96 protein-coding genes (2 of these 96 cut by a window edge) are annotated in these 114,283 nt (G+C 73.4%); 48 read left to right on the top strand and 48 right to left on the bottom strand.

Annotation, left to right across the window (positions count from 1 at the left end):
• From HD597_RS29540 to HD597_RS29530, 3 genes are all read right to left on the bottom strand, one after another.
• Positions 1 to 615, bottom strand: partial view of an endo-1,4-beta-xylanase gene (locus tag HD597_RS29540; RefSeq protein WP_253746184.1) — the 5' portion only. Its footprint begins 426 nt before the window's first position; 615 of the gene's 1,041 nt are visible here — the first part of the coding sequence; the start codon lies at positions 613 to 615; the stop codon falls past the left edge of the window.
• A gap of 138 nt (positions 616 to 753) precedes the next feature.
• Positions 754 to 1,455 (bottom strand): cation efflux transmembrane domain-containing protein, encoded by a 702-nt coding sequence (locus HD597_RS29535; RefSeq protein ID WP_253746183.1) that lies wholly within the window; start codon positions 1,453 to 1,455, stop codon positions 754 to 756.
• A complete protein-coding gene (locus HD597_RS29530) occupies positions 1,452 to 1,850 on the bottom strand; it encodes an ArsR/SmtB family transcription factor (protein WP_253746182.1) in 399 nt (132 codons plus the stop codon). The genes HD597_RS29535 and HD597_RS29530 overlap by 4 nt, the downstream gene beginning before the upstream one ends.
• A 389-nt stretch (positions 1,851 to 2,239) precedes the next feature.
• Between HD597_RS29530 and HD597_RS29525 the strand changes: the two genes are divergently transcribed.
• The 5 genes from HD597_RS29525 (at position 2,240) to HD597_RS29505 (ending at position 7,143) form a co-directional block, all read left to right on the top strand.
• Positions 2,240 to 2,452, top strand: a complete 213-nt coding sequence (locus HD597_RS29525; RefSeq protein WP_253746181.1) for a hypothetical protein — start codon at positions 2,240 to 2,242, stop codon at positions 2,450 to 2,452.
• 164 nt (positions 2,453 to 2,616) lie between these two features.
• Positions 2,617 to 3,381, top strand: a complete 765-nt coding sequence (locus HD597_RS29520) for a rod shape-determining protein (protein WP_253746180.1) — start codon at positions 2,617 to 2,619, stop codon at positions 3,379 to 3,381.
• Positions 3,378 to 5,072 carry a PucR family transcriptional regulator gene (locus HD597_RS29515; protein ID WP_253746179.1) on the top strand — a complete coding sequence of 565 codons (1,695 nt, stop codon included), beginning with the start codon at positions 3,378 to 3,380 and terminating at the stop codon, positions 5,070 to 5,072. Before HD597_RS29520 ends, HD597_RS29515 begins: the two co-directional genes overlap by 4 nt.
• Positions 5,073 to 5,192: 120 nt before the next feature.
• A complete protein-coding gene (locus tag HD597_RS29510) occupies positions 5,193 to 6,437 on the top strand; it encodes an NAD(P)/FAD-dependent oxidoreductase (RefSeq protein ID WP_253746178.1) in 1,245 nt (414 codons plus the stop codon).
• Between the two features lie 40 nt (positions 6,438 to 6,477).
• Positions 6,478 to 7,143 carry a hypothetical protein gene (locus tag HD597_RS29505; RefSeq protein ID WP_253746177.1) on the top strand — a complete coding sequence of 222 codons (666 nt, stop codon included), beginning with the start codon at positions 6,478 to 6,480 and terminating at the stop codon, positions 7,141 to 7,143.
• Positions 7,144 to 7,153: 10 nt separating this feature from the next.
• On the opposite strand, the gene HD597_RS29500 is transcribed toward HD597_RS29505, so the two are convergent.
• The 3 genes from HD597_RS29500 to HD597_RS29490 all read right to left on the bottom strand — a co-directional run bounded on the left by HD597_RS29500 (position 7,154) and on the right by HD597_RS29490 (position 9,288).
• Positions 7,154 to 7,591 carry a DMT family transporter gene (locus HD597_RS29500; protein WP_253746176.1) on the bottom strand — a complete coding sequence of 146 codons (438 nt, stop codon included), beginning with the start codon at positions 7,589 to 7,591 and terminating at the stop codon, positions 7,154 to 7,156.
• Between the two features lie 3 nt (positions 7,592 to 7,594).
• The gene (locus HD597_RS29495; RefSeq protein WP_253746175.1) at positions 7,595 to 8,059 is read right to left on the bottom strand and encodes a DMT family transporter; all 465 of its coding nucleotides are present in this window, start codon (positions 8,057 to 8,059) and stop codon (positions 7,595 to 7,597) included.
• Between the two features lie 104 nt (positions 8,060 to 8,163).
• A complete protein-coding gene (locus HD597_RS29490; protein WP_253746174.1) occupies positions 8,164 to 9,288 on the bottom strand; it encodes a DUF418 domain-containing protein in 1,125 nt (374 codons plus the stop codon).
• A 113-nt stretch (positions 9,289 to 9,401) separates the two neighbouring features.
• Here HD597_RS29490 and HD597_RS29485 point away from each other — a divergent pair, with 113 nt between their 5' ends.
• Positions 9,402 to 9,863, top strand: coding sequence for a nucleoside 2-deoxyribosyltransferase domain-containing protein (locus HD597_RS29485; RefSeq protein ID WP_253746173.1), 462 nt, complete (start codon positions 9,402 to 9,404; stop codon positions 9,861 to 9,863).
• 39 nt (positions 9,864 to 9,902) lie between these two features.
• Here HD597_RS29485 and HD597_RS29480 read toward each other — a convergent pair whose 3' ends face one another.
• On the bottom strand, positions 9,903 to 10,877 hold the full coding sequence (locus HD597_RS29480) for an aldo/keto reductase (protein WP_253746172.1): 975 nt from the start codon (positions 10,875 to 10,877) through the stop codon (positions 9,903 to 9,905).
• A gap of 34 nt (positions 10,878 to 10,911) precedes the next feature.
• A complete protein-coding gene (locus HD597_RS29475) occupies positions 10,912 to 12,087 on the bottom strand; it encodes a macrolide family glycosyltransferase (protein WP_253746171.1) in 1,176 nt (391 codons plus the stop codon).
• A gap of 41 nt (positions 12,088 to 12,128) precedes the next feature.
• Here HD597_RS29475 and HD597_RS29470 point away from each other — a divergent pair, with 41 nt between their 5' ends.
• The 6 genes from HD597_RS29470 (at position 12,129) to HD597_RS29445 (ending at position 18,202) form a co-directional block, all read left to right on the top strand.
• Positions 12,129 to 12,722: a TetR/AcrR family transcriptional regulator gene (locus HD597_RS29470; protein ID WP_253746170.1), complete on the top strand. Its 594-nt coding sequence runs from the start codon at positions 12,129 to 12,131 to the stop codon at positions 12,720 to 12,722.
• Between the two features lie 42 nt (positions 12,723 to 12,764).
• On the top strand, positions 12,765 to 13,343 hold the full coding sequence (locus HD597_RS29465; protein ID WP_253746169.1) for a TetR/AcrR family transcriptional regulator: 579 nt from the start codon (positions 12,765 to 12,767) through the stop codon (positions 13,341 to 13,343).
• Positions 13,344 to 13,391: 48 nt separating this feature from the next.
• Positions 13,392 to 14,585, top strand: a complete 1,194-nt coding sequence (locus HD597_RS29460; protein WP_253746168.1) for an MFS transporter — start codon at positions 13,392 to 13,394, stop codon at positions 14,583 to 14,585.
• Between the two features lie 60 nt (positions 14,586 to 14,645).
• Positions 14,646 to 16,433, top strand: a complete 1,788-nt coding sequence (locus tag HD597_RS29455) for a hypothetical protein (protein WP_253746167.1) — start codon at positions 14,646 to 14,648, stop codon at positions 16,431 to 16,433.
• Positions 16,434 to 16,538: 105 nt separating this feature from the next.
• Positions 16,539 to 17,279 (top strand): phytanoyl-CoA dioxygenase family protein, encoded by a 741-nt coding sequence (locus HD597_RS29450; protein WP_253746166.1) that lies wholly within the window; start codon positions 16,539 to 16,541, stop codon positions 17,277 to 17,279.
• Positions 17,276 to 18,202 carry an alpha/beta hydrolase gene (locus HD597_RS29445; protein ID WP_253746165.1) on the top strand — a complete coding sequence of 309 codons (927 nt, stop codon included), beginning with the start codon at positions 17,276 to 17,278 and terminating at the stop codon, positions 18,200 to 18,202. The genes HD597_RS29450 and HD597_RS29445 overlap by 4 nt, the downstream gene beginning before the upstream one ends.
• Here HD597_RS29445 and HD597_RS29440 read toward each other — a convergent pair whose 3' ends face one another.
• On the bottom strand, positions 18,203 to 19,909 hold the full coding sequence (locus HD597_RS29440; RefSeq protein WP_253746164.1) for a carbohydrate-binding module family 20 domain-containing protein: 1,707 nt from the start codon (positions 19,907 to 19,909) through the stop codon (positions 18,203 to 18,205).
• Between the two features lie 193 nt (positions 19,910 to 20,102).
• Between HD597_RS29440 and HD597_RS29435 the strand changes: the two genes are divergently transcribed.
• The 4 genes from HD597_RS29435 to HD597_RS29420 are packed head-to-tail and all read left to right on the top strand — an operon-like array spanning position 20,103 to position 25,506.
• On the top strand, positions 20,103 to 21,698 hold the full coding sequence (locus tag HD597_RS29435; protein ID WP_253746163.1) for a S8/S53 family peptidase: 1,596 nt from the start codon (positions 20,103 to 20,105) through the stop codon (positions 21,696 to 21,698).
• A complete protein-coding gene (locus tag HD597_RS29430) occupies positions 21,698 to 22,375 on the top strand; it encodes an RNA polymerase sigma factor (RefSeq protein WP_253746162.1) in 678 nt (225 codons plus the stop codon). The genes HD597_RS29435 and HD597_RS29430 overlap by 1 nt, the downstream gene beginning before the upstream one ends.
• On the top strand, positions 22,375 to 22,869 hold the full coding sequence (locus HD597_RS29425; RefSeq protein WP_253746161.1) for a hypothetical protein: 495 nt from the start codon (positions 22,375 to 22,377) through the stop codon (positions 22,867 to 22,869). The genes HD597_RS29430 and HD597_RS29425 overlap by 1 nt, the downstream gene beginning before the upstream one ends.
• Before the next feature lie 15 nt (positions 22,870 to 22,884).
• Positions 22,885 to 25,506, top strand: a complete 2,622-nt coding sequence (locus tag HD597_RS29420; RefSeq protein WP_253746160.1) for a CHAT domain-containing protein — start codon at positions 22,885 to 22,887, stop codon at positions 25,504 to 25,506.
• A 63-nt stretch (positions 25,507 to 25,569) separates the two neighbouring features.
• Here HD597_RS29420 and HD597_RS29415 read toward each other — a convergent pair whose 3' ends face one another.
• Genes HD597_RS29415 through HD597_RS29405 form a run of 3 tightly spaced genes read right to left on the bottom strand, consistent with a single transcriptional unit; the run spans position 25,570 to position 34,078 of the window.
• On the bottom strand, positions 25,570 to 27,675 hold the full coding sequence (locus tag HD597_RS29415) for a DEAD/DEAH box helicase (RefSeq protein ID WP_253746159.1): 2,106 nt from the start codon (positions 27,673 to 27,675) through the stop codon (positions 25,570 to 25,572).
• Between the two features lie 60 nt (positions 27,676 to 27,735).
• The gene (locus HD597_RS29410; protein WP_253746158.1) at positions 27,736 to 30,105 is read right to left on the bottom strand and encodes a SpoIIE family protein phosphatase; all 2,370 of its coding nucleotides are present in this window, start codon (positions 30,103 to 30,105) and stop codon (positions 27,736 to 27,738) included.
• A 22-nt stretch (positions 30,106 to 30,127) separates the two neighbouring features.
• Entirely contained in the window at positions 30,128 to 34,078 is a 3,951-nt protein-coding gene (locus HD597_RS29405) for a HAMP domain-containing hybrid sensor histidine kinase/response regulator (RefSeq protein WP_253746157.1), read from the bottom strand.
• A 222-nt stretch (positions 34,079 to 34,300) separates the two neighbouring features.
• On the opposite strand from HD597_RS29405, the gene HD597_RS29400 reads away from it, so the two are divergent.
• From HD597_RS29400 to HD597_RS29380, 5 genes are read left to right on the top strand one after another with little or no spacing between them, the layout of a single operon-like run.
• Complete coding sequence (locus HD597_RS29400) at positions 34,301 to 35,842, top strand: ABC transporter substrate-binding protein (RefSeq protein WP_253746156.1); 1,542 nt, start codon at positions 34,301 to 34,303, stop codon at positions 35,840 to 35,842.
• Positions 35,839 to 36,816 carry an ABC transporter permease gene (locus HD597_RS29395; protein ID WP_253746155.1) on the top strand — a complete coding sequence of 326 codons (978 nt, stop codon included), beginning with the start codon at positions 35,839 to 35,841 and terminating at the stop codon, positions 36,814 to 36,816. The genes HD597_RS29400 and HD597_RS29395 overlap by 4 nt, the downstream gene beginning before the upstream one ends.
• Positions 36,816 to 37,727, top strand: a complete 912-nt coding sequence (locus HD597_RS29390) for an ABC transporter permease (RefSeq protein WP_253746154.1) — start codon at positions 36,816 to 36,818, stop codon at positions 37,725 to 37,727. Before HD597_RS29395 ends, HD597_RS29390 begins: the two co-directional genes overlap by 1 nt.
• Positions 37,724 to 38,662 carry an ABC transporter ATP-binding protein gene (locus HD597_RS29385; RefSeq protein ID WP_253746153.1) on the top strand — a complete coding sequence of 313 codons (939 nt, stop codon included), beginning with the start codon at positions 37,724 to 37,726 and terminating at the stop codon, positions 38,660 to 38,662. The genes HD597_RS29390 and HD597_RS29385 overlap by 4 nt, the downstream gene beginning before the upstream one ends.
• Positions 38,655 to 39,335 (top strand): ABC transporter ATP-binding protein, encoded by a 681-nt coding sequence (locus HD597_RS29380; RefSeq protein WP_253746152.1) that lies wholly within the window; start codon positions 38,655 to 38,657, stop codon positions 39,333 to 39,335. Before HD597_RS29385 ends, HD597_RS29380 begins: the two co-directional genes overlap by 8 nt.
• 192 nt (positions 39,336 to 39,527) lie before the next feature.
• Here the strand turns inward: HD597_RS29380 and HD597_RS29375 are convergent, their stop codons facing one another.
• Complete coding sequence (locus HD597_RS29375; RefSeq protein ID WP_253746151.1) at positions 39,528 to 41,108, bottom strand: MDR family MFS transporter; 1,581 nt, start codon at positions 41,106 to 41,108, stop codon at positions 39,528 to 39,530.
• Between the two features lie 105 nt (positions 41,109 to 41,213).
• On the bottom strand, positions 41,214 to 41,819 hold the full coding sequence (locus HD597_RS29370; RefSeq protein WP_253746150.1) for an acyl-CoA-like ligand-binding transcription factor: 606 nt from the start codon (positions 41,817 to 41,819) through the stop codon (positions 41,214 to 41,216).
• Positions 41,820 to 41,945: 126 nt separating this feature from the next.
• Here HD597_RS29370 and HD597_RS29365 point away from each other — a divergent pair, with 126 nt between their 5' ends.
• Both HD597_RS29365 and HD597_RS29360 read left to right on the top strand, forming a co-directional pair.
• A complete protein-coding gene (locus HD597_RS29365; protein WP_253746149.1) occupies positions 41,946 to 42,578 on the top strand; it encodes a pyridoxamine 5'-phosphate oxidase family protein in 633 nt (210 codons plus the stop codon).
• Between the two features lie 49 nt (positions 42,579 to 42,627).
• Positions 42,628 to 44,058, top strand: coding sequence for an APC family permease (locus HD597_RS29360; RefSeq protein WP_253746148.1), 1,431 nt, complete (start codon positions 42,628 to 42,630; stop codon positions 44,056 to 44,058).
• Between the two features lie 8 nt (positions 44,059 to 44,066).
• On the opposite strand, the gene HD597_RS29355 is transcribed toward HD597_RS29360, so the two are convergent.
• Together HD597_RS29355 and HD597_RS29350 are read right to left on the bottom strand one after the other, a co-directional pair.
• Entirely contained in the window at positions 44,067 to 44,219 is a 153-nt protein-coding gene (locus HD597_RS29355; protein ID WP_253746147.1) for a hypothetical protein, read from the bottom strand.
• Between the two features lie 49 nt (positions 44,220 to 44,268).
• A complete protein-coding gene (locus HD597_RS29350; protein WP_253746146.1) occupies positions 44,269 to 45,327 on the bottom strand; it encodes an LLM class flavin-dependent oxidoreductase in 1,059 nt (352 codons plus the stop codon).
• A gap of 143 nt (positions 45,328 to 45,470) precedes the next feature.
• On the opposite strand from HD597_RS29350, the gene HD597_RS29345 reads away from it, so the two are divergent.
• Entirely contained in the window at positions 45,471 to 46,238 is a 768-nt protein-coding gene (locus HD597_RS29345) for a MerR family transcriptional regulator (RefSeq protein WP_253746145.1), read from the top strand.
• Between the two features lie 30 nt (positions 46,239 to 46,268).
• On the opposite strand, the gene HD597_RS29340 is transcribed toward HD597_RS29345, so the two are convergent.
• The 5 genes from HD597_RS29340 to HD597_RS29320 all read right to left on the bottom strand — a co-directional run bounded on the left by HD597_RS29340 (position 46,269) and on the right by HD597_RS29320 (position 51,996).
• Positions 46,269 to 48,677, bottom strand: a complete 2,409-nt coding sequence (locus HD597_RS29340) for an FtsX-like permease family protein (protein WP_253746144.1) — start codon at positions 48,675 to 48,677, stop codon at positions 46,269 to 46,271.
• A complete protein-coding gene (locus HD597_RS29335) occupies positions 48,674 to 49,354 on the bottom strand; it encodes an ABC transporter ATP-binding protein (protein WP_253746143.1) in 681 nt (226 codons plus the stop codon). Before HD597_RS29335 ends, HD597_RS29340 begins: the two co-directional genes overlap by 4 nt.
• Positions 49,351 to 49,878: a PadR family transcriptional regulator gene (locus HD597_RS29330; protein ID WP_253746142.1), complete on the bottom strand. Its 528-nt coding sequence runs from the start codon at positions 49,876 to 49,878 to the stop codon at positions 49,351 to 49,353. Before HD597_RS29330 ends, HD597_RS29335 begins: the two co-directional genes overlap by 4 nt.
• 177 nt (positions 49,879 to 50,055) lie before the next feature.
• Positions 50,056 to 50,421 (bottom strand): STAS domain-containing protein, encoded by a 366-nt coding sequence (locus tag HD597_RS29325; RefSeq protein ID WP_253746141.1) that lies wholly within the window; start codon positions 50,419 to 50,421, stop codon positions 50,056 to 50,058.
• A 99-nt stretch (positions 50,422 to 50,520) separates the two neighbouring features.
• Positions 50,521 to 51,996 carry an MFS transporter gene (locus tag HD597_RS29320; RefSeq protein WP_253746140.1) on the bottom strand — a complete coding sequence of 492 codons (1,476 nt, stop codon included), beginning with the start codon at positions 51,994 to 51,996 and terminating at the stop codon, positions 50,521 to 50,523.
• A gap of 123 nt (positions 51,997 to 52,119) precedes the next feature.
• Here HD597_RS29320 and HD597_RS29315 point away from each other — a divergent pair, with 123 nt between their 5' ends.
• Complete coding sequence (locus tag HD597_RS29315) at positions 52,120 to 53,043, top strand: nucleoside hydrolase (RefSeq protein WP_253746139.1); 924 nt, start codon at positions 52,120 to 52,122, stop codon at positions 53,041 to 53,043.
• A 55-nt stretch (positions 53,044 to 53,098) separates the two neighbouring features.
• Here the strand turns inward: HD597_RS29315 and HD597_RS29310 are convergent, their stop codons facing one another.
• Positions 53,099 to 53,704 carry a TetR/AcrR family transcriptional regulator gene (locus HD597_RS29310; protein ID WP_253746138.1) on the bottom strand — a complete coding sequence of 202 codons (606 nt, stop codon included), beginning with the start codon at positions 53,702 to 53,704 and terminating at the stop codon, positions 53,099 to 53,101.
• A 103-nt stretch (positions 53,705 to 53,807) separates the two neighbouring features.
• Here HD597_RS29310 and HD597_RS29305 point away from each other — a divergent pair, with 103 nt between their 5' ends.
• Positions 53,808 to 54,251 carry a CBS domain-containing protein gene (locus HD597_RS29305; RefSeq protein ID WP_253746137.1) on the top strand — a complete coding sequence of 148 codons (444 nt, stop codon included), beginning with the start codon at positions 53,808 to 53,810 and terminating at the stop codon, positions 54,249 to 54,251.
• Positions 54,252 to 54,267: 16 nt separating this feature from the next.
• Here the strand turns inward: HD597_RS29305 and HD597_RS29300 are convergent, their stop codons facing one another.
• From HD597_RS29300 to HD597_RS29285, 4 genes are all read right to left on the bottom strand, one after another.
• On the bottom strand, positions 54,268 to 54,939 hold the full coding sequence (locus HD597_RS29300; RefSeq protein WP_372513416.1) for a potassium channel family protein: 672 nt from the start codon (positions 54,937 to 54,939) through the stop codon (positions 54,268 to 54,270).
• A complete protein-coding gene (locus HD597_RS29295) occupies positions 54,923 to 56,311 on the bottom strand; it encodes a TrkH family potassium uptake protein (protein WP_443689987.1) in 1,389 nt (462 codons plus the stop codon). The genes HD597_RS29300 and HD597_RS29295 overlap by 17 nt, the downstream gene beginning before the upstream one ends.
• Before the next feature lie 162 nt (positions 56,312 to 56,473).
• The gene (locus tag HD597_RS29290; RefSeq protein WP_253746136.1) at positions 56,474 to 56,809 is read right to left on the bottom strand and encodes a DUF3140 domain-containing protein; all 336 of its coding nucleotides are present in this window, start codon (positions 56,807 to 56,809) and stop codon (positions 56,474 to 56,476) included.
• On the bottom strand, positions 56,806 to 57,033 hold the full coding sequence (locus HD597_RS29285; RefSeq protein WP_253746135.1) for a hypervirulence associated TUDOR domain-containing protein: 228 nt from the start codon (positions 57,031 to 57,033) through the stop codon (positions 56,806 to 56,808). The genes HD597_RS29290 and HD597_RS29285 overlap by 4 nt, the downstream gene beginning before the upstream one ends.
• Positions 57,034 to 57,208: 175 nt before the next feature.
• Here HD597_RS29285 and ybiA point away from each other — a divergent pair, with 175 nt between their 5' ends.
• Positions 57,209 to 57,781, top strand: coding sequence for a riboflavin biosynthesis intermediates N-glycosidase (gene ybiA, locus HD597_RS29280; protein WP_253746134.1), 573 nt, complete (start codon positions 57,209 to 57,211; stop codon positions 57,779 to 57,781).
• Here ybiA and HD597_RS29275 read toward each other — a convergent pair.
• Positions 57,760 to 58,287, bottom strand: a complete 528-nt coding sequence (locus tag HD597_RS29275) for an RNA 2'-phosphotransferase (protein WP_425572286.1) — start codon at positions 58,285 to 58,287, stop codon at positions 57,760 to 57,762. The genes ybiA and HD597_RS29275 overlap by 22 nt on opposite strands.
• Before the next feature lie 138 nt (positions 58,288 to 58,425).
• Here HD597_RS29275 and HD597_RS29270 point away from each other — a divergent pair, with 138 nt between their 5' ends.
• The gene (locus HD597_RS29270; protein ID WP_253746132.1) at positions 58,426 to 61,359 is read left to right on the top strand and encodes an FAD-binding and (Fe-S)-binding domain-containing protein; all 2,934 of its coding nucleotides are present in this window, start codon (positions 58,426 to 58,428) and stop codon (positions 61,357 to 61,359) included.
• Between the two features lie 10 nt (positions 61,360 to 61,369).
• Here HD597_RS29270 and recD2 read toward each other — a convergent pair whose 3' ends face one another.
• From recD2 to HD597_RS29255, 3 genes are all read right to left on the bottom strand, one after another.
• Complete coding sequence (recD2, locus tag HD597_RS29265) at positions 61,370 to 63,499, bottom strand: SF1B family DNA helicase RecD2 (RefSeq protein WP_253746131.1); 2,130 nt, start codon at positions 63,497 to 63,499, stop codon at positions 61,370 to 61,372.
• 99 nt (positions 63,500 to 63,598) lie between these two features.
• Positions 63,599 to 64,858 carry an erythromycin esterase family protein gene (locus tag HD597_RS29260; protein ID WP_253746130.1) on the bottom strand — a complete coding sequence of 420 codons (1,260 nt, stop codon included), beginning with the start codon at positions 64,856 to 64,858 and terminating at the stop codon, positions 63,599 to 63,601.
• 37 nt (positions 64,859 to 64,895) lie between these two features.
• Entirely contained in the window at positions 64,896 to 66,029 is a 1,134-nt protein-coding gene (locus HD597_RS29255; protein ID WP_253746129.1) for an acetate/propionate family kinase, read from the bottom strand.
• A gap of 96 nt (positions 66,030 to 66,125) precedes the next feature.
• Between HD597_RS29255 and HD597_RS29250 the strand changes: the two genes are divergently transcribed.
• From HD597_RS29250 to HD597_RS29235, 4 genes are read left to right on the top strand one after another with little or no spacing between them, the layout of a single operon-like run.
• The gene (locus HD597_RS29250; protein ID WP_253746128.1) at positions 66,126 to 66,614 is read left to right on the top strand and encodes a (2Fe-2S)-binding protein; all 489 of its coding nucleotides are present in this window, start codon (positions 66,126 to 66,128) and stop codon (positions 66,612 to 66,614) included.
• Positions 66,611 to 67,579: an FAD binding domain-containing protein gene (locus HD597_RS29245; RefSeq protein WP_253746127.1), complete on the top strand. Its 969-nt coding sequence runs from the start codon at positions 66,611 to 66,613 to the stop codon at positions 67,577 to 67,579. Before HD597_RS29250 ends, HD597_RS29245 begins: the two co-directional genes overlap by 4 nt.
• On the top strand, positions 67,576 to 69,606 hold the full coding sequence (locus HD597_RS29240) for a xanthine dehydrogenase family protein molybdopterin-binding subunit (protein ID WP_253746126.1): 2,031 nt from the start codon (positions 67,576 to 67,578) through the stop codon (positions 69,604 to 69,606). Before HD597_RS29245 ends, HD597_RS29240 begins: the two co-directional genes overlap by 4 nt.
• Before the next feature lie 50 nt (positions 69,607 to 69,656).
• Complete coding sequence (locus HD597_RS29235) at positions 69,657 to 70,181, top strand: DUF6328 family protein (RefSeq protein ID WP_253746125.1); 525 nt, start codon at positions 69,657 to 69,659, stop codon at positions 70,179 to 70,181.
• On the opposite strand, the gene mnhG is transcribed toward HD597_RS29235, so the two are convergent.
• From mnhG to HD597_RS29200, 7 genes are all read right to left on the bottom strand, one after another.
• Positions 70,124 to 70,447 carry a monovalent cation/H(+) antiporter subunit G gene (mnhG, locus tag HD597_RS29230; RefSeq protein WP_253746124.1) on the bottom strand — a complete coding sequence of 108 codons (324 nt, stop codon included), beginning with the start codon at positions 70,445 to 70,447 and terminating at the stop codon, positions 70,124 to 70,126. The genes HD597_RS29235 and mnhG overlap by 58 nt on opposite strands.
• Positions 70,444 to 70,704: an MrpF/PhaF family protein gene (locus HD597_RS29225; RefSeq protein ID WP_185106192.1), complete on the bottom strand. Its 261-nt coding sequence runs from the start codon at positions 70,702 to 70,704 to the stop codon at positions 70,444 to 70,446. Before HD597_RS29225 ends, mnhG begins: the two co-directional genes overlap by 4 nt.
• Entirely contained in the window at positions 70,701 to 71,234 is a 534-nt protein-coding gene (locus HD597_RS29220) for a Na+/H+ antiporter subunit E (protein ID WP_253746123.1), read from the bottom strand. The genes HD597_RS29225 and HD597_RS29220 overlap by 4 nt, the downstream gene beginning before the upstream one ends.
• Positions 71,231 to 72,853 (bottom strand): Na+/H+ antiporter subunit D, encoded by a 1,623-nt coding sequence (locus tag HD597_RS29215; RefSeq protein ID WP_253746122.1) that lies wholly within the window; start codon positions 72,851 to 72,853, stop codon positions 71,231 to 71,233. Before HD597_RS29215 ends, HD597_RS29220 begins: the two co-directional genes overlap by 4 nt.
• Positions 72,850 to 73,665, bottom strand: coding sequence for a Na(+)/H(+) antiporter subunit C (locus HD597_RS29210; RefSeq protein ID WP_253746121.1), 816 nt, complete (start codon positions 73,663 to 73,665; stop codon positions 72,850 to 72,852). The genes HD597_RS29215 and HD597_RS29210 overlap by 4 nt, the downstream gene beginning before the upstream one ends.
• Positions 73,662 to 76,460, bottom strand: a complete 2,799-nt coding sequence (locus tag HD597_RS29205; RefSeq protein ID WP_253746120.1) for a Na+/H+ antiporter subunit A — start codon at positions 76,458 to 76,460, stop codon at positions 73,662 to 73,664. The genes HD597_RS29210 and HD597_RS29205 overlap by 4 nt, the downstream gene beginning before the upstream one ends.
• 176 nt (positions 76,461 to 76,636) lie before the next feature.
• Entirely contained in the window at positions 76,637 to 78,007 is a 1,371-nt protein-coding gene (locus HD597_RS29200) for an alpha/beta hydrolase (protein ID WP_253746119.1), read from the bottom strand.
• A 197-nt stretch (positions 78,008 to 78,204) separates the two neighbouring features.
• Between HD597_RS29200 and HD597_RS29195 the strand changes: the two genes are divergently transcribed.
• The gene (locus HD597_RS29195; protein WP_253746118.1) at positions 78,205 to 78,573 is read left to right on the top strand and encodes a hypothetical protein; all 369 of its coding nucleotides are present in this window, start codon (positions 78,205 to 78,207) and stop codon (positions 78,571 to 78,573) included.
• 165 nt (positions 78,574 to 78,738) lie between these two features.
• Here the strand turns inward: HD597_RS29195 and HD597_RS29190 are convergent, their stop codons facing one another.
• On the bottom strand, positions 78,739 to 79,158 hold the full coding sequence (locus HD597_RS29190; RefSeq protein ID WP_253746117.1) for an SRPBCC family protein: 420 nt from the start codon (positions 79,156 to 79,158) through the stop codon (positions 78,739 to 78,741).
• A gap of 140 nt (positions 79,159 to 79,298) precedes the next feature.
• On the opposite strand from HD597_RS29190, the gene HD597_RS29185 reads away from it, so the two are divergent.
• The 7 genes from HD597_RS29185 (at position 79,299) to rhaS (ending at position 90,908) form a co-directional block, all read left to right on the top strand.
• Positions 79,299 to 80,846, top strand: a complete 1,548-nt coding sequence (locus HD597_RS29185) for a TIGR02677 family protein (protein ID WP_253746116.1) — start codon at positions 79,299 to 79,301, stop codon at positions 80,844 to 80,846.
• Positions 80,843 to 82,039: a TIGR02678 family protein gene (locus HD597_RS29180; protein WP_253746115.1), complete on the top strand. Its 1,197-nt coding sequence runs from the start codon at positions 80,843 to 80,845 to the stop codon at positions 82,037 to 82,039. The genes HD597_RS29185 and HD597_RS29180 overlap by 4 nt, the downstream gene beginning before the upstream one ends.
• The gene (locus tag HD597_RS29175; RefSeq protein ID WP_253746111.1) at positions 82,036 to 86,103 is read left to right on the top strand and encodes a TIGR02680 family protein; all 4,068 of its coding nucleotides are present in this window, start codon (positions 82,036 to 82,038) and stop codon (positions 86,101 to 86,103) included. Before HD597_RS29180 ends, HD597_RS29175 begins: the two co-directional genes overlap by 4 nt.
• A 158-nt stretch (positions 86,104 to 86,261) precedes the next feature.
• Positions 86,262 to 87,782: a sugar ABC transporter ATP-binding protein gene (locus HD597_RS29170; RefSeq protein WP_253746098.1), complete on the top strand. Its 1,521-nt coding sequence runs from the start codon at positions 86,262 to 86,264 to the stop codon at positions 87,780 to 87,782.
• Complete coding sequence (locus tag HD597_RS29165) at positions 87,779 to 88,804, top strand: ABC transporter permease (RefSeq protein WP_253746096.1); 1,026 nt, start codon at positions 87,779 to 87,781, stop codon at positions 88,802 to 88,804. The genes HD597_RS29170 and HD597_RS29165 overlap by 4 nt, the downstream gene beginning before the upstream one ends.
• Positions 88,797 to 89,828 carry an ABC transporter permease gene (locus HD597_RS29160; protein WP_253746094.1) on the top strand — a complete coding sequence of 344 codons (1,032 nt, stop codon included), beginning with the start codon at positions 88,797 to 88,799 and terminating at the stop codon, positions 89,826 to 89,828. Before HD597_RS29165 ends, HD597_RS29160 begins: the two co-directional genes overlap by 8 nt.
• Before the next feature lie 9 nt (positions 89,829 to 89,837).
• On the top strand, positions 89,838 to 90,908 hold the full coding sequence (gene rhaS / locus HD597_RS29155; RefSeq protein WP_253746092.1) for a rhamnose ABC transporter substrate-binding protein: 1,071 nt from the start codon (positions 89,838 to 89,840) through the stop codon (positions 90,906 to 90,908).
• A 24-nt stretch (positions 90,909 to 90,932) separates the two neighbouring features.
• On the opposite strand, the gene HD597_RS29150 is transcribed toward rhaS, so the two are convergent.
• Positions 90,933 to 91,880: a carbohydrate kinase family protein gene (locus HD597_RS29150; RefSeq protein ID WP_253746084.1), complete on the bottom strand. Its 948-nt coding sequence runs from the start codon at positions 91,878 to 91,880 to the stop codon at positions 90,933 to 90,935.
• Positions 91,881 to 91,978: 98 nt separating this feature from the next.
• On the opposite strand from HD597_RS29150, the gene HD597_RS29145 reads away from it, so the two are divergent.
• The 4 genes from HD597_RS29145 to HD597_RS29130 are packed head-to-tail and all read left to right on the top strand — an operon-like array spanning position 91,979 to position 95,769.
• The gene (locus HD597_RS29145) at positions 91,979 to 92,962 is read left to right on the top strand and encodes a sugar ABC transporter substrate-binding protein (RefSeq protein ID WP_253746082.1); all 984 of its coding nucleotides are present in this window, start codon (positions 91,979 to 91,981) and stop codon (positions 92,960 to 92,962) included.
• Positions 92,963 to 92,973: 11 nt separating this feature from the next.
• On the top strand, positions 92,974 to 93,936 hold the full coding sequence (locus HD597_RS29140; RefSeq protein WP_253746080.1) for an ABC transporter permease: 963 nt from the start codon (positions 92,974 to 92,976) through the stop codon (positions 93,934 to 93,936).
• A complete protein-coding gene (locus tag HD597_RS29135) occupies positions 93,933 to 94,742 on the top strand; it encodes an ATP-binding cassette domain-containing protein (RefSeq protein WP_253746078.1) in 810 nt (269 codons plus the stop codon). The genes HD597_RS29140 and HD597_RS29135 overlap by 4 nt, the downstream gene beginning before the upstream one ends.
• Positions 94,743 to 94,770: 28 nt before the next feature.
• Positions 94,771 to 95,769 (top strand): LacI family DNA-binding transcriptional regulator, encoded by a 999-nt coding sequence (locus tag HD597_RS29130; protein ID WP_253746071.1) that lies wholly within the window; start codon positions 94,771 to 94,773, stop codon positions 95,767 to 95,769.
• Between the two features lie 45 nt (positions 95,770 to 95,814).
• Here the strand turns inward: HD597_RS29130 and HD597_RS29125 are convergent, their stop codons facing one another.
• Positions 95,815 to 99,222 (bottom strand): S8 family serine peptidase, encoded by a 3,408-nt coding sequence (locus tag HD597_RS29125; RefSeq protein ID WP_253746069.1) that lies wholly within the window; start codon positions 99,220 to 99,222, stop codon positions 95,815 to 95,817.
• 109 nt (positions 99,223 to 99,331) lie between these two features.
• Between HD597_RS29125 and HD597_RS29120 the strand changes: the two genes are divergently transcribed.
• Positions 99,332 to 100,330, top strand: coding sequence for a helix-turn-helix transcriptional regulator (locus tag HD597_RS29120; RefSeq protein ID WP_253746062.1), 999 nt, complete (start codon positions 99,332 to 99,334; stop codon positions 100,328 to 100,330).
• On the opposite strand, the gene HD597_RS29115 is transcribed toward HD597_RS29120, so the two are convergent.
• The 3 genes from HD597_RS29115 to HD597_RS29105 all read right to left on the bottom strand — a co-directional run bounded on the left by HD597_RS29115 (position 100,327) and on the right by HD597_RS29105 (position 104,423).
• Complete coding sequence (locus tag HD597_RS29115) at positions 100,327 to 102,024, bottom strand: PQQ-dependent sugar dehydrogenase (RefSeq protein WP_253746054.1); 1,698 nt, start codon at positions 102,022 to 102,024, stop codon at positions 100,327 to 100,329. The genes HD597_RS29120 and HD597_RS29115 overlap by 4 nt on opposite strands.
• 150 nt (positions 102,025 to 102,174) lie before the next feature.
• Positions 102,175 to 103,002 carry a PIG-L family deacetylase gene (locus HD597_RS29110; protein WP_253746053.1) on the bottom strand — a complete coding sequence of 276 codons (828 nt, stop codon included), beginning with the start codon at positions 103,000 to 103,002 and terminating at the stop codon, positions 102,175 to 102,177.
• 11 nt (positions 103,003 to 103,013) lie between these two features.
• Positions 103,014 to 104,423: a tetratricopeptide repeat protein gene (locus HD597_RS29105; protein WP_253746051.1), complete on the bottom strand. Its 1,410-nt coding sequence runs from the start codon at positions 104,421 to 104,423 to the stop codon at positions 103,014 to 103,016.
• Positions 104,424 to 104,531: 108 nt separating this feature from the next.
• Between HD597_RS29105 and HD597_RS29100 the strand changes: the two genes are divergently transcribed.
• A complete protein-coding gene (locus HD597_RS29100) occupies positions 104,532 to 105,353 on the top strand; it encodes a DUF1206 domain-containing protein (protein ID WP_253746050.1) in 822 nt (273 codons plus the stop codon).
• A gap of 4 nt (positions 105,354 to 105,357) precedes the next feature.
• On the opposite strand, the gene HD597_RS29095 is transcribed toward HD597_RS29100, so the two are convergent.
• The 4 genes from HD597_RS29095 to HD597_RS29080 form a co-directional block, all read right to left on the bottom strand.
• A complete protein-coding gene (locus HD597_RS29095) occupies positions 105,358 to 106,452 on the bottom strand; it encodes a glycerophosphodiester phosphodiesterase (RefSeq protein WP_253746048.1) in 1,095 nt (364 codons plus the stop codon).
• Between the two features lie 143 nt (positions 106,453 to 106,595).
• On the bottom strand, positions 106,596 to 108,203 hold the full coding sequence (locus HD597_RS29090; protein ID WP_253746046.1) for a GMC oxidoreductase: 1,608 nt from the start codon (positions 108,201 to 108,203) through the stop codon (positions 106,596 to 106,598).
• A complete protein-coding gene (locus tag HD597_RS29085) occupies positions 108,200 to 108,706 on the bottom strand; it encodes a carboxymuconolactone decarboxylase family protein (RefSeq protein WP_253746045.1) in 507 nt (168 codons plus the stop codon). Before HD597_RS29085 ends, HD597_RS29090 begins: the two co-directional genes overlap by 4 nt.
• Positions 108,703 to 109,782 carry an NAD(P)H-dependent amine dehydrogenase family protein gene (locus tag HD597_RS29080; protein ID WP_253746041.1) on the bottom strand — a complete coding sequence of 360 codons (1,080 nt, stop codon included), beginning with the start codon at positions 109,780 to 109,782 and terminating at the stop codon, positions 108,703 to 108,705. The genes HD597_RS29085 and HD597_RS29080 overlap by 4 nt, the downstream gene beginning before the upstream one ends.
• A 347-nt stretch (positions 109,783 to 110,129) precedes the next feature.
• Here HD597_RS29080 and HD597_RS29075 point away from each other — a divergent pair, with 347 nt between their 5' ends.
• Positions 110,130 to 112,130, top strand: a complete 2,001-nt coding sequence (locus HD597_RS29075) for an ATP-binding protein (RefSeq protein ID WP_253746039.1) — start codon at positions 110,130 to 110,132, stop codon at positions 112,128 to 112,130.
• Between the two features lie 36 nt (positions 112,131 to 112,166).
• On the opposite strand, the gene HD597_RS29070 is transcribed toward HD597_RS29075, so the two are convergent.
• A complete protein-coding gene (locus HD597_RS29070; protein WP_253746035.1) occupies positions 112,167 to 113,516 on the bottom strand; it encodes an amidase in 1,350 nt (449 codons plus the stop codon).
• Positions 113,517 to 113,570: 54 nt separating this feature from the next.
• Here HD597_RS29070 and HD597_RS29065 point away from each other — a divergent pair, with 54 nt between their 5' ends.
• Positions 113,571 to 114,283: the 5' end (the start) of a hypothetical protein gene (locus tag HD597_RS29065; protein WP_253746034.1), read on the top strand. 739 nt of this gene lie beyond the right edge of the window; the window shows 713 of its 1,452 coding nt (coding positions 1-713); its start codon is at positions 113,571 to 113,573; the stop codon falls past the right edge of the window.

Below are 114,283 nucleotides of genomic sequence, written 5' to 3'. Positions count from 1 at the left end.
CCATTCGAGGTTGTAGTCGTTGATGAACAGCCTGGCGTGCGGGTCGGCGCGGTGGGCCCAGCGGAAGGCGTCGGCGATGTAGCCGGGGCCGAGGTGCTTGAGCCAGATGCTCTGCCGCATCGTGCCGTCCTCCTCCACGACCTCGTTCACCACGTCCCAGGCGCGGATCTTGCCCTTGTAGCGGCGTACCTGTGTGGTGATGTGGTCGCGCAGGATCCCCCGGAGCTCGGTGGCGTCGATGGAGCCGTCCTCGACGCCCGCGGTGAGCCAGGCGGGGAGCTGGTTGTGCCAGACGAGGGTGTGGCCGCGTACCTGCTGGCGGTTGCGGCGCGCGCTCTCGACCAGCGTGTCGGCGTCGTCCCAGGTGAACACGCCGCGCTGCGGCTCCACCGACTCCCATTTCATCGCGTTCTCGGCGGTGACGTGGTTGAACTCGCGGTTGAGCACCCTGCGGTAGTCGGACTCGGCGCGCAGGGCGGCGAGGTCCACCGCCGAGCCGATCCTGACGCCGGTCTGCTGCGCGAGCTGGCGCAGGTCGCGTGGTGGGCGCGGGTGGGCGGAGGCGGGGAGCGGGGCGGCGAGGACGAGCGCGAGGGCGATGATCAATGGCTTCACCGAATGACCTCCGGTGCCGTGGGGGTGGCTTGGGGCGGCTACAGGTGTGTTCCGAAAGTTTCGGAATTGTGTCGATAGTTTCACCGACTGCCGGAACCGTAAGCGCTCGGGGATGCCACGTCAACACCTGGAACGGGGTCAGGCCGGCGGGGGAGTGCGGCAGGAGCAGCCGGGAGCGCAGGTCGCGCATCCGTCCTCGCGTGCCGCGACGGTGGCCGGCGTGGCGCAGCAGGCGTCCCCGCGCCAGGCCTCGCGGCCTTCCTTGACCGCTACGGCGGCGATGACCAGGGCGGCGACCGGGTCGGCCCAGGACCAGCCGAACGCGCTGTTGAGCGCGAGCCCGGCCAGCAGCACGGCCGACAGGTAGGTGCACAGCAGCGTCTGCCTGGAGTCGGCCACCGCGGAGGCGGAGCCGAGCTCGCGGCCCGCGCGGCGCTGGGCGTACGACAGGAACGGCATGACGGCCAGCGACACCGCGGCCAGGATCAGGCCGGGGGTGGAGTGCCCGGCCTCGCCGGCGCCGAGCAGGGCCCGGACGGCGTCGACCGTGACATAGGCGGCCAGGGCGAAGAAGGAGATCGCGATGACCCGCAGCGCCGCCCGCTCCCGCCTCTCGGGGTCGGCGGCGGAGAACTGCCAGGCCACCGCGGCGGCCGAGGCGACCTCGACGACGGAGTCCAGCCCGAAGCCGATCAGGGCGGCGGAGGAGGCCGCGGTGCCGGCGGTGATGGCCACGGCCGCTTCGATCACGTTGTAGGTGATGGTCGCGGCGACCAGCAGCCGGATCCGGCGATGCAGCACCGTCCGCCGGGCCGGGACGGGCGGGCCCAGCGAGGTCACGACGCCGCCTCCCCGGTGGTCCGGGATCCGCGGGCCTCGCCGGCCGTGGCCGGGCACAGCGTCACGGCGTGCCCGGTGGCGGCCAGCAACTGCTCGGCCGAGGCCAGCAGGTCCATCAGCTCGGGCCGGGTGAGGGAGTAGAAGGACTGCCGTCCTTCGGCCCGGTAGCCGATCAGGCCGCAGTCGCGCAGGCAGGCGAGGTGCTTGGACACGGTGGACTGGGCCAGGCCGAGCTGGGTGGTCAGGTCGACCACGCGGGCCTCGCCGCGTGCGAGCCGCTGCACGATGCGCAGCCGGGTCTCGTCGGCCAGGGAGTGGAACAGCGCCGCCGCCGGGGAGATACCCGCGGCGATGTCGGCGCTCACGCAACGGCCGCCATCTCGATTGATCGCCATATCGCGATGATAGCCGGAATGGGCGATATGTTCGCAAGCGGCGTTGCGACGGACGCCGTTGCGGGGCGGCCCCGTGGCGCGCTCGAACCGGACGGACTGCTACCGGCAGGGCGTGTAACGGGGTGGTTCCGTGACTCGCTCGGGCGGGATGGCCTGCTTCCCGGCAGGGCACGTTTCGGGCGGAACCACGGGGAACAGGAGCGGGTGGCTCGCCGGCAGCCGTTCAACACGACCACCTGCACGGCGCCGGCGGGCCGCTCGCCACGAAGGGACCTCTCCGGATCCAGGGCCGCGATCCTGGCCCGGAGGCGGGGCGCAAGGGCGTGGTTCGGGTTCGCCGGGCGTGGATGAGGGCGCGTTCGGCGGCGGTCTGGGCTATGGTCGGCCCCATGACGGGACCGTGGAGAACACCACGAGGGTCCATCGCGCTCACCGGCGTGATGGGCCCGGTCCTGCTGTCGTTGTGGCCGCTGCTGCACGGCGATCGCCAGGGCGAGCCGACGCACCTGGCCCTGCTGGCCTCGCCCGCCGCGGACGCCGTCCGCGACCCGCAACAGCTCGCGCACCGCACCGCGGGGTCGCGCAGCCCGCCGCTGACCTAGCCGACGTCTCATCCTCTCCCCCTTCCAACAGGGGCGGGGCACGCTGTGCTGCCCTCCCCTGACGTCAGCCAGGAGCCGATCATCGTCATGTCCGTCGCATCAGTTCACGTCCTGGAACGGCCGCACGAGCTCGCACGTCCTCAGGCGCCGTGCGGGAGCGCGTCGTGAACGCCGCGCAGCGCTTCGTGGCGCTCGATCTGGGCACCGCTCGTACGCGGTCGCTGTCCCTGGGCGGGCACGCCATGGCCGACCTGCCCTCGGTGATCGTCAGGGGGCCGGACGCGGTGCGGCCCATCCGGCACGGCATGGTGATCGACCCGGGAGCCTGCCTGCGCCTGGTCCGCCTGGCGTTGCAGGACACCCGGCTCTACGACAGCCGCCCGCTGGAGCGGGTGCTGGCGGGTGTGCCGCTGGCCGCGTCGCGCAGCGATCGCGGGGCGGTCCGCGCCGCGGTCGCGGAGATCGCCGGATGCGAGGTGCGGCTGGTCGACGAGCCGCTGGCCGCCGCCGTCGGCGCGGGCCTGGACGTTCTCGACAGCCGGCCGGGCCTGGTGCTGGACGTCGGGGCGGGCATCGTGGAGGTGGTCGCGTTCAGCGAAGGGGCCGTCATCGACGCGGCCGCCCTCCAGCTCAGCGCCACCACCGGGGCGGGGCTGGCGTCGTACGCGCTGGAGGGGGTCGTGGACATGACGGCGGCCCTGGCCCGCCGCCTGCGGGCCGGCGCGCGCCCCGCCACGCGCGCCCGCGGCCTGGTGGTCACCGGCGGTGGCGCTCGTCAGGAGGAGCTGCTGCGCCGGCTGCGCGGCTCGGTGCGGCTGCCGATCAGCGTGGCCACGCAGCCGCAGCACGCGACCGTCCGCGGCTTGATGCGGCTGTGCCTGCAGCCGTCCCTGGCCGCCCGTGCCAGGCCGGACCGGAGCTGGTCATGATCACGTTGGACCGCCTGGTGAACGTGCTCGGCGGGTACGGCGTGCGGCTCTGCGGGCGCCCCGAGGCCCGTGCGACCTGGGTGCGCAGCGTGGCGATGCCGGAGGCCGGCGAGCGCCACGTCACGGGCGACCTGCTCCTGGCCGTCGGCAGCTCCTCGATCGCCGAGGCGGTGCTGGGCGCGGCCGCGGTCGAGGCCACCGCGGTCCTGGTCCGGCCCGCCGGTGACGGGAGCGGCACGGGCGCCGGGGACGGGAACGGCACGGGGGCAGGCAGCGGCACGGGCGCCGGGAGCGGGAGCGATGTGGCCGCCGAGCGGGAGGCCGCGGCGCTCGGCGAAGAGCACGGGGTGACCGTGCTGCTGGCCGATCCCGCCGTCTCGTGGAGCCAGCTGGCCGGCGTGGTCTACGGGCTGGTGCTGGAGAGCCGCGAGACCGCCTCCGGACGCGGGCCGACCGACCTGTTCGCGCTGGCCGACAGCCTGGCCGACGTCATCGGCGGGCCGGTGACCATCGAGGACCGGCACTCCCGGGTGCTGGCCTACTCCCGTTCCCAGCAGGCGGGCGACCCGGCCCGGCTGGAGACGATCCTGGCGCGGCGCGTGCCCGACCGCCTGCGCGAGCTGTTCCAGCAGCAGGGGGTCTTCGCCCGCCTGGCGACCACGGACGAGCCGGTGTTCGTCCCCGCCGACCCCGCGAACGGCCTCACCGGGCGCATGGCGGTGGCGGTGCGGGCCGGGCGCGAGCTGCTCGGCTCGGTGTGGGTGAGCCGCGGCAGCCCGCCGGACGAGGCCGGTCGCCGCGCCCTGACCGACGGCGCCCGTACGGTGGCGCTGCACCTGCTGCGCTCCCGGGCCAGCGCCGACCTGGAGCGGCAGGTGGAGTCCGACCTGGTCATCCGGCTGCTGGAGGGCAGCGCCGACGCGGCGACGGTGATCAGCCGGCTGGGCCTGCCGCCGCAGGAGATGCGCGTCATCGCGGTCCGGGCGCGCACCGGCGGCGAGCGCCACGCCGCGCTGCTGCTGGCCTTCGAGCAGGCCACCACCGGCTTCGGCTGGTCCAGGCCCGGGCGCAGCACGCTGCTCGGCGACACGCTCTACACGATCCTGCCGGCCGGCGACGCCCAGGCGGCCCGCCACGGGCAGGCGGCCCGCCAGAGGCAGGCGGCCGGGCATGCGCAGGCGGCCGGCGACGCGCAGGCGGCCCGCCGCTGGGTCGCGGCGCTGCAGGCGGAGCTGCCCGCACAGGTACGCCTGGCCGCCGGGATCGGCGCCCCCGCCGGGGTGGCGGAGCTGCCGGCGGGCCGTCAGGAGGCCGACGAATGCCTGGCGCTGCACGAGAGCGGCAGCCCCGCCGCCCCGCCGCCCGCCTACGACGAGTCCTGGGACGACATCCTGCTGCGTCGGCTGCGCGCCGCCGCCCGCACGGGCCGCACCCCGGCCCGCGGCCCGGTGCCCACGCTGCTGGCACACGACGCCCGTCACGACACCCGCTTCGCCGCCACGCTGCGGGCCTGGCTGGAGAGCCAGGGCGACCTCACCCTGGCCGCCGAGCGGCTGGAGGTGCACCCCAACACCGTGCGCAACCGGCTGCGCAAGATGGGCGAGCTCACCCCGCTGGACCTGGGCGACGCCCGCAAGCGCCTGGCCCTGACCATCATGCTGGCCGCCGTCGAGCACGAGCCCGGCCACTGACCCCGTTGTGCCGGATCCACACGCGGCAGCGGCGTGATTGTCGCCCGCCCACACCGCCGCCGGCCGCCGCCCGGGCCATGCTGGCAGCGACATCGGATCCGTACTCGTTGGAGGGTGAGCATGGCCGGCAACTGGCCGCGGTCGGTGATCGTGGTGGGCGCGGGCATCGTGGGCCTGTCGACCGCGTGGTTCCTGCAGGAGCGCGGGGTCCAGGTCGACGTGGTCGACCGGGGCGGCGTGGCCGCCGGCGCGTCCTGGGGCAACGCGGGATGGATCGCCCCGGGCCTGGCCATCCCGCTGAACGAGCCCGCCGTCCTGCGTTACGGCCTGCGCTCGCTGCTCGACCCCGCGGCGCCGCTGCACGTGCCCGCCACCGTCGACCCGGGCCTCTGGTCGTTCCTGGCCCGCTTCGCCGCCAACAGCCACTGGCGGTCCTGGACCCGCGCCGCGCGCGCCAACCTGCCGCTCAACGAGGAGTGCGTCGAGGCGTACGAGGTGCTGGCGGCCGACGGCGTGTCCGCGCCCGTCGTCGCGGCGCCGATCACCGCCGCGTTCCGCACCCCGCGCCAGGCCGGGAGCCTGCTGCGCGAGCTGCGCAGGCTGGAGTCGGCCGGGCAGCGGGTCGAGCACACCGTGCTGGACGGCGGGCGGCTGCACGAGCAGGTCCCGCTGGCCGGCGAGCCGCTGGGCGCGGGGGTGCGGATCGAGGGGCAGCGCTACGTCGACCCGGGCGCCTTCGTGCACGAGCTGGGCAAGGCCGTCATGCGGCGCGGCGCGACCGTGTACGCCGTCGAGGTCGCCGAGGTGCGCACCGACGACAGGAAGGTGATCGTCCGCTCCGCCAAGGGCACCGTCCTGTCGGCCGACGCGGTGGTGCTGGCCACCGGCGCCTGGCTGCCCCGCCTGGCCCGGCAGTGGGGCGTGCGCGTCCCGGTGCGGGCCGGTCGCGGCTACTCCTTCACCGTGCCGGTCGACCATCCCGTCCCCGGCCCCCTCTACCTGCCCGGCGTGCGGGTCGCCTGCACGCCGTACCAGGGCGGCCTGCGGGTGGCCGGCACGATGGAGTTCCGCGACCCGGACGCCCCGCAGGTGCCCGCCCGGCTGGACGCCATCGTCGCCTCCGCCCGCCCGCTCCTGCGCGGGGTGCGCTGGGAGGAGCGGACCGACGTCTGGGTGGGCGGCCGGCCGGTCACGCCGGACGGGCGGCCGCTCATCGGCGCGACGGCGGCTCCCACCGTGTACGTGGCGGGCGGCCATGGCATGTGGGGCCTGACCCACGGCCCGATCACGGGGCGGCTGCTGGCCGAGCAGATCACCACCGGCAAGCAGCCCGCCGCGCTGGCCGATTTCGACCCGCTGCGCTGACCCCTTTGAACTGCGCACCCTCCTGGTACGTGGTAGGGGCATGACGCTTCGCTTGCTCGCCCTCCTCGCCCTGGCCGCCTCCTTCCTCGTCGGGCTGTCCACGGCCGCGCACGCCTGCAGTTGCGCGAACCTGTCACCGGCGCGGGCCGTGGAGCACGCGGACGCCGTCTTCACCGGCACGGTGACGCGGGTGCGCGCGGAGGAGGGGACGGGCCGGCCCCGGATCTACACGTTCCGGGCCGACCAGGTCTACAAGGGCATGCCGGCGGAGCGGTTCACGGTCGCGAGCAGCGCGGACAGCGCCTCGTGCGGCTACGCGTTCGGGCGGGGCGGGCGGTACCTGGTGTTCGCGGCTTCCGGCTCCGCGGGGCCCGCGGCGGAGGGGGCCGAGCTGTCGTCCACGCTGTGCTCGGGCAACGTGCCGGTCGACCCGGGCTCGGGGCCGCTGCGGCCCGGCGACGAGCGGGAGGCCGGGCACGAGAGCCTGGCGGGGCCCGTGGACGCCGGGCTCGTCAAGGCGCTCGGCACCCCGTCGCGGCCGGTGGTGACCGGCGAGACCTTCACCGTCAAGGGGCCGCTGAGGGCGGAGGAGGAGACGGGCTCCGGGTGGGGATGGATCGCCGGGGGCGCGGCCGGCGTGCTGCTGCTGGCGGGCGCGTTCACCGCCGTCGCGCTGCGCCGCCGCCCAGGCGCCCGCGGCCGCTGACGGGCGGCTCTCACGGATCCTCGCGCCGCAGGCGGGCCGTGAGGCGGGGCAGGCTGAGCCCCAGGAGCACGAGGGCCACGCCGGCCAGCCGGACCGGCGAGGGCAGCGTCCCCTGCTGGACGCAGTCGATCACCACGGCGGACAGCACCTGCCCGCTGATCACCAGCACCGAGGCGCTCATCGCGCCCAGCCTCGGGAACACGTAACTGTTGACCGCCACGAACAGCGCCCCGAACACCCCGCCCGCGTACGCCGCGACGGGCACGTCCGTGACGTCCGGCCAGGTCCGCAGGACGAGCAGCACCGCGCTCAGGAAGAGGAAGCCCACCACGTGGTTCCACACGGAGGCCCTGAACGCGCCCGCCCGCGTGCCGAGCTGGCCGTTGATGGTGCGGCTGGCGCCGATGAGCACGCCGTTGAGCAGCGCGAGGGACACGAAGAAGAGCACGGGTCACGCTCCGCCGAGCACGATCAGCACGCTGCCCGCGAGCACGCACCCGGCGACCGCCAGGTCCGTGCCCGTGACGCGGCGCTGGGGGGTGTGCAGCAGGCCCAGGTGGTCGGCGGCGGTGCCGAACACCACCTGGCCGGTGAGCATCAGCGCGATGGTCCCGGCCAGCGCCAGCTCGCTGTTGACCGCGACGGCGGACAGGACGACCACGAGCGCGCCGGGGATGCCGCCCAGGTAGTACCACAGCGGCGTCCTGGCCGTGCCGTGCTCCTGCGCCGGCTGCGGCCCGCGCCGGGCGATCGCCAGCACCAGGAGCAGCGCGACCGCGGCTCCGACGGCGTGCGCCGCCCAGGAGGCGAACAGCGCGTCGGTGTGGCGGGCGAGCACGGCGTTGGACAGGGTCATCAGCGTGAGCAGCACGCCGCCCGCGATCGCCAGCAGCCAGTCGAGCGCGCGCCCCGTCATGGCGCCGGCTCCGCCGCGGCGCCCGAGCTGGATAGTTTCATGTCCGTGCATTGAAACACGTTCCGGCCCGTGGCGCCGACCCGGGGGTGCGGAGAGCCCGCCGGCTACCGCCGCGCTGGCGCGCGCGTCCTGAACGGCGCCAGATACGCCCACTGCCAGGCCAGCTCGAGCGGCCCGCGCTCGAACCGGCGCAGCCACAGCGACGACAGCACCATGAACAGCAGGCAGATCGTGCCCCAGGCCACCGGCACCCACCAGGGCCGCAGCCCGTCGAAGCGGGCGGCCAGGCCCAGCCCCCAGCCGTAGCAGAGCGCGCCTGCGGCCAGATTCTGGAACACGTAGCAGGACAACGCCGTGCGGCCGACGCCGGTGAGCCCCCTACGCAGCACGCCCGGCGCGCCCTTCATGCCGAGCACGATCGAGGTGACCAGCGCCAGCAGGCCCAGGGCGACCAGCGGCGCCATGAGGTAACGGTCCACCATGAACCAGGCGGGCCCCGCGAAGGACGTCAGCAGGTTCAGCGGCACGCCGAGGCCGAGCCCGGCGGCCATCAGGCGGCCCCGCAGCCGCGCGCCCCGCTCCTCGAACACGCCGGCGCGCAGCAGGCGGGCCCCGAGCAGGAACAGCACGATGCCCAGCGGCACGATGAGGACCAGCTCCGCGCGGAACACCACCAGGTTGTCCAGGCGCAGCCGCACCTGGTCGAGCCAGCCGTCCGGGTACGCGGCCGGCGCGGCGCCCCCGGCCTGGGCCTGCGCTGTCAGCAGGGCCAGCGTCACCAGGCTCACCAGGGCCACGAGCACCGCGCCCGCCGCCACCATCCAGGCCGTGACGGCGCGCTCGCTCCTGCCGATCAGATATGCGACGATCATCGAGGTCAGCGCGTACCCCATCAGCACGTCGAACTCGAAGATCAGGACGAAGTGCAGCGCCCCCTCGGCGAACAGCAGCGCCGCCCGCCAGAGATAGCGGCCCGGCCACGCCAGGCCCCTGCGCACCGCGCTGCGGTACTGCAGCTCCAGGCCGACGCCGAACAGCAGCGTGAGCAGGCCGAGGAACTTGCCGTTGGACAGGAACCGCAGGAACGTCTCGGCCACGCCGGGGTCCCCGCCGAAGCTCAGGATCGCCGGCGGGCCGCCGGGATCGGTGAAGATCCAGATGTTGGTGCCGAGCGTGCCCAGGATGGCCACGCCGCGCAGCACGTCCAGGGCGTCGATGCGTCTGTCCACACCTTCAACTGTGCTGGCGCGCGGGCCGGCATCCGTCGTCCCGGGGAGCGAAATCGCCGGTACATCGATGGATGTACGGCGCGCGACCGAAGTCGCGACGAGGAGGAGCCGCCGTGAGCCCTTACTACGAGGCGCCCGACTACTACCGGCCCGCGCCCGGAGACCCGCCCGCGGTGTTCCTGGCCGGCGGGATCACGGGGGTGGCGGACTGGCAGCGGGAGGCGGCGCGGGAGCTCGGGCGGCTCGGCGCGGTCGTGCTCAACCCGCGCCGCCGCGACTTCCCGATCGGGGATCCGGCGCAGACGCCGGTCCAGATCGCCTGGGAGCACCACCACCTGCACCTGCCGGGGGTGCTGACCATGTTCTGGTTCCCGCCGGGGGACAGCACGCAGCCGATCGCGCTGCTGGAGCTGGGGGCGGCGCTGGACAACCCGGCGCGGCGGATCGTGGTGGGGGCCGATCCGGGTTTTCCGCGGGAGCGGGACGTGCGCTGGCAGGCGCGCCTGGCCCGGCCCGGCGAGGTGGTGCGCACGACGCTCGCCGGCACCCTGGACGCCGTGCGCGACCTGCTCTGAGTGCCGGCGGGCGGCCCCTGGGACACCCGCCGGCCGGGGTCAGGCCTGGACGCCGGACTCCTTGGCGGCGCGCTCGATGGTGGCCAGCTCGTCCTCGGTGAAGTCGAGCCGGTCCACGGCCGCCACGTTCGCCTCGAGCTGCTCGGGGCTGGAGGCGCCGACGAGCACCGAGGTGATCCGCGGGTCGCGCAGCGCCCACGCCAGCGCGAGCTGCGCCACCGTCTGCCCGCGCGAGCTCGCCAGCTCCGACAGCGCCCGCACGAACGCCAGCACCTCGGGCGTCACCCGGTCAGCCGTCAGGAACCGGCCCTCGGCCGCCCGCGAGTCGGCCGGGATGCCGTTCAGGTAGCGGTCGGTCAGCAGGCCCTGCGCCAGCGGGGAGTACACGACGCACCCGACGCCCTCCTCCTCCAGCACGCCCAGCAGCGAGTCCTCGATGTGCCGGTTCAGCAGCGAGTACGACGGCTGGTGCACCAGCAGCGGGGTGCCGAGCGAGCGCAGCAGGCGGGCGGCCTGGGCGGTGCGCTCGGGGGAGAAGTTGGAGACGCCGACGTAGAGGGCGCGGCCGGTGCGGACCATGTGGTCCAGCGTGGCCACCTGCTCCTCCAGCGGCGTCTCCTCGTCGTCGCGGTGCAGGTAGAAGATGTCCACGTAGTCGAGGCCGAGCCGCTGCAACGAGCGGTCGAGGGTGGCCAGCAGGTGCTTGCGCGAGCCGCCCACGCCGTACGGGCCGTCCCACATGGGGTTGTAGCCCTTGGTGGTGACCACCACCTCGTCACGCAGCGACCGGGGGAGCAGCCTGCCGAAGGCCGCCTCGGCGGCGCCGATCGGCGGGCCGTAGCGGTCGGCGAGGTCGAAGTGCGTGATGCCGAGGTCGAAGGCCTTGTGCAGGATGGCGCGCTGGCCGTCGAGCGGCTTGCCCTCGCCGAAGTTGTGCCACAGGCCGAGCGACACGGCGGGCAGGAGCAGCCCGCTGCGGCCGCACCTCCTGTACGGCTGGCGTTCGTAGTCCAAGGGTGACCTTCCGGAAAGATCGCGATGAATCGTTTTACGACCCCCAGTTAAGCACCTTCTCCACCTCGTCCGCCGCCGCCGGTGCGCCGCCGGCCTCGGCGATCTCCCCGCGCATCCAGTCCAGCCGTTCCCGTACGCGCGGATCGGCCGCCACCTCCTCGGCCGCGTCCCACACCTGCGAGCCGGTGAGCCCGCTGTCCGGCAACGCCCTGCCCAGGCCCAGCTCGGCGATGCGGTCGGCGTTGGCCCGCTGCTCGGCCATCTGCGGCACCGCCACCATCGGCACCCCGAAGTGCAGGCTCTCCATCGTGCTGCCCATGCCCGCGTGGGTGACGAACACCCGCGCCCGCCGCAGCACCGCGAGCTGCGGCACGTGTGCGTGCACCTCGACGTTCGGCGGGATCGGGCCGAGGGCCGCCGGGTCCACGCCGCCCACCGCCAGCACGACGTGCCACGGCAGGCCCGCCGCGCCGCCGATCACGGCGCGGTAGAAGCCGGGGCGGTTGTTGTAGCCGGTGCCGAGCGAGACCAGCGCCACGGGCGAGTCGCCGGGCGGCTGCCACCCGCCCTGGTAGGACCGCTCGGTCAGGCCGGGGCCGACGAACGCGTACCCCTCGCCGAACGTCTCGCCCGCGTACTGGAAGGCCCGGGGCAGCAGCACCAGCCGGACCGCGGCCCGGTCGCCGCGCATGAACCCCTGCACGTCCCCGATCCCCTCCTTGCGCAGGAGGGCGCCGAGCCGCAGGACCACGCGCAGGAACCCGAAGCTCAGCGGGTTGACCGTGGTGTATCGCCGCTGCATCGACCAGTGCTCGTTGCTGACCAGGTTCGGCCAGGTCTCGACCGAGGGCACCTGCCAGCGGTGCGCCAGGATGCGCCCCCACCAGCACAGCGGCCCGTCGTGCACCACCAGGTCGGGGCGCTCGCCCGCGCCGAGCTGGGCCAGCGCGGACCTCGTCTCGCCGAGCAGCAGCCCCATCGCCTTGACCAGGCCCTTGCCGTGCATCTGGGGCACGTCGTCCAGGCTCAGCGCGTCCCAGGCGGAGGTCCAGGGGACGATCTCGGCGCCGGTCTCGGCCACCCGCGCGGCGTTGGCCTCCGTGGTGGCGTACGTGACGCGGTGCCCGCGCCGGACGAGCTCGGCGGCCAGGCCGAGAGTCGGGTTGACGTGACCGGCGCCGATGGGGGCGAAGAACGCTACGGTTGCCATACCGCTGTATTATAATACAACGGTACGAAATAAGGGGATCGATGCCGAAGAAGGTGGACCACGAGGAGCGCCGCCGCCACGTCGCCGAGGCCGTGCTGCGCATCGCCGGGCGCGACGGGCTCGGGCAGGCCAAGCTGCGCGACGTCGCGGCCGAGGCAGGCATGTCGCTCGGCTCGGTGCAGCACTACTTCACCAGTAAGGACGAGATGCTCCGCTATGTCGTCAAATATCTGGGTGAAACGGTGACCGAGCGGATCGTGGCCGGGATGGGGGAGTCGTCCGGGCGTCCGGTGCGCGCGTTCCTGCTGTCGATGGCGGCCGAGATGTTGCCGCTCGACGAGCGCCGCCGCGCCGAGCGCCGGGCCGGTCAGGCGTTCACCGACCTGGCCGTCGGCGTGCCCGAGCTGATCGAGGACCTGCGGCAGGGTGACCGGTGGCTGCGCGAGCGCGTCGCCGAGCTCATCTGGCAGGGGCAGCGCGCCGGGGAGTTGCGGCCCGGCCTGGATCCGGAGCGCGAGGCCGTCGTGCTGCTCGCCGTGATCGACGGGCTCGCCGCCGGCCTGCTGCCGGACATCCGCGAGCCGCGGCAGGCCCTCGACGCCGTCCGCTACCACCTGGACCGGCTGGCCACCTGAGGTTCTTTACTGTGCTGTACAGAATCCGCTAGCGTGCCCTCCATGGGCAGGCCACGCGAGTTCAGCGACGAGGCGGCCGTCGAGGCGGCGATGAAGGTGTTCTGGGAGAAGGGCTACGAGGCCACCACCACCCAGGACCTGTGCGCCGCCACCGGCCTCGGCCGCGGCAGCCTCTACAACGCCTTCGGCAGCAAGCACCACCTGTACGAGCAGGCGCTGCGCCACTACGCCGCCACCAGGGCCGAGGCTCAGCTCCAGTCACTGGCCGAGCCCGGCTCCGTCAAGGACCGGCTGCGCGACCTGATGATCGGCGTCATCGACGCCGACATGGAGGACCCCGGCCGCCGCGGCTGCCTGGCCCTGAACGCGGCGGGCGAGGCGGGCGGGCGCACGGGTGCCGTCCCGGGGCTGGTGCGGCGGCAGTTCGACGACCTGGAGCAGGCGATCCACCGGCTCGTGCTGGTCGGGCAGGCCGCGGGCGAGCTGCCGGCCGGCCGGCCGGCGCTCCAGGTGGCGCGGGCCTTCCAGAGCGCCTACTACGGGCTGCGCGTGCTCGCCAAGGTCACCGACGACCGCGACGCGCTGCTCGACGTCGTCGAGGGAGCCGTCGCGCTCCTGTGAGTCTCGCCGTGTCCCGTTTCTGTACCCACCTATAAAGAAGGGAATTGAGTGATCTCCAAAGCCGCCGTGCCGGCGCTGATGTGGTGCGTGTTCGCCATCACGACCGGCGAGTTCGTCATCGCCGGCATCCTGCCGGACGTCGCCCGCGACCTGGCCGTCTCCGTCCCCGCCGCCGGGCTGCTGGTGACGGCGTACGCCATCGGCATGATCGCGGGCGGCCCCGTGCTGACCGCGCTGACCGCCCGCTACCCGCGCAAACCGCTCATCCTGGTCCTGCTCGGCATCGCCGCCGCGGGCAACCTCGCCTCCGCGCTCGCGCCCGCCTACCCCGTGCTCTTCGCGGCCCGCGTCGTCACCGCCCTGGTGACCTCCACGTTCTTCGCCAACGCCGTCGTCATCGCCGTCTCCGCCGCCGCGCCCGGCAGGCAGGCGTCCACGGTGTCCAGGCTCGTGCTCGGCATGAACCTGGCGATGATCCTCGGCGCGCCGATCGGCACGTTCCTGGGCGCCGGCCAGGGCTGGCGGGCCCCGTTCCTGGCCATCGCCGCGTGCTGCGCGATCGGCCTGCTGCTCGTCGGGCGGCTGGTGCCGGACGTGCGCGAGGCCACCCCCGCCACCTCCGCCGTGGCCGAGCTGCGCGTCTTCCGCCGCGGCGACGTGCTGCTCGCCATCGCCGTGACCGCCGTGGCCAACGCGGGGCTGCTCATGGTGTTCACCTTCTTCGCCCCGCTGGTCACCGAGGTGACCGGGTTCGCCGCCGGGGCGGTGGCCGTGCTGCTGCTGGTGTACGGCGTGGGCGCGGTGGCCGGCAACGTCGCGGGCGGCCGGCTGGCGGACCGGGCGCCCATGCGCTCCCAGCTCGGGCTGCTGGCCGCGCTCGCGGCGGCACTGCCGGCCACGTGGGCGCTCAGCGGCAGCCCGGCGGCCACGGCCGTGATGGTGTTCGTGCTCGGGGCGCTCGGCTTCTCGGTCATCCCCGGCATGCAGGCGCGCGTGCTGTCCAGCGCGGCGGCGGCGCCCACCCTGGCCATGGCCGTCAACGCCTCGGCCTACCAGCTCGCCGCCGCCTTCGCCGCCTGGCTGGGCGGGCGCGTCATCGACGGCGGGCTCGGGCTGCGCGCCCTCTACCTGGTGGCGGCGGCGGTCACGGTCGCGGGGATCGGCGTGAGCGCGTACGCCTGGACGCGCGACCGGGCCCGGACGACGGAGCCGGCCACCCCGTTACAAGAGGGATCCAAGTGACGTCCAAGGCCGGTTGAGGATCGTGGTCCCTTCGACAAGCGTAGAAAGGGACCCCCAGAGATGAGAAGGACAGCGTTGCTGCTGGGCGCCGCACTGCTCAGCGGTCTGCTGGCCGCCCCGCCACCCGCCGCGGCTTCCGCTCCCGGTCCGGCCGTCAAGGTGGCCCAGGTCAAGGCGAGCCCCGCCAAGCAGTCCGGCGGCTGCCCCACGACCGTCGGCTTCTCGGCCGTGATCGCCGCCGCCAAGGGCGCGGGCACCGTCCGCTACCGCTGGGTACGCGGCGACGGCAGCCGCAGCGCCGTCAAGAGCGCGCGCGTGAGCCGGACGCGCGCGGTGGTCGTGCGGGACCGCCAGACCTTCGACCGCACCACCTCAGGCTGGCAGGCGGTCGAGGTCCTGGGCAGGAAGGGCCTGTCGGCCAAGGCCAGGTTCAGTGTCACCTGCCGGGGGCCGGTCACGGTCTGGGACGACCGGCACCACCTGCCCGCCAGGCCCGGCAAACCGCTGGTCGCCGCCGCGTCCGTGACGGCCGACCCGCCCTCGTACGGCGGGACGTGCCCCGCGACCGTGCGCTTCACCGGCACGATCCAGGTGTCGCGCACCCCGGCCAAGGTGGACTACCAGTGGATCGACAGCGCCACCGGTGAGGGGCAGGCCCAGTCGTTGTCCTTCGCCTCGGGCGGGCCGCGCAGCCGCCAGGTCGTGCTGCCGATGGCGGTGGGCAGCTCCACCAGCGGGTGGAAGGCGATCCGGCTGATCACGGCAGGCCATGACTCGGGCCGGGCGGCGTACCAGGTGACCTGCAGGTCCGCCCCGCCGGCCTCGCCCCCGCCCACCACCCCGGCGCCGACCACCCCGGCGCCCACCACCCCGGCGCCGACCCCGCCCCCCACGCAGAAGCCGGTGCCGAGCATCACCGGCCTCACCCCGGGCGACTACGCGGGCGAATGCCTCGAACCGGTCGCCTACCAGGCCACCGGCCGCATCGCGCTGCCCGCCGGCCCCGCCGCGAAGGTCACGTACTGGTGGATCCTGGACGGCAACAAGTGGCAGCAGCAGGTGCTCGACTTCGCCGCCTCCGACCAGCCCCGCGCCCAGGACGTCACCGCCGCGTGGTCGCTGGAGCGCGCCGGTGCCGGCCGCCACACGCTCGGCCTGATGACCGAGGGCGGCCCGGCGGAGCCGGTGACGCGCGAGTTCGCCTTCTCCTGCACCGACCAGCCCGGCGACGCCAAGCTCACCTTCCACTACCTGCTGACGCCGGTCTTCCACGGCGTGTGCGACGGCTCGTACGGCCTGCGCGCCGACGGGCTGGTGACCACCGACCGCGAGGCCGAGGTCAAGTACCGCCTCGTCATCGACGGCAAGCCCGGCCCGACCAGGAGCGAGGTGCTCAGGCCCGGCGTCAAGAGCAAGATCGGCGACTTCTGGTACGGCTCCGCCCGCACCAGCGGCACCGGAACCGTCCGCCTGGAGGTGCTCAACCACGACAAGCCGTTCATGCAGGAGAGCTACACGTGGACGTGCAAGGAGCGCGAGCCCTCGCCCGGCGCCGTGGAGATCACCGAGCTGTGGCCGGTCGCCTACCACGGTGACTGCGCGGACGCCCCGTACGTGACCGCGCACGGCGCGTTCGCCGCGGCCCCCGGCACGGAGATCACCTACCGCTGGGTCACCGACGGCGACCCCACCGCGCCCGACACGCTCAAGGTCGGCCAGAGCGGCATCCTGGAGGTCCAGGCGGCCCACTGGGACCGTCCCGAGCGCAAGGACGGCACGGTCGTCCTGGAGGTGCTCAACCACAACAAGCCCGCCATGCGGGCCGCCTACCCGGTGACCTGCCGGTAGCGCGGAAGGGTGGCGCGGGAAGAGCGGCGGCGCGGGCCGCCGCTCTTCCCCCGGCGGCCTCGCGGGCACACAGTGGGAGGGACCGCGCGGCACCGGGAGTGTGGGATGAGCGATTCTTCGATGACCCGGTTCTACCGGGATCACGGTTATCTGCTGGTCAGAGGGCTGATCGGCAAGGAGGAGGCGCGCGCCTACCGCGCGGAGTGCCACGCGGTGCTGTCGCGGTTACGCCCGTACGACCCCACCTGGGGCAGCGCCAGGCGGCTGGCCGGGGTCGCCACCGAGCTGCGCCACTGCCACGACGCCCAGTTCCACTCGGCCGCGTTCGCCCGGCTCATGCTCGATCCGCGCTTCACCGACGTGGCGGCGGCCCTGATCGGGTCGGAGAACGTCCAGCTCCACCACACCAAGATTTTCGTCAAGCCCGCGCAGAAGGGTTCGCCGTTCCCGATGCACCAGGACGCCGCGCACTTCCCGCACACCCGCCACACGGTCGGCGCGGCCATCTTCCACTTCGACGACGCGCCCGAGGAGAAGGGCTGCGTGCGGGTCGTGCCGGGCAGCCACCGGGAGGGGCCGCTGCCGCACGTCGAGGAGGGCGGCTGGCACCTGCCGCCGGAGCGGTGGCCGCTGGAGGAGGCGGTGCCGGTCGAGGCGGAGGCGGGCGACGTGTTGTTCATCGGCTACCTGACCGTGCACGGGTCCGGGATCAACCGGTCGGGCGAGGCCCGTACGACGCTGCTCGTCCAGTACCGCGACCCCGAGGACCGGCCCGCCGGCGACGTGCACCGCTCGCGTGGCCAGGGCATGATGCTGCGCGGCTTCGACCCCCTGGCCGGGCGATGAGAGCCCGGGCCGCGCTCGTGGCGGCGCTCGCGGTCCTGGCACTCGGTTGCACGCCCGCTCCGGTGCCGCCCGCCCCCCAGGTGGACGGCGTGCGGATCGTCGAGCGGGAGCAGGCGGGCGAGCGCGGTCAGGCGCTGACCGTGGCCTCGCGCGCGCTCGGCCGCGAAACCCCGGTACGCGTGCTGCTCCCGCGCGGCTGGACCCGGGGCTCCGGCCCCTGGCCGGTGCTCTACCTGCTGCACGGCTGCTGCGGCGCCGGTCATCTCGGCTGGGTGGACGAGGGCGGCGCGGAGCGGCTGACCGCCGGGCTGCCCGCCATCGTGGTGGTGCCGGAGGGCGGCCGGGTCGGCTTCTACTCCGACTGGGTACGCGGCCCGAAGTGGGAGACCTTCCACATCGAGGAGCTGATCCCGCTGATCGAGGCCGAGTTCGGGGCCGGGCCGGACCGGGCGATCGCCGGACTGTCGATGGGCGGGCTGGGCGCCATGGTGTACGCCGCCCGCCATCCCGGCCTGTTCCGCGCGGCGGCGTCCTTCTCCGGCGTGCTCGACACCACCGGCGACCGCTCCGGCGTGCGGCGGCTGCTCCAGCAGAACGGCGAGGACGCCGCCGCCCTGTGGGGCGAACCTGACGGGCAGGCGTGGGACGAGCACAACCCCGCCCTCCTCGCGGGGAGGCTGGGCGGGGTGCCGCTCTACGTGTCCTGCGGCGACGGGCGACCGGGGCCGCTGGACCCGCCGGGCGCGACGGCCGACTTCGAGGCGGCGCTGCTGAGCCAGGCGACGGTGTTCGCCGAGCGGGCGCGGGCGGCCGGCGCGGAGATCACCACCGACTTCTACGGCGCGGGCACGCACACCTGGCCCTACTGGGAGCGGGCGCTGGAGCGGGCCCTGCCGATGTTGCGCGCCGCGATGGGCGCCTGATCACTTCCAGGTGGCGTCGATCGTCGCGGCCGAGGAGCCGGTCGTGTAGGCGCGGTTGGCGCCGCTCTCCCACGTGACGTTCCCCGAGCCGTCCTTCTTGATGAACTTGTACTCGAAGGACGTGTTCGCCGGCAGCGTCACGGTCGCGCGCCACACCGGGTAGGAGGCAGGGGAGAGCGGGACGGCCTCGGCCGGGTTCCAGTTCTTCAGCGCGCCGGTGGAGCCGACGAGGTGGACGTTCGTGCCCCAGGTGGTGGTGGCGTGGACGCCGAAGGTGACGGGGACCTGGGCGGGCGGGGTGGTCGTGCCGCCGGTGACGATCGCGACCGCGCCCCTGGCGGGCACGGTGACGGTGGCCTGGCCGCCGCCGTTCACGGTGACGGCGCCGGAGCCGGTCAGGTCGGCGTACGTGCCGGCGGGCAGCCCGGTCGGGAAGGTGCCCGTGTACGAGCCGGTGCCGTTGTTGATCGCGATCCAGCCGCCGGCGCCGCGGCTGAAGGCGATCACGTCGGAGTTCGGGGAGCTCCAGTTGGCGACCGGGGCGCCCCTGACCGCGTTGTGGAAGCGCACCATGCCGGTGATCGCCGGATCGCGGTGCAGGCACTCCCAGCCGGCGCCGCACACGGCGTCGCGGACGAACCCGTTCGTGTGCGGCGGGCCCGCCTCCCTGTCGCTCCAGGTGAAGCCGTCGTACACCTGGGGCGTGCCGTAGTTCCAGGCGAGCTGGAAGATGGTGGCCAGCCGGTACACCGGGCCGTCCTTGTAGCTGAGCGCGCCGCTGCCGCGCTCGGTGTCGTGGTTGGCGACGAACGTGACGGACCTGCCCGACGGCTGCATGCCGCTCCAGGTCTCGCCGAACGTGCGCAGGTCCGCGATGTTGCCGTGGAACTTCTCGCGCAGGTAGCGGCCGTACTGGAACTCCAGCACGTCGCCGATCCCGGTGTACTGGCCGGGCTGCACCGCCTCGCCGGGGCCGTAGATGACCTCCTGGTAGATGTACGGCGAGCCGTTCAGCCTGCCGTAGACGTCGCCCAGGTCGGCGGGGCTGGTGTGCTTGGCGGCGTCGACGCGGAAGCCGTCCACGCCCAGGGCGATGAGCCTGTTGAGGTAGCCGGCGATGGCGCCGCGGACGTACGGCTCCTCGGTCTCCAGGTCGGACAGGCCCACCAGCTCGCAGTTCTGCACGTTGCGCGCGCTGCCGGCGTAGTCGCCGCCGTGGATGAGGTTGTCGGAGTTGCCGCAGTCCTCGGCGTAGTAGTGGAAGTCGCCCGCCGAGTACAGGCCCGGGTAGGTGTACTTGGTGAAGCTCGCGCCGCCGTAGCTGGTGCTGCCCTGGCCGGTCATGTGGTTGACGACGGCGTCGGCGTAGACCTTGACGCCCGCGTCGTGGCAGGCGCGCACCATCGCCGCGAACTGGCTCTCGTTGCCGAACTTGCTGGTCAGGGTGTAGCCGGCGGGCTGGTAGACGTCCCACCAGACGGCGCCGCCCCTGGTGAGGGAGTCCTGGGGCGGGGAGACCTGGACGCCGCCGTAGCCGGCCGGGCCGAGGTGATCGGCGCACTCCCTGGCCACGGAGTTCCAGTTCCAGCTCCAGAGGTTGGCGATCACGTCCCTGTCGCCGGGAGGGGCGGCCTGTGCCGCGCCGGTGCTCACGAGCAGGGCCGCCATGGTGAACAGGGCGGCGATGCCTGCCTTCAGTCGCTTCATGGTGCGCTCTCTTGGAGTGTCGGGGGGATTGCCCGGAAGTTACCCAGCGGCGTCAGGCTTTGCAAGGACTTTGCGGAAACTTTCTGCAAGTATTCAGACGCTGTGGGATCGTGACCATTCCGTTATTAGCCGGCGCGTATCGCCGCACCTGATCCGCTCTCGTACGCCACAGAGGGAAGAACGGAGACGGCGCATGACCATCGACTACATCCCCGAGGCTCCCAAGGCCGGCCCCAGCGAGAAGTTCGGGCCGTCCTGGCAGGGCTTCACCCTTCCCCGGGAGATCCTGGACCGGCACGGAGCCAAGGTCCTCGATCCGTGGGCCGTCGGCCTGGACGACGGCGAGACCCGGCCCGACTCGACGGTCTACCGCGCGGACGTGCTCCTCGTCCCCGCGCACCTGCTCGCCAACCGGGACGACACGGACTGGATCAACTCGGCGCTGGGCACCGTCGGGCTCAAGCTGTCGGAGGAGAGCGTCGAGCGCGCCCGCGACAGGGAGCCCGCCCGCGAGATCGCCTGGCTGCCCGCGGTCCTGACGGTCGCCGAAGGCGCCGTCGACGTCAAGGCGGACGCGTGGCCCGCCCTGAGGGCCGTCCGCCGGGCCCTGCGCGAGGAGCCCGACATCCTGACCGACAGGGAGGGCCTGGAGAAGATCTCGCTGGACCACCTGTTCGTGGGCTCGGCCACCAGCGGCATCGGCTCGCTCGACCTCGGCGGCGAGCCCGCCACCAGCGGGCACGCCGTGACCGACGAGCCCGGCGGCACCAGCCGCCCCGGCTACGGCCGCACCCCCGTCACCGTGGTGGCCGGGCCGCCGCGCCGCCGCACGCCCGAGGAGCTCGGCGGGCCCAGGATCACCGTGGTCACCCTGGACACCGGCGTGGCCGCGCACCCCTGGTTCAGGCCCGTGACCGACCCCGACGCGTTCCTGACCGTCGACCCGGACGGGCAGCAGCTCATCGAGGACACCCACCCCGCCTACCAGGGCCGCGACATCGCCAGGCTCGTCGGGTACGAGGACCTCGGCCACCTGCCCAACCCGCTGGTCGGCACCCTCAACTCGCACACCGGTCACGGCCTCATGCTGGCCGGCCTCATCGCGCAGATCGCGCCCGACGCCCGCGTCCTGATGTACAAGGTCATGCACAGCGACGGCGTCGTCCCCGGCGAGGCCCTGCACGCGGCGCTCGACCGCCTGCTGGCGCTGCTGGACGACGGTCAGGCCGTGGACGTGCTGTGCTGCTCCTTCGGCGGCTTCGCCGAGACCGGTGACGCGGCCATGCAGGCGCTGTTCGACAAGGTCAACCAGCTCCGGGCGCGCGGCGTCGTCGTCGTCAACGCCGCCGGCAACTACGCCACCACCAGGCCGTTCTACCTCGCCGCCCTGTCGGACACGGCCGTCCCCGGGCCGCCGCTGGCGCCCATGCTCGGCGTCGCCGCCAAGAACCCCGACGGCACGATCGCCATCTTCAGCAACGAGCACCCCGCCGTACGGTGGCGGGCGCCCGGCGCCATGGTCGTCAGCACGTTCCCGCCGCAGTTCCGCGGCGCCCAGAACGCCACGCTCAGCACCGGCGAGCGCGCCTCGCTCGACTGCGACGCCATGGGGACGCACTGCGCCTGGAGCGGCACGTCCTTCGCCGCGCCGATCGTCGCGGCCGCCATCGCCGCCGAGCTGACCAAGACGGTGCGGCAGGTGGGCGTGGACCGGGTCGAACGGGCCAGGACGGTCGTCGAGACGATGATCAACGACAAGGTCTCGCGGCCGGAAGTCGTACCGATCTGATGACCGGCGACCCCGCGCTCGAACGTGCGCCCACCACCCAGAGCCCTGTCCAGGGTGCCGCCCAGAGCGTCACTCAGAACACCGCCCGGAACACCGCCCGGAACACCGCTCGCGCCCAGCGCCGTGACCGGCTCGCCGCGCTGCTCGTAGAGGCGCGGCAGGGCGACAGCGACGCGCTCGACGCCATCGTCGCCGAGCTCACCCCCGTGCTCTGGCACACCGCGCGCAGCCAGGGCCTGACCCAGCAGGCCGCCGAGGACGTCATCCAGACCACCTGGCTCACCCTGCTGCGGCACCTGAACGCCATCTCCGTTCCCGGCGCGCTGATCGAATGGCTCGTCACCACCACCCGCCGCGAGGCGTGGCGCGTCAGCCGCGCCTCCCGCAAGGACGACCTCCCCGGGGACGACACCTTCGACGAACTGCCCGACAGCGTGCTCACCCCCGACGAGCTGCTCGTGGACGACGAGCGGCGCCGCGCGCTCTGGCACGCGGTCGAGAGCCTGCCCAAGCGGTGCGCCGAACTGCTCAGGATCATCGCCTTCGTGCCGCGGCCCCACTACGACGCGGTGGCCGCCGCGCTCGGCATGCCGATGGGCAGCATCGGGCCCACGCGCGGCCGGTGCTTCGCGAAGCTGCGCCTCCTGCTCGCGAAGGACCCGGATTGGAGTTCCTGATGAACACGGCCCAGGGGGACCACCCCCGCTTCACCCCCGAGGACCAGCACCTCGTCGAGGAGATCGCGAGCCTCTACCGCGTCGTCGATCCCGTGCCCGCGACGCTCGTCGAACGCCTGCAGTTCGCCCTGGCCCTGGAATCGCCCGAGTTCGAGGTCCTGCGGCCGCAGGAGGAGGACGTGCTGCCCGCGGGCGTGCGCGGCGGCGAGGACAGCCGGACGATCACGTTCGACAGCGAGATCCTCACCATCATGATCAGCGTCAGCGCGCGTGACGAGCACGCCGTCCGCGTGGACGGCTGGCTCGCGCCGCCCGGCGACCACCTGGTGGAGCTGCGCTGCGGCGAGGGCGCCCATGTCGTCAGGGCCGACGATCAGGGGCGGTTCGTGCTGGACGTGGTGCCCAGGGGGCTGTCGCAACTCGTGGTGCGCCAGGGACTTGATGATCCGGCGCAGGCGACGATACTGGCGGTGACGCCCTCACTCATCCTCTGACCACCGCGAGGCCGGATGCGCGACAGCGGGGGTGCGGGCACTCTCCGGGAGCAGGCGGAGCGCCTGCACCGGCTCAGTGTCGAGGCGACCGACAACGGCCGCCCGGCCCTTGCCGCCCGCAGGCTCCGCCAGGCCCTCGCCCTGCTCGGCCGGGCCACCCCTGCGAGCGGCACTCCCAGTGGCGCATCCGGCGACGACGACCTGCTCGCCCGCCTGCTGACCAGCCTCGCGCACGCCGAGGCCGAGCAGGGCCGCAGCGAGCTCGGGATGGAGCTGCTCGACGAGGCCCAGCGCCTGGCCCCGACCGGGGCGGTGGCCATCGTGCACGCCCAGCGCGGCCTGATGCACCTGCGCCTGGGCTCCAGCGCCCAGGCGCTGCGCGAGCTGGACATCGCCGCCCCCATGCTGCTGCTGGACGGCGACCGCGTCGAGCTGGCCAGGGTGCTGCTCAACCGGTCGGTCATCCACATCAACACCGGGCGCATCCGCCAGGCCAGGGACGACGCCCGCAGGAGCGCTCAGCTCGCGCACACCCACGACCATCCCGTGATCGCCGCCAAGGCCCTGCACAACGACGGCTACTGCGACCTGCTGCTCGGCGACGTGCCGGCCGCGCTGAGCGTGTTCGCCCGGGTGGAGCGGCTCTACCAGGACGTCAACCCGGGCTTCCTGCCCGTGCTCGCGCTGGACCGGGCCCGCGCGCTGCTCGCCGTGGGCCTGACCGACGAGGCCGGGCACACGCTCGACCGGGCCATCGACGGCTTCCGCAGGCAACGCCTGATGCAGGACTACGCCGAGGCCGAGCTCGCCCGCGCCCAGTGCGCGCTCGACGCCGGCCGCCATGCCGAGGCGCGCGACTGGGCCAGGCGGGCGGAGACCCACTTCCGCCGCCGGGGGAGCGAGGCCTGGGCCCGGCGGGCCGAGCTCATGCGGCTGCGCTCGGACCTGGCCCGGGGCGCCGCGCCCCGGTCGGTGGCCAGGCGGGCCGCGGACCTGGCGGCCCGCTTCGCCGAGCTCGACATGCCGGACGACGGCGAGATTGCACGCCTGGTCTCGGTACGCGCCCACATCGCCGCCGGCCACCTCACAGCCGCCGGAACCACCACCGCCGCGCCCCAGGGCGCGACCTTCGCCACCGGGTCGCCGTCCGGGGTCCCCCGGCCCCGGGGCGGCGGGCGGGGCGGGGGTGAGCCGCTCGACGTGCGCCTGATGCGGCACCTGGCGGAGGCCGAGCTGGCCGGCGCGCAGGGCCACCGCGGTCAGGCGCTGCGCAAGGTCCGGTCCGGCCTGGCCCTCATCGACTCCCACCGCGGCACCCTGGGCAGCCTCGACCTGCTCACCGGCGTGGCCGCCCTGGGCGCCGACCTGGCGGCCCACGGGCTGCGGGCGGCCCTGGCGGGCAGCTCGCCGCGGCAGGTGTTCGCCTGGTCCGAGCGGTGCAGGGCGCAGGCGTTCAGGTTCCGCCCGACACGCGCGCCCGAGGACGAACAGACCGCCGAGGCGCTGGCCGAGCTGCGCCAGCTCGCCCAGCAGATGCACGCCGACGAGGCCGCGGGCCACCGCCGCCCCGCCCTGCGCAGGCGCTGCCTGGAGCTGGAGCAGGTGATCAGGGAGCGTGGCTGGCAGCTTCCCGGCGTCGGCGAGCGGCTGGCCCCCGCCCCGGTCGCGGCGGTGCACGAGGCGCTGGCCGAGGACGGGCTCGCCCTGGTCAGCCTGCTCAACGTGGGCGGCGGGCTGCTCGCCCTGGTGCTCGTGGACGGCCGCTGCCACCTGCACAGGCTCAGCGCGTACGAGCCGGTGGCGGAGGCGGCGCGGCGACTGGCGGGCGACCTCAACGCCCAGGCGGGGCGCAACCTGCGGCCCGCGCTGAGAGCGGTGATCGAGGCCTCCGTCCAGCGCCAGCTCGGCGTGCTCGCCGGCGCGCTCGCGGCGCCGCTGCGGCAGGCGCTGTCCGCCGCCAGGGGGATCGTGCTGATCCCGACCATGGGCCTGTCCGCCGTGCCCTGGGGTCTGCTGCCCGGACTGCGTGGCAGGCCGCTGACGGTGGCGCCGTCCGCCCTGGTCTGGCTGGCCGCCCGGCGCGCCACGGAGCCGTTCGTCCGGGACGGCAGCTCCTCCGTCCTGGTCGCCGGGCCCGACCTGGAGCACGCCGAGCGGGAGATCGAGCGGCTGGGCGCGGTGCATCCGAAGGCGCGCACGCTGCGAGGGGAGCGGGCCACCGTGTCGGCCACCCTGTCCGCGCTCGACGGCGCCTCCTTCGCCCACTTCGCCGCCCACGGGCACCACGAGCGCGAGAACGTGCTCTTCTCCCGCCTCGACCTGGCCGACGGCCCCCTGATGGCCCACGACCTGCAGCGCCTGGACAGGACGCCGGGGCACGTGGTGCTGTCGGCGTGCGACGTGGGGCAGGCGGTGGTCAGGGCGGGCGACGAGCTGCTGGGCTTCACCGCGGCCCTGCTCCACCTCGGCACGTCCACCGTGATCTCCAGCCTCACCCGCGTGCCCGACGCCGTGGCCGAGCGGGTCATGACGGCCTACCACCGGGGCGTGGCGCTCGGCGCTTCCCCCGCCGACGCGCTCGCGGCGGCCGCGGAGGGGGAGCCCGCGTGCACGTTCGTCTGCTTCGGCGCGGGCTGACCAGCCGGTCGAGCTCGGCCGGGCAGCCGACGGCGCCGCTGCGCGGGCCGGTCACGGTCCGGGTCAGCCGGGCAGCAGGCGGCGCTGCTCCTCCTCGACCACCTGCCTGGCCAGCGACTGCTCCGATACGTCCACGGCGTCGGCGGTGGACTCGGCCAGGTCGCTGCGCCTGGCGTAGGCGTCGAACAGCGCCGACTTGCGGCGCAGGATGTCCAGCATGCGCTGGTCCACCGAGTCCACGGTGAGCAGCCGGTGCACCTGCACCCGGCGCACCTGCCCCATCCGGTGCGCGCGCCCCGCCGCCTGCGCCTCCATGCTCGGCTTGACCTGCGGCTCGCACAGGATGACCACCGACGCGGCCTGGAGGTTCAGCCCCACCCCGCCCGCCTGCACCTGGCTGAGCAGCACCGCGTGCCCGGCGGCGGCCGAGAACTCGTCCACCATCCGCTGCCGCCGCTCGGCCGTCACGTCGCCGGACAGCGGGCCGTGCGCCCGGCCGTCCAGCGCCGCCTCCACGGTGGCGAGCACCGAGCGGAAGTACGAGAACACCACCACCTTCAGCCCGTTGGCCTCGGCGTCCCCGACCAGCTCCAGCAGCCGCTTGAGCTTGGCCGAGGTGGCCGGTTCGGCGTAGGCGGCGCGGCGCATGGCCATGAAGTTGCCCGCGGCCACCGCCTCCCGGTACGCCTCGAAGTCGGCCCCGCTGAACTCCACCCACTCGTCGGCCTCCACCCGCTCCGGCAGCTCGGCCAGCACGTCCTGCTGGTTGCGCCGCAGGTAGACGGGCGCGACCGCCTTGCGGAAGGCCTGCGCCCCCGCCACGACGTCGCTGCTGCGCAGCCCGGCGGCCAGGTCGGGCCGCAGGTACGAGATCAGCGTCCGGAACTCCTCCACCCGGTTCTCCATCGGCGTCCCGGTCAGGAACAGCACCCGCCGCGCCCGCCCGCACCACGCGGCGACCGCCCGCGACCGCTTGGTCTCCGGGTTCTTCACGTAGTGGGCCTCGTCCACCACCAGCATGCCGAGCGGCGCCTCCGTGCCTTCGAGCCGGTGCAGCCCGTCCAGGGTGGCCACCGCGACGCCGCCCTGCCGCAGCCACTCCCGCTGGGCCGCGAGCCGGTCGGGGCCGTGCAGCGGGTAGGCGCGCAGCGTGCTGCGCGAGCCGATCTCCCGCACCCAGTTGATCAGCACGCTGGCCGGGCAGACCACCAGGAAGTGCGTGTCGCCGGCCGCCCGCAGGTGCGCCAGCGCCGCGACGGCCTCGATCGACTTGCCCAGCCCCATCTCGTCACCAATGATCACGCGCTCCTGGACGAGCGCGAAGCGGGCCCCGAACGCCTGGTAGCCGCGCAGGGACACCCGCCGGTGGCTGTCGTCCAGCGGCTGCGCGGCGACCTTGGCCGCCAGGTCGTCCGGCAGCATCCCCTGCCCGGTGCCGAGCGGCTCCCCGGCCAGCTCCGCCAGCAGGGCGAAGTACTCCGGCGAGCGCGACTCGAAGTCCGCCCACGCCTCGAAGTCGCGGGCCGGCGGGCGCAGCAGGTCCGTCGTGACCTGGGCCAGCAGCAGCCGCGTCGCGGCGGCGCCGGCCAGCAGGCCCTCGACGGCCTCGACCGCCTCCCGCGCCCGCCGGCGCCGCGCCGGCAGCGTGAACATCATCCGCAGCCTGCTGCGCGCGGGCCGCGCCTGCGCCAGCAGCGGCGCCAGCCGTCCCGCCAGGTCGCCGGCGGCGTCGAGCGCCCTGGGCAGGTCCGGGCCCGCGCCCACCAGGCGGTGCAGCGCGACCACCAGCTCCGTGGTGTGGTGGTCGGGACGGTCCACGTCCAGGCGCAGGCTCGCGGCCTCGGCGGCGGCCTGCTCGATCTGCCGGGCGGCCGCGTGGATCTGCCCGGCCGTCCGCGCGCCGATCCCCGGCAGGAGCTGCAGCTCGTACGGCGTGGCCTCCAGCACCTGCCGCACCGTGGCGAAGCCGGCCTTCTCCAGCGTGCCGACGCGCAGCCGCCCGTCGGTCACGTCCTTCAGCCGCGAGACCGGCACCGCCTCCAGCCCGGCCCTGGCCACGTCGCGGCGCAGCGCGTCGAGGGCGTGCTGCGCCTGCGCGCGGACGGAGGCGTGCTCGCTCAGCAGGGCCCGCGCGTCGGCCAGGAGCAGGTCGGCGTTCCTGAAGTCCACCGGACCAAGGATGCCCACTGAGCCGCCCGGCGGACAACGGGGCAGGGCGTCGGGAGCGGGTCAGCTCAGGTGCACGCCGATGAGGCAGGTGTCGTCGTCGGTGTCGGAGTTGCAGTGGATGAGCAGGTCGTCGAGGCGGTGGTCGAGCGTGGTGGCGGAGCGCCTGGCGATGGTCAGGAGCTGGTCCTGGGCGTGGCGCAGGTTGTGGTCACGCCGCTCGATCAGCCCGTCGGTGTACATCAGCAGCGTGTCCTCGGCCCGCAACTGGAGCCGGCCCTCCTCGTACCGGGCGTCGGTGAACGCGCCCAGCAGCGGCCCCTTGACCATGGGCAGCTCCGAGCCGCTCCCGTCACGCAGCAGGATGGGCGGCAGGTGACCGGCCCTGGCCCAGCGCAGGACACGGCTGGGCGGGTCGTACAGGGCGCACACGGCGGTCGCGGTCATCCGGTCGGCGAGGTGGTGGGCGACCTGGTTCAGCCAGTCCATGATCTGCGCGGGGCCCGCGCCGGTCGTGGCCAGGCCGCGCAGCGCGTTGCGCAGGATCACCATGCCCGTGGCCGCCTCGACGCCGTGCCCGGCCACGTCGCCCACCGACAGCAGCACCCGCCGGGACGGCAGCGCGACCGCGTCGTACCAGTCGCCGCCGACCAGGTCCTCCTTCTGCGCCGGCCGGTAGCGCACGGCGATGTGCAGGCCGAGGGATTCCATCGTGCCGTGCGACGGCGGCATGATCGCCTGCTGGAGCTGCAGGGCCAGGCGGTTGCTCGCGGCGGAGCGCTCCTCGGTGTCGGCGAGCTGGTCGCGGGTGACGGCCAGCGCGACCTCCGTCCAGTGTTGCGAGGAGATGTCCTGGTACGCGCCCCGCACCGCCATGAGCCGTCCCTCCGGCCCGAAGGCGGGCTCGGCCACCACCCGCATGTGGCGGGTGACCCCGTCGTGGCGCACCAGCCGGAACGCCACCGCCGCGAACCGCCGGTGGTGCAGCACCGTGCGCAGGAAGCGGCCGATGGCGATCTCGTCGTCGGGATGGGCGTGGTCGCGCAGCCGCTCCAGCGGGATCGGCCGGTCGCCGGGGGTCATGCCGTACAGGGAGTAGAGCTGGGCGTTCCAGGTGATCTGGCCGGTCACGGCGCTCTCCTCGAAGCCGCCGATGCGGCCCAGCCGCTGGGCGTCCGCCAGCAGCCCGGCCAGCCGCGCGTCCTCGTCGTGGTCGCGCCACACCATCAGCACGCTGTCGCCGTGCCGGGTGAGGCTGACGTCGGCCACCCCGGTCGGGCTCATGCCGAGCGTCATCCGCTCGGCGCGGAACGGCCGGCCCGTGGCGTGCACCTGCAGCAGCCGGGTGAACAGCCCGCCCGCCGCCCGCGGGTAGGCCTCCAGCAGCAGCCCGCCCGGCACCAGCGGGTACGCCTCCAGCAGCAGCCCGTCGCCGCCCGCGATGCGCTCGTTGACGTGCCGGATCCGGAAGTCGGCCGGCTCGCCTCTGGCGTCCAGGTGCGCCTGCAGCACCAGGGCGGGGTCGGGCAGCGTGTCGGCCAGGTCCACGACCTCCGACAGCGCGGGAGCGGAGGGTGTCAGCGGCGCGAACGGCGCGTCCAGCGTGTGCGCGCACAGCTCGGCCATGGCCTCGATCTGCCGTTCGAGCCTGGGCGGGTGCGGGGGCAGCGCGTGCGGCCAGCAGATCTCCAGCACGCCGAGCATCCGGCCGGCCATCGTCATCGGCACCGTGACCCTGCCGCCGCCGGCGACGAGCCGGCCGATGGCGGGCAGGCCCGCGTCGGCGTGCCAGATCATCCGCCGCTCCGTCAGCGACCGCCCGGCTGGGGTGATCACGCCCGGCGGGACGTGCCGCCATCGCCTGGCCTCCTCCGGGCCGAAGCCGGCGTACCCGGCCAGGCTGAGCGCGGCGCCCGGCTCGGCCGCCCACACCGCCACCGCCGTGGCGCCCAGCGGGGTCAGCGCGTGCTCCAGCAGCGCGACGGCCACCACCTGGGTGTCGCGGGCCCCGAGCGCGGCGCTCTCGGCGGCGCGCAGCCGTACCGAGACCTCCGGGTCGGACTCGCCCGCCGCGCCGATGCGGTCCCTGGCGACCTCGTTGACGATGTCGGCGGCCACCTCCAGCCGCGACACGCCCGCCTTGCCGGCCAGCGTGGCGAGCTGCTCGGCCGCCTGCGCGGGGCCGCACTGCAGGCGTTCCAGCAGCACGCCCTTGGCCAGCTCGATCAGGGCGTGGCCGGCGGCCTCCCGCCGCGCCCGATCGGCCTGCCGCCGAAGCCGTTCGACGGTCGCCGCCAGCCTGGCGAGATCATCCTCCTGCGCGGCCTCCTCACCGCTGTCGCGCTGCCCGGCGGCGCCGCCGGGCCACCCGTCCGCGTCCGGGGCAGGGGTCGTGGGGGCGTGGGGAGGAGTCGCCTGGTCGTCTGCGTGCACGTCGCCGCTCCTCGCGAGGTCGTCAGGACGGGTCCATCCAGTGCTGGATGCGTTCGATGAGATGGTCGGCGTCCACCGGCTTGGTCACGTAGTCGCTGGCCCCGGCCGCCAGGCTCTTCTCCTGGTCGCCCGGCATCGCCTTGGCGGTGACCGCGATGATCGGCAGGTCGGCGTACTGCGGCATGGACCTGATCGTCTCCGTCGCCGTGTAGCCGTCCATCTCCGGCATCATGACGTCCATCAGGATCAGGTCGGTCTCCGCGTGGGACGTCAGCGTGTCGATGCCCTTGCGGCCGTTCTCGGCGTGCAGCACGTTGATGCCGTGGATCTCCAGCATGCTCGTCAGCGCGTACAGGTTGCGGGCGTCGTCGTCCACCACCAGCACGGTGCGCCCGGCGAGGGTGTTGTCGATCTCGCGGGCCGCCGCCGCGCCCACGGTGCCGGTCCTGACCAGGGGCAGCACGTCGCCCGGCTGGTTGGCGGTCAGGTGCAGCGCGATGCGCTCGCGCAGCTCGTCCAGGCTGGACAGCAGCTCCAGCGGCTGGTGCGCCAGGCCCACCTCCTGCTGCGCGTGCGAGCGCCAGCTGTTGTACGCCAGCACCGGCACGCCGTGCAGGCGCGGGTCGCGGTCCATGACGTCCAGCAGGTGATAAGCCGACATGTCCGGCATGCTGAGGTCCAGCACGATGCAGTGGCAGGGCTCGCCGCCCAGCATCACGGCCGCCTCCTCCGCGCCCGCCGCCGTGACGACCTCCATCGTCCCGTCGTGGTCGCGCGTGCCGGCCAGGTCGCCCACGACGCTCTCGGACACCAGCGACAGCAGCCCGTTGCGGCGCTCCTCGATGACCAGCAGCCGCCGGGCGGCCACCGGCGCCCGCTCCGCCGGCTGTGCGGGCTCGCCCTCCGCCGGCACGACCTCGAACCCGGGCCGCGCCACCGGCAGGAACAGCGTGAACACGCTGCCCTGGCCCGGCGTGCTCTGCACGGTGATGGCGCCGCCCAGCAGGTAGGCGATCTCGCGGCAGATCGACAGGCCCAGGCCGGTCCCGCCGTACTTGCGGCTCGTCGTGCCGTCCGCCTGCTGGAACGCCCCGAAGATCACTTCGAGCTGCTGCTCGGGGATGCCCACGCCGGTGTCGAGGACGCGCAGCGCGATGGCGGGGCCGTGCGGGCGCACGGTGACGGGCAGCTCGCCCGGCGCGGCCGGCTCGATGCGCAGCTCCACGCTGCCCGTCTCGGTGAACTTGACCGCGTTGGAGAGCAGGTTGCGCAGCACCTGGCGCAGCCGCGAGTCGTCGGTGAGCAGCTCGGCGGGCACGCCGGGCGCGGTGGTGACGCGGAAGGCGAGGCTCTTCTGGCCCGTCATGGGCCGGAAGGTGGCCTCCACGTAGTCGAGCAGCTTGCGCAGCTGCACCCACTCCGGGTTGATGTCCATCTTGCCCGCCTCGACCTTGGACAGGTCGAGGATGTCGTTGATGAGCTGCAGCAGGTCCGAGCCGGCGGAGTGGATGATCCCGGCGTACTCCACCTGCTTCGGGGTGAGGTTGCGGGTGTGGTTCTGGGCCAGGAGCTGGGCCAGGATGAGCAGCGAGTTGAGCGGGGTGCGCAGCTCGTGGCTCATGTTGGCGAGGAACTCGCTCTTGTAGGTGGAGGCCAGCGAGAGCTGGTGCGCCCGCGCCTCCAGCTCCTGCCTGGCCTGCTCGATCTCCAGGTTCTTGGTCTCGATGTCCTGGTTCTGGCGGGCCAGCAGCGTCGCCTTCTCCTCCAGCTCGGCGTTGGAGCGCTGCAGCTCCTCCTGCTGGCTCTGCAGCTCCTCCGAGCGCGCCTGCAGCTCCGAGGCCAGCCGCTGCGACTCCTTGAGCAGCTCGTCGGTGCGCGCGTTGGCCACGATCGTGTTGAGGTTGACGCCGATGGTCTCCATGAGCTGGTCGAGGAAGGCCCGGTGCACCGGCGTGAACGCCTGCACCGAGGCCAGCTCGATCACGCCCAGCACCTGCTCCTCGACCACGATCGGCAGCACGATCACCGACGTGGGGTCGGTCCTGCCCAGGCCCGAGGAGATGGTGATGTAGCCGGTCGGCAGGTCGGTCATCGCGATCGTCCTGCGACTGCGCGCCGCCTGCCCGACCAGCGCCTCGCCGATCCTGAACCGGGTCGGCCGCTCCGGGTCCGCCGGGTAGCCGTAGGCGCTGATGAGCTGCAGCTCGCTCTCCTCGACCAGGAAGAACGCGCCGTACTGGGCCGAGACCAGCGGCGCCAGCTCGTTCATCACCAGCTCGGCCACCGTGGCCAGGTCGCGGTGCCCCTGCATCAGGCCCGACATGCGGGCCAGGTTGGACTTCAGCCAGTCCTGCTGCTCGTTGGCGTTGGTCGTCTCGCGCAGCGACTTCACCATCGAGTTGATGTTGTCCTTGAGGTCGGCCAGCTCGCCCTCGGCGTCCACGGTGATCGACCTGGTCAGGTCACCGGAGGTGACCGCGCTGGTCACCTCGGCGATGGCACGGACCTGGCGGGTGAGGTTGCCGGCCAGCTCGTTGACGTTCTCCGTCAGCCGCTTCCAGGTGCCGGAGACACCCTCGACCTCGGCCTGGCCGCCCAGCCTGCCCTCGCTGCCCACCTCGCGGGCCACGCGCGTGACCTCGGCGGCGAACGAGGAGAGCTGGTCGACCATCGTGTTGATCGTGGTCTTCAGCTCCAGGATCTCGCCGCGGGCGTCCACGTCGATCTTGCGGGTCAGGTCGCCCCTGGCCACCGCCGTGGTGACCTGGGCGATGCTGCGCACCTGGTTGGTCAGGTTGTCGGCCATCGAGTTGACGTTGTCGGTGAGGTTCTTCCAGGTGCCGGCCACGTTCGGGACGCGGGCCTGACCGCCGAGCTGGCCCTCCGTGCCGACCTCGCGGGCCACGCGGGTCACCTCGTCGGCGAACGCGCTGAGCGTGTCGACCATCGTGTTGATCGTCTGTGCCAGGGCCGCGACCTCGCCCTTGGCCTCCACGGTGATCTTCTGTGACAGGTCGCCGCGGGCCACGGCGGTGGCCACCTGGGCGATGCTGCGCACCTGGTTGGTCAGGTTGGAGGCCATGACGTTGACGTTCTCCGTCAGGTCCTTCCAGGTGCCGGAGACCCCCCGGACCGTGGCCTGGCCGCCCAGGTTGCCCTCGGTGCCGACCTCGCCGGCCACCCTGGTCACCTCGTCGGCGAAGGAGGAGAGCTGGTCGACCATCGTGTTCAGGGTGTTCTTCAGCTCCAGGATCTCGCCGCGGGCCGAGACCGTGATGCGCTGCGAAAGGTCGCCGCGGGCCACGGCGGTGGCGACCTGCGAGATGTTGCGCACCTGGTCGGTGAGGTTGCCGGCCATGAAGTTCACCGAGTCGGTCAGCGCCCGCCAGGTGCCGGCCACGCCCTTGACGTCGGCCTGGCCGCCGAGCCTGCCGTCGGTGCCGACCTCGCGGGCCACCCTGGTGACCTCCGCGGCGAAGGAGGAGAGCTGGTCGACCATCGTGTTGACGGTGTTCTTCAGCTCCAGGATCTCGCCGCGCGCGTGCACGGTGATCTTCTGCGACAGGTCGCCGCGCGCCACGGCCGTGGTGACCTGGGCGATGCTGCGTACCTGGTCGGTGAGGTTGCCCGCCATCGCGTTGACGGACTCGGTGAGGTCCTTCCAGGTGCCGGAGACCGCGGGCACCTCGGCCTGGCCGCCCAGCCGGCCCTCGGTGCCGACCTCGCGGGCCACCCGCGTCACCTCGGAGGTGAACAGGGAGAGCTGGTCCACCATGCCGTTGAAGACCGAGGCGATCTCGCCGAGCAGCCCGTCGGCGTCGTCGGGGAGCCTGGTGCGGAAGTCGCCGTCCCTGACGGCTGTCAGCCCCGCCAGCAGCCGGCGCAGCTCCGGCTCCTCGCCGGCCTCTCCCGGGCCTCGGGCGCGTTTGTTACGCGCGGACGAATGGGACGTGCCGACGGTGGAGTCGCCCATGACCGGTCCTCCGTACTCGCCCGGGCTTCCTCAGGTAGCGGAGACATTAGCCGGATCTGCCCGCGGTGCGGGCTAACCCCAGGTTGTCATCTATCTATCACAGGACGTGTACGCGGGGTGAGCACAATTTCGGGTGGGACGGAAGCGGATCGGTCTACTCACACATAGTGCTCTATTGCGACCTTCTTGCAATAGCGAGTTCATCGCTTTAATGTCGCCTCCATGAGGCGAAGATCGGCCCTGTTCGGGGCAATCGTCCTGTTGCTGAGCGCGTGTTCGGCTCCCTCGGAGGGGCCGTCCGTCGCCGTGCGGGACACCGCGGTGCTGGGCCTGGGCTCGGAGCCCGACTCGCTCAGCCCGGTGCTCGGCTACTCGGCGGACGGCGGCTCGCTGATGTACGACGGCCTCGTCCGGCGCACCCCCGATCTGAAGCTCCAGCCCGCGCTCGCGGAGTCGCTGCCCGAGGTCGAGGGTGAGGAGGTCACGTTCAGGCTGCGGCAGGGCGTCACGTTCCACGACGGCAGGCCGCTGACCGGCGCCGACGTCGTCTACACCTACGAGCAGGTGCTCGATCCGGGCAACAACTCGCCGATCAGGGGCGACTACGCGGCCATCGAGAAGGTGGAGTCGCCCGACGCGCGCACGGTCGTCTTCCGGCTCAGGCATCCGTACGCGCCCATCCTGCAGCGCGCCACCCTCGGCATCATCCCCGACAAGTCGGATATATCGGCAGATCCAGTCGGGACGGGGCCGTACACCTTCGTCTCCTGGGCCAAGGGCGACAAGATCATCCTCAGGGCCAACGAGCGCTACTGGGGCGGCAGGCCCGCGATCGGGAGCCTCGTCCTCGCCTACACCGCCGACGACAACGCCCGCGCCACCAGGATGGCGGCCGGCGAGTTCACCGCCACCGAGCTGCCGCCCAAGGCCGTGGCCCGGTTCAGGAACCAGCAGGGCGTCACCGTCCACGAGGTGCCCAGCGCCGACTACCGGGGCGTCATGTTCCCGCTGGAGCGGCCCGTCACCGGCGACCTGGCCATCCGCAGGGCGCTCGGCCTGGCCGTGGACCGGGGCGCCATGGTCTCGGCGATCCTGGCCGGCGCGGGCGAGCCCGCCTTCGGGCCGATCGCGCCCGGCACCTCCTGGCACAACCCCGCCGTCACCGGCTCCGCCGCCCCCGACCGGGCCAGGGCCACCGCCGTCTTGGAGGAGGCCGGCTGGAAGGCCGGCGCCGACGGCACCAGGGTCAAGGACGGCACCGCCGCCAGGTTCACGCTCATGTACCCGGCGGGCGACTCGCTGCGCAAGGAGCTGGCGCTGGCCGTGGCCTCCGACGCCAAGCGGATCGGCATCGACGTGCGGCTCGCCGGGCTCGACTGGGACGCCATCGACCAGCGCATGTCGCGGGACGCGCTGATCATGGGCTGGGGCAGCCCGTACGACCCCGACTACACCAACTACGAGCTGTTCCACTCCTCCTACGCCGGCCAGGGCTACTTCAACCCCGGCCACTACAGGAGCCCCGAGGTGGACCGGCTGCTGGAGCGGGGCCGCCGCACCGCCGACGCCGCCGCGCGCAAGAAGGTCTACGACGAGGTGCAGCGGCGCATCAGCGACGACGCCGTCTGGCTGTACCTGGTCTACCTCAAGCACACCTACGTCGTACGCGGGAGCTGGAGCGGCCTCACCCCCGGCGTCGAGGCCCACGAGCACGCCACCGGCGGCCTGCTCGGCACCGTCGTGAACTGGAAGCCCGCCCCGTGATCTGGGCGCGGATCGTGCTGTGGCGGCTGGCGTTCGCCGTGCCGCTGCTGCTGGCCGTGACGTTCGGGATGTTCGCGCTGGCCAAGGCGTCCCCGTTCGATCCCGTACGGCAGTACCTGGGGGAGCGGGCCATGGTCACCGACCCGCGGATCATGGCGGAGATCCGGGCGAACTGGGGGCTGGACCGGCCCCTCCTGGAGCAGTACACGACCTGGCTCGGCAACCTGCTCACCGGCGACCTCGGCGAGTCCCGCTCGCTGCGGCTGCCCGTCGCCCAGGTGATCGGCGAACGGCTCGGCTGGACGCTGCTGGTCGTCGGCTGCGCGCTCGTCGTCATGCTCGTCGCCGGGCTGGCCGTCGGCACGCTGGCCGCCTGGCGGCGCGACTCCTGGCTCGACCGGCTCGTCACCGGCACGGCCTTCACCAACGAGGCCGCGCCGGTGTTCTGGGTGGGTCTGCTGGCGATCTGGGTGTTCTCCGTGACGCTCGGCTGGCTGCCCGCCGGCGGGCTCACCGACGCCGCCGCCACCGCCGTCACGCTGCCCGACCTGGCACGGCACCTGGTGCTGCCGGTCGGGGTGCTGGCGTTCTCGCAGTCGTCGTGGCTGCTGCTGTTCGTGCGCGAGTCGGTCATCGGCGTGCTGCGCGAGGACTTCGTCACCGGGGCGCGGGCGCGCGGGCTGCGCGGTCGCACCGTCCTGGTACGGCACGCGCTGCGGTCGGCGCTGCTGCCGTTCATCACGATCATGGGAGCGCGTGTGCCCGAGCTGGTCACCGGGGCGATCCTGGTGGAGTCCGTGTTCTCCTGGCCGGGGGTCGCCGGGACGACGATCAAGGCGGCCCTGGCGGTGGACTTCCCGCTGCTGGCCGCGCTGACCCTGCTGGCCACGCTCGCCGTGGTGGCCGGGAATCTGCTGGCCGACCTGGCGTACACGGTGGCCGACCCGCGCGTGCGCGTGCTCGGGGTGAGCTGATGGGCGCCACTCGGACGGGAAGGCCAGGACGGCGCCCGGCCGGCACCGGCGGGGCCCGGCGGCCCGTCCGGCGGCGCCGCCTCGCGCTCGGCACGCCGGCCGTGCCGGTCCTGGCCGTGCTGGTCCTGTCCGTGCTGGTCCTGGCCGTGGTGCTGGTGCCGCTCGGCGCGGGGCTCGACCAGCAGCTCGTGGACCTGCGCTCGGCCGGCCTGCCGCCGTCTCCCGCGCACCCCTTCGGGACCGACGAGGTCGGGCGGGACGTGCTGCTCCGCTCCATCTACGGCCTGCGCGTCTCGATGCTGGTCGGCCTGGCGGCGGCGGTGGTCAGCGTGTTCGTCGGCGGGCTGGTCGGGCTCGCCGCCGGCGCCGCGGGCGGGCTCGCCGACCGCCTGCTGATGCGGGTCGTGGACGGGTTCAACTCGCTGCCCCACCTGCTGTTCGGGATCTTCATCGTGGCCCTGTTCGCGCCCAGCGCCACCGCCGTGGTCGTGTCCGTGGCCGTCACCCACTGGACGACCGCCGCCCGGATCGTCCGCTCGGAGGTGCTGTCGCTGCGCGGGCGGCCGTTCGTGGACGCGGCCATCTCCGGCGGCTCCGGCCGGCTGCGCGTCGTCGTCCGCCACTTCCTGCCCAACCTGGCGCCGCAGCTGCTGCTGGCGACCGTGCTGATGATCCCGCACGCGATCTGGCACGAGACCGCGCTCAGCTTCCTCGGCCTCGGGCTGCCGCCACACCTGGCCTCGCTCGGAAACATGATCAACGACGGGCAGCGGTCGCTGCTGGCGGGCGACTGGTGGTCCAGCCTCTTCCCCGGGCTGCTCATCCTGGTGCCGACGCTGGCGGTGTCGTCGCTGGCCCAGCACGTACGCGACCGCGCCGACCCGCGGTGGAGATCGGAGCTCGACCTGTGAAGCTGCGCGTGGACGGCCTGTCGGTACGCTTCCACCTTCCCGGCGCGGAGGTGCACGCCGTCACGGACGCCCGGTTCGAGCTGCGGGAGGGGCGGTGCCTGGCGCTGGTGGGGGAGTCGGGGTGCGGCAAGTCGGTGATGGCCCACGCCCTGCTCGGACTCCTGCCCGGCAACGCCACCGTCACCGGCCACGCCTGGCTGGACCAGGACGACGCCCTCGACCCCGCCTCCGAGCCGGCGGGCGGCTCGCTGGATCTCGTCGCGGCGCCGGAGAAGGTCCTGGCGCGGCAGGTGCGGGGCCGGCTCGTCGGGCTCATCCCGCAGAGCCCGGCCGCCCACCTCACCCCGGTCCGCACCGCCCGCGCCCAGCTCGCCGAGACGCTGCGGGAGCTCGGCCGCACCGAGACGCCGGACCTCCTCGCCCGCCGCGCCGGACTGCGGCCCGAGGACCTGGACCGCTACCCGCACCAGCTCTCGGGCGGCATGGCGCAGCGCGTCGCCAACGCGCTCGCCCTGGCCGGCGACCCGCCGCTCATCGTCGCCGACGAGCCCACCACGGGGCTGGACCGTCCGCTCGTGGACGCCACCATGGCCGAGCTGCGCCGCCTGTGCGACGAGGGCCGCGCGGTGCTGGTCATCACGCACGACCTGCGCGCCGCCGAGCGCGTGGCCGACGAGATCGCCGTCATGTACGCCAGCCGCATCGTCGAGCTGTCGCAGGCGGGGCCGTTCTTCTCCGGCCCGCTCCACCCGTACGCGCGGGGCCTGCTGGACGCGCTCCCCTCGCGCCGCTTCGTCCCCGTCCCCGGCCGGCCACCGGAGCTCACCCGCCTCCCGGACGGCTGCGCCTTCCTGCCCCGCTGTCCCCTGGCGACCGCCGCGTGCGAGGACCAGCCGCTCATGAACGGGAAGAGGGTGGCCTGCCACCATGCCTGAAACCACCGTGCTCCAAGCCGGCGGCGGTCTGGAAGCCGACGGGATCACCGTCTCCTTCGGCCGCCACCGGGTGCTCGACCGCGCCTGCCTGTCGGTGCGCCCAGGTGAGGTGCTCGGCCTGGCGGGCCCCAGCGGATGCGGCAAGTCGACGCTGGCCCGCGTGCTGGCCCTGCTCCTGAAACCGGCGGCGGGCACGATCACCCTGGACGGCCGCCCGGTGACGGGCTGGCGGCACCGGGCGCCGCAGCGCACCGCGATCGGCCTGATCTTCCAGCAGCCCCGCCTCGCCGTCGACCCCCGCTTCACCCTCTTCGACGTGGTCGCCGAGCCGCTGCGCGCGGCCAGGCGGCCCCTGGACCGGGCGCACGAGCTGGCGGAGGAGCTGGGGCTGACCCCCGAGCTGTTCGGCCGCCGCCCGCACGAGGTGTCGGACGGGCAGCTCCAGCGGGCCTGCGTGGCGCGGGCACTGACCCTGGAGCCCCGCTACCTGATCTGCGACGAGATGACCACGATGCTGGACGCCTCGACGCAGGCCCACCTGGTGGGGCGGATCGAGGCGTACCGGGAGCGTACGGGGGCGGGGGTGCTGGCGATCAGCCACGACGCGGAGCTGCTGCACCGCTGGGCGGACGGCAACGTCCGCGACTGGCAGCAGACCCCCGCGGCCGCCTGACAGGTACGGGAGCACCGCACGGAGGCCGAGGCGACGCGTGCGGATCCCGCATCGGGACCTGCACGGAGGCCGCGGCGACGCGTGCGGACCCCGCATCGGGATCCGCACGGCCGGCCGGCGCGCCGTCACCCCGCCCCCGTGGCGGTCGGCGGCCGGCCGTGGAGCGGGCCGAGGTGCCCGCCCCGGTCCGGCTCAGTGGCCGGCGGACGCGGCGCGCTCGCGGGCCAGCCGCTCCTCGCCCGACAGCGTGGCGAGCGGCTTCTCCTTGATGAACAGCACCGCCACCAGCGCCAGCGCGGTCAGCGGCACGCCGATGAGGAACAGCTCGGCCGTGGCGGTGGCGTACACGTCCTGGATGACGCGCACGACGGGAGCGGGCAGCTCGGAGATGTCGGGCACGGCGTGGGCGTCGCCGCCCCCGCCGCCGGCGGCGGCCATCGGGCCGAGCTTCTCCGTCAGGAGCGTGGTGACGCGGTTGGCCAGCACGGCGCCCAGGGCGCTGACGCCGATCGTGCCGCCCATGCTGCGGAAGAAGGTCAGCACCGAGGTGGTGGAGCCCAGGTCCTGGGCGGGCACGTCGTTCTGGGCGGCGAGCACCAGGTTCTGCATGAGCATGCCGACGCCGATGCCGAGCACCGCCATGTAGACGCCGAGCAGCACGGTGCCGGTCTGCCCGTCGATGGTGCCGAGCAGGCCCATGCCGCCGAGCATGACGACGCCGCCGGCCACCAGGAAGCCCTTCCACCGGCCGGTCTTGGTGATGAGCTGGCCCGCCACGGTCGAGGAGATCAGCAGGCCGAACACCATCGGCAGGCTCATCAGGCCGGCGACGGTCGGCGACTTGCCGAGCGCCACCTGGAAGTACTGCGACAGGAACACGGTGCCGCCGAACATCGCCACGCCGACCAGGGCGCTGGCCACGGTGGCGAGGGCGACGGTGCGGTTCCTGAAGATGGCGAGGGGGATGATCGGCTCGGCCGCCCGCGACTCGACGAAGACGGCCAGCGCGAGGACGAGCACGCCGCCGCCGACGAGCGCGGCCGTCTGCCAGGAGCCCCAGTCGAACTGGTTGCCCGCCAGCGACGACCAGATCAGCAGCGTGGAGACGCCCACCGTGATGAGCAGGGCGCCCAGGTAGTCGACCTTGACCTCCTTGCGCACCACCGGCAGGTCGAGGGTGCGCTGGAGCAGGATGATGGCCACGATCGTGAACGGCACGCCGAGCAGGAAGCACCAGCGCCAGCCGAGCCAGGAGGTGTCCACGAGCACGCCGCCGATGAGCGGCCCGGCCACGGTGCCGATGCCGAACACGGCGCCGAAGATGCCGGAGTAGCGGCCCAGCTCACGCGGCGGGATCATGGCCGCCATCACGACCATGGACAGCGCGGTCATGCCGCCCGCGCCGATGCCCTGCACGGCGCGGCTGACGATGAGGATCTCCACGTTCGGCGTCAGGCCCGCGATCAGGGAGCCGACCACGAACAGTCCGAGCGAGAGCTGGATCAGCAGCTTCTTGCTGTAGAGGTCGGCCATCTTGCCCCAGAGCGGCACGGTGGCCGTCATGGCCAGCAGCTCCGTGGTGACGATCCAGGTGTAGACGGTCTGCGAGCCCTGCAGGTCGGTGATGATGCGGGGCAGGGCGTTGGCCACGACGGTCGAGGCCAGGATGGACACGAACATGCCCACCATCAGCCCTGACAGCGCCTGCAGGACCTTTCTCCTGGAGGTCGGCGTCGCGGCCGCGGGCTCGGGCTGCGCGCTGGTGGTTGTCATCTTTCCTCGATTTCTCGGGCAGGGAAGGGTCCGCGCGCCGCGCGGGCTCCCGCGGACACCGGCAGTACGGAAACGTTTACGGAAGGGGACGGGCGACCGGGACGGTCACGGGTTGGGCAGGCCGGCGGCGAGCTGGTCGAAGCCCTCGTCCACCAGGCCGGCCAGGGACGTGCGCCCGTGCGCGGCGCTCCAGCGCAGCATCGCCACCCGGAAGGCCGCCAGGGCGGCCGCGGTGGCGAGCTCGGGATATCCGCTCGTGCACGGCGTGACGCCGGCCCGCCGGGCGACGGCGACCATCACGGCCCGCTCGGTCTCGCTGCCGCTGGCGACGAGCCGGGGGAGCAGTGACGGATTCTGTTCGAACACCTTCAGCCGCAGCAGCCACTGCTCACGCTGCTCCTGCACGCGCTCGGCCTCGGCCCGCGCCATCAGGCGCAGCGCCTCCAGGACGGGCACCCGTGCGGGCACGGCGTCCAGCATCTGACAGAGCTCGGCGGCGGACGCCTTGCCCGAGCCGATGAGCGCGTCCTCCTTGGACGGGAAGTAGTTGAAGAACGTACGGGAGGAGACGTCGACCGCCTCCGCGATGTCCTCCACCGTGACCGCCGCCAGGCCGCGCTCGGCGACCAGCGTCAGGGCAGCGTGCTCCAGCGCCGCACGGGTCTCGAGCTTCTTTCGATCCCTGCGACCCAGCTCCTCTGCACTGTCCACGATGGTCACAATGCTGAGACTAGGGGAAAAATTTCAGGATCTGCAATGTTTCAGGATCTGAAGTGCCGCAGATCACAGGGCCGCACCGGCTCGACGACGAAGGTTAGGCTTGCCTATATTCGGGTGGTGCAACCTTCTGAGATCCGTACGGTGACGACCGAGGCCGAGCTCCGCGAGATCGTGAAAGAGCCGCCCCAGACCATCTGGGACAAGGACATCGCGCGGATCGACGAGCACGCGCGCACGATCATCGCCCACTCGCCGTTCCTGCTGCTCGCGACCTCCAACCCCGACGGGACCTGCGACGTCTCGCCCCGCGGCGACCCCGCCGGCTCGGTGCTGGTCCTCGACGACCAGCGGCTCGTGCTCGCCGACCGGCCCGGCAACCACCGGGTCGACAGCCTGCGCAACGTGCTGCTCAACCCGCACGCGGGGCTGCTGTTCATCGTGCCGGGGATGAACGAGACGCTGCGCGTGAACGGGCGCGCGACGCTCGTGTCCGACGCGCCGTTCTTCGACGACCTCGTGGTCAAGGGCAAGCGGCCCCGGCTGGCGCTGCTCGTCGAGGTCCAGGAGCTGTACATGCACTGCGCCAAGGCGTTCCTGCGCTCGTCGCTGTGGGACCCCGGGACCTGGCCGGACCGCGGGAGCCTGCCCACGCTCGGGCAGATCGCCAAGGACCACATCGGCCTCAAGGGCGTGCCGGCGAAGGTGATCGACGCGGGGCTCGCCATGGACGCCAAGATGAACCAATACTGACTCCGGAAATCACGGGCTCCGACGGCCCGTGAAAGCATAGGCTGGCGGGATGACGGACCGGGATGATCCCATGGCCACCCCCTCCCAGAGCAGTCCTTCCAGTCCCACGCAAGCGCACGACGCCGACCAGCCCGGCCTGAAGAGGGTCATGGGTCCCGGCCTGCTGCTGCTCTTCATCATCGGCGACATCCTCGGCACCGGGATCTACGCCCTGACGGGCCAGGTCGCGGGCGAGGTCGGTGGGGCGGCCTGGCTGCCGTTCGCCATCGCCTTCGTGGTCGCGGCGATCACCGCCTGCTCCTACCTCGAACTGGTCACGAAGTACCCGCAGGCGGCGGGCGCCGCGCTCTACGTGCACAAGGCCTTCCGCGTGCACATCGTGTCCTTCCTCGTCTGCTTCACCGTGATGTGCTCCGGCATCACCTCGGCCTCGGCGGCCTCGCGCGCCTTCGCCGCCAACCTCGCCGCCGGGTTCGGCCTCGACGTCGGCAACGGCGTCATCCTGGCGATCGCCCTGGGCTTCATGCTCCTGGTCCTGGCGGTGAACCTGCGCGGCGTGGGCGAGAGCGTCAAGATCAACGTGGTGCTCACGTCGGTCGAGCTCTCGGGCCTGCTGCTGGTCATCCTGCTCAGCGGGTGGTTCATCGCCGGCGGCAACGCCGACTTCTCCCGGGTCGTCGCCTTCGAGACCGCGGCCGACAAGAGCGTGTTCCTGGCGGTGAGCACGGCCACGTCGCTGGCCTTCTTCGCCATGGTGGGCTTCGAGGACTCGGTCAACATGGCCGAGGAGACCAGGGACCCGGCGCGGATCTTCCCCCGGATCATGCTCACCGGCCTCGGCATCACGGGCGTGATCTACGTCCTGGTGTCCATCTGCGCCGTGGCCGTGGTCCCCGTCGGCGTGCTCGCCGAGAGCGAGACCCCGCTGGCGACCGTGGTGCAGACCGCCACCCCCGGCTTCCCGATCGCCGACCTGCTGCCGTTCATCTCGATGTTCGCCGTCGCGAACTCCGCGCTGATCAACATGCTGATGGCCAGCCGGCTCCTGTACGGCATGGGCAAGCAGGGCGTGCTGCCGGCGTTCCTGGCGAAGGTGAATCCCCGGCGGCGCACGCCGGAGGCGTCGATCCTGTTCACCACCGTCATCGCCATGGGGCTCATCACATTCGTCTCGCTGGACCCGGAGAGCCCGGTCGTGGCGCTGCTCGGCGGGACGACCTCGCTGCTCCTGCTCGCCGTCTTCGCCGCCGTGAACGTCTCCGTGCTCGTCCTGCGCAGGGACCAGTCCGCGGTCAAGCACTTCAACGCGGGCCGCGTCCTGCCCGTGCTGGGCACGATCACATGCCTGTACCTGGTGCTGCCCTGGTCGTCGGGCCGCCCGGCCGGCCAGTACCAGATCGCGGGCGTGCTCCTGGCGATCGGCCTGGTCCTGTGGCTGGTCACCTGGCTCGCCCGCCGGCGGGAGAGCGTGAGCCGCTGACCGGCGGCTCATCGGGTCGTCGCGTTGACCAGGAGGAAGGACAGCACGCCGGTCGCCAGCAGGATCGCGAACAGCGCGATCATGCCGATCACGATGAGCGCGCGACGCCATCCGGCAGGCCCCCGCGGGGGCGTCGCGCCGTGCTCCGCACCCTCTGACATGCTCCGACGCTAACAGGACGGGCCCGCGGGCCGGGCGCACGGCACTCGTTCAGTCCCGCAGCAGCGGGAGCAGCCGTTCGCCCTGGCGCTCGATCTCCGGCAGGTAGGGGGTGTCGGAGAGCACGAAGTGCGTGATGCCGAGGGCCTGGTAGTCGCGCAGCGACGTGGCCACGTCCTGCGCCGAGCCGACCAGCCAGGTGGTGCCCGCGCCGCCGCCGCCGTACCGGCCGGGGGCGGTGTAGAGGTTGCCGTCGAGCACCTCTCCCCGCGCGGCCAGGTCCAGCAGCCGCCGCTGGCCGACGGCGGCCTGCCAGTCCACGTCGCGCGCCACGGCGCCGCGGGCCATCCTGGCGACCCTGGCCTCGGCGTCCGCCCAGGCCTGCTCGGTGGTGTCGCGGACCAGCGTGGTGACCCGCAGCCCGAACTCCAGCGGCGGGAGCTCGCGCCCGAGCCGCTCGCCGAGCCGCCTGAGCCGCTCGATGCGCGCCGCGACGCCGTCGAGCGGCTCGCCCCAGAAGAGCTGGACGTCGGCCTCGGTGGCCGCCACCCGCTCGGCCGCCTCCGAGGCGCCGCCGAAGTAGAGCCGGGGGTGCCTGCGCTCGCCCAGCACCACCGGGCGCGGCTCCACGGTGGAGCCGGTGACGCTGAAGTGCTCGCCGTGGTGGGTGACGTGCTCCTCGGTCCAGAGCCTGCGCACGAGCCGCATGAACTCCTTGGTACGGGCGTAGCGGCGGGCCTGGTCGCCCTCGCTGTCGCCGTACGCGGCCGGGTCGTCCTTGCCCGAGACGATGTTGACCAGCACCCGGCCTCCGCTGAGGTGGTCCAGGGTGGCGGCGGCGGAGGCGAACGGGGCCGGGCGCCAGTAGCCGGGCCGCACCGCGATCAGCGGCTGGAACGTCGTCGTGCGCGCCGTCAGCGCGGTGGCCACCGTGAACGTGTCGGGCCGCCCCCAGCCGGCGCCGATGAGCGCCCCGGCCCAGCCGTGCCGCTCCACGGCCTCGGCGTGGCTGCTGAGGGTCGCCAGGCTGTTGTGACCTGCGACGGCGTCGTCGCCGCGATGGCCGGGCCGGGCCTGGTTCGGGATGTACCAGAGGAACTGGAGGCTCATGCCACTAAACCTATTATTCAGGTAGGTAGAGTTCAATTCTGCGGCGCCCTGATCGCCTCTTGACTCTGCCGTTACGTCAACTCCTACCGTCGTGAACGAGCCGGAAGATCCGGCCCGGTGAAGAGCGGGGACGGGTGGGGCCCATGACGTGGTCGATCGCGCAGGTCGCGCGGATGTCGGGCGTGACGTCCAGAACGCTGCGCCACTACGACGAGATCGGCCTGCTGCGGCCGGCCCGGGTCGGCGCCAACGGCTACCGCCACTACGAGGAGGACCAGCTCCTGCGGCTGCAGCAGATCCTCGTGCTGCGGGAGCTGGGCCTCGGCCTCACCGAGATCGCCGCGATCGTCGACCGGCACACCGACCCCGCGGCGGCGCTGCGCGAGCACCATCGCCGGCTGCTGCTGGAGCGCGACCGGCTCGACGCGGTGGCCCGCATGGTCGCCCGCACCCTCACCGAACTCGAGCAGAGCGAAGGGAAGAACGGCATGTCCAGAATCAGCAGACCGGAGAACCTGTTCGAAGGCTTCGACCCCGTCCGCTACGGCGCGCAGGCCCGCGAACGGTGGCCGGAGCACTGGGAGCGGGCCGGGCAGCAGGAGCTCCTCGACACCGCCTCTCACGAGGAGATCGAGCGGATGCAGCAGGAGGCCACCGCGGGGATGATCCGCATGGCGGAGCTCATGGCCGCCGGCACGGCGGCCGACGACCCTGCCGTGCTCGCCGTGCTCGACGGCCATTACCGGCAGATGACCCGGTTCTGGACGCCGAGCGCGGCGGAGTACACCCGGCTGGGGCGGATGCAGGCCGAGGACGAGCGGTTCAGGGCGAACTACGAGCGGGTGGCCGAGGGGCTGGCGGCGTACATGGGCGACGCGATGGCCGCGTACGCGCGGGCCCGCCTGAGCTGAGGTGCCGGGATAGGCGGCTTCACGGAGCTCCTACTCGAAACGCGCGTGATCCGGCGCGGTCATGTGCCGCAGCAGCGGCACGGCCGTGAGGATCACCAGCAGGGAGGCGCCCAGGCCGCCGCCCACGGTCGCGAAGTAGACGGGCCCCGGCATGGCCAGGGACACGCCCCTCATGGCGAGCTCGCCCACGAACGGCCCCGCCACGCCGAAGCCCGCGCCGGCCGCGACGGCGGCGGCCAGGACGAGCGGGAGCGCCGACTCCAGCAGCACCACCGCCGCCAGGGTGCGGGCCGGGGTGCCGGCCAGCCGCAGCAGGGTGAACGGCTGCCTGCGCTCCATCAGCCCGCCACCCACCGCCACCACCAGGCTGCACCCGCCGGCGATCAGGGTCAGCGCGACCATGGCCAGCGCGATGTGCTCGGCCTGCGTGTAGAGCGTTGCCCTGGCCTGCGCGACCTCGGCGAAGGTCATCGGCGCGCCGGCGCCGTAGCGCGCCAGCAGCGTGCGCAGCTCCTCCAGCGTGCCCGGGTCGTCCATGCCGACCAGGACGGCCGCCAGGCCGAGGCCGTCCGTGGAGACCGCCTGCCCGGTGGGCGCGGCGAAGGGGAGGAGCCTGTCGACGGTGAGCGGGTTGTCGGCCTCGACGAGGCGCTCGAAGTAGCCCGTCACGGCCTGCGCGCCCGCCGGGCACCGGCCGAGCACGGGGTAGCGGGCCAGGCTCGCGCAGTCGGCGGCGGTCCTGGGCGGCGGGCGGCCGTCGCCCGGCACGGGCCCGTCCGCGATCCCGGGCGGCGGAGGGGCGGCCGCGTCCGCGGCCCTGGGCGGCTGGGGGCCGGTCGTGTCCGCCGCGCTGGGTGTCCGGGGGCCGGTCGCGTCCGTGGATGCGGGGGGTCCCGCGTCGTCGCGGGCCGGCTGGTCCGTGCCGCCGGGCAGGGCGTAGATCGGCAGTACGGTGACGCCGGGGCGGGTGCGCAGCCGGGCCAGCAGCTCGGCTCCGTCCTGCGGCGCCAGGCCGCCCGTGCCGGGGGTCGGGGTGAGCGGGGCGCGCAGCACGCCGTTGAGCGTGCCGCCGGCCACCGCCTGCTGCCCGGAGACCACGGCCGGCACGATGCCCGCGATCGCCGTGCCCATGAACACCGCCAGCACGAGCCCGCTCACCGACCGGAAGGCCGCCTTCGGATCGGCCGCCATCCGCTGCGCCGCCAGGAGGGTCGCCGCACCCCCGGTCACGCGGGCGGCGAGCCGGGCGGCCAGCATCGTCAGCCACGGGCCCGCCAGGATCAGCCCGATCATGATGAGCGCGAGGGCCGCGCAGGCGAGCAGCGCGTCCGGCTCGCGCCCGTCCCCCCGGAACACCGGCCCGGCGAACAGCGCCAGCCCGGTGAACAGCGGGATCACCCGCCAGGCCCGGGGCGGGCGCCCGGCGGCCTTCCTGGCCACGCCCAGCGGGGAGACGCGCACGCGGCGCAGCGACCAGAGCGCCGTGCACCCCGCCAGGATCGGGACGCCGGCGAGCACGGCCGCGTACTGCCAGGAGGCCGGGACGACCAGCTCGGGGAAGAACCGGGAGCCGGTGACGCGGACCATGGCCGCGGCGGGCCGTACGAGCTGGAACAGGGCGACGCCGAGCAGCGCGCCCAGCAGCGCCCCGAGCGCCGCCTCCACCGCGGCGAGCACGTTGACCTGGCGGGACGTGGCGCCGGCCAGCCGGAACGCGGCGAATCGCGCCTCCCGGCGGGCGGCGGCCAGCCGGGTGGCCGCGTTCACCAGCACGAGCAGCGGGACGAACAGGCCGATGGCGGCCACGGCGAAGCCGAACCGGTAGATGTCGGTGTCGTCGTTGAGCAGGGAGGCGGCGGACGCGGTCTCCACCGTGTCCACCTGCCGCGCCCCCGTCAGGGCGGCGACCTCCTGCGGGGTCCGCCCCACCACGACGGCCAGCTCGTCCGGCCCGGACAGGGCGGCCCGGCCGATGATCCCCGCGCGGGTCCCGGGGAAGCGGTCGGCCAGCCGTTCGCGCGGCACCGAGTCCAGGAGCCCGGCCAGCGCGGGGGAGGCGTAGTACTGGCCGGGGCCGGGCATGCGCGCCAGGCCCGGGATCACCGGCGCCCGCCCGCCGAGCGCGGCGGCGTCCAGCCGCTTGATCTCCTGCCCGGCGTAGTAGTCCTCCCGGTAGCTCCACAGGGCGCCGGCGGCGACGGCGCCGATGGTCCGGCCGCTGGGCGCGGTGCCGGTGGCGTCGAGGGTCCGGCCGCCGGGCGCGGTGCCGGCGGTGCACTCCCAGCAGGGGCGTGCGGTGGTGGCCTGGAAGGCGTTGAAGAGGGAGAGCGTGGTCAGCAGCACCGTGACGCCGGTCGCCACCCCGGCCACGATCAGCGCCAGCCGGGCCACCGCCTCCCTGCCACCGCGCAGCGACAGCCGCAGCCCCAGGATGATCATGATGTGACCATGCCGGCGTAGGGGTCGGTGACGCGGCCGTCGCGGACGATGACCTCCCGGTCGGCGAAGGAGGCCACCCGCGCGTCGTGCGTCACCACGATCACCGTCGTGCCCTCCTCGCGCGCCAGCCCGACCAGCAGCTCCATGACGTGCTCGCCGGTCAGCGAGTCGAGCGCGCCCGTCGGCTCGTCGGCGAACAGCACCCGCGGCCCCGTCACCAGCGCCCGGGCGATCGCCACCCGCTGGGCCTGGCCGCCCGACAGCTCGCTCGTGCGCCGCCCGCCCAGCTCCGCCAGCCCCAGCCGCTCCAGCCACTCTCCGGCCCGCCGGTAGGCGTCCCTGCGCCTGGTGCGGCCCAGCAACATCGGCAGGGCGACGTTGTCGGCCGCGGTCAGCTCCGGCACGAGCTGCCCGAACTGGAAGACGAACCCGAAGGCGGTGCGCCGCAGCTCCGTGCGCCGGGCGTCGCTCATCGTGTCCAGCCGCCGCCCGCGGAACCACACCTCGCCGCTGTCGGGCGTGAAGATCCCGGCCAGGCAGTGCAGCAGCGTCGACTTCCCCGAGCCGCTGGGGCCCATGACCGCCACGATCTCCCCGGCGGCCACCGCCAGGTCGGCCTCGCGCAACGCCGGCGTCCGCCCGTAGGAGCGGCTGAGCCCCCGCGCACGGAGGATCATGCCTCACGCACCATGGCCGCCAGCGCGCCCAGCCGCGCCTGCGTGACGTCGATCCAGCGCAGGTCCGCCTCCAGGTGGAACATGCCGTGGTCGGCCAGCAGCGCGTCGGTCAGCGAGCCGGTGCGCTTGATCTGCGTGAACTCCCGCATGCGCCGCAGGTGCGTGGCCCGCTGCAGGTCGAGATAGCCGGCCGCGTCGCGGCCCAGCATCAGCGCCAGCACGACCTTGGTGAACAGCACCGTCTGCAGGTACGGCTCCGCCGCCACCGGCTCCGACAGCCACGCCTCCACCTCCTGCGTGCCGAGCGGGGTGATGGCGTAACGCTTGCGGTCGGGCCCGTCGCCCGGCTCGCTCTGCCCGGCCGTGACCTTGCCGTCCCTGGAGAGCCGGCCGAGCGTGGAGTACACCTGCCCGAACGGCAGCGGCTTGCCGCGGCCGAAGAAGGTGTCGTAGTCACGCTTCAGGTCGTAGCCGTGGCTCGGCTCGCGTTCGAGCAGGCCGAGCAGCGCCAGGGGAACACTCATGACCGGTGACTATACACCGGAGGTATAACCCCGGCGGATAGCCGCAAGCCGGGGAGCACTCGGAAGAAGCCCGTCTTGATCATCGTCCAGCGCGTGCGGCCGCCCACGCGCGCCAGGTCCGCGGGTGGTGCGGGTGTGCCGGGAGGGGCTGGGGAGCTCTCCGTGGTCGTACGGTCGCTAGATGGAGCGTTCCGACGAGTCGAGCGCGGCGGTCACGGCGTCCTCGACCCGCTCGTGCACCGGGATGTGCGCCACCACGCCCGTGATCTCGAACAGCCGGGCGGGCAGGGGCTGCACGGCCGCCAGGTGCACGGCGCCACCGGCCTTCAGGCAGTCGGTGGCGCACTTCAACAGGACATGCAGCCCGGAGCTGTCCATGAAGGGCACCCCGGACAGGTCGAACACCAGCCTCTTCGCGGGAGCCGCCTGGGCCTCCCGGAGGTAGGTCTCCAGGTCGGCCCGGTTGGTGGCGTCCATCTCACCGGTCACGGCGATCACGGTCACCCCGTGCAGGTGCTGGTGCGCCAGCGTTAATGGCGGCATCTGCGGATTCACCGCTTCCGCCGGCGGAATTTGACCATCAATGAAGGATAGTCCGCCGGAGTCGTCGGCGATATCCCGGTTTTTGCTGATGCGACGCGCTCAGCCGCCGTGCCCGTGCCCCTGCCCGTGCCCCTGCCCGTGCCCCTGCCCCTGCCCGTGCCCGTGCCCGTGCCCGACGAACGCGGCCGCGGGTCTCCCGCCCGGCACCAGCCCGAGCGCGACGACCCCCGCGGCCCCCGCCACCACCGCGCACAGCGTGAACCCGGCCACGAACCCGCCGGCGCCCGGCGCGCCGGGCGCGAGGCCGGCGGCGGCCACGGTGGACACGACGGCCACCCCGATCGAGCCGCCGAGCTCGTGGAAGGTGCTGATCACCCCTGAGGCCACGCCGTTCTCGCCAGGAGGGATGTTCGCCATGGTCGTCGTGGTGGCCGTCACGAACGCCGGGCCGATGCCCAGCGAGGCCAGCACGAACCCGGGCAGCAGCGTCGTGTGAACGCCGGCGCCCGGGGAGACCTGCGCCATCAGCGCCGCACCCGCCGCGGTCAGCACGAAAGCCGCCACCGCCACCGGCCGGCCGCCGATCCGCCCGATGAGACGGCCGCCGAGCTGCGCGCCGGCCGTGATGGCGACGGCCGCGGGCAGGAAGATCAGCCCGGTCTCCAGCGGGCTGAACCCGAGCACGTGCTGCAGGTAGAGCGTGCTGAGGAAGAACAGGCCCAGCATCAGCCCGGTGGCCACCAGCATCACGAACGTCCCCGAGATCACCGGCCGGCGGGCGAGCGTCCCGGCCCGCATGAGCGGGGACCGTACGGACCGCTCGACGACGACGAACAGCGCGTACAGCAGCACCGCCCCGGCCAGCGGCAGCACCGTGCCCGCCGCCCCCCACCCGGCGTCGCCCGCCGCGACCACCCCGTAGATCAGCAGCGCCGTCGCCAGCGTGACGACCAGGGCGCCCGGCACGTCCACCGGCTCGCGCCGCCCCGCGGCGCCCGGCACCAGCGCGGGCACGGCGGCCAGCACCGCCAGCCCGATCGGCACGTTGACGAAGAACACCCAGGCCCAGCCGGGCCCCGCGGTCAGCAGCCCGCCGACGAGCACGCCCAGCGCCGCCCCCGTGCCGCCGATCGCGGCCCACACGCCGAGCGCGCGTGCGCGCCGCTCGCCGTGGAAGGTGGAGACGATCACCGCCAGCGCCGCCGGTGACAGCAGCGCCGCGCCGACCCCCTGCAGCGCCCGCCCGGCGACGAGCGCGGCCCCGCTCCCGGCCAGCCCGCACACCAGCGACGCCGCCGTGAACAGCCCGAGCCCCGCCAGCAGCGTCCTGCGCGCGCCGAGCACGTCGGCGAGCCGCCCGCCGAGCACCATGAGCCCGCCGAAGCAGAGCGTGTACGCGGTCACCACCCAGGTCAGCGCCTCGCGGCCGAGCGCCAGATCGGCCCCGATGGACGGCAGCGCGACCTGCACCACCGTGATGTCGACGATCAGCATGAACTGCGCCAGGCACAGCAGCACCAGCACGGCCCACCCGCCGGCCTTCGGCGCGGGGCCGGGCATGTCGTGACGACTCATCCGCAACTCCTTAACTTGAACATCGATGTTCAAGTTAACACATGTAAACGGTACGGGGGTACCGTGTTGGGAGCGGCGGAAAAGCCATGGCGGTCCGGCGCGGCAGGCGGCAGGATGCCTGGCATGCGCCTGCACCTCGACACCGACCTGGGCGGCGATCCTGACGACCTGTGCGCCCTGGCGATGGTCCTGGGCCGGCCGGACGTGACGGTCGTCGGCATCACGACCTGCGGCGACCCCGACGGCCGCCGGGCCGGTTACGTCGAGCACTGCCTGCGCCTGGCAGGGCGCCAGGACATCCCGGTCGCGGCCGGGGCGGGAAGGTCGTCCACCACGGGCCGGCCCATGGGCGACCTGCCCGATCACGAGCGGTACTGGGGCGTTCCCGTCGCTCCTCGCCCGGCGCCGCCGGAAGCGGCGATCGACCTGCTGGAGCGCAGCATCGAGCAGGGCGCCACCATCGCGGCCGTCGGGCCCTTCACCAACCTGGCGCTGCTGCACGCGGCGCGGCCCGGCAGGCTCGACGGGGCGCCCGTGGTGGCCATGGGTGGATGGCTGGGCCCCCTCGGCACCGGCCTGCCCGCCTGGGGGCCCGAGATGGACTGGAACACGCAGTGCGACCCCCGGGCCGCCGAGCTGATGGCCGAGCGCGCCCGGCTCACCCTGGTCCCGCTGCCCGTCGCCGCCAGGTCGCACCTGCGGGCCGCCCACCTGCCCCGCCTGGCCGCCTCCGGCCCCCTGGGCGAGCTGCTCGCCCGCCAGTGCGGCGCCTACGCCGCGGACGCCGGCATGACGGAGCTCGGCCGCGCCCACGCCGGGCTGCCCGACGACCTGGTCAACTTCCACTGGGACCCGGTCGCGTGCGCCGTGGCGCTCGGCTGGAGCGGGGCCGTCGTCCAGGAGCGGCGGGTGCGGCCCGTTCTCGAAGGGGAGCGGTTGCGCTTCGAGGACGACCCCGGCGGGCGCCTGACGCACGTGCTGACCGACCTGGACGTGCGGGCCTTCGACGACGTCTGGATCGAGGCCGTCGAGCGGGCTCAGCGGTAGGCGACCAGCGTCGCCGGCCAGACGGGACGGGCGGCGCGGAGCCTGATCGCCGCGCCTACGACGCGGCGGCGGGCGGGAGGAGCAGCGACGACATCGTCTTGATCAGCACCTCTTCCACCTCCTCCGGCGCGAGCCGGCCCACCTCCCGCTCCTGCGCGGCGCTGTGGATGATCGAGAAGAACGCGGTCACCAGCCACGGCAACGGCAGGTCGCCGCGGAAGTCGCCGTCGCGCCGGCCCCGCTCGATGAGCCGCTCGACCCGCCGCAGCGGCGCCTCGTGGTGCTCCCTGATGCGTTCGGTGGCCAGCACCCGGTCGGCCGCCAGGAACAGCCGCCGGTGCCGGTCGAGGATCTCCCACGACGAGCGCAGCAGCCCGGCCATCGCCTCCGGCGCGGGCGCCGTGTCGATCGACTCGTCCTCCAGCACGGCGTCCGCCATGCCCACCGCGTGGTCGAGCACGGCGTCCACCAGCGCCTCACGCGACGGGAAATGCCCGTACAGGGTGACCCGCCCCACCCCGGCGGCCTTGGCGATGTCGGCCACGCTGGCCGTGGGGTCGGCGCTGAGCAGCCGTGTCCCGGCCTCGAGGATCGCGGCGATGTTGCGCTCGGCGTCCGCGCGCCTGACGGGTACGGGCTGTCGTGCCGCGGCCTTGACCATGAGACCACCCTACGACGCCCGGCCCCGAACACCCCGGAAGGGCGCTCCACGGGCCGCCCGCCCCGGCCCCGGCGGCGGCTACGCTGGAGATCGGAGGCGATCGATGCGCGCACGTGAGCTAGCCGTCGACTTCCCGACGGTCACCCTCGACACCCCGGCGCTGGAGGCGGCCAAGCTGCTGGCCGACCGCGACCTGCCAGGGCTCATCCTGGTCGACGAGGCCGGGCGGCCGCACAGCATCCTGCCCGGCACGCAGGTGCTGCGGCTGGCGGTGCCGGCGTACTGCCAGGACGATCCGGCGCTGGCGCGGGTGGTGGACGAGGCCCACGCGGACCGGTTCCTGCACCGGCTCGGCGGCAGGACCGTGCGGGAGTGCCTGCCGGAGCAGCCGCGCGAGCTGCCGGTGACCGACGCCAAGGCGACGGTGCTGGAGCTGGCGGCGCTGATGGCACGCACGCGCAGCCCGCTCGTCGCGGTGGTGGACGAGGAGGGGCTGGTCGGGGCCGTCACGCTGCAGTCGCTGCTCGACCACGCCCTGCGGCTCTGACCGGCACGCCCCCGCGTTACGGGAGCTCGGCGAAGCGCTCGACCTGCTCGGTGCGGCCCGAGACCAGGACGATGTCGCCGTACGACAGCTCCGTCTCCGCCGTGGCGTAGGTGAACTCCTCGTCCGGCGGCTTCACCGCCACGATCGTGACCCCGTACTTGCGGCGCAGGTTGGAGCGGCCGAGGGGGACGCCCACGTACTCCTTCGGCGGGATCGTCTTGGCGATGGCGAAGTCCTCGTCCACCTGCATGTAGTCGAGCATGCGGCCGCTGACCAGGTGCGCGACGCGCTCGCCCATGTCGTGCTCGGGGAAGACGACGTGGTGGGCGCCGATGCGGCTGAGGATGCGGCCGTGCTGGGTGCTGACGGCCTTGGCCCAGATGTCGTTGATCTCCAGCTCGACCAGCAGGGACGTGGTCAGGATGCTGGCCTCGATGTCGCTGCCGACGGCCACCACCGCCTGGTAGAAGTCCGGCACGCCGAGCTGGCGCAGGGCCTCCATGTCGGTGGCGTCGGCGGTCGCGATCTGCGTGATCCGGCCCGCGAGGCCCTGGGTGATCTTGGGACGGTGGTCGATGGCCAGGACCTCGGTGCCGCGCCGGGTCAGCTCCAGCGCCAGCGAGGTGCCGAACCGGCCCAGACCGATGACGACGACCGGGTCGCCCTTGTACTCAACCAACGATGACACGCTCCTCGGGTAGCTCGTAGTGCCGGGCGCGCCTGTTGAGCGCCAGGGCGGAGCCCAGGGTGAGTGGGCCGATCCGGCCGATGAACATGAGCACGACCAGCAGCAGATGCCCGGCCGTGCCGATGTTCGCGGTGATGCCGGTGGACAGGCCCGCCGTGCCGAACGCCGCGACCACCTCGAACAGGACCTGGTCGAGACTGTACGGGGTGAGGGCGAGCAGCAGGTACGTGGCCAGGCCCACGATCGTGACGCCCAGCGCGGTGATCGTCACGGCCTGGCGCTGCGCGGTGTCCGGGAGGCTGCGGTGGCCGATGTTCACCCGGCCCTCGCCGCGCAGCTCGGCCCACACGACGAAGGCCAGCAGCCCGATCGTGGTCACCTTGATGCCGCCCGCGGTGCCCGCGCTGCCGCCGCCGATGAACATCAGCAGGTCGGTGGTCAGCCAGCTCGACGGGTGCATCTGGGAGATGTCGAGGGTGTTGAAGCCGGCCGAGCGCGGCATGACCGCGGCGAAGAAGGCCGCCAGCACCTTGCCGCCGTCGTCGAGCGGCCCGAGCGTCCTGGGGTTGCGCCACTCGATCACCAGGAACGCCAGGGTGCCGAGCACCAGCAGCACTGCGGTCACCCACACCGTGATCTTCGTCAGGATCGTCCACTTGCCGGGGCGCCGCCAGGAGCGGGCCAGCTCGAACACCACGGGGAAGCCGAGCCCGCTGATGATGCTGGCGATCGCCACGGTCAGGCAGATCCACCCGTCGGAGACGAACCGCATGAGGCTGTCGGGCCACAGCGCGAAGCCGGCGTCGTTGAAGGCGCTGATCGCGTGGAAGACGCCGAGGTAGAGGGCGCGGCCGAACGGCTCGTCGTAGCCGGTCACGAACCGGGTGGTGAGCACCGCGGCGGCGACGGCCTCGCAGATGAGGCTGAACACGACCACCTTGCGCAGGACGTGCCGCACGTCGCTCATGCTCAGCGTCTTGGTCTCGGCCTGCACCGCGATCCTGGCCCGCAGGCCTAACCGGCCGGACAGGAGCAGCGTGAACACGGTCGCCATCGTCATGATCCCCAGGCCGCCGGCCTGGACCAGCCCGGCGATCACCAGCTCGCCGAACACCGACCAGTGCGACTCGGTGTCGACGATGGCCATCCCCGTCACGCAGACGGCGGACGTCGCGGTGAACAGCGCGGCGACCCAGCCCGCTGAGACGCCCTCGGTGGTGGCGATCGGCAGCGCGAGCAGGGTGGTGCCGACCGCGACGGTCAGGCCGAACGCGGCGACGACGACCTGGGCGGGATGCCTGAACCGGGAGGTGAACGGCGTCAGCACCCCCATCACCGCACCCCGCTCCGGCAGCAGCGGCAGCGACGACATCTGCCACGCATTCGCGAACGCCTCCCCCGAACATCCGACCGGCAGTCCCTTGCCGACCAGACTTCCCGGCGCACCGCGCACTACCGTAACAGTCCGCGCGAGCACCAGCGCACCTACGCCTTCTTGACGCAGAAACTATGGGAAAACGATGCGAAGTGGTGCTCATTTGAGCGGGTCGTGACCCCAGTTCATGAGCGAGTACCGCCACCGGGTGTCGGTGACGTCGCCCGAGGGACGCTGGGCGAGGTGGCGGCGGACGTAGCCGACGACCTTGTTCATGTGCGCGTAGTCGCCGTCCGACCAGTCGGACCTCTTGCCGCGCAGCAGCTCCACGATCTTCCGGCCGGACTCGTGCCCCACCGACTCGCCGCCGTCGTCCTTCTGCCCGACGGACTTCGACTCGCCGGTGGCCAGCCACTGCTCGAGCTCTTTCGCGGTCATGTTCACGGCCTCGCCGAACGCGTCCGCGATCGCCTTCCTGTCGGCGTCGGAGGTCATTTCCGGCCCTTGCGCAGCGCCGACGGCTTGTGCACGGCCTTGCCGCCGCTCTTCTCGCTGCGCACCACGTACTGGGGCTCCTCGGGGGAGGCGGCGACCGTGCGCCCGGCCTCCTTCTGCCGCTTGGTGATCTTCTTCTCGACCTTGCCCTGGGCGGTGGAGCCGTGGCTGCTCCAGGAGACCTCGTCCCCCGGGGACAGGTCCTGCTTCTTCTTCTTGGCCATGCGAGCCGCGCTACCCGCCGCGCCGCCTGCCAGCGGCCGGGCACCGTTTCTTTACCGCGGCGAGCCGAAGAACTCGCGCAGCTCCGTGACCGGCGCCTCGGCCCGCCGGAGCCGGCGCCCCGCGGGCCGGAAATCCCTGCGCGCCCGAGGAGGGCTGCCGGGCATACTATGCGCCATGTCCGATGACCTTCCCCTGACCGTCGAGGAGCTGGCCGCCGCCGAGCGGCGCGGCAGACGCCTGAAATACCTGTACTTCTGGGGGCACCAGCCCACCCGCGACGGCAGCGTCGGTCAGGGCTGCCTGAGCCAGTGGTGGCCGGTCAGGTTCACTGAGGACGGGCACACGTTCGCCTCGGCCGAGCACTACATGATGGCGCACAAGGCGTGGCTGTTCGGCGACGAGGAGGCGGCGGCCGGGATCCTCGCCGCCGGGCATCCCGCGCAGGCCAAGGCGCTCGGCCGCGGCGTGCGCGGCTACGACCAGGCGAGATGGGAGGAGCGCCGCTTCGACATCGTCGTACGCGGCAACGTGGCCAAGTTCGGCCGGGACGACGAGCTGACCGGTTACCTGCTCGGCACCGGCCGGCGCGTCCTCGTCGAGGCCAGCCCTGTTGACCGGGTGTGGGGCATCGGCCTGGCGGCCGACGACGACCGCGCCGCCTCGCCGGGGCGGTGGCAGGGCCTCAACCTGCTCGGCTTCGCCCTGATGGCCGCCAGGAGCATCCTTCAGGACGGGAACCGCAGGTAACCCGGCGGCACGTGGTCCACCAGCCACACCCCGTTGGCGCTGCGCAGGAACGCGTGCCCGTCGGCGTGCATCACCCCCGACGCCACCACCAGCACCACCGGGACGCCCCGCCGGGTCCCCACCCGCGTGGCCGTCTCCCGGTCGGGTGACAGGTGCACGTGGTGCCGGCTCATCGGCCGCAGGCCCTCCCGCCTGATCGCCGCCAGGAACCGCCCCACCGTGCCGTGGTAGAGCACCTCGGGCGGCTCGATCGCGGGCAGCCCCAGGTCCACCGGCACCGAGTGCCCCTGGCTGGCCCTGATCCGTCCCGCTTCGATCGCGTAGCGGCGCTTGTCGTTGGCGGCGACGACGGTCCGCAGCTCGTCGTGCGTGATCGGGAAGCCGTGCGCGGCGGCGGCCCGCAGCAGCTCCTCCACCTCCACCCAGCCGGCCGGATCGAGCGTGAGGCCGATGCGCTGCGGATCGTGCCGCAGATGCCTGGCGAGATACTTGGAAACGCGTATCATGCGACGTTCGTCCATCACTGGTCATGGTGCCGCGTGCGAGGCCCCGCCGCCAATCGTTATCCCGCCATAGCGGACATTCAGGGCGCGCCTTGGCGCTTCGTTGGGGCTCGGGTGGGGCGGCCAGGGTAAGGGCCGGGCATGGACACCCAGGTCACAACGCCCGTCACCCACGCGCCCGCACCGCGCGAGATCGACGTCGAGACGCTGCGCCGGCGGCTGGAGGAGGCCGTGGACGGGGAGGTGCGCTTCGACACGGGCAGCCGCGCCGCCTACTCCACGGACGCCTCCAACTACCGGCAGGTCCCCATCGGCGTGGTCGTGCCGCGCCATCTCGACGCCGGGGTGGCGGCGGTGTCGGTGTGCCGGTCCAGGGACGTGCCGGTGCTGTCGCGCGGCGGTGGCACCAGCCTGGCCGGGCAGTGCTGCAACGTGGCCGTGGTGATCGACTGGTCCAAGCACTGCGGCCGGGTGGAGTCCGTGGACGTGCCGGGGCGGCGGATCGTCGTGCAGGCCGGAGCCGTGCTGGACCACGTCAACCACGTCCTGGAGGACGAAGGGCTGATGGTCGGGCCCAAACCCTCCAGCCACCGCGCCTGCACCCTCGGCGGCATGATCGGCAACGACTCGTGCGGGGCCTCCGCCCAGGCGTACGGGAAGATGGCCGACTCCGTGCTGCGGCTGGAGATCCTCACCTACGACGGCGTGCGCGCGTGGGTGGGGCCGACCGGCGCCGACGAGTACGCCCGCATCCAGGCCGAGGGCGGGCGCCTGGCCGAGATCTACCGGCAGCTGCGCGACCTGCGCGACGACACGATGGAGCTGGTCCGCACCCGCTTCCCCCGGCTCGAACGGCGCGTGTCGGGCTACAACCTGGACCAGCTCCTGCCCGAGAACGGCTTCAACCTGGCCCGCGCCCTCGTCGGCAGCGAGGGCACGCTCGTCACCGTGCTGCGCGCCGAGCTGGCCGTGGTGCCGCGCCCGGCCGCCCGGGCCCTGGCCGTCCTCGGCTTCCACGACATCTTCGCCGCCGCCGACGCCGTCCCCTCCGTCGCCGCCCACCGCCCGCTGGCGCTGGAGGCCATGGACGAGACCATGTACCGGCTGGCCCGCGCCGAGCGCCCGCACGACCCCGCGCTGCGCGACCTGCCGCCCGGGGCCGGCTGGCTGCTGGTGCAGTTCGGTGGCGACACCGCCGACGAGGCGCGCCAGCGGGCCGAGGACATGATGCGCGACCTGTGCCGCAGCGACGGCAGGCCCGCGCCGTCGCACGCGTTCCTGGGCGACCCTGCCAGGGAGGACGAGCTGTGGCGGCTGCGCGAGTCCGGGCTGGGCGTGGAGGCGTACCCGCCGACCGGGCGGCAGACGTACGAGGGCTGGTCCGACGCGGCCGTCCCGCCCGAGCGGCTGGGCGCCTACCTGCGCGACTACGACCGGCTGCGGCATCGCCACGGCTACGCCCACTCGGCCCTGTACGGCCACTTCGGGCAGGGCTGCGTGCACGGCAGGCTCCCGCTCGACCTGCACACCGACGACGGCATCGCCAGGTACCGCAGGTTCGCCGAGGAGGGCGCCGACCTGGTCGCCTCCTACGGCGGGTCGCTGTCGGGCGAGCACGGCGACGGGCAGGCGCTGGCCGAGCTGCTGCCACGCATGTTCGGCGAGTCCGTGGTGGAGGCGTTCGGCCGCCTCAAGGCGATCTTCGACCCGCGCGACCGGATGAACCCCGGCAAGGTCGTCCACCCGCACCGCCTCGACCAGGACCTAGCGCAGCGGCACTTCTACCCGCTGGAGCCCCGGCACACGTTCTTCGGCTACCCGGCCGACCACGGGCGCTTCGGCCACGCCGCCACCCGCTGCGTGGGGACGGGCACCTGCCGCAAGCAGACGTTCGAGGGCGGCGTCATGTGCCCCAGCTACCGGGTCACCCGCGAGGAGGAGCACTCCACGCGCGGGCGGGCCAGGCTGCTGGAGGAGATGGTGCGCGGCGACCTGATCACCGACGGCTGGCGGTCCGAGGCCGTGCGCGACGCGCTCGACCTCTGCCTGGCCTGCAAGGGCTGCCGGGCCGAGTGCCCGGTGAACGTGGACATGGCCACGTACAAGGCCGAGTTCCTCGCCCACCACTACCGGCACCGGCTGCGGCCGGCCGCGCACTACTCCATGGGATGGCTGCCGCTGTGGGCGGCGCTCGCCTCCGCGGCCCCGCACGTGGTCAACGCCTTCACCCAGACGCCGGGGCTGTCACGGCTGGTCAAGGCCGTCGCCGGGGTCTCCGGGCGGCGGGCGCTGCCGCGGTTCGCGGGGGAGCGGTTCACCGACTGGCACAAGGGGCGTGGCGTGGTCGGGCCCGGCACGCGGGGGCGCGTGGTGCTGTGGGCGGACACGTTCTCCAACAACTTCGAGCCGCGCGTGGGACGGGCGGCCGTGGAGGTGCTGGAGGCCGCCGGGTTCGAGGTGCACGTGCCGCCGGTGACGCTGTGCTGCGGGCTGACCTGGATCAGCACGGGACAGCTCGGGATCGCCCGCCGGGTGCTGGCGCGCAGCGTGCGGGCGCTGCTGCCGTGGGCCGAGGCGGGGGTGCCGGTGGTGGGGCTGGAGCCGAGCTGCACCGCCGTGTTCCGCTCCGACGGGCCGGAACTGCTCAACACGGCGCAGACGCGGCTCGTGGCCGAGCGCACGCTGACGCTGTCGGAGCTGCTGGAACAGCGGGCGCCCGACTGGCGCCCGTCCTCGGCAGGCGGGTCGGTGCTGGCTCAGGTGCACTGCCACCAGAGCGCCGTCATGGGGTACGACGCGGATCGGGCCGTGCTGGCGCGGTTCGGGTTCCGTACGAACGTGCTCGACTCCGGGTGCTGCGGGCAGGCCGGGAACTTCGGGTTCGAGCGGGAGCACTACGACGTGTCGGTGGCCTGCGCCGAGGAGGGGCTGTGGCCCGCGGTGCGGTCGGCGAGCGACTCGGAGGCCATCCTCGCCGACGGCTTCTCCTGCCGCACCCAGATCGCCGCCGCCCGCACCGGCCGCCAGGGCCGCCACCTGGCCGAGATCCTGGCCGCCGCCCTGCGCCCGCGCTAGCGGCCGGGCCTCATTCGAGGCTCAGCGCGAGCCTGCGCGACAGGCCGGTGTTCCTGGGCTGGCCCAGCCGGTGCACCGCCAGCTCCAGGGCCTCCCGCTGCCCCACCAGCACCACCCACGCCTTGGCCCGCGTCACCAGCGTGTAGAGCAGCTTGCGGCGCAGCATGATCCCGCCGGACTCGGCGACGATCGGCGCGACCACGAACGGGTACTCGCTGCCCTGCGAGCGGTGCACGCTGATCGCGTACGCGTGCGTCAGGTCGTCGAGCTCGTCGAAGCCGTACCGCACGCTCTCGCCGTCGTCGGTGCGGATCTCGATCACGCGCTCCTCCCGCACCACCGCGGTCACCGTGCCCGTCTCGCCGTTGAAGACGCCCTTGTCGTAGTTGTTGCGGATCGGCATCACGCGGTCGCCCACCCGGAAGACCGTGGCGCCCGACCAGTGCTCCGGCTTGTCGTCTGCGGCCGGATTGAGCTGGTCCTGGATCAGCCGGCCGAGCGCCGTGGCGCCCGTCTCGCCCTTGCGCATCGGGCACAGCACCTGCACCTGGCCGGGTTCGACGTCCTGCTTGCGGGGGATCGCCACCATCGCCAGGTGCGCCACCCGCCGCGCCACCTGCTCCGGATCGTCGAGCTCCTCGAACCAGAACCCGCCCCCGCCCGGCACGGCCGGCAGCCGGCCAGCGCGGATGCGGTGGGCGGCGCCGATGATGCCGCTGTCGCCCGCCTGGCGGAAGACGTGGGTGAGCTGGACCCGCGGGATCGCCGTCACCCGCAGCAGGTCGGCCAGGACGTCGCCGGGGCCGATGCTGGGGAGCTGGTCGCCGTCGCCGATGAGCAGCAGGTGGCTGCCGGGCCGCACCGCCGAGCTGAGCCGGGTGGCCAGGTGCAGGTCGAGCATGGACGCCTCGTCCACCACGATCAGGTCGGCCTGCGACGGCCGCTCGTCGAACAGCGTCTCGGGGTCGGGGTCGGGCTGCTGGGCGAGCATGCGGTGCACGGTCATCGCGGGCAGCCCCGTCAGCTCCGACAGCCGCTTGGCGGCCTTGCCGGTCGGCGCGGTGAGCGTCACCGAGCCGCCCGCGGCCCGCACGGTGGTGGCGATGGCCCTGACCGTGTGGCTCTTGCCGCACCCCGGGCCGCCGGTGATGATCGAGACGGTGCTGGTCAGCGCCATCGTGAGGGCGGCGCGCTGGTCCTCGTGCAGGCCCGGGTCCTCGCGGTAGGCGCGCAGCGGCAGCGTCGAGCGGGCCCGCAGCAGCGCCGTGAGCTGGGCGGTGAGCGCCACCTCGCGGCTGTGCACGTGCTTGGCGTACGCGACCACCTGCCCCGGCCGGCCGGGCGCCGCCTCCACGACCAGCCGCCGGTCGGCCGCCAGCGCGTCGACCATCGGGCTCACGCTCTCCTGATCCTGCTCGATCAGCTCGGCCGCCTCCCTGACCAGCGTCGGCACCGGCAGGTAGCAGTGGCCGTCGCGGCTGCCCGCCGCCTCCAGCCGGTCGAGCAGCGCCGCCTTGATCCGCTGCGGGCTGCGCTCGGGCACCCCCGACTGCAGGGCGATGCGGTCGGCGATGCGGAACGCGATGCCCCTGACCCGCCCGATCAGCCGGTAGGGGTCGGTGGCCAGCACCTCGTCGGCGTCCTTGCCGAACACCTGGTAGATCTTGGCGGCCAGCAGCGGGCTGACCCCGAGCCCCTGCAGCGTCACCATGAGCGCGGCGATGGCCTTCTGCTCCTGCCACGCCTGCACGATCTGGCCCTGCCGCTGCGGCCCGATGTTGACGACCTCGGTGAGCCGCCCGGGCTCGCTGTCGATGACCTTGAGCGTGGCCTCGCCGAAGTGGTCGACGATCGCGTACGCCAGCCGCGGCCCGATCCCCCTGATCAGGCCCGACCCCAGATAGATGCGGATGGCCCGCACCGACGACGGCGTCACCCGCTCGCAGCCGGTGACCGCGAAGCGGCGGCCGTAACGCGGGTGCCGGCTCCAGTCGCCGAGCAGCCGCAGCGTCTCGCCCGGCTGGATGCCGGCCAGCGCGCGCCCGGTGGCCACGAAGTCGGGCACGCCGTCCGCGCTCATGCGCGCGACGGTGTACTCGTCGTCGCGGACGTAGACGAGCTGCTCGACGGAGGCCTCCACACGGGAGATCAAACCATCCGCGACCGACAAACGCCTCACACGGCCGTCGGCTCACACGGCCGTCGCCTCACACCGCCGTCATCCGGCGTGGCCGTGGGCTCACATGGCCGTCGGGTACGTCTCCGGCTCCACGTCGCCCCACGGCTCGCCGTGCAGCGGGTGCACGGCCCTGGTCTCGTCCAGCCACAGGAAGGCGTCGTAGCGGCGGCCCACGACCGTGGGCACGTAGTTGCCCCAGCGCTCCCGCTCCGGGTGGTACACCACGCCGATCGCCCGGTGCCCCATCGGCTCGTCGTACCAGTCGGCCCGCAGGCCGGGCGGCGGCACCAGGAACAGCGCGTCCTGCCCGGGCAGCGCCTCGTGCAGGAACGCCTCCAGCGACGCGGGCCGCGCCGGCGGCACCCGCATGACGTGGTGCTGCGCGCCCCACCGGTCGCCGGCCACCACCGTGCCGCGGTGCGTGCCGAACCCCACGAGCACCACGTCCTCGCGGTGCCGCTCGCGGGCGAGCTGCCCGAGGTTCGTCATCCCGGCGGCGGCCATGTCGGTGGCCCGGGCGTCGCCGATGTGCGTGTTGTGCGCCCACACCACGCCCTTGGCCGCGTGATCGGAGCCGTGGTGCTCGGCCAGCCGGTCCAGGGTGTCGGCCATGTGCACGTCCCTGATGTTCCAGGAGTCGGGGCCGCCGCGGACCATGGCCCGGTAGTAGCGCTCCGCGCCCGCCACGATCTCGGCGTTCTGCCGCACCCCGAGCTCGCCGCCGCCCAGCGTGGCCAGCAGGTTCACCACCTCGTCCTCGCAGGTGCCGGGCACCAGCCGGGTGGCCAGGCCGTACTGCTGCGGGTCGTGGCCGTAGGCCTCGAAGCAGTACAGGGCCTGCATCACCGCGTCCATCTGCTGGGGCAGGTGGGCGGCGGCGTAGCGGCGGACGGCGCGCAGGGAGTCCCAGAGGCTGTAGACGTCCAGGCCGTGGAAGCCGCAGCGCTCGCCGGGCGGGCGCTGCGCGTTCCAGTCGCGCAGCCAGCGGCAGAAGGCGACGACCTCCTCGTTGGCCCACATGAACGTGGGCCAGCGCTCGAAGCCGTACAGGGCGTCGTAGGGGTCGGCGCCGGTGGTGACGGCGCGGTCGACCCGCTCGCAGTCGGGCCAGTCGCCCTCGACGGCGACGAAGCCGAAGCCCTTCTCGGCGATCAGGCGGCGGGTCAGCTCGGCCCGCCAGGCGTAGAAGTCGTGGGTGCCGTGGCTGGCCTCGCCGATCAGCACGAACCTGGCCTCGCCGACGCGTTCGAGCAGCGGGCCGAGGTCGTCGGGAGCGGTGAGCGGCAGCGCCGACCGGCGCACCTCGTCGAGGTTGGTCATCGCTCCTCCTCGGCGAGAGCGGAAAGGGCGAGGTTCGTCATGCTTCCTCCTCGGCCAGCATCGCCAGGCATTCTCGGGCGAGCTGCAGTTCCTCGCGCACCTGGACCACCAGCACCGGTACGGCGGCGCCGTCCGCGCTGACGGTCCCGTCGTCGTGGCGGTTGCCCGTGACCGGCGGCTCGACGCCGAGCAGGCCCAGGCGGCGGCAGACGGCCTCGCGCACCTCGGGCTGGTCCCAGCCGATCTCCCCGGTGAACACCAGCGCGTCCACGCGCCGCAGCGAGGTGGCCGCGGCGGCGATCTCGCGCCCCACCCGGTGCGCGAACACCCGCAGCGCCAGCCCGGCCGCCTCGTCGCCGTCCCGCTCGGCCGCCACCAGCTCCCGCGTGTCCCCGGACCGCCCGCCGGACAGCCCCAGCAGCCCGGAGCGGCGTTCCAGCCCCTCCGCCAGCTCCTTCACCCTCAGGCGCCCCCGCCCGAGCAGCCACATCAGCATCCCCGGGTCCACGCTGCCCGAGCGCTTGCTCATGGGCAGGCCGTCCAGCGGCGTGAAGCCCATCGAGGTGTCCAGGCTGCGCCCGCCCGACACCGCGGCGACCGAGCAGCCGCCGCCCAGGTGCGCCAGCACCAGGTCCAGCTCGTTCAGCGGCCGGCCCAGCAGCTCGCAGGCCCGGTCCGCCGCCCAGGCGTACGACAGGCCGTGGAAGCCGTAGCGGCGCAGGCCGTACCGGTCGCGCCACTCGGACGGCAGGGCGTACACGGCGGCCTCGTCAGGCAGGCCCGCGTGGAAGGCCGTGTCGGGGCAGAGCACGTGCGGCACCGCGGGCAGCTGCTCGCGGGCCGCCTCCAGCAGGGCCAGCGCGGGCGGCAGGTGCAGCGGCGCCAGATCCGTGAGCCCGCGCAGCGCCTCGGCCGTCTCGTCGTCGGCCACCGCGGGCGCGCGCACGACGTCGCCGCCGTGCACCAGCCGGTGCGCGACCGCCCTGACGTCGCGGTCGAAGTGACCGCCGAGGAACGCCGACAGCTCCTCCCTGGCCGAGCCGGGGTCGACGGCGCGCTCGGCGTGCGCGCTGTCCAGCACGCTGCCCCCCTGCACGAGGTCGAGGCGCAGGCTGGACGACCCCGCGTTGACGGTGAGTATCGCCGCCGACTCCACTGCCTGCTCGTCCATGCCGCCCGGCTACCCCTCGACATTCCGGCAAAACGGACGGGCGGCCTTTACCGGGCACAGGGGTTGCCTCTCCGAGAGCTCGGGTAGTCGTGCGAAATGGATATCACCCTGCAGGTGAACGGCGTGCCGCGCACGGTGGACGTGGACCCGCGGATGTCACTGCTCGACCTGCTCCGCGAACGGCTCGGCCTCATCGGCGCCAAGAAGGGCTGCGACCACGGCCAGTGCGGCGCCTGCACGGTCCTGATCGACGGGCGGCGGGCCAACGCCTGCCTGGCGCTGGCGGTGGCCGTGGACGGCTCGGAGATCACCACCGTCGAGGGCCTGGCCACGGGCGAGGAGCTGCACCCGCTGCAGAGCGCGTTCATGGAGCACGACGCCTTCCAGTGCGGCTACTGCACGCCCGGGCAGCTCTGCTCGGCCGCCGGGATGCTCGGCGAGCCCGGCCCGAGCGCCGTCACCGGCGACATCCTCGTCGACCCCGACCTGACGCCCGAGGAGATCAGCGAGCGCATGAGCGGCAACCTGTGCCGGTGCGGCGCGTACGTCAACATCGTCAGCGCGATCGAGGAGGTGGCCCGGTGAAACCCTTCGAGTACGCCCGCGCCGGCAGCACCGCCGAGGCCGTGCGCGACTTCGGCCCCGGCACCATGTACCTGGGCGGCGGGACCAACCTCGTGGACCTCATGCGGCTGGGCGTGGCCGAGCCGGAGCGCCTGGTGGACGTCAGCCGCCTGCCGCTCGACACCATCGAGCCCGCCGGCGACCGTGTCCGCATCGGCGCCACCGTGCGCAACACCGACCTGGCCGCCGACCCGCTGGTCCGCAGCCGCTACCCGATGCTGGCGCGCGCGGTGCTGGCCGGCGCGTCCGGCCAGGTGCGCAACGTCGCCACCGTCGCCGGGAACCTGTTGCAACGCACCCGCTGCACCTACTTCCAGGACGTCACCAGACCCTGCAACAAGCGCCGCCCTGGCTCCGGCTGCCCGGCCATCGCCGGCGACCACGCCAACCTGGCCGTCCTCGGCACGTCCGACGCCTGTGTGGCCACCCACCCCTCCGACATGGCCGTGGCCCTGGCCGCGCTGGACGCCCAGGTGCACGTCACCGGCCCCGGGGGCGACCGCATCCTCCCCATGCCGGGCCTGCACCGCCTGCCCGGCGACGAGCCCGAGCGCGACACCGTGCTGAACCCCGGCGATCTGATCACCGCCATCGAGCTGCCGCCCGCCCCGCCGGGCGCCTCGCTCTACCGCAAGGTGCGCGAGCGGGCGTCGTTCGCGTTCGCCCTGGTGTCCATCGCCGCCGTGCTCGACGTCCAGGACGGCGACGTGGCCGGCTGCCGCATCGCGCTCGGCGGCGTGGCCCACGCGCCCTGGCGGGCGGAGCGCGCCGAGCGGGCCCTGATCGGCGGCCCGGCGACCGGCGAGGCGTTCCTGCAGGCCGCCGAGGCCGAGCTGGAGCAGGCCCGCCCGCTGCCGCGCAACGCCTTCAAGGTGCCGCTGGCCCGTAACCTGATCGTCGCCACGCTGGAGGAGCTCGCGGCATGAACCGTACCGAGGGCCGTGTCAAGGTCACGGGGCTGGCCACCTACGCGGCCGAGTACCCGGCCGAGAACGTCGCCTACGCCTTCGTCGTGCAGGCACAGATCGCCAAGGGCCGCGTCAAGCGCGTGGACGCCGCGCCCGCGCTGGAGCTGCCTGGCGTGCTGGCCGTGCTGTCCTGCGAGGCCGCGCCCCGCCTGGCCGAGGACGCCGACCCCGAGCTGGCCCTGTTCCAGAGCCGCGAGGTGGCCTACCGCGGCCAGATCGTCGCCGCCGTCGTGGCCGAGACCCACGAGATCGCCCGCGACGCCGCCGCGCACGTGCGCGTCGACTACGACGCCGACGACCACGACGTGCGCCTGAGCAGCGACCATCCCGGCCTCTACCAGCCCGAGGTGGTCAACCCGAACTTCCCGTCCGACACCGACAAGGGCGACGTGGAGGCGGGGCTGACGGCCGCCGCCGCGAGCGTGGACGTCACGTACGAGACGCCCGTCCTGCACAACAACCCGATGGAGCCGCACGCGGCGCTGGCCCTGTGGGACACCGAGGGCCGGCTGCTGGTGTACGACACCGCGCAGGGCACCACCGGCAGCCGCGCCCTCATCGCCAAGACGCTCGGCCTGCCAGAGGACCAGGTGCGCGTGGTGTCCAGGCACGTCGGCGGCGGGTTCGGCTCCAAGGGCACCACCAGGCCGCAGGCGATCCTGGCCGCGCTGGCCGCCCGCATGGTGGGCCGCCCGGTCAAGATCGCGCTGACCCGGCAGCAGATGTTCGACGTCACCGGCTACCGCACGCCCACGATCCAGCGGCTGCGGATCGGCGTGGACGGCGAGGGCCGGCTCACGGCGCTGGAGCACCTCGCGTACGAGCAGAGCTCCACGCTGCTCGAGTTCGCCGAGCAGACGACCGTCCCGAGCCGCGTCATGTACGGCGCGCCCGCGCTGCGGACCGGGCACCGGCTGGTCCGGCTGGACGTGGCCACCCCGTCGTGGATGCGCGCGCCGGGGGAGTGCCCCGGCATGTACGCGCTGGAGTCCGCGATGGACGAGCTGGCCTACGCCGCCGGCCTGGACCCGGTCGAGCTGCGCGTCCGCAACGACCCGGAGACCGAGCCGGACAGCGGCCTGCCGTTCAGCTCCCGCAACCTGGTCGGCTGCCTGCGCGAGGGCGCACACCGGTTCGGCTGGGAGCACCGCGACCCGGAGCCGGGCATCAGGCGTGAGGGGGAGTGGCTGGTCGGCACCGGCGTGGCGTCCTCGACGTACCCGGCCAGGCGGTCGCCCTGCAAGGCCGTGGCCACGATGCGCGACGGCGACGTGCTCGTCCAGGTGGCCGCCGCCGACATCGGCACCGGCGCCCGCACGGCGCTCAGGCGGATCGCCGCCGGCACGCTCGGGCTCGACCCGGAGCGGGTGCACGTGGAGCTGGGCGACAGCGACCTGCCGGAGGCGCCGGTGGCCGGCGGCTCCATGGGCACCGCGTCCTGGGGCACGGCCGTCGTGCGCGCCTGCGAGGAGCTGCGGCGCGACGGCAAGGAGGGCCGCGCCGACACCACGGACGAGGTCAAGGCGGACGCCGAGCTGGCCAGGCACGCCTTCGGCGCCCAGTTCGCCGAGGTGCGGGTCAGCGCGGTGACCGGCGAGGTACGCGTGTCGCGGCTGCTGGGCGTCTTCGCCGCCGGGCACATCGTGGACGCCAAGCTGGCCAGGTCGCAGTTCCTCGGCGGCATGACGATGGGCATGGGCATGGCGCTGATGGAGGAGACGCTCACCGACGAGGAGTTCGGCGGCTTCCTCCACCGGGACCTGGCGCAGTACCACGTCCCGGCCTGCGCCGACGCCCAGCACGTGGAGGCGGTCTGGCTGGACGAGCAGGACGGCGAGCTCAACCCGATGGGCAGCAAGGGCATCGGCGAGATCGGCATCGTGGGCACCGCCGCCGCGATCGGCAACGCCGTCTTCCACGCCACCGGGCACCGTTTCCGTGACCTGCCCCTCACCCCGCCGAAGATCCTCGCGGCGAGGTTTTAGCCGGGCTTTGCATGGAAGTAGAAGTCTCTCGTTCGATGGCGGGAGGCGGCGTGAAAAGCGAGATGGCGCAGCAGCGCAACGAGTCGGAGCAGGAGCGGGCGGATCGTAACTTCGTCGAGTTGCTGCAGGGTGCGCGTGTCGCGGTCACCGGGGTGCAGGTGCTGTTCGCGTTCCTGCTCACGGTGCCCTTCTCCTCCGGGTTCTCCCGGCTGGACCAGGCGGACCGGTGGTTGTACTACGCGGCGCTGGTCAGCGCGGCGATCGCGTCCATCTGCTACATCGCGCCGACGGCGCAGCACCGCGTGCTGTTCCGCCAGGGGCGCAAGGAGACGCTGGTACGCCGCTCCAACCTGTACGGCATCCTGGGCGCCCTCGCCCTGGCCGTGTCGATGACCACGTCCACGATGTTCGTCATCGACTACCTGTTCCAGGCGACGCTGGCCTGGGTCACCGCGGGCGGGCTGGCCGCGCTGGCCCTGTGGACCTGGTTCGGCCAGCCGGGCCTGACCCGCAACGGTCAGTCCTCGGACCGATCGTCCGGCGAGGGGAACTCGGTGTCGTCGTCGGAGGACTGACGCGTGTAGGCCGCCCGCGCCACCATGTAGGCGGCCACCGACACGGTGATCACCTGGGAGACCCCCACCAGCAGCAGCGGCCCCGCGTACGCCCAGGTGGGCCGGTGCAGCCACATGGCCAGCAGCACCAGCAGCACGCCGAGCACCTGCGGTTTGGTGCCGGCGTGCATGCGGTCCAGCGTGGTGCGGAAGCGCATCAGCCCGACCCCGGCCGTCAGCGACAGCGCCGAGCCGAGCAGCAGGCAGACGGCCGCCGCCACGTTCACCGCGACCGCCCCGAGAAGAACCGGGCCAAGGAGACCGACCCGACGAACCCCAGCAGCGACAGCACCAGCAGGATCGGCAGGTCCGAGTAGTCGTCCCTGGCCACGGCGAACGCCCCGGCGCCGCACATCGACAACGCCGTGAACACGTCGAGCGCCACGGCCCGGTCCAGCATCGAGGGCCCGCGCACCAGCCGGTAGAGCGAGGCCGCCGCCCCGCACCACAGCAGCGCCACCGTCGCCAGATAGACGGCCGTCATCCCAGCTCCTCCCGGTCCCGCCCGGTCCCGAACGCCCGCACGATGCGCTCCTCCAGCGCGGCCACGTCCGCCCTGACCGCCCCGGTGACGTCCCCCGTCAGGCCCAGGACGTGCACGACGAGCTCCCCGCGGTACTTCTCCACGACCAGCGACCCCGGCACCGTGGACAGCGCGATCATGATCAGTACGACCATGGCCTCGGACGACGTGCGCAGCGGCACCCGGACGATCCGCGTCGGCGGGGCGCCCGGACGCGCCACCCAGAACACCACCCGCGCCGTCGAGGTCACCATGTTCCAGGCGATCCATACCAGGAGCCTGACCAGCGCCACCGGATGCACCCTGATGCCGGGATCGAGGATGGGCAGCGGCAGCAGCCACGTCACGGCCAGCCCGGTCGCCACCCCGCCCAGCACGTTGCCCACCGTGAGGTCGCCCCACAACGTCACCCACACCAGCGCCAGCCAGGCCACCAGCGGCAGCGGCACCCGCCGCCCCAGCAGCCGCGGCGCCAGCACGTCCCGGATCACGGCTGCCTCCCCAGCACGGCCGTGATGTACGGCTCGCGCGCCATCAGCTCCACCGCCGCCCGCCGCGCCAGCGCCGCCAGCGGCCCGGCCAGCACCGTGAACGACAACCCCAGCGCGACCAGCGCCGCCACCGACAGCGGCAGCGCCACCGGCAGGGTGGTGGTGGTCACGGTCGGGTCCTCGCCGGTGTGCTCCTCGCTCTCCACCACCCGGCCCACCCGGTCGGGCCGCGGCGCCCGCCAGAACGCCTTCCCCCAGGTCTTGGCCACCGCGTACAGCGTGAGCAGACTCGTCACCAGCCCCGCCGCCACCAGCGTCACCGGCAGCCACCCGCCGACCGCCAGCCCCGCCTGCACCAGCATCAGCTTGCCCAGGAAGCCCGACATCGGCGGGATGCCCGACAGGTTCATGGCCGGGATGAAGAACAGCACGGCGATCAGCGGCGACGCCTTCATCAGCCCGCCCAGCCGGGTCACCGACGTCGTGCCGGTGCGCCGCTCCACCATGCCGGTCACCAGGAACAGGCTGGTCTGCACGGTGATGTGATGCACCACGTAGAACACCGCCCCCGCCAGCCCCGCCACCGTCGACAGCGCCACGCCGAACACCATGTACCCGATGTGGCTGACCAGCGTGAAGGAGAGCATGCGCTTCATGTCCGTCTGCGCGACCGCCCCCAGCACCCCGGCCAGCATGGTCGCCAGCGCCACCCACATCAGCAGCGTCGACACCGGCCCCCCGGGGAACAGCAGCGCCTCCAGCCGGATGATCGAGTACACGCCGACCTTGGTGAGCAGCCCCGCGAACACGGCCGTGGCCGGGGCCGGCGCGGTGGGATAGGAGTCCGGCAGCCACGCCGACATGGGGAAGATCGCCGCCTTGATGGCGAACGCCAGCAGCAGCGTCAGCTCCACCAGCACCTTCACCTGCTCGGGCAGCGTGGCGAAGCGTTCGGCGAGCTGCGCCATCGACAGCGTGCCCGTGGCGCCGTACGTGATGGCCAGCGCGATCAGGAACAACATCGACGAGGCCAGCGCCATCAGCGTGTACGTGGCGCCCGCCCGGATCCTGGACTCCGTGCCGCCGAACGTGAGCAGCACGTACGAGCCGCTCAGCAGCAGCTCGAACGCCACGAACAGGTTGAACAGGTCCCCCGACAGGAACGCGTCCGCCACCCCGGCCACCATCACCAGGAACGCCGGATGGAAGACCGCCATCGGCGCGTCGTGCTCCTGCTCGTCGTAGGCGTTGACGACCGAGTACACCATCACGCAGAACGTCACCGCCGACGACACCACCAGCACCAGCGTCGAGAGCCGGTCGGCGACCAGGCAGATGCCGATGGGCGACGGCCAGCCGCCCAGCTCCGTCACCAGCGGGCCGTGCGCGTCGGCCGCGATCATCAGCACCACCGAGACGGCCAGCGAGATGCCGAGCGTGACCAGGCTGATCACCGACTGCAGCTGCCGCAGCCGGCCGCCGATGGCCAGCTTCACCCCGGCGGCCAGCAGCGGCAGCAGCACGGGCACGCAGACCAGGCTCTCCAGCGGGCCGTCCACGAGCGCGCTCTCGCGCAGGCCGTCCACGAGCACGCTGTGCGCCAGGACCGGGCCGGTCATGCGTCGTCCCCCTCCAGCTCGGGGTCCTGCGCGAGGGCCTGCCGCTCGCGCTCCTCCCTGATGGCCGTGCGCATCTGCCTGCGCGCCTCCCGCTGGCGGGCCTTGAGCTTCTTGCGCAGCTCCTTCTCCCTGGCCGCCTGCCGGGCCCGCCCGTTCTCGTGCTCCTCGCGAAGCTGCTCGATCCGCTCCACGTTCGTCATGGCGCCGGGGTCCTCGCGCAGCCCCGCCTCCTCCAGCCGCTCCTGGAGCGCCTCCTCCGTCAGCCCCTCGTAACGCAGCTCGCGCATCCACTGGCCCAGCTCGTCGTGCACGCGCGAGATGCGCCGCTCCAGGTCCGCCTCCTCCAGCCGCTCCCGCTCGGCCTGCTCGGCCTCCAGCTTCGCCAGCTCGGCGCGCTGCTCGACGACCAGCCGCCGGTAGGCGTCCTGCCGGGCCCGTACGGCGTCGCCCAGCTCGCCGCGCCGCGAACGCAGCCGCACCCGCCGGTCCTCGGTGTCGTCCTGGACCTCGTCGCTGCCCGTGAGCTGCCACGAGCGGTGCACCAGCGCCAGCAGGAACGCCGTCACCCCCAGCGTGATCACGATCGCGGTGAGCACCATGGCCTGCGGCAGCGGGTCGGCGATGCCGGGGTTGTCGAGGAAGGGCGGGCCGCCCGCGTCGCCGCCCGTGGTGACGATGAGCAGGTTGACCCCGTTGCCCAGCATGATGACGCCGGTCAGCACGCGCACCAGGCTCCGCTCCAGCAGCAGCGTGACGCCGCAGGTGATCAGCACGCAGCAGGCGGCGAACGGCAGCAGGGCGACGCTGTTCACCCGGTGCTCCCCTCGGCGTCGATCTGCCGGTCCAGCTCGGCGCCGAGCGCGCGCAGCACGTCCTGGACCATGCCGATCACCGACACGTACACGCCCAGGTCGAACAGCAGCCCCGTGGACAGGTGCACGTGCCCGACCAGCGGCACGGCCACGTCCGTGTCCAGCATCTCCAGCGCCGCCCGCCCGAACAGCAGCCCGATCAGCGCCGTGCCCGCCGACAGCGTCAGCCCCACGCCCATCAGCACGCCCGCGTGCACCGGCACGGCCGCCGCCAGCTCGTTCCTGCCGCCCGCCAGGAACCGCACGGTGATCGCCAGCCCGGCCACGATGCCGCCCGCGAACCCGCCGCCGACCCCGCTGTGCCCGATGAACAGCAGGAACACCGACAACGCCAGCACCGTGTGGAACGTCAGCCGCGCCGCCACCTCGAAGGCCAGCGCCCGCTGCCCGCGCGGCAGCGTGGCCGCCAGCCAGTGCGTGCGGCCCTCCGCCCGGTGCCCGTTCTCGGCCCGCTCGATGGCGTACGACCTGCGCCGCAGGAACACCAGGCTCGTCACGCCCAGCGTCAGCACGATGAGCACCGCGCTCTCGCCCAGCGTGTCCCAGGCGCGGATGTCGAGGATGATGGCGCTGACGATGTTGCGGGCGCCCGCCTCCCGCGTCGCCTCGCCCATGTACGCGCCGATCGGCTCGGTGCCGCGCGCCGCCATCGCCAGCATGCCCGCCCCCGTGGCCACCACGCCCACGGCCAGCCCCAGCGCCAGCCGGAAGGGGAACGCCAGGCGTCCCTTCTCCGGCTGGATCGGCAGCCGCCGCAGCACGAGCGCGAACACCACCAGGCTCAGCGTCTCGGCCAGGAACTGGGTCAGCGCCAGGTCGGGGGAGCCGTGCACGAGGAACAGCAGCGCCGTGCCGTACCCGGTCAGGCCGACGACCAGGGCGAGCAGCACGTACGCGCGGGAGAACAGCGCCAGGATCGCCGCGGCCGCGAGCAGCACGACGATGGCCGGCTGCTCGGGCCGCTGCCAGGCGACGACCGGCACGTCCAGGTGCGGCTCGCCCCCGTAGATGATCGAGAAGAGCCCCACGCCGACCGTCGCGAGGAGTGTCAGCATCAGGTAATCGGGCACGGAGCCGCGCTGGATGAGACCGGTGAGCTGGATGGCGAACCGGTCCAGCCGCCGGATCAGCGACCAGTAGACCTGGCTGGAGTCCACCACGTGCAGCGCCGCCCCCGCCCGCGCCACCGGCTCCCTGGCCAGGAACAGCGCCACCCCGGCCGCGAGGGACACGGCCGACAGCAGCAGCGGGAACGTGAAACCGCTCCAGACCGCCAGGTGGGAATGATGGCCCGGATCCTGGAACGTGCCGGTGTAGGCCGACATGGCGCCCTCGTACCAGGGGACCAGAGGTGCCGGCAGCAGCCCCAGAGCGGACAGCAGCGCGGCGGGCACGAACATGGCCGCCGGAACGGGATGCACCGCCCCTGACCCGGACAGGGCCTCGGGCGGCTCGGGCGGGGCCTTGTGTGGCTCGGGCGGGGCCTTGCGGGCGAAGGCGCCCCAGAGGAACCGCAACGTGTAGGCGGCCGTCAGCGCCGAGCCCGCCACCACCCCCGCCAGCGCGAGCGGCGTGTCCAGCAGCGCCTCCAGCGCCGCCTCCTTGCCGGCGAAGCCCATCAGCGGCGGCAGCCCCGCCATCGACGCGCCGGCCAGCACCGCCACCCCGCACACCCACGGCATCACCCGCCCGAGCCCGCTCAGCTCCCGCAGGTCCCGGGTGCCCGCCGCATGATCGACGATGCCCACCACCAGGAACAGCGCCGCCTTGAACAGCGCGTGCGCCAGCAGCATGCCCACCCCCGCGAGCGCCGCCCCCTCGGTCCCCGAGCCGAACAGCACCACGAGGAAGCCGAGCTGCCCGACCGTGCCGTACGCCAGCAGCCGCTTCAGATCGGTCTCGCGCAACGCCCGCCACCCGCCCAGCAGCATCGTCACCACGCCCAGCGGCACCGTGACCGCCCGCCACAGCGCCAGGTCGCCGAACGCCGGGCCCAGCCGGGCCAGCAGGTACACGCCGGCCTTCACCATGGCCGCCGCGTGCAGGTACGCCGACACGGGGGTGGGAGCGGCCATCGCGGCGGGCAGCCACGTGCTGAACGGGAAGACGGCCGACTTCGACAGCGCCCCCGCCAGCACCAGCACCACCGTGGCCGGGGCGAGGTCCGCCGGTCGGAGCTGGGAGATCTGGTACGTGCCCGCCGCCTGGCCCAGCAGCACGAACCCGGCCAGCATCGCCAGGCCGCCGAACGTGGTGACCGTCAGCGCCTTCATGGCCGCCTGCCTGCTCATGCGGCTCTCCGGGTCGTACCCGATGAGCAGGTAGGAGAAGACCGTGGTCAGCTCCCAGAAGACGTACAGCAGCAGCAGGTCGTCGGCGGTCACCAGGCCCAGCATCGAGCCGGCGAAGGCCACCATCGCGCCGCCGTAGCGGCCGAGCCCGTCGTCGCCCTCGGGGAAGTAGCGGGCGCTGTAGACGAGCACGAGCACGCCGACGCCGGTGACCAGCGCCATCATCAGCACGGTCAGGGGATCGGCGCGGAAGGACAGCTCCATGCCCATCGCCCACGGGGTGCTCTCCCGCACGGGCAGCCCCCGCATCGCCAGCCACCCGGTGTAGCAGAACGCCGCGGCCGGAGGCACGGCCAGCACGGCGAAGGAGGCGCGACCCAGGCGGGCGGCGAGCCACGGAGCGCAGGCAGCCACGACCGCGTGCAGGATCAGCAGCGACTCCATGGGCTCCTCGGGCGGTCTCCCAGCGGTATGGGCGTAGCCGGTGGGAATTTCCGGCTACGTCCGCCCAATCTCTCCCGGTGCCGCCCCGCTCACCACGCAGGCAGGGCCGGGGTTGACCCGAAAGACACCAGTCCCACACCTCGCCGAGGTGCGGGACTGGTGAAAGAGCTGGAGCCTCAGGCCTTCGAATGGGGATCGCGGCAGGTCCCCGCCTGCGGGGCCGTCGCCGTGATCAGGTACTGGTCCACCTTGCGGTCCAGGCAGGCCGACCCGCGGCCGTACCCGGTGTGCCCGTCGGCGTCATTGGTCAGCAGCACGCCGTTGGAGAGCTGCCCGGCCAGCGACTCGGCCAGCTTGTACGGCGTCGCCGGGTCCCGCGTCGTGCCCACCACCACGATCGGCGGCGAGCCCTTGGCCTCCACCTTCTTCGGGTACCTGGTGCCCTTGACCGGCCAGTTGGGGCAGGGGTTCTCCGGGTGGTCGACGCAGTTGATGGCCATGAGGGCCTCGAAGCTGTTGTCGTAGCGGCCGTCGGGCCGGCGCCCGTTGCTCGCGTCGGCCAGCAGCAGCAGCTTCGTGCCGTCGCCCTTGTAGGCCTCCGCCAGCGCCTGGCGCAGCTTCGGCCAGGAGCGGGGGTCGTACATCGAGTAGTCCACGGCGGCGCTCACGACGGCCTCGGTGACCTGCCGGCCGTCGTACTCGTTGCGCAGCGGCGACTTGTCGGCCTGCTCGTAGAGCTCGTCCAGCTGATCCTGCGCGCCCTCGAGGGTGCGCTCACGGAAGGGGCAGCCCTTGGACTTGAAGCAGTCCTTCATGAACGACTCCGTCGCCGCCTGGAAGGCGTTGTCCTGGTCGGCCATGAGGTCCTGGGCGTTCTCCGAGGGGTCCTCGGCGCCGTCGAGCACCATCGCGCGGATCCGCTTCGGAAACATGTCCGCGTAGACGGAGCCCAGATACGTGCCGTAGGAGAAACCGAGATACGTCAGCCTGGCGTCGCCCAGCGCGGCCCGCATCACGTCCATGTCGCGCGCGGAATCCACGGTGCCCACGTGGGCCAGCAGTTCCTTGCCGGAATTCTTGGCACAATAGTTTGCGAAAACTTTGTCCCAGTTTTCCGATTTCTTGACTTCGGCCTTGGTGTCCGGCGTCGGGTCGATCGCGAAATACGCGTCAAGGTCCAGGGTGTCGAAACAACGCACCGGCGAGGACGCGCCGACGCCGCGCGGATCGAAACTCACGACATCGAACCGCTCCCGGATGTCCGCGGAGACGGCGTCCCTGCTCGCCTTGAGCGTGTCCACGCCGGAGCCGCCGGGGCCGCCGAAGTTGAGCACGATCGAGCCGATCTTCTTACCGGTCGCGGGCAGCCGGACCATGCTGATCCCGACCTGCTTGCCACTGGGCTTGGCATAGTCCAGCGGCACTGACAGGGTCGAGCACTCGTACCCGTTGCCGCACCCGGCCCAGGCCAGGCGCTGGCTGTAGTAGGAATCGAGCCGGGCGGGGGCCGCGGCGGCCGTCGCGGTCGAACCCGTGACGGCGATCAAGCCTGCGAGAACAGGCGCAAGGATTTTGCTAGGACGTCGCATAAGAGAACATTCGTAGGCAACACTTGCGACGTTCTTTATAGACGCTCGGTGAGACCAGATGCAAATCGGAATGGAGGCGCCGCGAGAAGCGTTTCTCCCGGGGTAGCGACGAGGGGTGACTTCCGTACGCCTATTCCACGGGGGAGCGTGAACCCATGTCGCAGCAGAATCGCCCGGTGCGCGGGGACCATCCGTACGAGCAGAAAATCACCTCGACGGACGAGCACGAGGAACGCGCCGGCCGCAGCCTCATCACCACCGACCACGACGTCATCCGCCAATGGGCCGCGGAACGCCAGGCCCGGCCCGCGAAGGTCCCGGGAACGGAACACGACGGCAGGGCGGGCGTGCTCCGCTTCGACTTCCCGGGGTACGGCGGGGGCGACCTGGAGGAGATCTCCTGGGACGACTGGTTCAGGACGTTCGACGAGCGGGGCCTGAACTTCATCTACCAGGAGCATCGCAAGGACGGCAACCAGAGCAACTTCTTCCGCCTGGAGAATCCGGACCGCGAGGACGCCTGACCGGCCCTCCGGCCCGACCGGCGTGGCCCTCGCCTTCGGCTCGGGCTGCGTCCGCCGGGGGGCCTCGCGGCTCCGCCACGAGCCCCCGGCGAGAGGCTCCAGCCCTCTCGCGGCCCGCAGGCCGAGTCGGGACGCCCGGCGATGGGCGTCCCTCCCAGAAGCCGGTCAGCCGGCGTCGGACACCCGCCGCTCCACCTCGTCGGCCAGCCGATCCAGCGACCGATCCAGCAGTTCGCGCACCTCGTCGGCCCGAGCCCCCGACTGGGCCTCGTCCAGCAGGCTGATGTGCACGGTCACCTCGCTGGCCCCCGCCGAAGAGTCGGCCACCTGCAGCCACCCGGAGTAGTCGGGATGGTCCCGCCCGCCCCACTCCACCCGGAGCTGCTCCTCGGAGGCGCGGAACAGGCCTTCGTGCCTGCCCTCTCCCGGCACCAGCGAGCCGTCCGCCTCCACCGTGCCGGGGCCGCTGTCGTGGACCGACAGGCCCTGCGGCAGCCACCGGTCCATGATGTCCACATCCGACGCGACCCCGAACACGATCATGCTCTCCGCCGGCATCCCGCGCGTCGCCTCGAACTCCGCCATACCGTCCCCCAAGAGGCACCGAGTTCCAATGCCAGCGCCGTACCCCTGTGATCTGCTCGCAAACAGCGGTCGTCCCGCCGGTGTATCCCGCTACCGTGTCGTTGCGTTGGGTAATCGTGCGGCGAGGGGAGAGCGGGGCGATGGCGGAGCCGCCACGGGTGCCGCCGGAGATGTTCCGGTTCACCAGCACCGAGCGGGCAGACCTGCACACCGCGGTGCTCCACGTGTTCGGCGAGGCCGGCGAGCGGCTCGTGACGGCGCTGACGGTGGACGAGGTGCGCGAGCTGCTGCGCTCGGCGGGGTGGTACGCGCCGGTCTCCGAGCAGGACCTGGCCGCGACACTCAAGCAGCTCGCGGGCTGGGGGCTGCTCGACGCGATCTTCAATCACGCGGGGAGTTTCGCCACCGCCGAGGAGTACGAGCGCAGGAACCTGCAGTACGCGCTGACCCGGCGGGGCGAGGCGGCGTTCGCCGGGATGCAGCACGCCATGGCGGCGCTGTCCTCGGCCGGAGCGTTGCAGACGGCGGTGCTGGACGCGCTCGCCGACCGGCTGGCGGAGCTCGACGGGCTGCTGGGCGACCCGGATCCGGGGCGCGACCGGCGGATCTTCACCTGCCTCCAGGAGCTGGAGGGGCATCTCGACGGGCTGCGGGCCGGCACCAAGCGGTTCAACGGCGAGCTGCAGCGGCTGCTGCGCGTCGAGGGCACGGATCTGGCCACGTTCCACGAGGTGAAGGCCGCGACGGTGGCCTATCTGCAGGAGTTCGTCACGGGGCTGGAGCGGCGGGGCGAGACGATCGCCGCCGCGCTGGAGGCAGTCGCCGGTCACGGCGTCGGCGTGCTGCACGCGCGCGCGCTCGACGGCGCCGACCTGCCGAGGCTGCCGGGCGCCGATCAGGCCGCGGCCTGGCTGGCGGTGCGGGCGGCCCGGTGGGAGGCGCTGCGGTCGTGGTTCGCGCCCGAGGACGGGAGCGCGCCGCGGGTGCGGCGGCTGCACGACGTGGCACGGCGCGCCATCGTGTCGTTGCTGCAGGTGCTCGACCGGATCACCGACTCGCGCCGCCGCTCGTCCAGCGCCGCCGCCGACTTCCGTACGCTGGCCCGCTGGTTCGCCACCGCGCCCGGCGAGGACGACGCGCACCGGTTGTGGGACGCGGCGTTCGGGCTCGGCTCGGCCAGGCACGCGCATCTCGGGCACGCCGACGCCGAGCTCATCCCGTCCGGGGTGCCGTGGGCGGAGGCCGAGCCGGTCGAGGTGTCGGCGCTGCTGCGCTCGCGCGGGCGCACGGAGCGGATGGGGCGCACCGGGAAGGTGCGCGACGTGGCCGCGCTGAAGGCCGGGCGCAGGCAGCGGGCCGAGCAGGAACGGGCCGAGCTGGAGGCCGCCTGGTCGGCGCTGGCCACGACCGGGGCGATGCGGCTGTCGCAGCTCGGCAAGCTCGACCACGAAACGTTCGGGCGGCTGCTCGACCTGCTCGGCCGGGCGCTGGCCGAGCGGCCCGACACGACCGGGTTCAGGCGGGCCGTCACCTCGGACGGGAGGGTGGAGATCGTGCTGCGGACGCCCGAGGACGGCGCGGTGGCGGTGCTGCGTACGCCCGAGGGCTGGTTCCGCGGCCCCGACTACCTCATCGACGTGCGGACCCTCGGCGAAGCCGGGCTCCGCGGGCGGGCGGCGGGCGCATGAGCAGCCTGGCCAACCAGCTCGTCAGGGCCGAGAAGGAGGAGATCTCGCGGGCGATCAGGACGCTGCTCGGCCGGCCCCTCGTCTCCCGGCACGACGACCCCGCCGCCTTCGACCTGATCAGGAAGCGGCGGGGGCCGCTGATCCAGTGGTTCGACTACTTCTGCGGCTGGCGGCTGGTCGTGGAGCCGCGCCAGGGGTACGCGCGGCTGGTCAAGACCGGCCCGCCGGGCCCGCGCACGGCGAGCCGGCCCGCGCGGCGCCGCCGCGCCACCCGCGCGCCGTTCGACCGCCGCCGGTACACGCTGCTGTGCCTGTGCTCGGCCGAGCTGCTGACCTCGCCGGTGACCACGATCGGGATGCTGGCCCAGCGGGTGGTCCAGGCGGCCGCGGTGGAGCCGGACGTGCCCGCGTTCGACCCGGTCAGGAACGAGGAGCGGGCCGCCTTCGTGGACGCGGTGAAGCTGCTGGAGCACTACGGGGCGGTCACCGCGATGGACGGGGTCACCGACGCCTACCTGGGCGACGAGGACGCCAAGGTGCTGTACCGGGTGGACACGACGCGGGTGATCCGGCTGCTGGCCGCGCCGGTCCCGCCCTCCAGGGTGACCACGCCGGCCACCGGGGCGCTGGAGGAGCTCACCACGGAGGCCCGGTACGGCGGCGACGAGCCGACCGGCACCCAGCGCAACCTGTGGGCCCGCCACTCCCTCGTCCGCCGCCTGCTCGACGAGCCCGTCGTCTACCGCGACGAGCTCACCGAGACCCAGGCCGCCTACGCCGCCTCCCTGACCGGCTGCCGGCTGCTGCGCCGGGCGGCCGAGGAGGCCGGGTTCGTGCTGGAGGAGCGGGCCGAGGGGCTCCTGCTCGTGGACCCCGACGCCATCGCCACCGACACCAGGTTCCCCGACGACGGCAGCCACGCCAAGGTGGCCGCCCTGCTCATGCTCGACCTGCTCGTCACCGCCGGCCCCGTCACCGCCGGGCGGCTCGACGCCGAGGCCGCCAGGCTGCTGCGCCGCTTCCCGCAGTGGGCCAGGGCGTACCAGTCCGACGGCGGCGGGCCGCGGCTGGCCGCCGACGCGCTGGAGGTGCTCACGCAGTTCGGGCTGGCCCGCCGCGGCGCTGACCAGGTCGCCGCCCTGCCCGCCGCGGCCCGCTACCGGGTCGGGCGCGCCGTACAGGAGGATTCGTGACAGTCACCGAGCTGGCCCTGCCGCGCGCCGCGCAGGGAGTGGACGCCCGCTGGACTCCCGTACGCGCCGGGATCCTGAACGTGTGGCGCTACTACGACGAGGTGTTCGAGTTCCACCGGGGCAGGCTGCTGCTGCGCGGGCCCAACGGCAGCGGCAAGTCCAAGGTGCTGGAGCTGCTGTTCCCGTACGTGCTGGACGCCAGCCTCAAGCCGAGCAGGCTGTCCACGTTCGGCGGCACCGAGCGCACCATGCACTGGAACCTCATGGGCGACGGCGCCTCCGGCACCACCCGGGTCGGGTACGTGTGGCTGGAGTTCCGGCACTCCGACGGCCGCTGGTTCACCTGCGGCGCCCGGCTGCAGGCCACCGTCCACACCAAGAACGTCACCGCCGCCTACTTCACCACCGAGGCCCGCGTCGACACCCCCGACGGCATCCGGCTCACCGGGGAGGCCGGGCAGCCGCTGACCAGGGCCCAGCTCGTCGACGAGCTGGGCACGTCCGGCAAGGTGCACGAGTCGGCCGACGCCTACCGCACCGTCGTGCGGCAGACGCTCTACCGGGCGCTGAACGAGCAGCGCTACGACTCGCTGCTCACCGCGCTGCGCCAGCTCCGCACGCCCAAGCTGTCCGAGCGTCTCGATCCCGGGCTGCTGTCGGAGCTGCTGTCGAGCGCGCTGCCGCCGCTCGGGGAGGGGGAGATCCACGAGATCGCCGAGGGGTTCGAGCGGCTCGACCGGCAGCGGGAGGAGCTGCGGCTGCTCGACCGCGACGTGGAGGAGTCCGACCGGCTCGCGGGGCGTCAGCGCGGGTACGCCCGGCGGGTGCTGCGGGCCGCAGCCGAAGCCGTGATCTCCGCAGGGTCCGCGCTGGAGTCGCTGGCCGCGGAGGTGAAGGGCAAGCGGGAGGCGCTCAAGGAGGCCGAGCGGGAGCTCGACGCGACGACCGTGCGGCTGGGGGAGGAGGAGGCGCAGGAGCTGGCCCTCGCGGCGCAGCTCGACGGGCTCAAGGAGAGCGAGGCGTACCAGGCGGGCGGCGACCTGCACCGGCTCCGTACCGAGGCGCAGGCGGCGCACGAGGCGGCGGCTCGCATGCGGGACCAGGCGGGGCAGGCGGCGCGGGCGGTCACGGCCAGGCAGGAGCTGTCGGCCCACGCCGCAGCCGACGCCCGCGCGGCGGCGGCGCTCGCCGAGCGCGCCCGCGCCGAGGCCCGCCACGCGGCCGAACGCGCCGGCCTCCTGATGGCTCACGAGGAGACGGAGAGGGCGGGCGCGGATCGGGAGCCGTCCGGCCCCACGGCCCGCGCCGCCGAGGACGGAGCGGACAGCGAGGCGGCCGTGCGCAGGGCGCGGGAGCTGCTCAGGGCCGCCGTCACCAGCCGGGCCGCCCAGATCAGGGAGGTCAGGGCGGTCGCGATCCGGCACGAGGAGGCGATCAAGCGCCGCACCACCGCCGAGCACGACCGCGACCAGGCCAGGGACGACCTCGCCACCGCCCAGGAGGCCCACGACAGGGCCGGGCGCCTGCGCGACGAACGGGCCCGCGACCTGGCCGCCGGCCTGGCCGACTGGGCGGCCGGCTGCACCCAGCTCCAGCTCGACCCCGGCGTGCTCGCCGGGCTGGCCGACGACGTCGAGCGGTCGGGCGAGCTGATCGGCACGGCCCGCACGATGGCCGCCGTCGAGCTGGCGGCCCGCGAGCAGCACGTGACGGGCCGGCGGGCGCGGCTGGTGGCCGAGCGCGCCGGGCTGGCCAGGGAGCGCGAGAGCCTCAGCGACAGGACCGTGCTGGAGCCGCCCGCCCCGCACACCCGGGGCACCGCCGCGCGGCAGGGACGCCCGGGCACGCCGTTGTGGCGGGCCGTCGCGTTCAGGTCCGGGCTCGACCCCGTGGCCCAGGCCGGGGTGGAGGCGGCGCTGGAGGCGTCGGGCCTGCTCGACGTGTGGCTGCGGCCCGACGGCGGGTTCGACCCGGGGGAGCACGACGCGATCGCCGTGGCCGCGCTGTCCAGGCCCGCCCCCGGCTACAGCCTGGCGCACGTGCTGTTCACCGAGGCCGACTCGCCGGTGCCCGCCGACACCGTGCTGGCCGGCATCGCGTTCGCGCCCACCGCGATCGGCGTCGACCATCCGGCCGTCATCGGAGCCGACGGCACCTGGCGGCTGGGCCCGGCGGCCGGCCGGTGGGTCAAGCCGGAGCCGTCGTACATCGGGGCGACCGCCCGCGAGCGCGCCCGCCGCCGCCGGGTCGCCGAGCTGGACGACCGGCTCGGCGAGCTGGCCGGGCGGATCGCCGAGTGCGACCACCTGCTCGCCGTGGTCGACGGCGACCGCGACACGCTGGCCGCCGAGCTGCGGCGCAGGCCCGACAGGAGGCCGTACGCCGAGGCGGTGCAGGCGCTCGACGGGGCCGTGCGGCGGGTCGCGCTGATGGAGGACCAGCTCAGGGCGTGCGAGGGGCGGCTGCAGGAGCGCGAGCAGGACGTCACCAGGTCGCTGCGCCGCCTCACCGAGCCGGCCGACCGCCACGCCCTGCCCGCGGCCCTGGCGGCGCTCGACAACCTGGAGGAGGCGCTGCGCGCCGCCGAGACGGCCGGCACCGTCTGGCACGACCGCCGCGCCGACGCCCGCGCCGCCCGCGAGCGCGCCGCCCTGGCGGCCGAGAGCGCCGCCGGGTACGAGCAGCTGGCGATCGAAGCCGTCGAGCGCGCAGAGGAGGCCGCGGCAGCCGCCGTCGTGCTGGCGGAGCGGCTGGGCGCGATCGAGTCGGCGGTCGGCGCCGAGCACCAGGGTGTCCTCGAGCGGTTGCAGCACACCCAGCACGCCTACCGGGCCTGCCGCCGCCTCATCAAGTCGGTCAACGACGACCTGGCGCGGCTCAACGCCCGGCTCGGGCAACTGCGCGGCGAGCTCGGCACGGCCGAGGACAAGCAGGCGCAGGCGGGGCGGGCGCGTGACGAGGTGTCCGACCGGTTCCGCCGCCTGGCGGCCGGGCACCTGCCGGTGGACGCGAAGGTGGGCGTGGAGCTGGCCCCGGAGGCGGGGGTGCGGGCCGTACTGGAGGCGGCCAGGGCGACGGCGGGGCAGCTCGCGTCCGTGCCGTACGAGCACAAGAGCGTCAGGGAGGCAGAGGCGCGGCTGCAGGACGCCTTCCACCACGCCAGGGAGGTGCTGGCCGGCCGGGCGGACCTGGAGCTGGCGCCGGACGAGGACGTGCAGGTGCTCACCGCCACCGTCAACGGCGTGCGGGCGGGGGCGGCGGCGCTCAGCGAGGCGCTGCGCAAGGAGCGCGACGAGCGGCGCTCGGACATCACGGAGGCCGAGCGGGACCTGTTCGACCGCACGCTGGCCGGCGACACGCGGCGGCACCTGGCCGACCGCATCAAGCAGGCGGCGGCCCTGGTGGAGGGCATGAACCAGCGCCTCGAACGGGTCCGAACCGCCTCCCGGGTCGCGGTGCGGCTGGTGTGGCAGGTCGATCCCACCCAGTCGCCCGGCACCCGCGCCGCCCGCGACCTGCTGCTGCGCGACCCGGCCGGGCTGACGGAGTCCGACAGGGAGGCGCTGTACGCCTTCTTCAGGGACCGGGTGGAGGAGGCGCGGGCCGACAACTCCTCGGCGAGCTGGGAGGACCAGCTCATGAAGGTGCTCGACTACACGGCCTGGCACCGGTTCGTCGTCAAGCTCGACCGAGGTGACGGGCACGGGTGGCAGGACCTGACGAGGAAGCTGCACGGGGCGCTGTCGGGCGGGGAGAAGGCGATCGCGCTGCACCTGCCGCTGTTCGCGGCCGTGGCGGCGCATTACCAGACCGATCCGGGGTGCCCGCGGTTCATCCTGCTCGACGAGGTGTTCGTGGGCGTGGACAGGACGAACCGGGGCCAGGTGTTCGACCTGCTGGTGGATCTGGGGCTGGATCTGGTGCTGACGTCGGACCACGAGTGGTGCGAGTACCGCGAGCTGGACGGGATCGCGATCCACCAGCTCATCACGGGCGACGGGGACGAGGCGGTGACGACGGCGCGGTTCGTGTGGAACGGGTATCGGACGGTGCCGGCCGAGTGAGCGGCTCCCGCCGTTACTGAATCGTTTTAAAATTTTGATGGCAAACGTGGAAATGTACCCACGCGGCGCCAGCGTAACGAGGTATTGACACCGTACACCGGCCCGTTTTACGTTCTGGACACCTTAAAACGTTTTGCCAAAACGTTGCCGGAGGGCACATGCGTGAATCTCCTCCCATCCTTTCGCTTCGCAACGTGAGCAAGTCCTTCGGCGCCGTCCAGGCACTGCGGGAGGTGCGGCTGGACCTGTGGGCAGGCGAGGCCCACGGCCTGGTGGGCGAGAACGGCGCAGGCAAGTCGACCTTGGTGAAGATCCTGGCCGGCGCCCATCCCGCCGACGCCGGCACGTTGACGGTGGACGGGAAGGAGCTGAGACCGTCCGGCCCCGGGGACGCCCAGGCCGCCGGCATCGCGGTCATCTATCAGGAACCCACCCTTTTCCCCGATCTGCCGGTGGCCGAGAACATCTTCATGAGCCGCCAGCCCCTGCGTTCCCTGCGCCGCATCGACGCCAGGGCCATGCGCTCCGCCACGGCCGAGCTGTTCGCCAGGCTCGGCATCCACCTCGACCCCGACCGCCCCGCCCGCGGGCTGTCCATCGCCGACCAGCAGCTCGTGGAGATCGCCAAGGCGCTGGCGTTCGACGCGCGCATCCTGATCATGGACGAGCCGACCGCGGCGCTGTCGGGCGTGGAGGTCGAGCGGTTGTTCTCGGTGGTCGCCTCGCTGCGCGAGTCGGGCGCGGCGGTGCTGTTCATCTCCCACCGCTTCGACGAGGTCTTCGCGCTGTGCCAGCGCGTCACGGTCATGCGGGACGGCCGCTGGGTCTCCACCGACCCGGCCGCCGGCCTCACCGTGGACGAGCTCGTCCGAAGGATGGTCGGCCGCGAGGTGTCCTCCCTGTACCCGAAGGCGGGCACGACGGCGGGCACGACGGCGGGGGAGCCCCGGCTGGAGGTCAGAGGGCTGACACGGCACGGCGTGTTCGCGGACGTGGGGTTCGCGGTGCGCGGCGGGGAGATCGTCGCCCTGGCGGGACTGGTCGGAGCGGGGCGCAGCGAGGTCGCCCGCGCCGTGTTCGGCGTCGACCGGTACGACGAGGGCGAGGTGCTGGTCGACGGCAGGCGTCTGCCGAGGGGCGACACGGCCGCGGCCATCGCCGCAGGGCTGGCCCTCGTCCCGGAGGACCGCCGCCAGCAGGGCCTGGTCATGGAGCTGTCGGTGGAACGCAACGCCACCCTCACCCGGCGCTGGTCGCTCAGCAGGCTCGGGCTGCTGTTCGGCGGCGGCGAGCGCGCGGCGGCCCGCGAGTGGAGCGAGCGGCTGCGGGTCAAGACGGCCAGGCTGACCGACCCCGTCTCCACCCTGTCGGGTGGCAACCAGCAGAAGGTCGTGCTGGCCAAGTGGCTCTCGACGGAGCCCGGCGTGCTCATCGTGGACGAGCCCACCCGCGGCATCGACGTGGGCACCAAGGCCGAGGTGCACCGGCTGCTGTCGGAGCTGGCCGGGCAGGGCGTGGCGGTGCTGATGATCTCCAGCGAGCTGCCCGAGGTGCTCGGCATGGCCGACCGCGTCCTGGTGATGCACGAGGGCCGGCTGGCCGCCGACATCCCGCGCACGCGCGCCGACGAGGAGTCGGTGATGCTCGCCGCCACCGGCCAGAACGGCGGTGCCGGATGACGGCGGCCGGCGCGCTCGGCGGGGCCGGGGACGGCACCCGGCTGGTGCACCGCCTCTTCCTGATCAGGGAGCTGGGCATCGCGGTCGCGCTGGCCCTGCTCGTCGGGGGGACCGTGCTGGTCAACCCGCGCTTCCTGACCGCACAGGGGATCAAGGACCTGCTGCTCGGCTCGACCATCCTCGCCGTGCTGGCGGTCGGCCAGAGCATCGTGGTCATCACCCGCAACGTGGACCTGTCGGTGGGCTCGGTGCTGGGCCTGTCGGCGTTCGCGACGGGCAGCCTGTTCGTGGCGAACCCGGGCCTGCCCATCCCGGTCGTGCTCGCCGTCGGCGTGCTGCTCGGCGCCGCCTGCGGCGTGGTGAACGGCGCGCTGATCGCCGCGGCCCGCGTCCCCGCGCTGGTGGTCACGCTCGGCACCCTGTACGTCTTTCGCGGCCTCGACTACACCTGGGCCACCGGCCGGCAGATCAACGCCGCCGACATGCCGCCGGGCTTCCTGCGCATGGGCAGCGCCACGGTGCTGGGCGTGCCGGTGCTCGCGCTGTTCGCCGTGGCCGTGCTGGCCCTGGCGGGCTACTACCTGCGCACCTACCGCAGCGGCCGGGAGCTTTACGCGATCGGCTCCAGCCCGGCCGCGGCCCGCCTGGCCGGCATCCCGGTCGGCAGGCGGGTCTTCGCCGCGTTCGTCGTCAGCGGCGCGCTCGCCGGCCTGGCCGGAGTCCTGTACGCGGCCCGCTTCGGCACCCTGGACGCCAACGCGGGCAACGGCTTCGAGCTGAACGTGGTGGCGGCCGTCGTGGTCGGCGGCGTGGCCATCTTCGGCGGCAGCGGCTCGGTCTACGGCGCCGCGCTCGGCGCGGTGCTGCTCACCACCATCAGCAGCGCGCTGCCGGTGCTCGGGGTGAGCCCGTTCTGGCAGCGGGCCGCCGTGGGCGCGCTGATCCTGGCAGCGATCGGCCTGGACCGGGCGCTGGCGGTCCGGCTCGCCCGGTCCCTGAGAGGAAGGAACGGTCATGGCTGAGCCGGAGCCCCGCGCGCGGGCCGGGCGATCGGCGCGGCTGCGCACCGTCGCGGGCCCATGGGACGTCGCCCTGCTCGTCGGCCTGGTGCTGATCGTCGCGGTGGGCGCGCTCGCGATCGAGGGCGTGGCCAGCCCGCGCTTCTGGCGGTTCGTCACGCTGGAGGTCATCCCGATCGCGCTCATCGCGCTGCCCATGACCCTGGTGATCATCACCGGCGAGATCGACCTGTCCGTGGCCAGCATCCTCGGCCTGACCTGCACGGTCATGGGGCAGCTGTGGCTGTGGGGCATCTCGTCGCTGCCCGTGCTGATCGCCGTCGCGCTGCTGATCGGCGCGCTGCTGGGCGCGGTCAACGGCCTGTTCGTCACCGCGTTCGGGCTGCCGTCGCTGGCGGTCACGATCGGCACGCTCGCCCTCTACCGCGGGCTGGCCTACGTCGTGCTCGGCGACCGCGCCGTGGCCGACTACCCGCCCGAGTGGACGACCGGCGCGATCGCCGCGATCCCCGGCCTGACCATCCCCTGGATGATCATCGTGGTGGCCGTGCTGGCGGTCGTCTTCGGCCTGGTGCTGCACGCCACCCCGATCGGCCGCGGCCTGTACGCGATGGGCAACAACGCCGAGGCCGCCCGCTTCACCGGCATCTCCGTCGCCCGCACGAAGTTCTGGCTGTTCGTCGCCACCGGCGCCATGTCCGCGCTGGCCGGCGTCTTCTGGACGCTGCGCTACGCCAGCGCCCGCGCCGACAACGGCAGCGGCCTGGAACTGGCCGTGGTGGCCGCCGTCCTGCTCGGCGGGGTGTCCATCTTCGGCGGGCGCGGCGGCCTGCTCGGCGTCATCGCCGCGGTCATCCTCCTCGGCACCCTGCGCAACGCCCTGCAACTGGCCTACGTCCCGGCCAACACCCTCACCATCATCACCGGATCCCTGCTCATCGTCTCCGTCGTGGGACCCAACGTCGCCGGCATGCTCCGCGAGCGATGGCGCCGGCGACGACCCGCCACCCCCCTGCCCCAGGAGTGAGGACAGACCATGTCACGTATTCGAGGAGGCCGGGCCGTCGCCCTGGCGATGCTCGCCGCGCTCACCCTCGCCGTCACCGGTTGCGCCACAGAGGAGCCCGCCCCCACCGCCACCGGCGGCCAGCCGGCCGCCAGCGGCGGGGCGGGCACCATGAAGGAGGGCCTGAAGATCGCCTTCCTGCCCAAGCAGGTGAACAACCCCTACTTCGACGCCTCCGACAACAAGGGCGGCAAGGTCGCGGTCGAGGAGTTCAAGGGCGTCTACAGCCAGACGGGCCCCTCGGAGGCCAGCCCGTCGGCGCAGGTCAGCTACATCAACACGCTGTCGCAGCAGGGCACCGACGTGATCGTGGTGTCGGCCAACGACAAGGACGCCATCTGCGGCGCGCTGAACGAGGCCCGCCAGGCCGGCGCCAAGGTCATCACCTACGACTCCGACACCAACCCGACCTGCCGCGACCTGTTCATCAACCAGGCCAGCGCCGAGGGCATCGCCGCCTCTCAGATCAAGCTCATCTCCGAGGCGGTCGGCCCCGACGGCGGCGAGATCGCGATCCTGTCGGCCACGGCCAACGCGACCAACCAGAACGCCTGGATCGAGATGATGAAGACCGAGCTGGCCAAGCCGGAGAACAGCAAGCTCAAGCTGGTCGACACCGTCTACGGCGACGACGACGACCAGAAGTCCTTCCAGGAGGCGCAGGGCCTGCTCGCCAAGCACCCGGACCTGAAGGGCATCATCTCGCCCACCACGGTCGGCGTCGCGGCGGCGGCCCGCTACCTGTCCGGCTCGGAGTACAAGGGCAAGGTGCAGCTCACCGGCCTGGGCACGCCGAACCAGATGCGCGCCTTCGTCAAGGACGACACGGTCAAGTCGTTCGCCCTGTGGAACCCGTCCGACTTGGGCTACCTGGCCGCCTACACCGGCGGCGCGCTGGCCTCCGGCATGATCACCGGCAAGGAGGGCGACAAGTTCACCGCCGGCAAGCTGGGCGAGTACACCGTCGGCAAGGACGGCACCGTGCTGCTCGGCGACCCGTTCGTGTTCACCAAGGACAACATCGACGACTTCGACTTCTGACGGTCGGCGCCCCCCGCCCTGGGCTCAGAGCTGGTCCGCCCAGGGCGGGTTCGCGCCCGCGACCGAGCAGGTCAGCGCCGACACCCGGGCCGCGAACTCCGCCGCCGCCACCACCGTCTCCAGGTCCAGCTCGTCCAGCCGCCCGCCGAGCAGCCCCTTCACCTCCAGGCTGTGCAGCAGCCCGGCCGTGAACGCGTCGCCCGCGCCCACCGTGTCCACGACCGCCACCCCGGGCGCCGCGACCCTGGCCCGCTCGCCGTCCAGCGACACCAGCGCGCCCGCCGCGCCCAGGGTGACGACGACGAGCCGCGCGCCGGCGGCGTGCCAGCCGTCGCAGGCCCGCTCCGGCGGAACGCCGGGCAGCAGGAAGCCGAGGTCGTCGTCGCTGAGCCTGAGGATGTCGGCGAAGGCGCACCAGCGCTCGACCTGGTAGTCGTCCCTGCCCGCCAGGCTCGGCCGCACGTTGGGGTCGATCGAGACCGTGGCCCGCGCCGAGGCCTGCCTGGCGAACTCCTCCACGGCCTCCCGCCCCGGCTCCTTGACCAGCGCGAGCGAGCCGGTGTGCAGGCAGGAGGCGGAGCCGAGGCGCGCCGGGCCCAGCTCGCCCGGGGTCCACTGCCAGTCGGCGGTCCCCGTGGCGTAGAAGGTGTACTCGGCCCGCCCGCGCTCGTCGAGGGCGGCCACCGCGAGCGTGCTCGGCTCCCCGGCCTCGACGCAGGCCGTCAGGTCCACGCCCGAGGAGGACAGGCGCTCACGGAACAGCGCGCCGAAGACGTCGTGCGAGAGCCGGCCGAGGAAACGGGCCGGCGTGCCGAGCCGCGCCAGCGCCACCGCCGTGTTGGCGGGGCCGCCGCCGGGCAGCGCCCGCAGCGTCAGCTCGGCGGACCCCGCCGGAGGCCGGCCGGTGAAGCTGTCGGCCACGCACTCGCCCAGAACGGCGATCATCAGGTCGGCCCTTTCCCGCGCAGGCATTGACGGATCCCGGATCGGAGTTCATCATCGCAGCACGGCCGATGTCAACGTTGACATATGTCAACGATGACATCCAATCCCCGCTGATAGGAACCGCCATGAACGCGAAGCTTCCGGCCGGACTCCTCGTCACCGCACTCCTGCTCGCCGGCTGCGGAGGTAACGGGCAGAGCGCCTCCTCCGCCACCCCGAAGGTCGGCCTGATCACCAAGACCGAGACGAACCCGTTCTTCGTCAAGATGAAGGAGGGCGCGCAGAAGGCGGCCCAGGCCAGTGGTCTGGAGCTGATGAGCGCCGCGGGCAAGTTCGACGGCGACAACGCCGCCCAGATCACCGCCATCGAGAACATGGTCGCCGCCGGCGTCAAGGGCATCCTCATCACCCCGAGCGACACCAAGGCCATCGTCCCGGCCATCAGGAAGGCCCGCGACGCGGGCGTGCTCGTCATCGCCCTCGACACCCCCACCGAGCCGCAGGACGCCACCGACGCGCTGTTCGCCACGGACAACTTCAAGGCGGGCGAGCTGATCGGCCAGTACGCCAAGGCCGCCATGGCCGGCAAACCGGCCAGAATCGCCACCCTGGACCTGGCCCCCGGCATCACGGTCGGCAAGCTCCGGCACGACGGCTTCCTGAAGGGCTTCGGCGTCCAGGAGGGCGACCCGTCCGTCGTCTGCTCCCAGGACACCCGCGGCGACCAGGCCAAGGGCCAGACCGCGATGGAGAACTGCCTGCAGAAGGCCCCCGGCATCAACCTCGTCTACACCATCAACGAGCCCGCCGCGCTCGGCGCGTACACGGCGCTGAAGGCCAAGGGCCGCGAGAAGGACGTGCTGATCGTCTCCGTGGACGGCGGCTGCACCGGCACCAGGGCCGTGCAGTCCGGCCAGATCGCCGCCACCAGCCAGCAGTACCCGCTCAAGATGGCCGAGGACGGCGTCAAGGCCGTCGCCGCGTTCGCCAAGGACGGCAAGAAGGCCTCCGGCTACACCGACACCGGCGTCACGCTCATCACCGACCAGGCCGTCTCCGGCGTCGAGGCCAAGGACACCGCCTTCGGCCTGGCCAACTGCTGGGGCTGACCATGGCCGTGATGGAAGCCACGCTGCCGCGCCGCCTGATCAGCACCCCCGTCGCCGGGCCGCTGGCCGCGCTCGTGCTGGCCTGCCTGTTCTTCGGGCTCAACAGCGCCCAGTTCTTCACCGGGCCGAACTTCTCCCTCATCATCCAGCAGGTCATGGTGGTCGGCACGCTGGCCATCGGGCAGACCCTGATCATCCTGACCGCGGGCATCGACCTCGCGTGCGGGGCGATCATGGCGTTCGGCGGGATCGTGATGACCAAGCTGGCCGCGGACTCCGGCCTGCCGCCGCTGCTCGCGCTGGCCGCCGGGCTCGCCGTGTGCGCCGCGTTCGGGCTGGTCAACGGCCTGCTGGTGACGCGGATCTCGCTGCCGCCGTTCATCGTGACGCTGGGCATGCTGAACGTGGTCTTCGCTCTGACGCACATCTACTCGAACGAGCAGACGGTGACCGAGCTGCCCGCGCTGCTCACCTTCCTCGGGCAGACGTTCCGGCTCGGGCAGACGAACGTCACCTACGGCTCGCTGCTGACGATCCTGCTGTTCCTGCTGTTCGCGTACCTGCTGGGCTCGACCGCGTGGGGCCGCCACGTGTACGCCCTGGGCAACAGCCCGGAGGTGGCCCGCCTGACCGGCATCAGGACGGGCCGGCTGACCGTCGGCGTCTACACGCTGGCCGGCCTCGTGTACGGCATCGCCGCCCTGCTCCTGGTCTCCCGCACCGGCGTCGGCGACCCGCAGGCGGGCCAGACCGACAACCTCGACAGCATCACCGCGGTCGTGCTCGGCGGCACCAGCCTGTTCGGCGGGCGCGGCCTGGTGCTCGGCACGCTCGTCGGGGCGCTCATCGTGGGCGTGTTCCGCAACGGCCTGCAGCTCATGGGCGTGCCGTCGATCTACCAGACGCTCATCACCGGCGTCCTGGTGATCCTCGCGGTCGCCGTCGACCAGCTCTCCCGAAGGAGGATGCGATGACCGCCCCCGTGCTCCGGGCGCGCGGCCTGACCAAGAAGTACGGCCACGTGACCGCCCTCGACGGCGCCGACTTCGACCTCATGCCCGGCGAGGTGCTCGCGGTCATCGGCGACAACGGCGCCGGCAAGACCAGCCTGATCAAGGCGCTGACCGGCGCGCTGCAGCCGGACGCGGGCGAGATCCGGCTCGACGGCGAGCCCGTGCGGTTCCGCGACCCGCTCGACGCCCGCCGGCACGGCATCGAGACCGTCTACCAGGACCTCGCGATCGCGGCCTCGCTCGACATCGCCACGAACATGTTCCTCGGCCGTGAGCTGCGCAAGCCCGGCCTGCTCGGCAAGGTCTTCAGGATGCTCGACAAGAGGCGCATGCGCGAGGAGTCGGCCCGGCACATGGCCGAGCTCAAGATCGGGCTGCGCTCCCTCACCCAGCCGGTCGAGTCGCTGTCGGGCGGCCAGCGGCAGGGCGTGGCCGTGGCCAGGGCGGTGGCCTGGGCCACGCGCGTCGTGGTCATGGACGAGCCCACGGCGGCGCTCGGCGTGAAGGAGTCGGGCCAGGTGCTCGACCTCATCAGGCAGGTCCGCGACCGCGGCACGCCGGTGGTGCTGATCAGCCACAACATGCCGCACGTGTTCGAGATCGCCGACCGCGTGCACGTCCAGCGGCTCGGCCGCAGGGTCGCCGAGCTGAGCCCGCGCGAGCACGGCATGGCCGAGGTCGTGGCCATCATGACCGGCGCGATCCAGGTGTCGGACGGCAAGGCCGTGGTGGCGGACCAGGAGGCGGCGAAGGCGATCGGCCTCTGACAGGATGTCTGAAATGCGGCGTCCGACGATGACAGATGTGGCTCGTGAGGTGGGAGTCACCGCGAAAACCGTCTCCCGGGTCCTCAACGACGAGGGCCCGGTCGCCGTCGAGACGCGCGAGCGGGTCATGGAGGCGGTCAGGAAGCTCGGCTACCAGCCCAACCTCATGGCCCGTAACATGCGGGTGGGCGCGCGCGACGCCGCGATCGGCCTGGTCGTGCCCGAGCTGGGCAACCCCTTCTTCGGCACGGTCGCGGGCGGGGTCGAGGGCGCCGTACGGGCCCGCGGGCTCACCCTCATCGTCGGCTCCTCCGATGAGACGGCCGGGCACGAGCAGTCGCTCATCGCCACCTTTCTGGCCCGCAGGGTCAGCGCCCTCATGGTCGTCCCGGCCACCGCCGGCGACCACCGCCACCTGCGCGCCGAGCGGGTGGCCGGCCTGCCGATCGTCTTCCTCGACCGCCCCGCCGCCGGGCTGACCGCCGACTGCGTGGTGAGCGCCAACCGGGAGGGCGCGACGGCCGGCGTGGCGCATCTGATCGCCCACGGGCACCGCAGGATCGGCTTCGTGGGCGACCTGCCGGCCGCCCTGTACACGCGCCGCGAGCGGCTCCAGGGCTACCGCGACGCGCTCGAAGCTGCGGGGCTGCCGTTCGACCGCGCGCTGGTGGAGACGGGGCACGACCTGGAGGCCGCGGCCGGCGCCACCATGCGGCTGCTGGCGCTGGCCGACCCGCCGACCGCGCTGTTCGCGGGCAACAACCTGGCCTCCATGGGGGTGGTGGTGGCCTTGTCGCGGGCCGGGCGCAAGGACGTGGCGCTGGTCGGGTTCGACGACCTGCCGCTGGCCGAGGCGCTCGACCCGCCGCTCACCGCCGTCGCCCAGGACCCGGCCGCCGTGGGGGCCGCGGCGGCGGAGCTGGTGCTCGCCCGGCTGGACGGCGACCGGTCCAGGGCGCGCCGCGTCACGGTGCCGACCCGGCTGATCGTGCGCGGCTCGGGCGAACTGCCCCCGAGCGCCCGGTAACGCGATGGGGCCGCCCCGCCTGGAACGGCCCCACCCCGGAAGGATTCAGCGTTTCATCGTGAACTGCCCGCTCAGCGTCCCGAGCTCGACGGTGTGCGTGCCCGCCGCCGGGCGCCGCAGCTCGAACGAGACCCGGGTGGCGCGGCCGGGCGCCAGCGGCACGGCGCGCCGCTGCACCTCCTCGCCGTCCACGATCAGCACGGCCTGGTACGTGCCCGCCTGCTCGCCCACGTTCTTCACCAGCGCCCGCACCCGCACGGAGCGCGACGTGGAGACTTCCAGCCCGCTCACCGTGAACAGCGCCTCCGGCCCGGCCACCAGGTCGTGCACGAACACGTCGTCCCGCTTGTTCGTGTCGCCCTCGGCCAGGTTCGCCGAGCCGCTCTCGAAGGCCACGTACCGGCCGTCCTCGCTGATCGACGGCAGGACGGCGCGGCCGTCGCCCTCCTCGCCCCGGGGACCGGTGGAGATCCGGGTGGTGGTGCCCGCCGCGACGTCGCGGACGAACACGTCGTTGAGCCCGCCCGTGTCGCCGGCGACCAGCTCGGCGGAGTCGCTGTAGAAGGCCACCTTGCCGCCGTCGGCGGTGATCGAGGGAGCGAAGGACATGGCGCCCGCCGGCCTGCCGCCGGTGGTCACCGACACCAGCTCGGACGTGCCGGTGCCGAGCACCTGGACGTAGAGCTCGCCGAGCCCGACGCCGTTGGTGAAGGCCACGGCGTTCCCGCCGGCGCTGATGACCGGCCCGGTGGTCTCCTGGTCCGGGTACGGCGCCGCGAGCCGCGTCAGCGTCCCCGCCTGCCGGTCCAGCACGTACGAGTCGATCACGCCGTTCGTGTCACCGGGCGTCAGGGCGCCGGCGCTGCTCTGGAAGGCCACGTACCGGCCGTCGGCGCTGATCGTGGGCTCCCGCGAGTTGCCGTCCACCTGCGCGCCGCCCTGCGCGACGGACAGGCGCTGGGTGGTGCCGGCCTGCCGGTCGCGCAGGAAGACGTCCGTGCGGCCGTTCGTGTCACCCGGCACGAGGTTGGCCGCGTCGCTGTCGAAGACCGCGAACCGGCCGTCCGCGCTGAACCTGGGCGGCCCGGACAGCCCGTCGCCCGGCGTGCCGTCGGACGACACCGACAGCAGCTCGGTGGCGCCGCTCTGCCGGTCGTGCACGAACGCGTCCGCCAGGCCGTTCGTGTCGCCGGGCACCAGGTTGGTCGCGCCGCTGTTGAAGCCGACGAACCGCCCGTCCCTGCTGACCGTGGGGGACAGCGAGAACCCGTCGGCCAGCCCGCCGCCGCTCGGCACCGACACCCTGCGTGTCTCGCGGGTGCGCCGGTCGGTGGCGAAGATGTCCAGCTCGCCGTTGGTGTCCTCGTCGTCGGCGAGGTTGGAGGCGAAACCGGCGAACACCACGACGTTGCCGTCGCCGCTCAGCTCGGGCCACCACGCGTCGTGGTTGCCCTGCCGCCCGTCCGACCCGAGGGACAGCCGCTCGGTCGGCGGGCGGCGCGGCAGCACGACGTCCGCGCCCGCCCTGCCCCGGCCGACGGTGACGGCCACCGGGTCCGACCTGGAGATTCCCGCGGCGTGCGCGGAGACCTGGTGGTCGCCGGCCGGCACGTCCTCGATGGTGTACCGGCCGTCGGCGCCGGTCGTGGCCGTCAGCACGTCGGGGACGTTCAGCACGGTGACCGTGGCGCCGGGCACGCTCGCGCCGGTCGGCTCGTACGTCACCCGCCCCGAGATCGTGCTCCAGCGGGTGCGCTCCAGCTCCAGCCGCACGTCCGAGAGCCGGTCGGCCCGCACCCCGAACGTCCTGGAGGCCGTCTCGTACCCGAACCTGGACAGCGTGAGCGCGTGCTCGCCCGCCGGGAGCCGCAGCTCGAAGCGGCCGTCCGCGCCGGTCTCCGTGCCGCGCCCGTCGGCCCTGACCACCTTCACGCCGCTCAGCGGCCTGCGGGTGCGCTCGTCGGTGACGACCCCGCGCACGCCGCTGGTCAGCGCCGCCTCGGCGACGGCGGCGTAGGCGTCGATGCGGCCCTGGCCGACGCGGGTGTTCGGGCGCGGGCCGTACCGGTCGTCGGAGACCGACGTGCCGGCGAGGATCTCCTCGGCCGCGGCCACGGTCAGGCCGGGGCGGGCCTCCAGCATGAGCGCCACCGTGCCGGAGACGTGCGGGGTGGCCATCGAGGTGCCGTTCAGGGCGGCGTACTGGCCGCCGGGCATGGCCGACACCACGTCCACGCCGGGGGCGGAGACGTCCGGCACGACGTACGAGTCCGGCCACTCCGGCGGCGCGTCGAACCAGTCGGCGCGCTTGACCGTGCCGCCGCAGGAGAAGTCCGGCACGTCGTCGTTGACGTCGGTGGCGCCCACCGCCACGGCCTCGAACACGTTGCCGGGGCTGCCGGAGCCGCCGGGCGCGCACTCGTTGCCGATGGCGAAGGAGGGGAACGCGCCGGCCCGGTAGATGTTCCTGGCCGGCTCGATCAGCTCGTCGGCGTAGCCCTCGGCGCCCAGCGACATGCTGACGACGTCGGCGGGCTCGCCCGCGGGGGTGCCGTCCGCCTCGTACGGCGCCAGCGCCCACTGCATGCCCGCGATCACCTGGGCGAGCGTGCCCCGCCCGCCGGGGATGACCAGCCCGGCCATCAGCTCGGCGCCCGGCGCGACCCCGATCTGCGTGCCGGAGGCGTCGCCGCCCGCGATCGTGCCCGCCACGTGCGTGCCGTGGTAGGCGCTGTCGTGCGGCTCGCTGGGCACCGGCTTGCCGTCGGCGTCGAACTCGATCCAGCCGCCCGGCGCCTTCGGGTCCGCGGCGTCGGCGGTGGCGAGCCTGCCCTTCAGGTCGGGGTGGGTGACGTCGATGCCGGTGTCGAGCACGGCCACGCGCACGCCCTTGCCCGTCAGGCCGCGTTCGCTGCGCACCCGGTCGGCGCCGATCTTGGCGATGCCCCAGGTCGTGGCCGCCGCGCTTGCGGGAGCCGCGGCCTTGGCCGGTTCGGGGGCGGTCAGGGTGAAGTTGGGGATGATCCGGTCGACCAGGTCGAGCCCGGCCAGGGCGCCGAGCGTGCCGGGCGTGGCCCGCACCAGGATCATGTTCTTGAGCCAGAAGGTGTTGACCACCTGGTCGCCGCGCGAGCGCACGAACGCGGCCACGGGGTCCTGCACGGGCTCCGCGCTCGCCGTCAGCGCCTGGCGCGCCTCGGCGCCGGAGTCCACGGGCGGCGGCTCCTGGGCGGTGCGCAGCACGACGACCGCCTCCAGGCGGCCGCGGGCGCTCTTCATCTGTTCGGCCAGCTTGGCGTCGATCTTGGGTTCGCCGCCGGGCTCGGCGGTGGCGGCCTGCGCCTGCGCCGGGCTCGCGACGATGATCCCGAACGTCCCGGAGGTCATCAGTACGGCTGGTAAGACGGCGGCGAGCAGGCGCCGCCCGGCGGAACGGCGGGAGGTCAGCGGCATGGGGCTCCTTCAGATCTGGGGCCGCTGGGGCCGATGGTGCACCGAGAACGCTGACATCCTCCGATGTTTCCTGACAAGATCCGTTGATGACGAATTTCAGTCATGTGACGTGAACCCGACACCCCCGGAGGCGGCGATGCTGGAGGCCATCGGACTCGCTCATCAGGACGAGGAGGTCTACGACGCGCTCGTCCGGCGCACCCAGGCGACGGTCGCCGAGATCGTCGCCGACTGCCACCTGCCGCCCCCGTCCGCCCGGCGCGCCCTGCAGTCGCTGGTCGAGCTGGGCCTGGCCACCCGCTCGACCGGCCGGCCCGTCCGCTACGTCGCCGTCTCGCCCGACAGCAGCCTGGAGGCCATCCTGCGCCAGCGCGAGCGGGAGCTGGACGACGTGCGCACGCACATCCGCGCGCTCATGGACGTCTACCGGGCCGGCACCCGCTTCGCGCATCCCGGCGAGCTGATCGAGGTCGTCTCCGGGCGCGACGAGGTCAACCACCGCTGGGTGCGGATGCAGCAGGACACCCGGGTGCAGATGCGCGGCTTCGACCGCCCGCCGTACGCCGCCCCGCAGGAGCACACCGAGCCGAACCCGGTCGAGCTCCACCTGCTCCGGCACGGCGTGAAATATCGCGTCATCTACGACACCAGCGTGCTGGAGCTGCCCGGCTGGCTGGACGACGTCATGATGGGCCTGCAGCACGGGGAGGAGGCCAGGATCTCCGCGAACCTGCCGATGAAGCTCGGCATCTCCGACGACAGGCTGGCCATCATCCCGCTGCTGCGGGCAGGCGACAGCGTGGTGTCGGCCTCGTACCTGATCCATCCGTCACCGCTGCTCGACGCGCTGGTGGCGCTGTTCGAGGCACTGTGGGAGCGCAGCCGGCCGGTGCGGCTGACCGCCCAGGACCCGGAACGGGGCCTGTCGCAGGACGAGGAGCGGCTGCTGACGCTGCTGGCCGCGGGCACCACCGACAAGGCGGCGGGCCGGGCACTCGGGTGGAGCGAGCGGACCGTGCAGCGTCACCTCACCAAGCTCATGCGGCGGCTGGGCGTGCAGACGCGCTTCCAGGTCGCCATGGAGGCGACCCGGCGCGGCTGGATCTAGGGCGAGGTGCAGGAGTAGCCGGAGGGGACGCGGCCGTCCGCTCCGGGGCGGCTCGCCTGGAAGCCGAACGCGGTACTCGCGCCCGGCGCGATCGGGCCGCCGTTGTAGGCGGCGTTCCTGGCCGTGGCGGTCTGGCCCGAGCCGGACATCACGACGTTCCACGAGCCGGCGACGGTGTGCCCGGGAGGCAGCGTGAACGTCACCGTCCAGCCGTTCAGGGTGGCCGTGCCGGTGTTGGTGACCGTGACCTGGATCACGTAGCCGGTGGCCCACTCGCTCGCCGTGGCCGGCGTGGCCATGCAGGTGCCGCCGCCCTGCGAGCCGGTGGTGGTGACCGTGACGGTGTTGGAGACGGGGGACAGGTTGCCGGCCGCGTCCCTGGCCCGGACCTGGTAGCGGTAGGTGGCGCCCGCGGTGAGGCCCGTGTTCGTGAACGTGGTCGTCGCGGACGTGCCGGCCTGCGTGAACGTGCCGCCCGAGGCGCCGGGCGCGCGCAGCACGTCGTAGCCGGTGACGCCCACGTTGTCGGTCGCGGCGCTCCAGGCCAGCGTGGTCGCGGTGGCGGTCGTGCCCGAGGCGGCCAGGCCCGCGGGCGCGGCCGGCGCCTGCGTGTCGGTGCCGCTCGACGCGGGCGGGATCCGGATGATGCGGTCGTCCTGCGCCACCGGGGTGCCGCGGCCGTCGCGGTTGCTGGTGCCCACCCACAGCCAGCCGTCCGGCCCGACGGCCACCGAGCGCAGCCGCCCGTAGGCCCCCTGCAGCTCGGCCACCGGCGTGCCGGCCCCGCCGCCGGCGGTCAGCGGGACCGCCCACACCCGCTGGCCGCGCAGCGCCGCCGCGAACAGCGTGTCGTTGGCGTAGGCCAGCCCGCTCGGCGACGCCTCGGCCGTGGTCCACGTGACGATCGGGTTGCGGAAACCGCCGGTGGAGCATGTGCCCTCGCAGGTGGGCCAGCCGTAATTGCCGCCCGCGACGATCTGGTTGACCTCGTCCCAGGTGTTCTGGCCGAACTCGGTGGCGTACATCCTGCCCTGCGAGTCCCAGGCCAGGCCCTGCACGTTGCGGTGGCCGTAGCTCCAGACGCGGGAGCCCGCGAACGGGTTGCCCGACGGGACGCCGCCGGTGGGCGTCATGCGCAGGATCTTGCCGGCGGGGCTGTTGAGGTTCTGGGCGTTGGCGGTGTTGCCGGCGTCGCCGGTGGCCACGTACAGCATGCCGTCCGGGCCGAACGCGATCCGGCCGCCGTCGTGGATCGCCGCGCTCGGCACCCCGGAGAAGATCACCGTCTGCGTCTGCGGGGCGCTGAGCTGGAACCTGACCAGGCGGTTGTCGCCGCTCGTGCTGGTGAAGTACGCGTACACCCAGCCGTCCTGCGCGTACGAGGGCGAGACCGCCAGGCCCAGCAGGCCGCTCTCGCCCGAGGCGCTCACCCCGCTCACCGTGGCGGCCTGCGCGGGCGCCTGGCCGGGGCGGACCCGCATGACGCGGCCCGTGTTCCGCTCGGAGACCAGCGCGCTGCCGTCCGGCAGGAACGCCATCGCCCACGGCACCTGCAGGCCCGTGACGGACACCTCCGCCCTGTCGAAGTCGAACCCGCCCACCACCTGGGCCTGGGCCGCGGGGACGGCGACGCCGAGGGCGAGCAGGGGGGCGAGCAGGGTCAGGATCAGGGCCGGGACGACACGGGCGCGCATGACGGGCTCCTTGACCGGATCGGTAGGAGCACCGTAAGACGCCCGCGGCCCGAACTCAACCGGCGCCGCCGCGGCGGCCCGATGATCTGCGGCGACGGCCGCGGGGCGGTGAAACTTTCAACCGGCCGCCCCGGCGCGGCCGGCTCCGGTTCAGGCGCCGCGCAGGCCCTCGAACAGGTCCTCCTCGTGGCGCGGCGTGTCCACCTTGCTCAGCACCCGCTCGAACGCCTCGTGCGAGAACGCCTGCTGCTGCGCCTCCTCCGGCATGCGCAGCAGGAAGATGTTCTCCCCCTGGCTCTCGTGCGCGCGCAGGGCCTTGAGCTTGCGCTCGACGTAGGCGGAGACGTCGACGACGCTGGTGACCCGCTCGTCGGGGGTGCCGAAGTCGTCGGAGGGCGTGAAGTCGCCGACGTCGGCGCCGCTCTCGCGCATCAGCTCGAACATGCGCCTGATCGCCGACCGGGGGATGGCCGTGTAGTAGAGCTTGTCGGGGATGCCGGTGCGCTCGGCGGCGGCCACCGTGACGCGGTGCGTCTGCACGTGGTCGGGGTGGCCGTAACCGCCGCCGCCCGTCTCGTCGTAGGTGACCACGACCTGCGGCCGGTACTGCTCCATCAGCGCGGCCAGCCTGGCGGCGGCCGTCTCGACGGGCACGTTGGCGAACGCGCCCGGGTGGCCGTTGCCGTCCCAGCCGTCCATGCCGGAGTCGCGGTAGCCGAGCAGCTCCAGCTGGTCGATGCCCAGGTGGGCGACCGACTCGCGCAGCTCGCCCAGCCGCCGCCGGGCCACCGCCTCGTCGTCGTGACCAGGCTCGCCCGGCTTGACGCCGCCGTCGCCGTCGCCCTGCTCGCCGTTGGTGCAGGTGACCAGGACCGTGCGGATGCCCTCCTCGGTGTAGCGGGCGAGGATGCCGCCGGTGCTCAGACATTCGTCGTCGGGGTGGGCGTGCACGACCATCAGGGTGAGTTGCCGATCCATGTGAGCAGAAACTACCCGGCGGCTCCGACAATTCCGGACCGGGCGAGCTCGCCCGCCCGGCCGCGCGCGACGGCCGCCGCCGCGCCGTCGCCCAGCGCCTCGGCCAGCGCCGCCTGCTTCAGCCAGTTGTACGGGCTGCACGGCCGCACGCTGATCCGCTCGCTCACCAGCATCCTGGCGACGTCCCGCCGCCCGGCCCGCAGCGCCGCCTCCAGCAGCGTGCGCTGCACGGCGTCGCGCTGCGCGTGGCTGCCGCCGAACTCGCCGACCCGGTGCCTGATCGGATGGAGCAGATCGACCACCGCCCCGTAGTCGCCCCGCCCGAAGGCCACGATCGCCCGGCACACCGGCAGCCCCACCCTGAGCGTCATGTCGTGGTTGGTGACCCCCGGGTGCGGCTCGGCCACGTACGCCTCCCGCCCGGCGATCAACTTCTCCGCCTCCCCGATCCGGCCGGCGCCGACGTACGACATCACGGCGTGCATGTCGTTGAAGGCGTAGAACGGCTCCGCCACCCGCGCCGGCCAGGCCTCGGCCAGCGCCCGCCAGCGCTCGTGCTGGTCGGAGCCCTCCAGGTGGAGCCGCCACAGCAGCGCCGCCGCGTCGAGCAGTTCCATGCAGGCCTGCCCGCCGGCCAGCACGGCGTCGTAGATCGCCAGCACGCGCGGCACGTCGCCGGTCTCCAGGGCGTACAGGCAGTAGTGCCACCAGTTGTGGATGTTGAAGAAGGTGCCGGACGACCAGTCGGGCACGCGCGCGTCGAGATAGCGCAGCCCGTCGCCGAAGCGGCCCTGCATCTCGTAGGTGTGCACCACCGCGTGGATGCCCCACACGTCGCGCGGGTTCAGCTCCACCGCCCGCAGGCCGACCTCCTCCGACCGGTCGTAGTGCCCGGCCTCCTCCAGGCCGAAGGCGTACATGCCGAGCACGTGCCCGAGGTGCGGGTCGTCCTCGCGCCAGGCGGTCAGCGCCCCGCCGATCCGGTCGCGCAGCATGCGCGCGTCGCCGGTGAAGAAGTCGACCTGGTGCCCGGTGGCCAGCGCCAGCGCGTCGCGCGGGTACTCGGCCGTGATGCCGGCCAGCAGCGCCCCGCAGGTCAGGAAGTCGCCGCCGAGCAGCGCCCGCACGGCCGCGACGTGCGCCCGCTCGCGGGGGAGCAGCGCGGCGCCGTCGATCCTGCGCAGGAACGCGCCGAAGCGCGCCCGCGCCGTGCGCGCGTCCTCGGCCTCCGTGGTCAGCAGCCCCAGGTACGCCACCAGGACGTGGCCCATCGCGAAGTCGGGCGACTCGGCCAGCGCGGCGTTCGCCTCGGCGTCGACCTCGGCCCTGAAGTGCAGCAACTCGTCGATCGCGCGATCGTAGTGCCGCACCGCCGCGGCACTCGCCCCGGTCATCGCCAGGCCGTGCTGGTCGTGGCTCACCGGACCACTGTAACCAGCCACGTCGTGCCTGGCCGCGGCACTTCGATGCGTAGAGCCGCGAATCCCGGGCACTCGGGTTCTCCGGAAAGACCATATGGGAGGCAAACGGTGAATACCGCGCAACAGGCGGGCCAGGAGGCGAAGGCCGCGACGCAGCGCGCGACGCGCAGCCGGCCGATGGCCGTGCTGACCAGGGTGGGCCTGGCGTGCCGCGGCGTGCTGTACGCGCTGATCGGCGTGGTGGCCCTGCAGATCGGCCTCGGCCAGGGGGCCGGCGAAGAGGCCGACAAGGCCGGGGCCATCAGCACCTTAGCCCGGCTGCCGTTCAGTGAGGTGCTGCTGTGGATCATGGTCGCCGGGTTCGTGGCGCTGGCCCTGTGGCAGGCGTCCGAGGCGGTGTTCGGCGGCGAGAAGCCCCTTGAGCGGGGCGAGGCCGTCGCGCGGGTCGGCGTCTACGCCCTGGTCGTCTACACGCTGTGGAGCGTGATCACCTCGGGCAAGGCCGCCTCCGACGACCAGAAGTCGCAGGACGCGACGGCCAAGCTGCTCGACCTGCCCGGCGGGCAGTGGATCGTGGGCGCGATCGGGCTCGGCCTCGTGGCGCTCGGCGTCTACTGGATCCACCGGGGCGCCACGAAGGGCTTCAGGGAGGAACTCGACCAGGGCCGGATGTCGCCGCGAGCCAGGAAGGTCATGGACCGGCTCGGGGTCGGCGGGTACGCGGCCCGCGGGGCGATCGCCGGGATGGCCGGGATCTTCGTCATCTACGCGGCGATCACCCACGACGCCGACAAGGCGGGCGGCATCGACGCCACCCTGCGGCAGTTCGCCGACACCCCGGCGGGGCCGTCGCTGCTCGTGGTGGTGGCGCTGGGAGTGCTGCTGTTCGCCGGCTACTGCTTCGGCGAGTCCCGCTGGCGCCGTACCTGACGGGTCAGCCGGAGTGCTTGGAGACCACGGCCCGGCCCATGCCCGGGTCGTCGCAGAACGCCCCGTCGATGCCCAGGTCGAGCAGCCGCGACAGCCAGCCCATCACGTTCCCGGTCGCCCGCGGGTAGACGGGGCTGGCCGGGTCGCCGAGCCGGTAGTCGGCGGGGAGCTGCGAGTTCTCGTTGCGCACCGTCCACACGTGCACGGCCAGCCGCCTGCGGTGGGCGTCGGCGACGAGCGTCGTGGGGGCGGTCGTCGCGCCCGAGGCGTCGACCGGGACGACGCGCCTGGTGTCCACGCCGATCCCGTTCGCGTACGTGGCGACCTCGCGCAGCCCGTCCGGCCTGACCATGTCGTCGTAGGTGCGCGTGCTGCCGGCCGCCACCCAGTCGTAGGGCGCGCCGGCGGACGTGATGAGCTGGATCAGCGGCAGCCGCGTCCTGCCGCGCAGGTCGCGCAGGTTCGCGGTCTCGAAGGACTGGATGTACGCCTTGCGCACCCGGTGCCGGTTCAGCACGTCGAGCAGCGGCTCCTCCAGCGACAGGCCGATGGAGTCGAAGTAGGTGGGGTGCTTGGTCTCGGGGTAGACGCCGACGCCGTGCGCCAGCGCCAGCTTCACGACCTCCTCGAACGTCGGGATCTCGGCCAGCCCGTCGAACGCCGTGTTGTCAGGGCGCAGGTCGGGCACCCGCTCCTTGGCGCGCAGCGTCTTCAGCTCGGCCAGCGTGAAGTCCTCGGTGAACCAGCCGGTGACGGGCCGGCCGTCCACCGTCTTGGTGGTGCGCCGACCGGCGAACTCGGGGCGCGCGGCCACGTCGGTGGTGCCGGAGATCTCGTTCTCGTGCCGGGCGACCAGCACGTGGTCCCTGGTGGAGACCAGGTCGGGCTCGATGTAGTCGGCGCCCATCGCGATGGCGGCCTCGTAGGCCAGGAGCGTGTGCTCCGGGCGGTGGGCGGAGGCCCCGCGGTGGGCGATCACGATGGGATCCTGGGCCCGGCGCTCGGCCGTGGCGGTGGAGGTCTGGGTGAGCACGACGGTGACCGTACCGCCGACCAGGACGGTGGACAGCACGCTCGCGAGTAAGCTGCGCATCTTCATGCGCGCACGGTAGACCGCCGAGGTGGACCGCGAGTTACGGACGGGCACACGGTGACGGTCGGGACGGGGCGGCCGTGATGGTCGCCGCCCCGCGTGCGTGCGACGGGATCACGGCGTCGTCATGCCCGCGCCGCGAAGGGCGCTCACAGGTCGGCGGCGATGATGCGCTCGATGTTCCGCTCCGCCAGCGCCGTGATCGTCACGAACGGGTTGACCGTCGTGTTCCCCGGGATCAGCGCCCCGTCGATGACGTACAACCCCGGATAGGCCGTCAGCCGCCCGTAGTTGTCGGTGGCCTTGTTCAGCACGGCACCACCCAGCGGATGGTAGGTCAGGTGGTCGCCCCAGATCTTGTAGACGCCGAACAGGTCCGTCCGGTAGATCGTGCCCTCCTTGGAGTTGATCTTGTCGAAGATGGTCCTGGCCATGTCGATGGACGGCTGCTTCCAGGCGGTCTGCCAGTTCAGCTCCACCCTGCCGGCGGCCGCGTTCCAGGAGAACTGCGCCCGGTGCGGGTTGTTGGTGATCGACAGGTAGAACGAGGCGAAGGTCTCGATCCCGGTGGGCAACGGCGCCACCTCGGCGAACGCGCCGCCGGCCGCCCAGTTGTCGATGCCGCAGCACGGGATGGACGACTGGAGCTTGCCCGTGGGGTCCCACAGGTGGTTCGCCCGGCCGCACATGACGTTGCCGTTGTCGCCCCAGCCCTTGCCGATCTCACCGTTGAGCGCCGGCAGCGCGCCGGTGGCCTTCAGCTTGACCAGAAGCTTGCTGGTGCCGACGCTGCCCGCGGCGAAGAACACGCGGTCGGCCGTGACGGTCTTCGTGGCGACGGTGTCGCCGGTCGTGTTGATCTGCTCGATGACGACCGTGTAGGCGCCGCCCGCCGCCGGGGTGACGGAGGTGACCCGGTGCAGAGGGGAGACGGTGACGCGGCCCGTCGCCGCGGCCCGGGCCAGGTACGTCTTCTGCAGCGACTTCTTGCCGTGGTTGTTGCCGTAGAGGATCTCGCCGGCCAGCGCCGACTGGGGGACGGTGCCGGCCGCCTCCTGCTTCATGTAGTCCCAGTCGTAGACGTCCGGCACGAACACGAACGGGAAGCCGGAGCGCTGGGCGTGCTTGCGGCCGACCCGGGCGTACTGGTAGCAGGCCGTGGTGTCGAACCAGGCCGGGTCGATCGTGCCCACGCCGAGGGCGGCGTTGGCGCGCGGGTAGTAGGTGCCGTACATCTCGCCGGGGTCGACCGAGGGGAGCACGGCGGCGAAGTTCTCGCGTTTCGGGGTGACCGCCATGCCGCCGTTGACCAGGGAGCCGCCGCCGACGCCGCGGCCCTGGTAGACGGTGATGCCGCCGAACTCCTCGGCGTCCAGGACGCCGGTGTGGCGGGGGATGTCGCGGTCGATCGGGAAGCCGAGGAAGTAGTTGAGCGGGGCCTTGGTGCGGGTGCGCAGCCAGTAGGAGCGGTAGTCGGGCTCCCGCGTGTTGCAGAAGATCCTGCCGTCGGAGCCGGGGGTGTCCCAGGCCTGGCCCATCTCGATCAGGTGCACGTTCACGCCCGCCTCGGCCAGGCGCAGGGCGGCCACGGAGCCGCCGTACCCGGTGCCGATCACCAGGGCCGCCACGTGCGCCCCCGAGCTGATCGGGCCGGCCGCGCGGGCGGCGGGGGAGTGCACGCCGAGGGCGGCGGTGCCGAGCAGGGCGCCGGTCGCGGTCAGGAAGCCGCGGCGGGAGACGTCGTCGATCTTGCTCATGAGGCCGGGCTCGCTTTCGGTGACGGGGCGTTCGGGAGGCGGCACATGGTGTCCAGGCCCAGGACGTGGTTGAGCCGGCCGAACGCCAGCCACGAGCCGATGCACATGCTCAGCTCCACGATCTCGAGCTGGCTGTAGTGCGCGCCCATCCGGCTCCAGAACTCCTCGTCCAGCCCGTGGTGATCGAGCGTGTAGCGTTCGGCGTACTCGGCGGCCAGCCGGGTGCGCGCGTCGAAGGCGCCGGTCGTGCGCCAGTCCGCGACCGCGTCGGCGAAGCCGTCCTCGACCGTGCGCCCGTCCCGCTCCGTGCGCCAGTCCAGGCAGAACGCGCAGCCGTTGAGCTGCGCCACCCGCAGCCTGGCCGCCTCGAACTCGCGCAGCCCGAGCGTCGTGTGCGCGTACACCGCCAGCGAGTAGCGCGAGGCGGCGGGCCCGATGCCGGGCACCATCTCACCCCACACGTACTCGATCGCGTCCTTGCCCTCCGGGATGTCGATCCTCACCCGCTCCTCCTTCCGAGCTTGCCGATGGCGGGCCGCAGCGGCACGTCCAGCGCGTCGTACAGCCCAGGCCCCGCCTCCACGAGCCACTCGACGGCGCCCACCAGGCGGCCCACGGCCGTCGCGTTGCCGCCCGCGGAGTGGTTGCCGCCCTCGTCGGTGGCCTGCACGGTGACCTCGATGCGCGGGCGGCCCTCGATGATCACCCGGTGCGCCCCCGCGCCGCCGGGCGGGACGGGCCAGTCGGGGGCGCAGGACGGGTGGATGCGGGTGACGTGCTCCAGCACGATCCTGGGCTCGCCGCCGACGATCCCGCGCACCTCGAACCGCACCGCGCCCTGGGTGCCGGCCTCGAACGCGCCCATCGACGCCGTCGTGACCGCGGACTCCAGCGGGCGGCGCTCCACGTGCTCGCGGATGTCGTCCAGGTCGGCGCCGAGCGCCCTGGCGATCAGCCGCACCTGGCCGCCCCACACCATGGAGGGCACGGCCGGCGCGAGCATCGGCGGCTCGTAGTCCATCGGCTGGCCCATGCCGACCAGGTAGCGGACCGCGTCGGGCTGGTCGTAGGTGGAGTAGTCGAAGATCTCCTGGCAGCGTACGGCGTCCACGGTCGCGGCCAGCCCGCTGACCAGCAGCGGCAGCAGGTCGTTGGCCCAGCCGGGATCGACGCCGGAGACGAACAGGGAGCCGCCGCCCTCCGCGATGGCCGCCAGCACCGGCCGGCGGATCTCGGGCGGGGCGCTGCGAGGGTCGTACAGCGCGTACAGGGAGGGGGTGACGACCACGGCGCCCGCGCGCAGGGCGCGGACCACGTCGGCCAGCGCCTCGGACGGGCGGATGTCGCCGGAGGCCGCGTACACGACGGCGCCCGGGCTCGCGCCCAGGGCCGCCTCGACGTCGGCGGTCGCCGTGACGCCCAGGCGGTGGCCGAGCCCGGCCAGCTCGCCCGCGTCGCGGCCGATCTTGGCGGGGTCGTGGACGAGGACGGCGGTCAGTTTCAGCCCCGGGTGGGCCTCGACGGCACGGATGGCGGCGCGGCCGATGTTGCCGGTACCCCAGACGATCGTGGACACCATGGGCGGAGCGTAGCAAGCGCTTGGTTAAGTGGGAAGGGCCCGCCGACCCGCGGTTTCGCGACGCCGAGCCGGGCCCTCCGGCGGGCCCGCCGGATCCCCCCGGCGGAGGACGGGATTAGGAAACGCCCGCAACCCCGTCTGTTGCGTAGTCACTTTCTCACTTTTCGTGGCGGATCCTGGCCGCGTCCGGCAAGCTGCTGTCACCGAATGCGGCGGACCGAGCCGGACAGGTGAGAATCATGACCATGGGTGGGCGGCATGCCGGGAATCTGCCGCCGGAAACGACCAGCCTGGTAGGCCGCCGCGGAGAACTCGCCCGGATCCGCCGGTTGTGCCGGGAATTCCGGATGGTGACGCTGACCGGCGTGGGTGGGGTCGGCAAGACCCGGCTGGCGCTGCGGGCCGCCTCCATCATGCGGGCCGGCTACGGTGACGGCGCGTGGCTCGTCCAGCTCTCGGCGCTGGACGACGGGGCGCTGGTGCCGTACAGCATCGCCGAGGCGCTGCCGCTGGCCGACCGCACGACCAGGCCCATGATGGACGTGCTGACCGAATACCTCGAGGACCGGCACCTCCTGCTCGTGCTCGACACCTGCGAGCACCTGATCGACGAGTGCGCCGCCACGGCCCGCGACCTGCTCCTGGCCGCGCCCGGGCTGTCGATCCTGGCCACCAGCCGCCGCCCGCTCGGCGTGCCCGACGAGCAGGTACTGATCATCGACCCGCTCCCCGTCCCCGACTCCGGCGGCGGCGGCCGGCAGGACGCGGTGACGCTGCTGGCCGACCGGACCGCCCGCTCCCTGCCCGGCTTCGCCGTCACCGACGGCAACCGCGCCGACCTGGCCCGGCTGTGCCGCCGCCTGGAAGGGCTGCCGCTGGCCATCGAGCTGGCCGCGGCCCGGCTGCGCGAGCTGCCCGCCGCCGAGCTGTGCGAGCGGCTCGACGACCGGTTCGAGCTGCTCGGCGACACCGACGCCGAGGTGAACGACGCCGACCCGCCCTGGCACCAGGCGCTGCGCACGGCCATCGGCTGGAGCCACCAGCTCTGCACGCCGGAGGAGCGGCTGCTGTGGGCGCGCACGTCGGTGTTCGCCGGCAGCTTCGACGACACGGCCGTGGCCGAGGTCTGCGCCGACGACCTGCTGCCCGCCTCCGCCATCCCCGACCTGCTGGCCGGGCTGGTCGACAAGTCGATCCTGATCTGGGCGCCCACCGGCGGCGGCGAGCGCTACCGGATGCTCGACACCATCCGCGAGTACGGCGCCATCTGGCTGCGCGCGCTCGGCGAGCAGGACGGGCTGCGTCGCCGGCACCGCGACTTCTACCTGAAGCTGGCCCGCCGCGGCGACGCCGCCTGGCTGGGCCCCGAGCAGGTCTCCTGGAACGACCGCACCAACGCCGAGCACGACAACCTGCGCACGGCGCTCGACCACTGCCTGGCCCACCCCCGCGACCACACCGCGCTGGAGATGGCCGCCGCGCTGTGGTTCTTCTGGTACCCGTGCGGCTTCCTCCGGGAAGGTCAGCACTACCTGGAGCGCGCCCTGGCTCTGGACACCGAGCCGAGCGTGGTGCGCAACCGGGCGTTGTGGGTGTGCAGCCTGACCCTCATGGTGCAGGGCGCCCCCGACGCCGGCATGGCCTGGGCGGCCGAGTGCGCCGGTGTCGCCGACCAGCTCGGCGACACCGCCGCGGCGCTCGCCGCCCAGGCCATGGTCATGGCCGCCGCCACCATCAGGGGCGACCTCGCGCTGGCGCTGGCGCTGGCCGACAGCCTGCTGGCCGTGCACCGGCCCGAGCGCGGCCTCACCCTGCCCACGCTGCTGGCCCGGCTCGGGCAGAGCCACGTGCACACGGCGCAGGGCCGCATCGAGGACGCGGTGAAGGTGCTGGAGGAGATGTGCGCCGAGTGCGACAAGCACGGCGAGCGCTGGATGCGCGCGTACGCCGACCTCTTCCGCGCCCAGGCCGAGCTGTCGCTCGGCCGCCACGACGCCGCCCAGGCCTACGCCCGGTCGGCGCTGGAGATCAAGCACCGGCTGCACGACAGCATCGGCATCGCCATGGCCCTCGACGTGCTGGCCTGCGCCGCCTCCGCCTCCGGCCACGCCGAGCCCGCCGCCCGCCGGCTCGGCCTGGCCCAGCAGGTGTGGGACACGATCGGCCGGGCGCAGCTCGGCATCCGCGAGTGGGTCGACGCCCGGGAGATGTGCGAGCGGCTGGCCCGCGCGGCGATCGGCGACAGCGCCTACCAGGAGGCGTTCACCGCCGGCTACGACACCGGGCTCGACACCGGCATCCTGCACGCCCTCGACCCCAACTCCCCCCACCCTGCCGCCGAGCACTGACCCGTCCGCAGGAGGCGGGGCGCACGTCCCTCCTCCTCAGAGGACCGTCACCGGAGTGAGGCGGGCGGCGGTGGCGAAGAGGCGGGGTTCGTCACCGGGACGGCAGACGAGCTGCAGCCCGACCGGCAGCCCGTCCACCAGCCCGGCGGGCACGGTCAGCGCGGGCAGGCCGAGCACGTTCCACGGGCTGGTCAGGGCGAGCAGCGCGGGACGCACCTCGACCGCCCGGCCGTCCAGCGCGAACTCCCGCTCGTCCACCAGCGGCGCGACGATCGGCACGGTCGGCATCGCGAGCACGTCGTGCCCCCCGAACAGCACGTCCACCACGCCCGCCAGCCGCTGCCTGGCCTCCAGGGCGCGCACGTACCGCCAGCCGGGCACCTGCGCGGCGACGCGCAGCCGCTCCAGCACCGCGGGATCGAACAGCTCGGGCGCCCGCCGCAGCCGCTCGGCGTGCACGGCGGCGGTCTCGCAGCTCTGCACGGCCACGTACGTCTCCCGGACCTCCTGGACGAACCCCTCCGGCAGCCGCACCTCCTCATCGGCCTCCAGCACCGCCCGCACGGCCCGCGTCACCCGCGGATCACCTCCGTACATCGCGATCGGGTCGATCCAGCCCACACTTCCGCCGGCGTCCCCGGCGTCCCCGGCGTCCCCGGCCTCCCCGGGCACGTCCGCGGCCAGGCGGCGGTAGGCGATCAGGCAGTCCTCCGCCCCGCCCGCCAGCACGCCGACGTGGTCGTAACTGCGCGACAGCGGGAAGACCCCGTCCGCCGGGATCGCCCCGAACGCGGGCTTGAACCCGGCGACCCCGCACAGGGCCGCCGGGATGCGTACGGACCCGCCCGTGTCGGTGCCGATCGCGAGCGGGACGATGCCCGCCGCCACGGCGGCCGCGCTGCCGCCGCTGGAGCCGCCCGACATGCGCGCCGGGTCCCGGGGGTTGCGCGAGGGGCCGTTGGCGGAGCGGTCGCCGGTGGGCCCGTACGCGAACTCGTGCGTGGTCGTCTTGCCCACGATGACCGCCCCGGCCCGGCGCAGCCCCGTCACGCACGCGGCGTCGGTGTCCGGGACGTACGCGGTGAAGTGCCTCGACCCCATGGTCGCCGGCAGCCCCGCCACCATGATCAGGTCCTTGACCGCGACCGGCAGCCCGTGCAGCGGCCCCCGGTCGGCGCCCGCGGCCAGCTCCTCGTCCGCGCGCCGGGCCGCCGCCAGCGCCCCGGGGGCGTCCACGGTGACGAAGGCGTTCAGCGCCGGGCCGAGCGCCTCGGCGGCGGCGAGCGCCTGCCCGGCCAGCTCGGTGGCGGTGACGTGCCCGTCACGCAGGTCCCGGGCGAGGTCGGTGATGGTACGGCCGGCGAAGGGGCCAGGGGGAATCGGCATGAACACATCATGACGGGAATGCCGCCCGACCCGAGCCCCGCTACGATCAACCGGATGCCCGACCCGCCCCCCACCGCCCCCACCTCCGAGGTGCCCGAGCCGCACCCCGCCGTCACAAGCGCCGCGGTGGCCGGCACCTCGTCGCCCACCGCGGCGGGCGCCGAGGTGCCCGCCGCCGCGGGTGCCGAGGTGCCCGGCGCGTCGCCCGCCGCCGCGGGTGCCGCGGTGTCCGGCACGGCGCCCGCCGTCCGCCGCCTGCTGCGCCGGGCGCGACGGCTCGCCGCCGCCGTGATCACCCTGTGCGCGCTGATCGGCGCGGTGCGCCTGATCGTCCCCGCCACCGCGGGCCCGGACGGCGAGCCGCCCGGCGTGCGCCGCCAGCTCGCCTTCCTCCGCTCGGCCCTGGACGCGGGCGCCGCCGGGCAGGCGCAGGCGCTCTTCCCCGAGGGCTACTTCTTCCTGCACGTCCTGTACGGCCTGACCTGGGTCGAGCTCGGCCAGCGGGACGCGACCGCCCGGCCGCGGGCGCTGCGCGAGTCCCGCTGGGCGCTGCGGCAGCTCGACGCCCCGCAGGGCCGCGAGCCGTTCAGCCCGGACCTCGACCCGCCCCACGGCGTGTTCTACCGGGGCTGGACCAACTGGCTGCGCGGCGGCGTGCTCGCCCTGCAGCCCGAGGACCGGCGCGACCCGGCCGAGCTGCGCCGCTTCACGGAGGACTCGGCCGCCCTGGGCCGCGCGTTCGGCGCGTCGCGCTCGCCGTTCCTGGA

Source organism: Nonomuraea thailandensis, from assembly GCF_024172165.1.
GTDB lineage: Bacteria > Actinomycetota > Actinomycetes > Streptosporangiales > Streptosporangiaceae > Nonomuraea > Nonomuraea thailandensis.
This window is presented reverse-complemented; position numbering and strand designations above follow the sequence as displayed.

Bases quoted from the DNA above. Each gene is read 5' to 3' on its own strand.
- HD597_RS29350 (WP_253746146.1), bottom strand. From the start codon at position 45,327: ATGAGCCTCCAGTTCCTCTGGTACATCCCGAACCAGGCCCGGCCCGGC.
- HD597_RS29345 (WP_253746145.1), top strand. From the start codon at position 45,471: ATGACGTGGTCGATCGCGCAGGTCGCGCGGATGTCGGGCGTGACGTCC.
- HD597_RS29165 (WP_253746096.1), top strand. From the start codon at position 87,779: ATGACGGCGGCCGGCGCGCTCGGCGGGGCCGGGGACGGCACCCGGCTG.
- HD597_RS29510 (WP_253746178.1), top strand. From the start codon at position 5,193: ATGGCCGGCAACTGGCCGCGGTCGGTGATCGTGGTGGGCGCGGGCATC.
- HD597_RS29425 (WP_253746161.1), top strand. From the start codon at position 22,375: ATGAACACGGCCCAGGGGGACCACCCCCGCTTCACCCCCGAGGACCAG.
- HD597_RS29515 (WP_253746179.1), top strand. From the start codon at position 3,378: ATGATCACGTTGGACCGCCTGGTGAACGTGCTCGGCGGGTACGGCGTG.
- HD597_RS29315 (WP_253746139.1), top strand. From the start codon at position 52,120: ATGCGCCTGCACCTCGACACCGACCTGGGCGGCGATCCTGACGACCTG.
- HD597_RS29255 (WP_253746129.1), bottom strand. From the start codon at position 66,029: ATGGACGAGCAGGCAGTGGAGTCGGCGGCGATACTCACCGTCAACGCG.
- HD597_RS29190 (WP_253746117.1), bottom strand. From the start codon at position 79,158: ATGGCGGAGTTCGAGGCGACGCGCGGGATGCCGGCGGAGAGCATGATC.
- HD597_RS29400 (WP_253746156.1), top strand. From the start codon at position 34,301: ATGAGGCGAAGATCGGCCCTGTTCGGGGCAATCGTCCTGTTGCTGAGC.
- HD597_RS29325 (WP_253746141.1), bottom strand. From the start codon at position 50,421: ATGCCGCCATTAACGCTGGCGCACCAGCACCTGCACGGGGTGACCGTG.
- HD597_RS29320 (WP_253746140.1), bottom strand. From the start codon at position 51,996: ATGAGTCGTCACGACATGCCCGGCCCCGCGCCGAAGGCCGGCGGGTGG.
- HD597_RS29160 (WP_253746094.1), top strand. From the start codon at position 88,797: ATGGCTGAGCCGGAGCCCCGCGCGCGGGCCGGGCGATCGGCGCGGCTG.
- HD597_RS29150 (WP_253746084.1), bottom strand. From the start codon at position 91,880: ATGCCTGCGCGGGAAAGGGCCGACCTGATGATCGCCGTTCTGGGCGAG.
- HD597_RS29335 (WP_253746143.1), bottom strand. From the start codon at position 49,354: ATGATCCTCCGTGCGCGGGGGCTCAGCCGCTCCTACGGGCGGACGCCG.
- HD597_RS29530 (WP_253746182.1), bottom strand. From the start codon at position 1,850: ATGGCGATCAATCGAGATGGCGGCCGTTGCGTGAGCGCCGACATCGCC.
- HD597_RS29440 (WP_253746164.1), bottom strand. From the start codon at position 19,909: ATGAAGCGACTGAAGGCAGGCATCGCCGCCCTGTTCACCATGGCGGCC.
- HD597_RS29285 (WP_253746135.1), bottom strand. From the start codon at position 57,033: ATGGCCAAGAAGAAGAAGCAGGACCTGTCCCCGGGGGACGAGGTCTCC.
- ybiA (WP_253746134.1), top strand. From the start codon at position 57,209: ATGTCCGATGACCTTCCCCTGACCGTCGAGGAGCTGGCCGCCGCCGAG.
- HD597_RS29380 (WP_253746152.1), top strand. From the start codon at position 38,655: ATGCCTGAAACCACCGTGCTCCAAGCCGGCGGCGGTCTGGAAGCCGAC.
- HD597_RS29270 (WP_253746132.1), top strand. From the start codon at position 58,426: ATGGACACCCAGGTCACAACGCCCGTCACCCACGCGCCCGCACCGCGC.
- HD597_RS29455 (WP_253746167.1), top strand. From the start codon at position 14,646: ATGAGAAGGACAGCGTTGCTGCTGGGCGCCGCACTGCTCAGCGGTCTG.
- HD597_RS29090 (WP_253746046.1), bottom strand. From the start codon at position 108,203: ATGAGCAAGATCGACGACGTCTCCCGCCGCGGCTTCCTGACCGCGACC.
- HD597_RS29130 (WP_253746071.1), top strand. From the start codon at position 94,771: ATGACAGATGTGGCTCGTGAGGTGGGAGTCACCGCGAAAACCGTCTCC.
- HD597_RS29225 (WP_185106192.1), bottom strand. From the start codon at position 70,704: ATGACGGCCGTCTATCTGGCGACGGTGGCGCTGCTGTGGTGCGGGGCG.
- HD597_RS29465 (WP_253746169.1), top strand. From the start codon at position 12,765: ATGGGCAGGCCACGCGAGTTCAGCGACGAGGCGGCCGTCGAGGCGGCG.
- HD597_RS29095 (WP_253746048.1), bottom strand. From the start codon at position 106,452: ATGAAGATGCGCAGCTTACTCGCGAGCGTGCTGTCCACCGTCCTGGTC.
- HD597_RS29435 (WP_253746163.1), top strand. From the start codon at position 20,103: ATGACCATCGACTACATCCCCGAGGCTCCCAAGGCCGGCCCCAGCGAG.
- HD597_RS29205 (WP_253746120.1), bottom strand. From the start codon at position 76,460: ATGGAGTCGCTGCTGATCCTGCACGCGGTCGTGGCTGCCTGCGCTCCG.
- HD597_RS29470 (WP_253746170.1), top strand. From the start codon at position 12,129: ATGCCGAAGAAGGTGGACCACGAGGAGCGCCGCCGCCACGTCGCCGAG.
- HD597_RS29305 (WP_253746137.1), top strand. From the start codon at position 53,808: ATGCGCGCACGTGAGCTAGCCGTCGACTTCCCGACGGTCACCCTCGAC.
- HD597_RS29070 (WP_253746035.1), bottom strand. From the start codon at position 113,516: ATGCCGATTCCCCCTGGCCCCTTCGCCGGCCGTACCATCACCGACCTC.
- HD597_RS29170 (WP_253746098.1), top strand. From the start codon at position 86,262: ATGCGTGAATCTCCTCCCATCCTTTCGCTTCGCAACGTGAGCAAGTCC.
- HD597_RS29110 (WP_253746053.1), bottom strand. From the start codon at position 103,002: ATGGATCGGCAACTCACCCTGATGGTCGTGCACGCCCACCCCGACGAC.
- HD597_RS29445 (WP_253746165.1), top strand. From the start codon at position 17,276: ATGAGAGCCCGGGCCGCGCTCGTGGCGGCGCTCGCGGTCCTGGCACTC.
- HD597_RS29240 (WP_253746126.1), top strand. From the start codon at position 67,576: ATGAACCGTACCGAGGGCCGTGTCAAGGTCACGGGGCTGGCCACCTAC.
- HD597_RS29075 (WP_253746039.1), top strand. From the start codon at position 110,130: ATGGTGACGCTGACCGGCGTGGGTGGGGTCGGCAAGACCCGGCTGGCG.
- HD597_RS29215 (WP_253746122.1), bottom strand. From the start codon at position 72,853: ATGACCGGCCCGGTCCTGGCGCACAGCGTGCTCGTGGACGGCCTGCGC.
- HD597_RS29250 (WP_253746128.1), top strand. From the start codon at position 66,126: ATGGATATCACCCTGCAGGTGAACGGCGTGCCGCGCACGGTGGACGTG.
- HD597_RS29355 (WP_253746147.1), bottom strand. From the start codon at position 44,219: ATGTCAGAGGGTGCGGAGCACGGCGCGACGCCCCCGCGGGGGCCTGCC.
- HD597_RS29495 (WP_253746175.1), bottom strand. From the start codon at position 8,059: ATGACGGGGCGCGCGCTCGACTGGCTGCTGGCGATCGCGGGCGGCGTG.
- HD597_RS29420 (WP_253746160.1), top strand. From the start codon at position 22,885: ATGCGCGACAGCGGGGGTGCGGGCACTCTCCGGGAGCAGGCGGAGCGC.
- HD597_RS29275 (WP_425572286.1), bottom strand. From the start codon at position 58,287: ATGATACGCGTTTCCAAGTATCTCGCCAGGCATCTGCGGCACGATCCG.
- HD597_RS29475 (WP_253746171.1), bottom strand. From the start codon at position 12,087: ATGGCAACCGTAGCGTTCTTCGCCCCCATCGGCGCCGGTCACGTCAAC.
- HD597_RS29180 (WP_253746115.1), top strand. From the start codon at position 80,843: ATGAGCAGCCTGGCCAACCAGCTCGTCAGGGCCGAGAAGGAGGAGATC.
- HD597_RS29340 (WP_253746144.1), bottom strand. From the start codon at position 48,677: ATGATCATCCTGGGGCTGCGGCTGTCGCTGCGCGGTGGCAGGGAGGCG.
- HD597_RS29115 (WP_253746054.1), bottom strand. From the start codon at position 102,024: ATGCGCGCCCGTGTCGTCCCGGCCCTGATCCTGACCCTGCTCGCCCCC.
- HD597_RS29135 (WP_253746078.1), top strand. From the start codon at position 93,933: ATGACCGCCCCCGTGCTCCGGGCGCGCGGCCTGACCAAGAAGTACGGC.
- HD597_RS29260 (WP_253746130.1), bottom strand. From the start codon at position 64,858: ATGACCAACCTCGACGAGGTGCGCCGGTCGGCGCTGCCGCTCACCGCT.
- HD597_RS29145 (WP_253746082.1), top strand. From the start codon at position 91,979: ATGAACGCGAAGCTTCCGGCCGGACTCCTCGTCACCGCACTCCTGCTC.
- HD597_RS29525 (WP_253746181.1), top strand. From the start codon at position 2,240: ATGACGGGACCGTGGAGAACACCACGAGGGTCCATCGCGCTCACCGGC.
- HD597_RS29140 (WP_253746080.1), top strand. From the start codon at position 92,974: ATGGAAGCCACGCTGCCGCGCCGCCTGATCAGCACCCCCGTCGCCGGG.
- HD597_RS29505 (WP_253746177.1), top strand. From the start codon at position 6,478: ATGACGCTTCGCTTGCTCGCCCTCCTCGCCCTGGCCGCCTCCTTCCTC.
- HD597_RS29390 (WP_253746154.1), top strand. From the start codon at position 36,816: ATGGGCGCCACTCGGACGGGAAGGCCAGGACGGCGCCCGGCCGGCACC.
- HD597_RS29290 (WP_253746136.1), bottom strand. From the start codon at position 56,809: ATGACCTCCGACGCCGACAGGAAGGCGATCGCGGACGCGTTCGGCGAG.
- HD597_RS29080 (WP_253746041.1), bottom strand. From the start codon at position 109,782: ATGGTGTCCACGATCGTCTGGGGTACCGGCAACATCGGCCGCGCCGCC.
- HD597_RS29185 (WP_253746116.1), top strand. From the start codon at position 79,299: ATGGCGGAGCCGCCACGGGTGCCGCCGGAGATGTTCCGGTTCACCAGC.
- rhaS (WP_253746092.1), top strand. From the start codon at position 89,838: ATGTCACGTATTCGAGGAGGCCGGGCCGTCGCCCTGGCGATGCTCGCC.
- HD597_RS29330 (WP_253746142.1), bottom strand. From the start codon at position 49,878: ATGAGTGTTCCCCTGGCGCTGCTCGGCCTGCTCGAACGCGAGCCGAGC.
- HD597_RS29450 (WP_253746166.1), top strand. From the start codon at position 16,539: ATGAGCGATTCTTCGATGACCCGGTTCTACCGGGATCACGGTTATCTG.
- HD597_RS29405 (WP_253746157.1), bottom strand. From the start codon at position 34,078: ATGGGCGACTCCACCGTCGGCACGTCCCATTCGTCCGCGCGTAACAAA.
- HD597_RS29310 (WP_253746138.1), bottom strand. From the start codon at position 53,704: ATGGTCAAGGCCGCGGCACGACAGCCCGTACCCGTCAGGCGCGCGGAC.
- HD597_RS29375 (WP_253746151.1), bottom strand. From the start codon at position 41,108: ATGACAACCACCAGCGCGCAGCCCGAGCCCGCGGCCGCGACGCCGACC.
- HD597_RS29360 (WP_253746148.1), top strand. From the start codon at position 42,628: ATGACGGACCGGGATGATCCCATGGCCACCCCCTCCCAGAGCAGTCCT.
- HD597_RS29195 (WP_253746118.1), top strand. From the start codon at position 78,205: ATGTCGCAGCAGAATCGCCCGGTGCGCGGGGACCATCCGTACGAGCAG.
- HD597_RS29295 (WP_443689987.1), bottom strand. From the start codon at position 56,311: ATGTCGTCGCTGCCGCTGCTGCCGGAGCGGGGTGCGGTGATGGGGGTG.
- HD597_RS29430 (WP_253746162.1), top strand. From the start codon at position 21,698: ATGACCGGCGACCCCGCGCTCGAACGTGCGCCCACCACCCAGAGCCCT.
- HD597_RS29125 (WP_253746069.1), bottom strand. From the start codon at position 99,222: ATGCCGCTGACCTCCCGCCGTTCCGCCGGGCGGCGCCTGCTCGCCGCC.